Below are 111,345 nucleotides of genomic sequence, written 5' to 3' on the forward strand. Positions count from 1 at the left end.
GCGATGACCCATTTCTGGTTCACGCCATATTCCAGCGAAAAGCCGCTCTCGCCATACATGCCCGGATGTGCCAGCCCCCGAAACCCAGCCGAGGTGCCATAGCTGCTGATATCGGCAATATGCGCCTGCGTCAGCGCGCGGCGAAAGGTGCCCCATGTGCGCAGCCGCAGTTCATGGTGGCCGGGCAGGGTGTAGGTGGACTGCTCCGTCAAAGCGAGGCGGAAGGTGTAGGTGCCTGTGCCCACGCCATCTTCCGCGCGGCCCAGTTTTGTATAATCGCCAGCAGGAAAGGCCACGCCCACGAACAGGCTCAGCGCCGGGATGTAGCGCCTGGGGTCGGCATCAAGGTAGCGCCACATCACATCCACCGGCAGGTCGCCCATTTTCGTGCCGCTTGTCGTGCCGCCATAGCCCCCGTGCCGCCAGCCGTAGCTGATGGTGGGCGTCATCTGCAGACTGATCGAATTGGTGATGGAGTATTTGTACAGCGTAAAGCTCGAGACCATGTGCGCCCTGTCTTTTATGGGTGCTGCCCGGCCCACGCTATCGAGGTTGCCAACCGGCTGGCTGTAGGCAAAATACGGCTCCCACGCAAACACGCCCTTCTTGGTCAACGCGCCGGATGGCGAGACGAGCGAGCCGGTGTACCATTGGGTATAATCCTCGTTCACGCCCTGCGAGCCTGCCGCCGTGCCATTGCCCGTGCCCGCCGCATGTGCGGATGAAAAGCCTGCAAGGGCCATAAGAAATGGAATCGCAACGAATAATATTGATTCCGATAGCGGAATGTATGATGCTCTTTCATAGGGGCGACCCGCGTCTTTTTCCCGTGCTGTCAGGGCACGGGTAGCGGATGCGGTGCCCAGCCTTGCGGCGTGGGCGCGTGTCAGGGAAATCATGGTTGCGGCCATTTCCTGCTCAGGGCGTCCCTGCATGCATGGCAGTGCATGCCGGGTCATTGGGTATGGGGTCAGTGTTCGGGGTGCCTGCTATACGAACTGCAGTCGCAGGGAAGGGATCAGGACATCACGACGGTGCTCCTCAGTCTGACAGACCAGTGAGACGGCGGGGGAATGGCAGTTCTCCCGCCGTTTTCTTTTTTACGGTGTGGTCACGCGCGGCGGTTCCTGCCCATCATGCGGGGCCGGGCGCGCGGGGTTGAGGTACTTCCACCCGATCACCAGCAGCACGGCCACGATCGACATGCTGGCAATGGTGCAGGTGCCATTGGGGTAATCAAACAGCATCAGCACGAGCACGCCGGCCAGATAGGCCAGTGTCAGCCACGAGGTGAAGGGCGCGCCCGGCATTTCAAAACCCGATGAAGCCATGCGCCCGCTGCGTACCGCCTGGCGCAGCTTGATCTGGCTGAGCAGGATGAACCCCCAGGTGCTGATGATGCCGATCGCCGCCATGTTCAGCACGATCTCGAACACCTGCGAGGGCACGATGTAATTGAGCACCACGCCCACCAGGTACACCGCAACCGTAAGCAGGATGCCGTTGGCCGGCACGGCGCTTGCGTTCATGCGGGCCAGCGGTTCGGGTGCCGCACCGCCAAGCGCCATGGCGCGCAGCACGCGCCCGGTGGAATACAGCCCCGAGTTGAGGCTGGACAGGGCGGCCGTCAGCACCACGATGTTCATGATCGTATCAACGCCCGGCACGCCAAGGGCTTCAAAAAACGTAACAAACGGGCTGGTGCCGCCGTGATAGGCGGTCCAGGGCAGCAGGTTGACCAGCAGCACCACCGACAGCACATAGAACAGGCCGATGCGCCAGATCACGCTGTTGATGCTGCGCGGCAGGACAGTGCGCACATCAGCGCACTCGCCCGCCGCGGTTCCGATCAGTTCTATGCCTGAATAGGCGAACACCACGCCCTGCACCAGCAGCAGGCTGGCAATCAGCCCGTGCGGAAAGATGCCACCGTTATCGGCAATCAGGTGCAGGCCGGTCTGGTGGCCGCCCACGGGCATGCGCACGCCCAGTATGATGCTGCCCGTGACAAGGAACAGGCACAGGGCCACGATCTTGATGAGCGAGAACCAGAACTCGATCTCGCCAAACCACTTCACGCCCACCAGGTTCATTGTCGTGACCACGCATAGCGCCATGAGGGCGAAGACCCATTGCGGCACGAAGGCGAACGTGCCCCAGAAATGCATGTACAGCGCCACCGCCGTGATATCGACAATGCCGGTCATGGCCCAGTTCATGAAGGACAGCCACCCTGCTACGAACGCCGCCTTCTCGCCCAGGAACTCGCGCGTGTAGGACACGAAGCTGCCGCAGGTGGGGCGGTACATCACCAGTTCGCCCAGCGCGCGCATGATCAGGAACGAGAACATGCCGCACACAAGGTAGACCAGCGCCAGCGATGGCCCCGCCGCCTGCAGCCGCGAGCCCGCGCCAAGGAACAGGCCCGTGCCGATCGCGCCGCCTACCGCGATCATCTGGATCTGGCGGCTGCCCAGTCCCTTGTGATAGCCCTCGTCATCTTCCGCTGGCAAAATGGGGGTGCTGTCTTCCTGCGCGTGGTCCGGTATGCTCATGCTGTCGTCTCCGCCGTGGTCATCGCAGATGGGAGGGTGAAGGAAGGCGCCAGCCGGTTGGTTGTCCGGCGTGGCATGGTGTGGGGCAGGCCTAAATCGTGTACAAAAAATATGCAGTTTCGCTGTGGGGTGGAAATTCTCTGGCCCGGTGCTTACAGATCCGGCCTCCGGGGGGCGTATCCTGTGCGGTGGAGAAGAAACAGAAAGAAATATCATGCAGCATCAAATAGTTGTTCTGTCGCGAACATTGTCAGACACGTTAACGGCTGACAAGCAAAGATGCCTTGATAAAAGCGTTATGATTAAAAAATGAGCATAATTTTTAAAGCTTTGGCAGAAAATGCATTATATTTAACCATGAAAGAGAGCCGTTTCCCCATGTCTGAACCGGAATCTGGCCCTGCAAGAGTCTGCCCTGCCGTCCTGATCATGGCCCTGCTTGGCGCCATCATCACCCCGGTCGCGGCCCATGCCGATAACCAGCGGTTTGACGGTGGCGAACTGGCACAGGATGCGCCGCAGTATTTCGTGCTGCGCCCCGATGATGCAGCCACCACCACGCAGATGGGCGAGTTACGCCTGTCTGAAAACAGCATTGATTTCAGCAATGGCGAGCGGCTTGACGTCATGCCAGATCCGGGCGGCAAGGCGGGGCATCTGCTTTATCGGGTGGAATACGGGCAGAATCCGGTCATGCCGACGGGGAACCTGCTGTGTGCGGCACCACTCAACCCGCTTTACCTTGATTTTGCAGCCCAGGGCGATGACGCTGCGCATTATGAGATGACGCTGTACTGCAGTTCGCGCGTGGTGCCGTTCCGCGCGATTGGCGCGGGGCGGAGCGCTGCCGTGTTTCATTACACCCGCGCCACCGATACGGTCTGGGCGCACAGCCCGGCCGAAAGTGGCTACCTGCACGGGGCGGTGGCGCAGTACTGCACCCGCCATCATGCGCATGACACGCAGGCGGCCTGCACTGCGCGCGAGGAATCAGCCTATGCGGCCATCATGGCGCGCCGGGTTGCCCCACCAGTGCTCAAGCAGTGCGCGGCCTATGTTACCGGCAGGCGTGAGCATGCGGGTTATGTCAGTTTTGGCGGCCTGCTCAACTGCGCGCGCCTGCGCGACAGCAGGGCCGTGTTCGATTACTGCGCCGCCCGCATTACCGGGCAGAAGCGGGGGGATGATACGGCTTTTTTTGATGCCACTCCGGCCCAGGCGGATGGCGTGGCGCTGTGCTTCAACGCGCTCGCGGCCCGTCAGGCGCACGATTAGGATCAGAGCGCATGGTCTTGTTCGGACCATGAGCTTTTGGAGCATATGGCCACTGAAGCTGTTGCGGATCACGTACACGATCTCACTCGCACCTGCGGCCAATCATCCACGCCGGGCATGCCATGCCCGGCTTTTGGCCGTGCGCATGGTGACACGGCACCGGTAATCAAAGCACGGGTTTTCAGATATCACGACCCCTGCTCGTGTCGTGGCAGGCCTTGAACGGACCGGGCACGGCCTGCGGGGCATGGATCGCAATGCGCAGGTTGAACATGCCGCATTCATGTCCGGGCGTGCGGTTGAGCAGGGTAAGCACACTGACTTCCCCCCCAATTCTACTGGAATCACCGTGCCAGAAACATTGCTGGCCCTATAGGGAAGTTTTTTACCGTTACCAGTGGTTAATCAAAGCGTTACCGCTAAAGGCGCACCCATTGCTCAATACTGACGGCGGCGCGGGCTTTACCTGCGCCTGCGCGTTTGCGTGCATGCTTCATGACCGCATCCGTCAGGCACAAAAGAGCATGATACCTTTTTGGCGAACAGGCTGTTCAGGCCACGTCAGGCACTTCAATGCCCGAGACGAATTTGTAGATGTCTTCATGGTGCAGCAGGAAGATGCGGTGTTTCTTGCCCAGCAGCAGGGCTTCCTGCGTGTAGGGCGCGTTGGAGACGATGGCACCAATATCGGCGCGGCTTTCGGTCTTTTCCCTTATGCCCTGCCAGATCACGTCATCATGCACCGGTTTGCGGTCGATCCAGCAATGCACCAGCATTTTCAGCCCGTTGCGGCTGCAATGGATGACCGAGCCGAGGCCGGTGGCCACGGGGGGGCGGATTTCCCATCCCGCCTTTTCGATCCATTGCGAGCAGAAAGCCGCGTATTCCGCCTGGTTCATGTCCTGATGGTAAATACCTGGCGTAAGTACGGTGGCGGAGGGTGTGCGGGCGGTATTGGCTGCAAGCGTGGTGAGGTGCGTGCAAACCGTCTTGTGAATGGCAGGCCAGAGCGCGCTCTGCCCGTCACGCGCGAGCGCAGGCAGCAGGGTCGTGCGCGTAAAGCGTTCTACATGCGTGCTCCATGGCGTGCGGCTGTGGGGCAGGGTGGTGGCGTTGGCCTCATCCTCGGCCTGCTGGTACCAGCGCGCGAGCATGGGGCGATGGCGCTCGGCCAGTTGCAGGCAGGTGCCAATGGCCTTGCGCCGCCGCGCCATGACCCAGATCGTGCGCAGCACCCGCATCATGATCCATCCGGCGCCGGTAATGAGCATCAGCGTCAGGATGAGCGAGCCGAGTTTCTGGAAGCCGCGCGTCATGAAAAACAGGTCGGTTGGCAGCGGCGTTTCGCGGTTCTGCACGATAACGGGCGGAGCGGGCGGGGGCGTGTCATCCTCGGCCTGTTGCTGCGGGCCTTCCGGGGTGGGGGTCTCGACTATGGTGGGTGCGGGGGGCGGCGTGACATGAACCGGCGCAGGTGCAGGCGCGCCGATGGGGGTGATGTCACCGGTCATGAAATACTGCGGGGCCAGCCCCGGCACCGGCGGCACGCGGCGCATGAGCGGCAGCCCGTTGCGGTTGGCGATCTTTTCCCACTTTATGTCAGGGGTCACGGCATGGCAGTCGCCCTGCCGGAGCAGCGTCCGGCGCCACGCAGGGGGGTGTCTTGCGACCTCGGCAGCATCGGACAGGGCACGCAGGGCGGCATCATCCCCACAGGCAAGGGTGGGATGGGTCGCGCTGAACAGGCCCGCGGCGCTGGCGCTCGCAGGCAGCCACAGGAGCAGGCAGGCACTCGCCCATATCCGCATGATGCTCTTTATCCTTCCGGTCTGGTAAGCTGGCTGGCGCAGACCCTGGGTATCAGCAAATCAAGATGTGTTAACGTGCAGATGCCGATATGCAGAATACGGTTGTTCTTGTAAACAGGCTTTATTTAGTCCTGTATGTTTGAATCTTGATTTCGCTGAACAGAGTGGCGCGAAAAAGTGGCATGTCCTTATCGGGTATCTGCCCCCTTGCCACTCTTATGGCGATGTTCACGAACTTCGCGGATGCTCGGTGCGACATGTTGGAAAGCAGGAGCGGATGACTGACCGTTTTGCAGTAGTGCTGGCGCGCCATCCCGCCGTAACGGGCGCGGAAGGCGTGTGTTACGGCCAACACGACGTTGCCCTGGCCGAGGGGTGGGAGCGCATGGCCGATGGCCTGCGCACCGTCATGCAGAGTGTGGGGTGCCGGATTCTGTTCTCGTCTCCCGCGCGGCGGTGCCGCATGGTGGCGGAGCGGGTCGCGCAATTCATGAATCTGGAGTTGAGGGTGGATTCACGTCTGCGTGAGATCAGCTTCGGGGAGTGGGAGGGCCGTCCCTGGAGCCGAATCTCGCGCACGGCACTTGATGCGTGGGCGGCAGATGTAAGTGGATTTACCCCCCCCGGCGGCGAGAGCGGCACCGCGCTGCGCACCCGCGTACGGCATTTCTGGAACGAGATGCAGCAGCGCGGCCAGTCCTGCGCCATCATCACTCATGGCGGCCCGCTGCGACTCATGCATGGCATGGTTCATGGTGCGGCGGGCAACCTGCTTGCCCCCTCGCCACCCATGGGCTCGGTGCGGGTGATCGAGCAGGGGAGTGCTGCGTTCAGCACAGGGCCGTCAGAACTGCGCATTCCGTCACGACTGCCGTTGCACCAAGAACGTCACCGGTCTGTCCGCCAAGTTGCCAGCGTGCAAGGCAGTACATAAGAACGCTGCCCAGCAAGGCTACGGCGCACGCGGTGAGTGCCCTTGTCGCGGGCAGCAGCATGGCGGCTAGCGCCACGGCAAAACCAAGGCAGGCCACAAGCACCGTGCGGGGCAGGCTGGTCATGGTGCTTGCCAGCCCGTCGTGCCGCGCGGGTGGTAGCTGCCACAGCACGCCCGCCATGGTGGCACGGGCCAGCGCGCCTGCCACCGGCAGTGCCACCAGTGCGACAGGCCCCGGCATGGCGGCAAGGGCCGTGGTCCGTATCAGCAGGGCCATGACCAGCGCCATCACGCCATAACTGCCCACGCGGCTGTCGCGCATGATCTCGAGCTTGCGCGCCCGGTCGCGGCCCCCGCCGCAGCCATCGGCCATGTCGGCCAGGCCATCTTCATGCAGGCCACCGCATAGCAGCAGCAGCAGGCCCACGCACCAGCCCGCAGCGGGCAGCGGGGCAAGTCCAAGCCGTAGCGCTGCCCCGTAGGCCAGGGCCGCAAACGCGTTGATGCCCGCGCCAATCAGGGGCCAGCACCATAGCGAGCGTGTCATGCTGTAGGGCAGTCCGTCATGTGCCAGCCAGCCCGTGGGCAGGCGGGTCAGCAGCCCCAGCCCGCACACGAGATCGGCGCGCAGTCGGGCCACAATGTTCATTCCCGCCCGCTCACCTGTGCCTGCGCGAAGGTGGCCATGCCGCACAGACACGCTACCGCCGCGCGCACCAGCCCCACGGCAAGCCCAGCGCCCGAGCCTTCGCCCAGCCGCAGCCCCAGATCAATCAGCGGCGTCAGCTCCAGTTCTGCCGCAAGGTGGGCGTGCCCCCCTTCAGCCGAGCAGTGGGCCAGCCGCGTATGGGCCAGTCCTTCGGGCACGAGCACGCCCAGCGGAGCCACGGCCGCCGTGCAGATGAAGCCATCAACCAGCACGGGAATATCCCTGTAGCGCGCGGCCAGCACCGCCCCGAATATGGCCGCGAGTTCGTGTCCGCCCACATGGCGCAGGATGTCGAGCGGGTCGCATACCCCGGCATGATGGGCCAGCGCGCGGTCGATCACCGCCGCCTTGTGGCGCACGCCTGCCTCATCCAGCCCGGTGCCGCGCCCGGCCCACCGTGCACCGCCGCCGCCAAACAGGGCGGCGCACATGGCAGCGGCAGGGGTGGTGTTGCCAATGCCCATCTCGCCCACGCATAGCAGGTCGGTGCCCGGCTGGACCGCGCGCATGCCCGTGGCGATGGCGCGCAGGAAGGTGGCTTCATCCATGGCGGGGGCGTGCGTAAGGTCCGCTGTGGGGCGCAGGTCTTCCACTTCCACCACGCGCAGCCGTGCACCTGCTACGCGGGCAATCTGGTTGATGGCCGCGCCGCCGGTGCGAAAATTCTCGACCATCTGGCGCGTGACATCGCTGGGCCAGGGGGTCACCCCCTGCGCGGTCACGCCGTGATTGCCCGCGAAGACGATGATATCCACCCGCTCGGCCCGCGGGCGGTCGGTGCGCTGCCACTGTCCGGCCCAGCTTGCCAGTTCCTCCAGCCGGCCAAGACTGCCCGGTGGCTTGGTCAGCTGGCTGTCATGGCTGGCAATGGCGGCACCGGCGGCGCTGTCGGCGGTGGGAAGGTCGCGGCACAGCGCACGCAGCGCGGCCATGTCCTGCGGTATGGAAAGACGGGATGGCATGGGCAGCGTTGTGTGGTCTTATGCGCGCCGATGCAAGATGTGGGAGGATAAAATGATGGCGGATGGCACGCACACCATGCCAGCAGGGCTGCAGGGCTGCATTTTCGTGCTTGGCGGCGCGCGCTCGGGCAAGAGTGCGTTTGCCGAGGGGCTGTTTGCCTCATGGCCCGCGCCCTGGACCTATCTTGCCACCTGTCAGCCCCGTGATGGCGAAATGGATGCCCGCGTGAGCCGCCACCGTGCCCGCCGGGGCGAAAACTGGCGCACCGCCGAGGAACCGCTCGACCTGCCCCGCGCGCTCGATGCCGCAGGCACCAGCCCCGTGCTGGTCGACTGCCTGACCCTGTGGCTGACCAACCTCATGCTGGCCGAACGTGACATTCCCGCAGCAACGCAGGCGCTGCTGGCCGCCCTCGAACGCCGCGCGGGACCGACGGTGCTGGTCTCGAACGAGGTGGGGCAGGGCATCGTGCCCGACAATGCGCTGGCGCGGCGCTTCCGTGATGAGGCAGGGCTTATGCATCAGGCTATTGCGCGTGGGGCTGCTCGTGTTGTCTTTGTGGTGGCAGGCCTGCCAATGGAGATGAAATGACCCTGACCCCCGAAGAAATCCGCCACCGTGAAAAAATGGCCAGGCGCAAGGCCGTGCAGGACCGGGAGGTGGAAAGCAAATCCATCGAGAAGGGGCTGCTGGCCGTGCATACGGGGGCGGGCAAGGGCAAGTCCACCGCGGCCTTCGGCATGGCGCTGCGCACGCTGGCCCATGGCGGGCGGATCGTGGTGATCCAGTTCATCAAGGGGGCGTGGAACACCGGCGAGCGCAAGGCGCTGGAACGCTTTGGCGATCAGGTGGAATGGCATGCGCTGGGCGAGGGCTTTACCTGGAACACGCAGGACCGTGCCAAGGATATCGCCAACTGCCGTGCTGCATGGGAGCAGGCCAGGGCCGCGCTGAAGCGTAATGATGTGAGCATGGTGATTCTGGACGAACTCAACATCGCCCTGCGCTATGACTACCTGCCTATTGACGATGTGCTGACCGATATCGCCGCCCGTCCCCCCATGCAGCACGTGGTGGTGACAGGCCGCAACGCCCGCCCGGCCATGATCGAGGCCGCCGACCTCGTGACCGAGATGACGCAGGTGGCGCATCACTTCAAGAAAGGCGTCAAGGCACAGGCCGGGATCGAGTTCTGAGCATGGCGCGCGCACTCATGTTTCAGGGCACGGGCTCCAGTGTTGGCAAGTCCGTGCTGGTGGCAGGGCTGTGCCGGTTATTGGCCCGCCGGGGGCTGCGCGTGCGCCCGTTCAAGCCGCAGAACATGTCCAACAACGCTGCCGTGACGGCTGATGGCGGCGAGATCGGGCGCGCGCAGGCGCTGCAGGCCCGTGCCTGCGGGGTGTCGCTTTCGGTGCATATGAACCCGGTGCTGCTCAAGCCGCAGGGCATGACCGGCTCGCAGCTTGTGGTGCGCGGGCAGATGCGCGGGCAGGTGCGCGCGCGTGATTTCCAGTCCTTCAAGCGCGGGCTGATGCCCGAGGTGCTGGGCAGTTTCCACACCCTTGCCGCCGAGGCCGACATCGTGCTGGTGGAAGGGGCGGGCTCTGCCTCTGAGGTCAACCTGCGTGCCGATGATATTGCCAATATGGGTTTTGCCCAGGCGGCGGATATTGATGTGGTGCTGATTGGCGATATCGACCGGGGCGGTGTAATCGCGAGCCTCGTGGGCACGAAGGTGGTGGTGGCACCCGATGACGCGCGGCGCATAAGGGGTTTTATCGTCAACCGCATGCGCGGCGACCCCGCGCTGTTTGCCGCGGGCATGGACGAGATTGCCCGCATGACCGGCTGGCAGCCCATGGGCCTCGTGCCGTTTCTGGACCGGGTGCGCGCCCTGCCGGCGGAGGACGCAGCCGATCTTGCCGCCGGTGGTGGCCCGCGCGGAGCGGGCGTGCGCATTGCCGTGCCGTGCCTGCCCATGATTGCCAATTTTGATGATCTCGACCCGCTGGCGGCGGAAGAAGGCGTGTCGCTGACCATGGTGCCGCGCGGGCAGGTGCTGCCCGAATGTGACCTGATCATCCTGCCTGGCGCCAAGGCCACCATTGCCGATCTGGCCGTGCTGCGCGCGGAGGGGTGGGATATCGACATCCACGCCCATGTGCGCCGTGGCGGCCATGTGCTGGGCATCTGTGGTGGCTACCAGATGCTGGGCCGCCGCATTGCCGACCCCGACGGCATTGAGGGACCACCCGCCACGGTAGAGGGGCTTGGCCTGCTTGATGTGACGACCGTTCTGGCAGGCCACAAGCGGCTGGAGGAGGTAACCGGCGCACTGCTGCCCGAACGCGTGCCCCTGCATGGTTACGAGATGCATATCGGCCGCACCGAGGGGCCCGACGCTGGGCGACCGCTGATCGACCTTGGCGGCCAGCGTGAGGGCGCGGTCAGCCCCTCGGGCCGGATATGGGGCACTTATGTGCATGGCCTGCTGGCCGATGGCCGTGCAAGGGCGGCCTTGCTGGCGCGGCTTGGCGCACATTCGCGCGCGCAGGACCATGATGCGACGGTGGATGCGGCACTCGATGCACTGGCCGACCATCTGCAAGCGCATCTCGATATTGACGGTTTGCTGGCGATGGCGCGTCCGGTGCAGGGTGGATCAGGATAGGGATAAGAGTTTTTGTGTGCCGCCTTTTTTCAGAAAGAACGTCGCCCAAAAACTTTTATTACTTTCAACTCAGCGCCGTCGTGCCATTCGGGCCAGCAGGAGCATGGCTGTCAGCCCGGCCAGTGTCTGGATCAGGCATGCGCGACGGTACAATGCCAGTGCACGGAACAGGTCAGCCGGGCGGAGGTCCGGCGTGCCATCGCCCACCCACGGTTCGGCCACGCGTACGCCGTTATAGGCGCGTGGGCCAGACAGGCGGATGCCCAGCGCGCCTGCCATGGCCGCCTCCGGCCAGCCTGCGTTGGGCGAGCGGTGGGTGCGGGCATCACGTCGCAACACGCGTAAGGCTGCGTGCGCATCCATGCCGGGCAGGCTCAGGGCGGCAAGGATGAGCCACAGGGCAGACAGGCGCGAGGCAGGCAGGTTGACCAGATCATCCAGCCGCGCCGCCGCATAGCCAAAGGCTTCATGGCGGGGTGTGCGGTGGCCGATCATGCTGTCTGCCGTATTGACCGCCTTGTAGAATACCGCCCCTGGCAATCCGCCCAGCGCCATCCAGAACAGGGGGGCAACGATCCCGTCGGAGAAGTTTTCGGCCAGCGTCTCGGTGGCCGCGCGCAGCACGCCCGCCTCATCAAGCTGTTCGGGGTCGCGGCCCACGATGTGCGAGACCGCGCGGCGGGCGGCGGGCAGGCTGACCTGCGCCTGTTGTGCTACGGCCAGCACATGGTCATGCAGCGAGCGCTGGGCCACCAGCGAACTGGCCAGCATGCCGGTCAGTGGCAGGGCCACGCTGGGCGGCAGGATGCGCCGGATGCTGCGTTCAAGGGCTACGGCGGCCAGGGTTGGCACGGCCACGGTCACGGCACTCGCCACAAAGCCGTTGGCCCGGCGGCGGATGGGGGTGCATTCGGGTGTGTTCAGTCGGCGGTCCAGCCCATCAATCAGACGGCCAATCCAGATCACGGGGTGCCCGATCCGGCTGACAAGCGCCTGCGGGTAGCCAGCCATGGCATCGGTGACCGAGGCCACGCAGGCAGTGCTTACAGGACGAAGCAGAAGACGGGAAAGGCGCATGCCTCGATGGATATTGTGCTCCCTGCACAGGGTCAAGGGCGGGGAGAACGGGTGGTGCGCGGTCATGATTTTGGCAGGCAATCGAGGGCCTGCGCATGACAGATATAGGACTCATGGACTTCTATTGTCACGCATGATGTAATTATAATGGTAAAAACTGTGAATATGAAATTACTTTAAGGTATATGGAAAAACAACAATAAAATAACCTGAATTATATTATAAGTATAATGATGAAAAAGTAAATCCGTAGCCAGAATGCAAACATCGGCAGACCGGCCGCGCACATAAGAAATTTTGATACCGCAACCCTTCGGCCACGGGGCGAATATCAAGATGAATACTATTGTAATTTACGAGAAAGAAAATGATCCATAACAATAAAATTAAAAAATTGTTTTTCTCAATGCTGCTTTTGCCATTTCTTGGTGGTTGTGTTCATCCAGCGCCACCTGCAATGCCATTCAACAGCAGTGAGGTATCATGAGCACAAAAACCGGGTCAGGCGGCCATAAAGGGGTGTGTCAGTGGCGCAATTTTTACAAAGCAGCATACTTACGCCGTTTCCGGTGGGAATGAGACGATTTATAAATCTGAAGATATGCCAGGCTCCATCATGCAGGTTCCCCGGGTTCATTTTACTGTCGATCTGCTGCCGCAGGCTGCCTATATGCATGCACTGGCAAAAAAAATGGATTTTTATGGTTTGATGCATGGCTACAAAACCCTGAATGATCCCCGCTGGGTTGATCCGTCAGTGTTGCCTTAGAGCCTGATCCGAAAGTTTTTGAACAATACCAGCCTGTTGTGATTCATCCGTCTTTACGAAGAGATGGAGTGAATGGTGACATGGACTGGTATTGCCCGACGTGAACATAGCCGGGAAGGACTGCGATATCCATCGGATATGATGGACGGGGAATGGGCTTTGATCATGCCATTTGTGCCCCCTGCGAAACGGGGCGGTCGCCCTCGCACGACGGATATGCGCGAGGTGGTCAATGCGATGCTCTACATAGCCTCGGCCGGGTGCGCGTGGCGCCTGCTGCCGAAATGCTTTCCGCCGGTCTCGACTGTCAGGCGCTATTTCTACGCCTGGCGTGATACCGGGCTGTTCGAGGTCATGAATACGGTGCTGGTCATGAGCCTGCGCGAGATCGAGGGGCGTGAAGCCTCCCCGAGCGCGGGCGTGATTGACAGCCAGTCGGTGAAAACTACGGAAAGCGGCGGGCTTTCGGGCTATGACGCGGGCAAGAAGGTCAAGGGCCGCAAGCGCCATATCGTGACTGATACCTGCGGCTTCCTGATCTTTCTCCTCGTTCATGCCGCCGATATCCAGGATCGTGATGGGGCCGTTGATGTCCTGGCGGCAATACGCAGGCGCTTTCCCTGGCTGCGCCACATCTTCGCTGATGGCGGCTATGCTGGCGAGAAATTGCGATCCGCGCTCGCCTCCATGGGAAAATGGACGGTCGAAATCATCAGGCGGTCCGATACGGTGAAAGGCTTTCAGATCCTGCCGCGCCGCTGGGTGGTTGAACGGACATTCGCCTGGCTGGGACGGTGCAGGCGGCTCGCCAAAGATTGGGAACAATCCATTGCGTCCTCAACCGCATGGACATTGATCGCCTCGATCCGCATGCTCACACGACGGACAGCAAGGCATTGTCAAGCTTGAAAAACTTTCGGATCGGGCTCTTACATCCCGCATTTTTCCTGTCCGGCTGCCGGTCCTGATATCTGTACATCCCCTGGTCATTTTGTCTGGCCAAATCTGCCTGCAGGCCAGTGGTATATTGTTACGTCATATGACCCGACAAAAGAACATAAAAATATTTCAGTGGAATATACGACTGCTGGAGTGGATGTACAAAAAATAACAACGGTTGAAGGCCAGACGGTTCCGTTTGTTGCATGGGGCGGCACGAGAGCGGTCTTGTGCAAGTCATGATGCGGCATGCATGAGGCGTTTCAGGTCGGGCGCCTGGGAGGAAGGACGCCACGTGCCCGCCTTTGTGCCTGCCATGTCTCAGGTGGATGGTTGGCATGGACGCATGGTGATGCAGCCTTTGGCCTGACCGCATCAGGCAATCTGAAAATAAAATCTTCCGGGCGTTGCCTTCATTTCAGAAAGTGATGGTTTGATGCTTTTTGCAGAAAGATTTACCAGAAATTTTATCAGGGCAGTCCATCATGTGCCACGGCGCGTGGCGTGGCCGCGCATTAACACCCGGCTCATTAACGCCCAGATCATTTTTTCTTGCATTAAGGGAAATCATGCAAAAGGCTCTAGGCAGCCTGTCCTGCCTCACGGATAAAGTGAAAACAGGGGGCCACGATAGGCATGGCGTCAGGGAGAAGGCAGTTTTTGGGTATCAACGGTTCAGGGTTCATCTCATCGCGGCGGCGCTTCATGCAGGGGCTGGCAGGCATTGCCGCATGCGGCACGGTATCTGCTTCGGGCACGGGGGCGGCAGCTCCGCCCAGGCCATACACGCCGGTTTTCTTTAACGCCGCGGAATGGAATTTTCTCATTGCCGCCTGCGACCGCCTGATCCCGGCTGACGCCAATGGCCCCGGCGCGCTCGCACTGAACGTGCCCCGTTTCATCGACCAGCAGATGACCACGCCCTACGCGCAGGGCGCGCAGTGGTACATGACTGGCCCCTTCGTGCAGGGGCCGGATCATCTGGGCTACCAGTTGCCGTACCCCCCGCGCGACCTGTACCGCCACGGCATTGCGGGCATGAACGCCCATGCCACCACCCGCCACGCAAAACCCTTCGCAGCTCTCGCGCCCGGGGTGCAGGACGACCTGCTGCGGGCAGCCGAAGGCGGCAAGCTGGTGTTTGGCGATGTGCCATCTGCCGCGTTTTTCGACCAGCTTCTGGCCAATGTGATGGAAGGCGCGTTCAGCGACCCCATCCATGGTGGCAATACTGGCCTTGGCGGCTGGGCCATGCTGGGCTTCCCCGGCGCGCGGGCGGATTTCATGGACTGGGTGGACCGCTACGGGGCGCATTACCCGCTGGGCAGTGTTTCCATAACGGGAGAAACGGCATGAGCGATGAAGCACGCAGGCTGAAGCCGGTTGACGTGGTGGTGGTGGGCGGCGGCTGGGCCGGGTCCATCATGGCCAAGGAAATGACCGAGGCCGGGCGCACGGTGGTCATGCTTGAACGCGGGCCGGACCGCAGCACGGCGGGGGAGGGGGCTTACCCGGCCTCCATCGACGAGCTTGAGGGCAATTTCCGCTACAGGCTGTTCCAGGATCTCTCCAAAAGCACGGTCACCATCCGCAACAACGCCAACCAGACGGCGCTGCCCTATCGGCGCATGGCCGCCTTTCTGCCCGGCGAGGGCGTGGGCGGGGCAGGGCTGCACTGGTCGGGCGTGCATTTTCGCATGCCCCCCGATGACCTGCGCCTGCGCTCGCGCGTGATCGAGAAATATGGCGCCAAATTCATTCCCGAAGGCATGAACCTTCAGGATTACGGCGTGACCTATGAGGAACTCGAACCCTTTTTCGACAAGGCCGAGAAAGTATTCGGCACCTCGGGCGAGGCCTACAAGGTGAACGGTCAGGTCGTGGGGCAGGGCAACGTGTTTGCGCCCTCGCGCTCCGACCATTTTCCGCTGCCACCCCTCAAGGATGTCTATACCGCCCATCTGTTCCGCAAGGCCGCGACGGAAGTGGGGTTCCATCCGTATTCGCTGCCCGCGGCCAATGCCTCGCAGCAATATACCAACCCGTATGGCGCGCAGATGGGGCCGTGCAATTTCTGTGGTTATTGCAGCGGTTATGCCTGTTACATGTATTCCAAGGCATCGCCCAACGTGAACATCCTGCCGGTGCTGCGCCGCCACCCGCTGTTTGAACTGCGGGCCAACTGCCATGTGCTGAAGGTGGAGCGCGACAGCACGGGCACGCGCGCCACCGGCGTGACCTATACCGATGCCGAGGGCAAGGTGGTGACCCAGCCTGCGGAAATGGTGATCCTGACCGCCTTCCAGTTCCATAACGTGCGGCTGATGCTGCTTTCCGGCATTGGCAAGCCTTATGATCCGGTCCGGAACGAAGGCGTTGTGGGGCGTAATTTCGTCTACCAGAACGTGACCACCAGCGTGGTGTGGCTCGACCCGAAGGTGGAGACCAACCAGTATATCGGCGCAGGTGGCGGCGGCGTTGCGTTTGATGACTTCAACAGCGAGAACTTTGACCACGGGCCGTTAGGCTTCGTGGGGGGCTCGCCGGTCTGGGTCAACCAGGCAGGCGTCAAGGCCATTGCGGGCGCGCATGCGGGCGGCCCGCCGGGCACGCCACGCTGGGGCAGTGCCTGGAAGGCGGGCATGATTGATACCTACCGCCATTCGCTGCGCATCGACGCGCATGGGGCCAACATGGCCTACCGCGATGTGTATCTCGACCTTGACCCGACATGGAAGGACGCCTACGGCCAGCCGCTGCTGCGCATGACGTTTGACTGGAAGGATAACGACATCCGCATGAACCGCTACGTGGTGGACAAGATTGGCGATGTGGCAAAAGCCATGGGCGCGCGTAACGTGCACCTGACAAAGCGTGAATTCGGCCAGCCGTTCGATACGCGGCAGTATCAGACCACCCATCTCGGCGGTGGCGCCGTGATGGGCACGGACCCGCAGACAAGTGCCCTGAACCGCTACATGCAGTCGTGGGATGTGCATAATGTGTTCGTGATCGGGGCCAATGCCTTCCCGCAGGGCACGGGCTACAACCCCACCGGCATGGTCGCGGCCCTGGCCTACTGGGCGGCACACCACATCCGCACCACCTACCTTGCCAGTCCTGGCCCGCTGGCAGGATGAAGGGCATGTGGAAATCCGGGCTGCGCCCCATGGCGGCGGCCCTGCTGGTCCTGTCGGCGCTGGGTGCCCGGCCTGCGCGGGCGCAGGATGCATCATTACCGGCGGATCTGGTCACACGCGGGGAATACGTGGCCGAGGCGGCGGATTGCGGCGCCTGCCATACCGTGCCCGGCGGCGCGCCCTTTGCCGGGGGCATGGCCTTTCACCTGCCCACCGGCACGCTGTATGCGCCCAACATCACGCCAGATGCGCAGGCGGGGATCGGCCGGTATTCCGAGGCCGAATTCATCCGCGCCATCCGCAACGGCATCCGCCGCGACGGGGCCACGCTGTACCCAGCCATGCCCTATCCCTCCTATGCCCGCATGACCGATGACGACCTGCATGCGCTCTATGCCTATTTCATGCACGGCGTCAGGCCGGTCTCCGTGCCGGTGGTGCAGGATGGCATGCACTGGCCGCTGTCCATGCGCTGGCCGCTCATGGTGTGGCGCAGGCTGTTCGCGCCTGATCCGGTAATTACGCTACAGGGGGCTGCGGCCCGTACCTTCCCCGACCCGGTTGTGGCGCGCGGGGCCTATCTGGTCGAGGGGCCAGGCCATTGTGGTGCCTGCCATACGCCACGCGCCGTGACCATGCAGGAAAAAGCCCTGACGGCTGAAGATGGCCCGCTCTACCTCTCGGGCGGAGCGACGGTTGATGGCTGGCGGCCTGTCAGCCTGCGCGGCGAGAACCGCACCGGGCTGGGCAGGTGGAGCGAGCAGGATATCGTGCGCTTTCTGGCTACCGGGCGCATGCCACTTGGCGCGGCCTTCGGTGGCATGACCGATGCCATCAACCACGGCACCCAGCACATGACGGCGGATGATCAACTGGCCATTGCCCGCTACCTCAAGACCCTCTCGCCCACAACACCCGCCAGGGCGCCGGGCTGGGCGTATGACCCCGCTGCCACCAATGCCCTGCGCGCGGGTGACATGAGTGCGCGCGGCGCGCGGCATTACGTGGATAGCTGCGCCGCCTGCCACCGCACCGATGGGCGCGGTTACCCCACCACCTTCCCGCCGCTTGCCGGCAACCCGGTGGTGATGGACCCGACACCGGATTCGCTCATTCGCATCGTGCTGGAGGGCAATACGCTGCGGGCAACGAAGCAGGCCCCCTCCGCCTTTGTCATGCCCGGCTTTGCCGCCCGCATGGATGATTCAGCGGTGGCCGATACCGTAAGCTTCATCCGTGCGGCATGGGGCAATGAGGCGCCTGCGGTGAGTGCTGCTGACGTGGCGCGCATCCGGCGCAGCCTGTCGCCTGAACACCCGCCTGCCTCGCTACCTATGAACTGATTGTGAACGCCATGCCGCGGATGGCGCGATTGCCCTTGTGGCCCTGACTTGCATGAATGGACGCGGGCCGCACAAACCGGGGGAAAGACCAATGACCATGCATCGGCGTGACCTGTTCGGGGCTGCACTCCTGCTGGCGGGGGCAGTACCCATGGCCCGGGCTGCCCAACCTGCGCAGGAGGCGACCAATTACGACCATGGCGCCACCCCGGAGGGTCCGTTCGAGATCGTGGCCCATTTTGATGGCCCCGGCCCGTCGGGCATTGCAGTCACGGGGGGGCGGGTGTTCGTGGGCTTTCCGCGCCATGCGGTCAACCACAAGGGCGCGACGCTGGCCGAACTGAAAAATGGCCGCCTGCTGCCCTATCCCGATGCCGCCACGGCCATGCCCTCCGACCGCCCACCCGCCACCCGGCTCATGTCCGTCCACGGCATGACCACCGATACCAGGGGGCGGCTCTGGGCCATTGATGATGGCAAGCTGGCGGGCCAGCCACTCGCGCCGGGAGCGGCCAAGGTCATTGGCATCGACCCGGTCACCAACCGCATCTTTGCCAGCATCGTGCTGACCGCGCCCACGCTCCTGCCAGACAGCCACATGAACGACCTGCGCGTGGACCTGACGCACGGGCCGCAGGGCACGGTGTTCATAACTGATTCCTCGTTTGGCCAGTCGCCCGCCCTGGTGGTGGTGGATGTGGCGAGCGGGCGCCAGCGCCGGGTGCTGGCAAGCCATCCCTCCATTCAGGCCGAACGCCCCTTCATGGCGGTGGTGGAGGGGCGGCCACTGGTATTTGACCCGCCCGCGCACAAGCCTGCTTTCGTCTCGGGCGGGGTGGATGGCATTACGCTGTCACCCGATAGCGCCACGCTGTATTACAGCCCGCTGACCAGCAGGCGGCTTTACAGCATTCCTACTGTTCTGCTGGCCGATTTTGACAAAACCGATGCACAGCTTGCCACCGGCATAAGCGATCTGGGTGAAAAGGGCGTTGCCGACGGGCTGGCCACCGATGCGCAGGGCCGGATCTACACCACCAATTTCGAGCATGACGCCATCTTCCGCCGCAACACCGATGGCTCGTTCGACACCATGGTGCGTGACCCGCGCGTGCTCTCGCCCGATGGCATCTTTGTTGATGGCAACATGGTGTACTGCACGCTGGGCCAGTGGAACCGCCTTGCGAGCTTTAATGAAGGGCATGACCTGCGGGTGCCGCCCTATTATCTGATCCGCTTCCCCACCGATGCGGCCGCCGCCTTCGATGCCACAAAGGCAGCACCGGGCTAGTTGCCCCTTTCCCCCGGCGCTGAATTGCGGCAACAATCGCGGCCATGAATATTATGTCGCGCATGATCCTGCCCCTGATGCGGCGCCTGGAGCCCGAGGCCGCCCATCATATCGCCCTTGATGCCCTGCAACTTGGCCTTGGCGGCGTCTCCTGCCCCGGCAATGATGACCCGGCGCTGTCCGTCCGCGCCATGGGGCTGCGCTTTCCCAACCCCATCGGCATGGCGGCGGGGTTTGACAAGAATGCCCTGGTGGTGCGCCCGCTCACGCGCTCGGGCTTCGGCTTTGTCGAGGCGGGTACGGTCACCCCCCGCCCGCAGCCCGGCAACCCGCAGCCGCGTCTGTTCCGCCTGACCGAAGACCGGGCCATCATCAACCGTATGGGTTTCAATAACCAGGGCATCGACCGCTTTGCCGTACGTATGGCGCGCCTGCATCGCGTGTCCTCGCCGCGCCGCACGCCCGGCGCGCAGGTGCCGGTGGGCGCCAACCTTGGCATTAACAAGACCGGTGCCGACCCCGAGCGCGACTACCCCATGCTGGTGGGGCGGGTTAAGCACTATGCCGACTATATCGTCATCAACCTGTCCTCGCCCAACACGCCGGGGCTGCGTGACCTGCTTGAGGCCTCAAAGCTCAAGGGCATTCTGGATGCGATCAACGCAGCCCATGCCGAGCGGCCGCCGCTTCTGGTCAAGATCTCGCCCGATATCGCGCATGATGATGTCGAAGCCGTGGTCGAGGCCGCCATTGCCGGTGGTGCGCAGGGGCTGATCGTGTCCAACACCACCATCTCGCGCCCGGCGGGGCTGCTCAGCCCCTATGCCACCGAGACCGGGGGCCTGTCAGGCCGCCCGCTGCGTCCGCTGGCCCAGGACATGCTGACCCGTGTTGCAAAGGTGGCGGCAGGCCGCGTGGCCCTGGTGGCCAGCGGCGGCATTGAAACCGGCGTGGACATTCTCGACCGGGTCAAGGCCGGGGCTGACCTTGTGCAGATCTATACGGCTTATGTGTATGAAGGGCCGGGCATCCTCAAGCGCCTCAAGGCCGAGACGCTGCGCGCCCTGCGCGCCGAAGGTTTCGAGACGCTGGCCGATGCCAAAGGGGCTGCCCTTAAATGAAATGGCATGATGGCCTGTCCGGGCTGAGCCACGATTATGATGGCTACATCCTCGACCTGTGGGGCGTGGTGCATAATGGCGTGGCCCCCTATCCCGGCGTGCTGGAATGCCTGCAACGCCTGCGCGAGGCAGGCAAGCGGGTGGTTCTGCTGTCCAACGCGCCCCGGCGCACCGCCACGGTGGAGCCGGGCCTGCGCCGCATGGGCGTGAGTGCTGACCTGTATGACGGCATCATGACCAGTGGTGAGTGCACGCACCGCATGCTGGCTGCCCGCACCGACCCGTGGTTTGCGGGCCTTGGCCGCCGCATGGTCCATCTCGGTCCCGACAAGGATGTGGATGTCTATGCCGGGCTGGACCTTGATGTTACGGGCGATCCCGCGCAGGCGGATTTCGTGCTCAATACCGGGCCGGACGCCGAACTGGGCGAGGAGGAAATCAGCCCCTACCTGCCCATGCTGGAACAGTGCGCGGCCCATAACCTGCCCATGATCTGCGCCAACCCCGATCAGCAGGTCATTCGCGGCAGCCTGCGCCTGATCTGCGCGGGGGCCATGGCGAGCTGGTATGAAAACCGTAACCGCCCCGTGCGCTGGATTGGCAAGCCCTATCCGGAAGTCTACGGGCTTGCACTTTCGCTGCTCGATGTGCCGCGCGAGCGGGTGCTCGCACTTGGCGATGCACTGGCCACCGACATGCGCGGGGCCGCTACCGCAGGTATTGACGGCTGCTGGGTGCTGGGAGGCATCCATCAGGAAATGCTGGGCGGAAGCTGGGAGCACGGCCGCAACCCTGATTACGACCTGGCGGTGGCGGAAGCGACTGCAGCAGGGCTTGCCCCTGTGGCCTGCGTGCCTTCGCTGCGCTGGTAATCTGTCCCGTTATGGCTCGCCTCGTGGCGGGCCGTAACGGGGCCGGATCACGCGGGTATTTTCTTGCCCGGGAACGGGTCGTCAGGCTCCTGGCTTGCGATGGCAACCCTCGTTCAGGCCTTGGGCACTTCCTTCAGGGCAAGGGGAAGAGCGCGCCCGAACATGGCCAGTTCGACAGGAGTAGCAGTGCCGACCCGGATCCATGTCTGATAGGTGGGCGCTTCAAAAACACGGATATCGATATTGTGCTGCGCCAGCGCCTGTTCCATCAGCCGGGCGGGGCGTCCGGTATCTACATACACGAACGTGCCATGGCTTTTCAGGTAGGGGAGGCCATTTTTTTCGCAGATATCATAGATCATCTGGCGGCATTTTTTCAGGTAGGCGATCGCCCCGTCAAGGTACTGCCTGTCTCCCAGTGATGCGGCAGCCGCGGCAAAGCCTGCCTGATTGCGCGATGTCGTGGTCAGGCTGTAAAGCTGTTTGACGCGGGGGGGCTGCGCCAGGATGTAGCCGATCCGTAACCCGGCCAGTCCATACACTTTCGAGAACGTGCGCGCCACGATCACATCGTGTCCAGAATGGATGAGGGGGGCAATGGTCATACCATTTGCATCGGGCAGCAGTTCGAAATAGGCCTCATCCACAATGACCGGAACCGTTTTTGAAACATCCCGGCAGAATGCCAGAAGTTCCTGATGCCTGAGCATATGCCCGGTCGGGTTGTTCGGGTTGCAGACATACACCAGGGCGGTCTGGGGTGTTATGGCGCGGCGCATGGCCTGCAGGTCGATTGCATGCGCCGAAAGCGGCACATACTGCACGGCTACCCCCCGGCGCTGGGCATAGTTCAGGTGCGTGGCATAGGTTGGCTGGGGGGCAAGGATGTGCCCGGCGCGCCCGATATCGGTTGACAGCAGCGAAAGCGCATCAAGCGAGCCATTGGACAGGGCAACTTTCTCACGTTCAAGATTTTCCTGCTGGCCTATCCGGTCGCGCAGCAGATGCTCATCCTCAACGTAATAGGGCGCCAGCTTCACGCAGCCTGCAATGGCGGCGCGTGCGGCGGGAGAGGGGCCAAACGGGTTTTCCGTTACATTCAGGCGCGCCCGCGCAGGCGGGGGTTCTTCTGCCCTGGCAGGGCTGACCACACCGGCCCACAAGGCGGAGGTAAGCAGGCTGGCAGACTGGATGATGGAGCGCCGGTTCAGATGCAGCATGATTGTCCGTGAAGGCATGAGGTTGAATATCTTGTTATATTATTTTGTTAAAGTAAAATATGAAATAAATAAGAATAAATTTTCATAATAACTTAACTTAAACAGAATCTGATTTTTTATGTAAGGGTATTGCATCTCTTTTTAATGCATTTATCCCGGGAATACTCATGGCGATAAGAAAAGCCTTTCTGTTTTCAACAGCAATCACCTTTGGCCTGGTGGTGGATACAACCATTTCTCATGCAGTTCCGCTTGTGGATGAGCAGAAGCCAGACAATAACAAGCGCGAAAAAAAACCTGCCGTGAAAGGCACGAAATCTGGCGCAAAGCCGGTCGATGGCTCAAATGCCTCGGCCAGCAGTAGTGAAACCCTGATTGTAACAGGTACCCATGCTGTCAATCGCAAGGCGCAGCAGAGCACATCACCCGTTACGGTACTGTCTGCTGCAACCCTGCGGCGTTCGGGGCAACTGAACCTGGCGGATGCCCTGACACGCACCTATGCCTCGATCAATGTCAGCGCCATGGGCAATGATGCGGGCGCGCTGACATCCGCCATTCGCATGCGTGGCCTCAACCCCAACGAGGTTCTGGTGCTGGTGGATGGAAAACGCCGCCACACCACGGCAAACATCTACGCCGATGCCGGCCCGGACTTTGGCGCGACACCGGTTGACCTGAACATGATCCCGGCGGCCGCCATTGACCATATCGAGGTGCTGGAAGATGGGGCCGCCGCGCTGTACGGGTCGGACGCCATTGCGGGCGTGGTCAACATCATTACCAAAAAAACGAATCATGGCCTGAACATGAGCGCCCAGACCGGCGCAAATGCCTATAATGGCGATGGCTGGCAATACCAGACCAGCATTGATGGCGGCCTGTCGCTTGGCGGGGATGGTTACCTGCACCTGAGCGGGCAGGTCTACCACACCGATCATATGGTCCCCTATACCGAAGACCATCGCCTGCTGGGCTATGCGCCTGCGGGAGCGGCAACCTCGCTCTATAAAGGGTCGGTTTCCGTTCCCAAGAACTCCAACAAGGTCATGAGCACGCCAGAGGAAACACGTGAAAACCTGAGCATCGCCTTTGGCAAGACACTGGCGGAGGGCATACAGGGCTACGGCCTGATCACCTACGCCCATCGCCATGCCGAAGCATATGAAAACTATCGTCCGCCCAGTACGCTGCCTTCCGTCTATCCTTCCGGTTTCTCGCCCATCGAGACGATGGAAGAGAATGACTATGCCGCCACCCTGGGGCTGAAGGGCGATAACTTCTTCAAATTCGCCTGGGACATCAGCACGACCTATGGCGCGGATGAAGACAAGATCGGTGACAAAAGCAGCGTGAATGCGGGCATGCTGAGCAGCAAGTGTATTGCGCGCAGCAGCAACCCGACCAGCACCAGCGCCTATGCCTCGACCGATGGGTGCGGCTGGTCGCCCACTTCCACGCGGGCCGAAAGCTACCGCATGGCGCAGTGGACCAATACGGCTGATTTCAGGCGCAATTTCAAAACCGGCTTTGCAACCCCCACCACCATTGCCTTTGGCGCGGAGCACCGGCTTGAAACCTATGAGATAACGGCAGGCACCCCGCCATCATACGAGGCAGGTGGCATGGCGGGCTATGTTGGCCTCAGCCCGCATAATGCCGGTAGCTGGAGCCGTGACATCTGGGCAGGCTACCTTGATGGCGATTTCCATCCGCTCAAGCACTGGGATGTCGATTTTGCCGGGCGTTTCGAGCACTATACCGATGTGGGCAACACCGAAAACGGCAAGGTCTCCACACGCTATGACTTTACGCGACGCATCGCCGTGCGTGGTACCATCAGCAACGGCTTTCGTGCGCCCACCCTGGCCGAGCAGCATTTCAGCGCCATCAATGTAGGGGCTTCGACCGTATCGGGGCTGCTGCCTGTCAGTTCGGGGGCCGCGCGCTCGCTGGGGGCCTCTCCCCTCAAGCCTGAACGCTCGACCAACGCCAGCGCAGGCATCGTGCTGGAGCCGGTCAACGGGTTCCATGTCGAGGCCGATGTCTACCAGATCAACATCCGCGACCGCATCATCGCCGGTGGGTCCGTCAACGGGCCTACGGCCATCAACGCCGTGCAGCAGCTTGGCTTCGTACTGCCAGGCGGCCTCGACCCCAATGCGGTCAGCACTTACTATTTTGCCAATGGCGCCAGCACGCGCACGCAGGGTTTTGACCTCAAGGCCAGCTACCTGCTGCACATGCACCGTTATGGCAACCTGAACCTTTCCGCCTCGCTGGACCTGAACCGCACCCGTCTGAGCCATGTGGCCTCCACCATGGTCAATGGCGTGAGCACGCCACTGCTCAATGCCGCCACCGCCAGCTACATCACAACTGCCTATCCGCGCAGCAAGCTGATCCTCAATGCTTACTGGACGATTGGCAAATGGGATGTAAACGTACGCCAGACCCGCTATGGCCAGACCACGGACATGCTTGCCTATCAGGACTGGACCCCGTCCAGCGCCCAGTGCATCTCAAACGGCCAGGCCAGCGCGCTGCGTTACTCCAACACCTGTTTCGCGCAGTTCAACAATACCCCGCGCTGGTTGACTGACCTTGAAATAGGCTACAGCGTTACGCCGCACCTGCATGTGACCGTCGGGGCGAACAATGTGTTCAATATCCGCCCCCGCATGGTCAATCCGCTGAACAACAACTATGGTGCCCGTATTTATGATGCCAACTCGGCACAGGTGCCCATGACGGGTGGCTATTATTACGGCCGTATTGATGCCCGTTTCTGAACTTTCCCGTTAACCATGATTGACGGGCCGGAAGCAGCCCTGCTTCCGGCCCGCTGGCGTTATCATGTCTTTCCGGCACGCTCTGGTGGCCGGAACAGTATGCCATATCATGCGCGGGAAGGGGCGGTTACCCTTATGGAAAGGGCCGCGTTACATCAGGCGTGGCCGACGGCCCCGGTAAACCAGGCCGGGTCAATGCGCACGCTGGCCAGCGCCTGCCGCCATTTGGCGTTATGGTCGGGGCCGAACACGATGGCCTCGGTAGCGGGAGCGGCCACCCAAGCATTATGGCGCAGCATCTCGTCTTCCAGTTGGCCTGCCTCCCAGCTGGCATGGCCCATGGCAAGCATGGCGTGGGCCGGGCCATTGCCATCGGCAATGTCACGCAGCACGTCGAGGCTGGCGGTCAGCGTCGTGCTGTCATCCACCGGCAGGCTGCCATCGCCGCTCCAGTCCGATGTATGCAGCACAAAGCCGCGCCCGTTATCCATCGGGCCGCCCGCGCACAGATTGATGCGGCGGCGTGGCGGCACGGGCGCAATGCCAAGCTGTTCGAGCACGTCATCCAGCACGGGTTGCGACAGCCTGCGGTTGACGACCAGCCCCATCGCTCCATCCTCGGGCGTGTGGGCGCACAGGTAGATGACACTGCGCGCGAAGGCGGGATCGGTCAGGGCAGGGGTCGCCACCAGCAGGTGACCGGTCAGGCTGCGGCCTGGAGATGTCGCGAAGGAAGCCATACACCACCATAGAACCGGATTTGCCCTCTTTTGCAACCATTTCAGCTTCGGGTTGTATGGTTGATAGCCCCCATGACGGGAGGCGACTGATATGCAAGGCTGACCACCCACACAGCAGGAGAAAAGACCATGAAGAAGATTGCACTGGTAACGGGGGCTACGGCCGGATTCGGCAAGGCGATCGCCACACGGCTCGTGCGTGATGGGTACCGTGTCATTGCCACCGGCCGCAGGCGCGAACGCCTTGATGCGCTGGCGGCCGAACTCGGGCCGGACCTGCTGGCCTTTGAGCTGGACATGACCGATGCCCCTGCCATCGCCGCCCTGCCGGGCAGCCTGCCCGAGGGCTGGCGCGATGTGGATGTGCTGGTCAATAACGCAGGTCTCGCCCTGGGCATGGAAAAGGCGCAGGAGGCGGATATAGCCAACTGGCAGACCATGATTGCCACGAACGTGACTGGCATGGTCGAACTGACGCGCGTGCTGCTGCCCGGCATGGTGGCGCGTGACCGCGGGCATGTGGTGACGCTGGGCAGCACGGCGGGCACCTATCCCTATACGGGCGGCAATGTGTACGGCGCGACCAAGGCCTTCGTGCGCCAGTTCACCCGCAACCTGCGCTGTGATCTGCTGGGCCATAATGTGCGCGTGACCAATATCGAGCCGGGCCTGTGTGGTGGCAGCGAGTTCAGCACCGTGCGCCTGCGCGACCCGGCCAGGGCGGCGGCAGTATATGAAGGAACCAAACCCCTGTTGCCCGAGGATATTGCCGAGACCCTGTCCTGGATCATTGCGCTGCCGCGTCATGTCAATATCAATGAGGTAGAGATGATGCCGACCTGTCAGGCGGCTGGTGGCCTTGCGGTGGCGCGGGGCATGAAGGATTGAGTATGGCCCGCAAGAAAACGACCACAAATACCCTCGCACGCCGCTTCAGCGTGCATAACGGCAAGGGGTTCTCCCTTGCCGACTGCCCGACCCGCGCAGCAGAGGCCTGCGGGCTGGACAAGAAAACCGGCAAGCAGCTGCTCAAGGAGCGTATCCGCTACCTCGCGCATCTGCAGGCCCTGTTATACGCCAACAACACATGGTCCGTGCTGGTCGTGCTGCAGGCGCTTGATGCGGGCGGCAAGGATGGCGTGATCAAGCATGTCATGTCGGGCATCAACCCGCAGGGGGTCAGTGTCTCGTCGTTCAAGCAGCCTGGCCCGGTTGAACTCGCGCATGGCTATCTGTGGCGCGAGCATATGGTGGCCCCGGCAGCAGGGCGCATCGGCATCTTCAACCGCAGCCATTATGAGGAAGTGCTTGTCACCCGCGTGCACCCCGAGCTGCTCGAGCACGAATGCCTGCCGCTGAGCCTGCGCCGCAAGCCCACCTTCTGGGCGGACCGGTACGAGGATATCAGCAGTTTCGAGCGTTACATGGCCCGTCAGGGTACGATCGTGCTGAAGTTCTTCCTGCACCTTTCCAAGGAGGAGCAGCGCCTGCGCTTTTTGCAGCGCATCAAGCACCGCGCCAAGAACTGGAAGTTCTCGCCTGCCGATATTCACGAGCGCCAGTACTGGGATGATTACCAGCACGCCTATGAAGAAGCGATCCGGCATACGGCCCACCCTGATGCGCCGTGGTTTGTCGTGCCCGCTGACCAGAAATGGTTCGAGCGTCTGGTCGTGATCGAGGCGATCATCGACGCGCTGGAGAAGCTGCACCTGAAAATGCCCGCCATGGACCCCGCCATGGAGGCGGATATGGAAAATGCCCGCAAACAGCTTGAGGCGGAAGCCCCCTCGGCCTGCCCGTAACCCCGTTCATTGACGCCGCCGCCAGCGCACCGCAAAAGATTGTGATCTTTTGAAAAGGGAGAACACTCAGATGGCGGCAATGCGCTGGCAGCGATGCATGGTGATGGGGCTCGGAGCAGTCGTGGCCCTGCAGATGGGGGGCATTGCGCCCGCTCATGCGCGGCACCACCACCACCGGCATGAAGACTCGCGTGAGGAAACGCAGGGCACGGAGGGTGGCCAAAGCGGGTATGAGGGCAGCAGTTCACGCCCGCAGCCCATTGCCAGCCCCGTGCCCGAGGCATGTGATGACGGCAAGTTTCTTGCTGACCTTCAGGCCGCGGAAGGCAGCAGCAGCGAAGCCCACCCCGACCGGGTCGAACATGTGTGCGGGCAGGTTATTGCGGTTTCGGCATCCAAGCGCACGCGTAGCGGCCTGCATGGGTATTTTTACGTTGATGTCGGTCATGGTGTATCCATCCGCATCGTGTCGGATCTGGACCGTATGACCGCACCCACATGGCCATGGGTGGCCAAGGGCGACAAGGCCGATGTGCTGGGTCGTTATTATTATGACAACGCCCGCAGCCAGGGCATTGACTGGACCCATCACGGCACCGGGCGGAGCTGGCCGGTTGAGGGCTATGTCAGCGTTAATGGCACGCGCTACCAGTAACCACATTGATAAAAGGTTTTGAGTGCCGCCTTTTTTCAAAAAGGCGGCGTTCTTCTGCAGCTTTTATCAGGGGTGGGCGCGCGGGGCGAGCAGGATCAGCCCCGCGCCCGCAAGGCAGATGGCAGCGCCCAGTATGTCCCATCGGTCAGGTGGCAGGCCTTCGACCAGCCAGGACCAGATCAGGCTGGCCACGATGTACACGCCGCCATAAATGGCATAGGCCCGCCCCGCGTTATCGGCGGGGCTGAAGGTCAGCAGCCACGCAAACAGCACCAGCGACACACAGCCCGGCACCAGCACGAGCGGCGAGCGGCCAAGGCGCATCCAGGCCCAGAAACAGAAGCAGCCGCCAATTTCGGCAAAGGCTGCGGGAATGTAGATGGCGGCGGTGAGCATGACATCCCTACGAGACAATCAGAAGTTTTTGGTGAAGCTTTTTTCAAAAAGCTTCGAAAAGCGCAGCCTCCTGTAAAAAAGTCAGCGCCAAAAAAAACAGGAGCCATTTCTGGCCCCTGTCCTTGTTCCTGGTGAAGTGAACGATCCTCAGTCAGCGGCTTCGGCTTCGCGGGTGCTGTCGCCTTCATCGCCTTCAGTGGAATCGTTATCCGCCTGCGAGATGTATTCAAAGTCGAGCTTGCCATCCTTGAGCGTGATCTTGGCAACCCCACCCTTGGTCAGCTTGCCGAACAGCAGTTCCTCGGCCAGCGGCTTCTTGATGTTTTCCTGAATGACACGGCCCAGGGGGCGTGCGCCATACAGGCGGTCGTAGCCACGTTCAGCCAGCCATTCCCGCGCGGCGGACGAGATCTCGATCATCACGTTGCGATCGGCCAGCTGGGCCTCAAGCTGGAAGATGAACTTCTCCACCACCCGGTCCACCACATGCGGCGACAGGTTGGCAAACGGAATGATCGCATCAAGCCGGTTGCGGAACTCCGGCGTGAACAGGCGCTTGATCGCATCCTCGTCCTCGCCTTCGCGGCTGGTGCGGCCAAAGCCGATGGCCTCCTTGCTCAGGTCGGCGGCACCTGCATTGGTGGTCATGATCAGTACCACGTTGCGGAAGTCGACCGTCTTGCCATTATGGTCGGTCAGCCGCCCATGGTCCATCACCTGCAGCAGCACGTTATACAGGTCCTGATGCGCCTTCTCGATCTCATCAAGCAGCAGGACCGCATGCGGGTGCTGGTCGATGGCATCAGTCAGCAGGCCACCCTGGTCAAAGCCGACATAGCCCGGCGGGGCGCCGATCAGCCGCGAGATCGAATGCCGCTCCATGTATTCCGACATGTCGAAGCGGATCAGTTCGATGCCCAGCGTTGCCGCAAGCTGCTTGGCCACTTCCGTCTTGCCCACGCCGGTGGGGCCGGAGAACAGGTAGTTGCCAATCGGCTTTTCCGGGTCGCGCAGGCCCGCGCGTGACAGCTTGATCGCGGCCGTCAGGGCCTCGATCGCCTTGTCCTGCCCGTAAACCATGCCCTTGAGGTCACGCTCGAGCGAACGCAGGGTTTCCTTGTCGTCCGACGAGACGCTCTTGGGCGGGATGCGGGCGATCTTCGCCACGATGTCTTCCACATCCTTCAGCGTGACCGTCTTGCGGCGGCGGTTTTCGGGCACCAGCATGCGCGAGGCGCCGACCTCGTCAATCACGTCGATGGCCTTGTCGGGCAGTTTGCGGTCGTGGATGTATTTGGCGGCGAGTTCCACTGCCCCACGGATCGCATCATCGGTGTAGCGCACCTTGTGGTGCTTCTCGTAATTGACCTTGAGCCCGCGCAGGATCTTGACCGCATCCTCGACCGAAGGCTCCGCCACGTCGATCTTCTGGAACCGGCGCACCAGTGCGCGGTCTTTCTCGAAGTGCTGGCGGTATTCCTTGTAGGTGGTCGAGCCCATGCAGCGCAGCGTGCCTGCAGCCAGGGCGGGCTTGAGCAGGTTGGAGGCATCCATCGCCCCGCCCGAGGTCGCACCCGCGCCAATCACGGTATGGATCTCGTCAATGAACAGGATCGAGCCGGGATTGTTGTCGAGTTCGGTCACGACTGCTTTCAGCCGTTCCTCGAAGTCGCCACGGTAGCGCGTGCCCGCAAGCAGCGCGCCCATGTCGAGCGAGTAGATGGTGGCGTTGAGCAACACTTCAGGCACGTCGCCTTCAACAATGCGCTTGGCCAGCCCCTCGGCAATTGCGGTCTTGCCCACGCCGGGGTCACCCACATAGAGCGGGTTGTTCTTGGTGCGGCGGCACAGGATCTGGATCGTGCGCTCGATTTCAGAGTCGCGGCCGATCAGCGGGTCAACCTTGCCCTCCTGCGCCTTGTCATTGAGGTTGGTGCAGTAGGTGGACAGCGCATCCTGGCTTTTCTGCCCGGTCTTGCCGCGTTCCTCGCTCTCGCCGCCTTCGGGCGGGCTGCCCGCAACCGGGCGGCGCGTGGAGCGGTCGGGCGCCTTGGCAATGCCGTGGGAGATGAAGTTGACCGCATCAAGCCGCGTCATGTCCTGCAACTGCAGGAAATACACGGCATGGCTCTCGCGCTCGGCAAACAGGGCCACGAGCACGTTGGCCCCCGTCACCTCATCGCGCCCGGTGGACTGCACGTGAATGGCCGCGCGCTGGATCACGCGCTGGAAGGCGGCGGTGGGCTTGGGGTCAACCGTGCGGTCGGCCGCAAGGCCCGCAAGATCCTTGTCAAGAAAGTCGGTCAGGTCGGTGCGCAGCTTGTTCAGATCGACCCCGCAGGCACGGAATACCGTTACGGCATCAGGGTCGTCGATCAGCGCGAGGAGGAGGTGTTCAAGCGTTGCGTATTCGTGCCGGCGGTCGCCGGCCAGTGTCAGCGCACGGTGAAGCGTCTGTTCAAGATTACGTGACAACATGCCGAGACGCTCCTTTTCCAAGAGGGGCCACCAGGACCCCGGAGATCATAACCGGTAAGCGAGGACAATCCTTGCCCTGTTGCGATGGAAATGCCAGCACAAAATGCCATGGAACGCGATCGGATCGCGACGGGGGCGGGAAGATGCGCTTGCTCGTGGGCTCAGTCCTTTTCAATCGTGCATTGCAGCGGGTGCTGGTTCTGGCGCGCGAGGTCCATCACCTGTGTTACCTTGGTTTCGGCAACCTCGTACGTAAAGACCCCGCACACGCCCACACCACGTTTGTGAACGTGCAGCATGATGTCGGTCGCTTCCTCGCGGTTCTTCTGGAAAAAGCGCTCGAGCACATGCACCACGAACTCCATGGGCGTGTAGTCATCGTTGAGCATCAGCACCTTGTACATTGCCGGCTTGCGGGTCTGTGGCCGGGTGCGGATGACCACGTCGATCATGCCGTCATCATTGCCCGGCGGCGAGTCCTGCCCGCCGTTACGGCGTGGGGGCGTATTGCCGCCATGCCCATGCGGGCGCGGGCTGTCCGCGCCGGGTCGGGGCGCGGGGTGGGGCAGGGAAGCTTGAGCAATAGCAGACATGACAGGTACCATATTGGAACTTTGCCGCCGGTTGAAAGGGGCGTGCGCCGGGGCGCAGGGATTTTTTTGCATCACCCCTTAAACCGCGTGCATCCCCGTTTATGGAATGGCAAGGATATAAATACGCTCTGGACGAATAGAAAACCTTTCTTTTAGAATGGTTGCAGCCAAGCAACCCGTGAATGGATGGAGGGGTGCCGGGTAACCCCGTGCGCCCGAAGCCGTATGATGATCATTGCACGCGCAGGTTTCGCCATCTCATGAGCCGTTTATTCACCACCCGTTTTTCCCGCCTCAGGGTCACTGCAACCGTGGGGCTGTGTGTCGGCCTTGGGGGCATGCATGCCGCAAGGGCGCAATATGTGGGGCAGGTCAGCTCCATCGTGATTGATGCCCGCACCGGCGCCGTGCTGTCGCAGCAGGATTCGGACCTGCGCCGCTACCCCGCCAGCCTGACCAAGCTGATGACGCTGTACCTTGCTTTCAAGGCCGTGAGCACGGGGCGGGTTGCATTAAATCAGGAAATGCCGGTTTCGATCCATGCCGCCTCGATGGAACCCTCCAAGCTTGGCCTGCGTCCGGGTTCGCAGATTACGGTAGAGCAGGCGGTGCTCGCACTGGTCACGAAGTCCGCCAATGATGCGGCCTGCGCGTTAGGCGAGTTTCTCGGCGGTGGTGACGAGACCCGCTTCGCCGCGATGATGACGCGCGAGGCTGGCCGGCTTGGCATGTATGATACCGTGTTCCGCAATGCCTCGGGCCTGCCCAACCCCGAGCAGATGACATCGGCGCGTGACCTCGCCACCCTGGCGCGCCACCTGATCGTGGATTATGGCGAGTACTACCATTACTTCGCGGTGCCGAACTTCTATTTCCACGGGCGCGATGTACCCAACCATGACCCGATGCTCGGCGCCTATCCCGGCGCTGATGGCCTCAAGACCGGTTATACCGATGAGGCAGGGCATAACCTCGTGACCTCCGCCGTGCGCGACAATGTGCGCCTGATCGGCGTGGTGATGGGGGCGAAGTCCAATACACGGCGCAACACCACCATGGCCGCCCTGCTCGATACCAGCTTTGAGGCCGAGGGTGTGGCCCCCGTGGCGCGTCCCGTCACGCGGCCGCTGCTGCTCGCGCGTGCAGGCGGCAGGTCGGCTGCCAGCCGCCGTGGCGTGATGCTGGCCTCCGCCCGCCTGCGCGCCAGTACGGCGGATGAAGTGGCCGAGGCCCCCGCCATCCCCGCCTCGTACACCCGCCTTAGGCGCGGGCATGGAACGGTGGTGCACGTGCACCCCGCACCCGTGCGGGCGCATGTGCATCTGGTCAGCATGGGGCACGTGGCGCACACCACGCATGTCCGCGCCAAGTCACGAAGCTGACAGCACGGGCCGGGCAGGGTATAGAAGGCACGATTATCCATCCGGCGCGGCTGGCAGGCGGGTCAGGCGTGTTCCTGTTGTCCCTCTCATGACTGCGGGCGGGTGGTCATGCACAGATGACAGGAAAGGTTAGCGGCATGGAAGGCGATATGCACGGCGGCGCGGTAAAGATCCACACGCCAGAAGATTTCGTGGGCATGCGGGCGGCAGGCCAGCTTGCCGCCCGCACGCTCGACATGATCACCCCGCATGTGCGCGAGGGGGTCACCACGGGCGAACTCGACCGCCTGATTCATGACTACATGATCGCCAATGGCGCAGTGCCCGCCACGCTTGGTTATCGCGGCTACCCGGCCTCAAGCTGCATTTCGATCAATCATGTCGTCTGCCACGGCATTCCGGGCGAAAAGACACTGAAGGATGGCGACATCCTCAACATCGATGTGACCGTCATCCTGGATGGCTGGTACGGTGATACGAGCCGGATGTATACCGTGGGCAAGGTCAAGCTGCGCGCGCAGAAGCTGATCGAGGCGACCTACGAATCCCTCATGCTGGCCATTGATGCCGTGCGCCCCGGCGCCACGCTGGGCGATATCGGGCACATCATCCAGACCTATGCCGAGGCGCGACGCTTTTCGGTGGTGCGCGATTTCTGCGGGCATGGAATCGGGCGCACCTTCCACGCGCCGCCCAACGTGCTGCATTACGGCAACCCCGGCGAGGACCTGGTGCTGCGTCCGGGCATGTTCTTCACCATTGAGCCCATGCTCAATATCGGCCGCCCGGATGTGAAGATACTGGAAGACAAATGGACCGCCGTGACGCGTGACCGTTCGCTGTCCGCCCAGTTCGAGCACATGATGGGGGTAACCGAGGACGGGTGCGAGGTCTTCACCCTCTCGCCCGCAGGCTATACCTGCCCACCCTACAAGCAGGCGTGACGCACCACCCGTAAGGGATAGACACGCCCGTAATAACCGAACAAGGAAACGCCCATGCCTTCTGCCCGTGGCCTGCACTACCGCGCGCTCCTTCTTTCATGTCTTGTCGCCGCCCTGCCGGTGGCGGGGCGTGCCGCGGTGGTGGACCCGCTGGCATTCGAGAACACGCCGGGCGGCCAGGCCATCGGCATGGCCCCCACACCGGGGCGCAATGGCATGGTGGTCGTGGCGCAGGATCTCGCGGCCCATGTGGGCGCTGACATCCTCGCGCGCGGCGGCAACGCGGTCGATGCCGCCGTCGCGGTGGGCTATGCCATGGCGGTGGTCTATCCCGCTGCCGGTAATATCGGCGGCGGGGGGTTCATGACCCTGCGCCTGCCTGACGGGCAGGCGACCTTCATCGATTTCCGCGAGCATGCGCCAGGGGCAGCCACGGCCACCATGTATCAGGATGCGGCGGGCCACGTCATTGCCGGTGCCTCCACCAAGGGGTGGAAGGCCGTGGCCGTTCCCGGCACCGTGGCGGGGCTGGAAGAAGTGCATGACAAGTGGGGCAGGCTGTCGCGCGCGGATGTAATGGCGCCTGCCATCACGCTGGCGCGTGACGGGTTCATTCTCAAGCCCAGCGATGCGGACCTGCTGCACACCTCCACCGCAGCTTTTGCAAAAGACCCGTATGCCAGCAAAATCTTCCTGCACCCCGATGGCACGCCGCTCATGGCGGGCGAGCGGCTGGTGCAGCCTGACCTGGCCCGCACGCTCGAGCGGATCGCGCGCAAGGGGGCCAGCGGCTTTTATGAAGGGCCGGTGGCGAAAGAGATCATAAAAAGTAGCGAGAAGGGCGGCGGCATCCTGTCGCGCAAGGATTTCGCGAGCTACCACACCCGCATGATGGCGCCGCTGACGTGCGAGTATCGCGGCTATCATATCGATACGGCGCCTCCCCCAAGCGGCGGCGGTGTCGCGCTGTGCGAGATGCTCAACATCCTGTCGGGCTATGACATGCATGCGCTTGGCCTGCACACGGCCGCAGGCGTGCAGCGCGAGGTCGAGGCCATGCGCCACGCCTATGCCGACCGGCAGGATCTCGGCGATCCCGCCTTCGTCAATAACCCGATTGCGCACCTGACCGACCCGGCCTACGCAGCGCAGGTGCGTCAGTACCTGCCGCTCAACCATGCCGTTTCCTCCGCCAGCCTGCGTCCTGGCCAGCCTGAAGGCGAGAAGGAGGAAACCACTCATTATTCCATCGCCGACCAGTCGGGCATGACGGTGGCGGTGACCTATACGCTCAATGGCTGGTTCGGGGCTGGCGTGGTGGCGGGCAGCACCGGCGTGGTCATGAATGACGAGATGGACGATTTTGCCACCCGCCCCGGTGAGCCGAACATGTTCGGTATCGTGGGCAGCCAGGCCAATGCCATAGCACCGGGCAAGACGCCGCTCTCCTCCATGGCGCCGACCATCATCTCGCATGATGGCCAGCCCGCCATGGTGCTTGGCAGCCCTGGCGGCTCGCGCATTCCCACCATCATCCTGTCGGTGCTGACCGGCATGGTCGATTACGGGCTCGACGTGCAGCAGGCGGTCGACCTGCCGCGCATCCATGAGCAGTGGCAGCCCGACGTGGTGCAGGTGGAACACGGCGCGCTGTCGCCCGCAGTCATCCGCACGCTCACCCATGAGGGCTACAAGGTGGAGGAGCATGCGCCTTGGGGCGTTGCGGAGAGCATCCTTGTCGGTGGTCCGCGCATCGGCAGGGCAGGGCAGGTGCGTTATTATGGCGGGGCCGACCTGCGCCACCAGTCCGGTGCGGCCGTGGGCGAATAAGCGTGATTTTTTCACCCGCCCCCTTGTGCATGGGGCAGGGGTATGTGTTAGAACCCGCTCGGGAGATCGGTTGTAGACGGATACCTTGCTAACCTGGTCAGGTCCGGAAGGAAGCAGCCATAGTGAGTTTCGTCCGGGTTATGGCCGGTCTCTCATCTGAAACAAGTTTGTGTGTCGCCATCGCGCTGCGTACGTCATGGCCACTTCTCCAGCCCGGATGCATCAATGACCGTTTCGTCGGATCAGGATCGTTCCGAGGAGGCCGGGCTGCCTGCACCGCCCGCAGATGGCCCCGGCCTGTTTGGTGACGCCCCGCCGCCATCGGCACCGCCCGTTGTGGCGGATGCAGCACCCGCCACACCTTACCGCGTGCTGGCCCGCAAATATCGCCCCACCACATTCGATGACCTGATCGGTCAGGAAATCACCGTCCGCATCCTGCGCAACGCCTTTGCGCTCGGGCGCGTGGCGCATGCCTTCATGCTGACCGGCGTGCGCGGCGTGGGCAAGACCACCACGGCGCGCATCATTGCCCGCGCGCTCAACTGCACCGGGCCTGATGGCAAGGGCGGCCCCACGGCAGACCCGTGTGGCGTATGCCCCAACTGCGTGGCCATACTCGCTGACCGCCACCCCGATGTGCTGGAGATGGATGCCGCCTCGCGCACCGGTGTGGACGACGTGCGCGAAATCATCGAGGCGACGCGCTTCCGGCCCATGCAGGGGCGCATGAAGGTCTTCATCATCGATGAGGTCCACATGCTCTCGCGCAACGCGTTCAACGCGCTGCTCAAGACGCTGGAGGAACCGCCCGCGCAGGTTACCTTCATCTTCGCCACGACCGAGCTGCGCAAGGTGCCGGTCACCGTGCTGTCACGCTGTCAGACCTTCGCGCTGCGCCGCGTGCCGCAAGTGGAACTCGCCGCCCATTTCGATCGCGTGGCGCGGGCTGAAAACGTCACCTTTACCCCCGATTCGCTGGCCCTGATCGCGCGCGCGGCCGATGGCTCGGTGCGTGATGGGCTGTCGCTGCTCGATCAGGCGATAGCCCAGGGCACGCTTGATGGCGAAGGCGGCACGGATGCGGCTCCCATCGGGCTTGAGCTTGTGGCGGGCATGCTGGGTCTGGCTGATCGTGGGCTGGTGTTCGACCTGCTTGATGCGGTGCTGGAAGGCCGCCCCGAGCGCGCGCTGGCCATTACCGGTGATGTGTATGAGCGCGGCGGCGATCTGGGCGTGATGCTGGGCGATGTGCTGGAGCTTGTGCATACCGTCTCGCGGCTCAAGGCCATTCCCACCCTGCGTGACAACCCCGAGATGCCCGAGGCCGAGCGCAGGCGTGGCTCTGCCCTGGCCGAGCGCGTGCCGGTGCCGGTGCTGGGCCGCACATGGCAGATGCTGCTCAAGGGCGTGGCTGAAGTGGAGCAGGCGCCTGACCGCAGGCAGGCCGCCGAGATGGTGCTGATCCGCCTGTGCTACGTGGCCGACCTGCCGCCGCCGGGTGACCTCGTGCGCCGCATGCTGGGGCAGGATGCCGCTGCAGCACCCATGCAGGTTTCTGGCGGGTCGGCTTCCCCCACAGGTGGCGGGGTGCAGGCAGGCGTCCCCCCTAGTGTTACGGCAGGCCCTGAGGGTGGCGGCGGCACAATCCGCATGGTGGCCAATGGTGGGGTGCGGGTCGATGCCCCGCCGCAGCACGCGCCCGAGATCAGCCGGGTGGAGCAGGAAGCGCTCGCGCCCTCGCCGCGCACATGGCGCGAGACGCTGGCGCTTGTGTCCGGGCGTGACGCCATGCTGCATGGCCATCTTTACCATGCGGTGCATCTTGTGGCGTTTGCGCCGCCGCTGATCACGATCCGGGTGGAGCGCAACAGCCTGCCCGGCCTGGCCCGGCGGCTTGAAACCTTCCTGCGCGAGATGACGGGCGATGCCAGCTGGCAGGTCCGTCAGTCCGATGAAGAAGGCGAGCCCACGATTGCCGAGCAGGGGGCCGAGATCATCGAACTGCACCGCGCGCAGGCCGAGGCCCACCCGTTGGTGCAGGCGGTTCTGGCGGTCTTCCCTACCGCCCGGCTCGGCGCCGTGACCGATCACGCGCTGGATGATTACGGCCTGCCGCCAGAAGAGCTTGCACTGGAAAGTCTGGCGCCAGACCTCGAATTCGCCCCTCTTGATGCCGATCTGGTAGAAGAGGACGATCTGGATGCAGATGATTTTGCCTGAGGAGAGACACGGAACATGAAAAATCTTGCCGGCCTGATGAAACAGGCCACCCAGATGCAGGCCCGCATGGAAGAAATGCAGGCCAAGCTTGAAGATATGGTCATTGAAGGCAGCGCGGGCGCTGGCATGGTCACGCTGACCATGAACGGCAAGGGCGACATGAAGTCGATCACCATCGACCCCAAGCTGGCCGACCCCGCCGAGATGGAAATGCTGCAGGACCTGATCCTTGCCGCCAGCGCCGATGCCCGCAAGAAGCTCGACGCCACCGCCAGCGAGGAAATGAAGAAGGTCACCGGTGGCCTGAACCTGCCGGGCGGGATGAAATTCCCGTTCTGAGCCATGGCGCAGGGGAGCATGCATGAGCGGGCGGGGTGAAATCGACCGGCTGGTGACCCTGCTGGGCCGCCTGCCGGGGCTTGGGCCCCGCTCAGCCCGTCGGGCTGCGCTGGCCCTGCTGCGCCAGCCCCATGCCCGCATGCTGCCGCTTGCTCAGGCCATGGAACAGGCGGCGCGCGCCGTACGCACCTGCTCCACCTGCGGCAATCTCGACACGACCGACCCCTGCGCCATCTGCGCCGATCCCACCCGTGATGCGGGGCTGGTGTGCGTGGTGGAGAATGTGGGCGACCTGTGGGCGCTCGAGCGTGCGGGCGTGCATCGTGGCGTATATCAGGTGCTTGGCGGCACGCTGTCGGCCCTGTCCGGCATCGGGCCAGATGACCTCAACGTGCAGCCATTGCTCGACCGCATTGCCCAAGGCAGCGTGCGCGAAGTCATTCTGGCCTTGGGTGCAACAGTGGAAGGGGCCACCACCATGCACTGGTTGCATGAGCGGCTGGCCCGCTTTGACATAAAAATCAGCCGCGTGGGGCAGGGCGTGCCGGTGGGGGGCGCGCTTGATGTGCTTGATGATGGCACGCTGGCCGCCGCCATCATGGCGCGCAGGCCCGCATGAGCACGCTCTGGCCTGTGCCTGCCGCCATGCCACGCGTGGCACTGGTCACTGGCGGCGCGGCCCGTCTTGGCTGCGCCATCGCGCTGGAACTGGCGCGCGCGGGCTTTGATATCGCACTGCATTACAATACATCAGCGCAGGCAGCCGAACACACTGCTGCTGAAATCCGTGCATTGGGCCGCAGGGCCGTGCTGCTGCCCGCCGATCTGGTGCAGGAGGCAATGGTCACGCCACTCGTGGCCGAGGCGACCCGCCAGCTTGGCCCGGTGGGCGTGCTCGTCAACAATGCCAGCATGTTCATACGCGATGAGTGGGATAGTGCCACAAGGGCAGGGTGGGATGCGCATATGGAGCCCAATACCCGCGCCCCCTTCGTGCTGATGCAGGAATTTGCCCGCCTGATGCCCGAGGGCGCGCAGGGCATGGTGCTGAACATGCTTGATGAGCGCGTATGGTCGCTCACACCCCATTTTGTCAGCTACACCGTGTCCAAGGCGGCATTGTGGACCCTGACCCAGACCATGGCGCTGGCCCTCGCGCCACGGCAGATCCGCGTCAATGCCATCGGCCCCGGCCCCGTGCTGCCCACGCCAAGGCAGACGGCAGACCAGTTTGCCCGGCAATGCGCCTCCGTGCCGCTAGGCCGTGTTGCCACGCCTGACGAGATTGCGCGCGCCGCACTGTCGCTGATCTGCCTGCCATCGGTAACCGGGCAGATGCTTGCCCTTGATGGCGGCCAGCACATGCAGTGGTCGCCCACGCCCCCCGCGCGCTGAAGCCCCCAGACTGACAGGAACCGCCATGTCCGTATTCCCGCCGTGGAATGAACCACAGCCGCTGCGCTGCCTGTTCGTGCGCAATATGGTGCTTGATGCCCATATCGGTGTGTTTGAACACGAGCAGGGCGTGACCCAGCGAATTCGCATTAATGTGATGTTTGGCGTGCCCGACAGCGCCTCGCTGGCAGTGGGGGCGGACGATCTGGCCCGCACGGTATCATATGAACGTGTGGTGCTGCTGATACGTGAACTGGTGGGGCAGGGGCATGTCGCCCTTGTGGAAACGCTGGCCGAGCGAATCGCGGCAGGCGTGCTGGCGGAAAAACGCGTGCGCATCACGCGCGTGCGCATAGAAAAGCTCGACATCTTCGATGATGCCGAATCGGTTGGCGTCGAGATCGAGCGCCGCAACCCCGCCTGATGCAAAACCGGCCCGGAGCGCGTGCCCCGGGCCGGGTCAGGCTCAGTTGTCGTGGTCGTCCTTGTCGGTTTTTACGTCGATGTCAGCGCTGCTGATGTCGTCGTCATCATCGTCATCAAGGCCCGCGTCGTCAGGCAGCACGGTGTCTGCATCCTCATCCGCATCGGCGTCGAGATCGACATCCACGTCGTTATCGACCGCGTTATCGCCGGTCTTGGGCTTGGATTCGGGAGCAGCTTCTACCGGGCGGCGCACGCGGGGCAGTTCCACGGGCTGTTCAGCGCCGCATTTGGGGCAGACGGCCGGATTCTTGTTCAGATCGTAGAAACGGGCGCTGCAGGAGACACAGACACGTTTGGTGCCGAGGTTGGACTGAGCCATCTTGAACCTGTCGATCCTGTTTTTAATGATGAATGGAGCCACCGTATCCGGAAGTGGCAAAAGGCGCAGCCCCATGCCAGTTTGCGCGGCTGATGTCAAACATTGCCCGCGCGCTCCGGCACCGTGATCATGCCGATCTGTGATTGACTTTGTCACCCGGAATACGGAATGGGATGCGTTATGAAAACCGATCATGCCTCTTCTTCCGTTCGCGCGCTGACGGTTCATGCCCCGCGCGCGCCCCTGTCCGGTTCGGTCCATGTGCCGGGTGACAAGTCGATCAGCCACCGCTCGCTGATGTTTGCAGCCCTCGCGCGTGGCACGACCCACATCACCGGCCTGCTGGAAGGCGAGGACGTGCTGCGCACCGCCGATGCCATGCGGGCCCTTGGCGCGGACATCACCCGCGAGGGGGCAGGGCAGTGGCGCGTGCAGGGCTGCGGGCTCGACGGGCTGCGTGAACCCGCCGATGTGCTGGACATGGGCAATTCCGGCACGGCGGCGCGCCTGCTGTCGGGCATTCTGGCGAGCCACGGCTTCACCTCGGTCATGACGGGCGATGCCAGCCTGCGTGGCCGCCCGATGAAGCGCGTGACCGACCCGCTTGCCGCCACCGGGGCCACGTTCCTCTCGCGCCAGGGCGGGCGGCTGCCGCTGGCCATTGCGGGTAACGCCAACCCGCCGCCGCTGGCCTACCGGCTGCCGGTGGCCTCGGCACAGGTCAAGTCCGCCGTGCTGCTCGCCGGGCTGAACGCGGTGGGCGAGACACGGGTGGAAGAGCCCGTCGCCACCCGCGACCATACCGAAAACATGCTGCGCCACTTCGGCGCACAGGTGCAGGTCGAACCCATGGGCGCGGGCGGGCGTGTGATCACGCTTCAGGGCCGCCCCGACCTTGTGGCGCGTGATATCGTGGTGCCGGGTGATCCGTCCTCTGCTGCCTTCGTGCTCGTCGCCGCCCTGCTGGTGCCGGGCTCGACCGTGCGCGTGCAGGGCGTGGGGCTGAACCCGCTGCGCACCGGGCTGTTCACTTCGCTGCGTGAAATGGGGGCCGACCTCGCCATCAGCAACGAGCGCGTTGAAGGCGGCGAGCCGGTAGGCGACCTGACCGCCACCGCAGGCGCGCTGCATGGCGTGGACGTGCCCGCCACCCGCGCACCGTCGATGATCGATGAATATCCGGTGCTGGCCGTGGCCGCCGCCCATGCCACGGGTCAGTCGCGCTTCCGCGGGCTGGAGGAACTGCGGGTGAAGGAAAGCGATCGCCTCGCCGCTACCGTGGCGCTGCTGGAAGCCAATGGCATCAGGGTGGACGTGGTGGGCGATGACATGATCGTGCACGGCACGGGCGGCGCCATTCCCGGTGGCGGTCTGGTCGAGACCCGCATGGACCATCGCCTGGCCATGAGTGCCATCGTGATGGGCCTTGCTGCCCAAAAGCCTGTCAGCGTGGATGACACCGCCTTCATCGATACGAGCTTCCCCGGATTCGTGGGGCTGATGAACCGCATCGGCGCGGGGCTTGCGGCATGACGCAGCGCCTGGTCATTGCGGTTGACGGCCCGGCTGCCGCGGGCAAGGGCACGCTGGCCCGCAGCCTGGCCGAGGCACTGGGCCTGCCCTATCTCGATACCGGCCTGCTCTACCGCGCCACCGGGCGGCGCATGATCGACGCGGGCCATGACCCTGCTACCGCCCCGGCGGAGGAATTTGCCGCGGGCGTAGGCATGGACGATCTGCGCCGCACCGACCTGCGCGTGCCCGAGGTGGACCGTGCCGCAAGCCTTGTTGCCGCCCAGCCCGCCGTGCGCCGGGTGCTTGTTGACGTGCAGCGCCGCTTTGCCGGTGCCCATGGCGCGGTGCTCGACGGGCGCGATATCGGCACGGTCATCTTCCCCGATGCGCAGGTCAAGCTCTACATCACGGCTTCGGCCCGCACGCGCGCCGAGCGGCGGTGGGAGCAGATGGCGACTGACCCCAACGCGCCTGACCGCGCGGCGCAGATAGCGCAGGTGGAGCGCGAGATCGCGGCGCGTGACGCTGCCGATTCCGCCCGCGCCACCGCCCCCCTGCGCCCCGCCGATGACGCCGTGCATATCGAGACCGACCACCTCGATGCCGCCGCCGTGCTGGCCGAGGCCCTGCGGATCGTGGCGCTCAGGACGCGCTAGCGCGCTTTTGTGCGTGAACCATTCGCCCCCGGCACGGTTTTTATTGACATCTGCCGCCCATAGGGTGTCTGTGCTCAACGGTATATGCCCCGCGCGCCTGTGCTGGGGCATGGTCTTTCATCATCTGGCCCGCAGGCGTGCCGCGACCGTGTCGTGGCGGAAAGCCCGGGCAAGCCGTTCCCATGTTACCGCACAGGCGGGCAGGCGGGGGCGCAGGATTGTCCACATCCGCCGCCGCGCGGTCGTGATGTGGTTACAGGATTTACGAGTAACTCATGGCTTCAGCCACAACACAGCCCGTCGAGAACTTTGCCGATCTCCTCGAGGAAACCCTCGGTCGCGATTCCGCGTTTGACGGTTCCGTCGTCACCGGTCGCGTCGTTCGCCTGACGGATGAATACGCCATCGTCGATGTCGGCCTGAAAAGCGAAGGGCGCGTTTCCCTCAAGGAATTCGGCCCGCCGGGCGTTACCCCCGATGTCAAGCCGGGTGATGTCATCGAACTGTTCGTCGAGCGGTACGAAGATCGTGACGGGTCCATCGTCCTGTCGCGCGAGAAGGCCCGCCGCGAGGAAGCCTGGTCGAACCTTGAAAAGGCGTTCGAAGGCAACCAGCGCGTCAACGGCACCATCTATGGCCGCGTCAAGGGTGGCTTCACCGTCGACCTCGGCGGCGCAATGGCGTTCCTGCCCGGCAGCCAGGTCGATATCCGCCCCGTGCGCGATGTGACCCCGCTGATGGGCGTGCCCCAGCCGTTCCAGATCCTGAAGATGGACCGCGCGCGCGGCAACATCGTCGTTTCGCGTCGCGCCGTGCTCGAAGAGACCCGTGCGGAGCAGCGCAGCGAGCTGATCCAGGGCCTGAAGGAAGGCATGATCCTCGATGGCGTGGTCAAGAACATCACCGATTACGGTGCGTTCGTCGACCTCGGTGGCGTCGATGGCCTGCTGCATGTGACCGATATCGCATGGAAGCGCATCAACCACCCGTCCGAGGCGCTGCAGATCGGCCAGCCGGTCCGCGTGCAGGTCATCCGCTTCAACCCCGACACGCAGCGCATCTCGCTGGGCATGAAGCAGCTTGAGGCTGACCCGTGGGAGAACGTGGCGATCAAGTACCCGCCGGGTGCCCGCTACACCGGTCGCGTCACGAACATCACCGACTACGGTGCGTTCGTCGAGCTGGAGCCGGGCGTCGAAGGCCTGGTGCATGTGTCCGAGATGTCCTGGACGAAGAAGAACGTCCATCCGGGCAAGATCGTCGCCACTTCGCAGGAAGTCGATGTGATGGTCCTGGATGTGGACAGCGCGAAGCGCCGCATCTCGCTGGGCCTGAAGCAGGTGCAGCGCAACCCGTGGGAGCAGTTCGCCGAGGAGCACAAGGTTGGTTCCGTGGTGGAAGGCGAGATCCGCAACATCACCGAGTTCGGCCTGTTCATCGGCCTCTCCGCCGACATCGATGGCATGGTTCACATGTCCGACCTGTCGTGGGACGAGCCGGGCGAAGTCGCCATGAGCCACTACGAGAAGGGCCAGGTCGTAAAGGCCAAGGTTCTGGATGTGGACGTGGAGAAAGAGCGCATCTCGCTGGGCATCAAGCAGCTGCATGAAGACCCCGCAGCCGACACGCTGAGCAAGGTGCAGAAGGGTGCGGTCGTGACCTGCATCGTGACTGCGGTTCAGGCGAACGGCATCGAGGTGAAGGTTGACGACGTTCTGACCGGCTTCATCCGCCGTGCGGAACTGGCCCGTGACAAGGCCGACCAGCGCCCCGAGCGCTTCGCCGTTGGCGAGCGTGTTGATGCGAAGGTCGTGTCGGTTGACCGCGCTGCCCGCAAGCTGGCCCTGACCATCCGCGGCCGTGAAGTCGAGGAAGACAAGCAGGCGATCTCCGACTACGGTTCTTCCGATAGCGGTGCTTCGCTGGGTGACATTCTGGGTGCCGCGATCCGTCGCCGTAACGCCGAGAGCTGATCCCTGCCACAGGCCCTGGCCCGCGCATGCGTGGGCTGGAGCCGGGCACAAAAAAGGGCGGTGCAGAAATGCACCGCCCTTTTTTTATGTCGAGAGAGAAGGATAAAAGTTTCCGGGTGCCTCCTTTTTTCAAAAAGGCGGCGTTCTCTGAAGCTTTTTGAAAAAAGCTTTACCAAAAACTTTTATCTGCTTTTACCGTGTTGCGGGTGGGCCTTTGATGATCTCGGCCAGATCGTCGGGGCGGATCCATTTGCGAAAGGCATCGCGAATCGCCTCGGCGCTCATGGTGTAATAGGCCTGGGCTGCGATATCGTTCTGGTTGAGCGGCAGGCCAAGGTCACTGAAGTGCAGGTAACCCGCCGCGATGGTGTCGAGGCTGGCCGATTGCAGCGCAAGGCCACGCAGCATGCCCGCGCGTGCCATGGCCAGTTCATCCGCGCTGACGGGCTGGGTCTGCATGGCGATGATGTCCTGTACCGCAGCATGCCGCGCGGCCTCAACTTTCTGCGGGTCAGCCCCGAACGAGATGCTGTAGGCAGCGCGCTGGCGCTTCCATGTCAGGTGACTGCGCACGGTATAGACATAACCGGTGCGCACCCGCAGGTCGCGATACAGCCGGGATGAAAAGCCCGAGCCAAGGATCTCGTTGCCCAGGTTAAGAGCGAAATGCTCCGGGTTGGTTGCCGTCAGCCCAAGGCTTTCTGGCAGGGAAACCGTGGCCTGCGTGCTGGACGGGTCGGGCACGCGAGTCACGCTGGCGCTGCTGTCGGGGCGCGGCGGCAGATCGACTGCAGGGGTTGGGCCTGTGGCCTGCCACGCACCAAAAGTGCGGGCAATGGCCTTGTAGGCGGCATCGGGTGTGATGTCGCCGGTAATGACGATAGTGGTCAGGTCAGGCCGGTAGGCAGCAGCGTAAAAGGCACGGCAGTCCGCCAGGCTCAGTTTCATGATGCCCGCAGGTTCGGCCTGCCGCAGCGACGGATCGCCCTTGGGCGAAACGGCAGCCTGCATCGCGCGGCCAAACAGATAGTCAGGTGAATGCAGCAGCCCGGACAGCGAGGCCGCCGCATTGGCCTGCACCACCTTGAAGGCGGCATCGGGCAGGGCGGGGTGCAGTTCATTTTCCGCCAGCAGGTCAAGGCCGCGCCCAAAGTCGGGTGTCAGCACGCTCAGACTGAAATCGGACCCGGCGCTTTCGGTTGCAGCGATGTCGTCCAGCGCCTTTTGCAACCCGATCCGGTCATACGTGGTGCTGCCGTAGCGGAACATCTCATCGGTTATGTCGGCAATGCCTTCCTTGCCCGGTGGCTCCTGCATGTCCTCATTCTGGCGGATGACGCCGTACAGGCTGATGGTGTGGCTGACATTGGCCGGGCGCACGATCAGGCGCAGCCCGTTGGGCAGCGTGAAGGCGGCAGGCTGGGCGGAAGGGGTGGGAGGGTTCACGCCCATCAGGCTGTCATTGGCCCATTGCGGCAGGCTGACAGGGTGATCGGGCGCTGAGGCGAAGGATTCCGAGCCGCCAAAGCCCTTGCCCTCAACCGGATGGCCACCATCACGCGGGGTGAGGATGGCGGTGATGGATTGCTGCGGATCAAGCACCTGCCGGGCCAGACGGTTGACATCCTCTGGCGTTACGGCAGCAAAGGCGGTGGCTTCATCATCGGGTGATTGCAGGCCCATGATGGCCTGTGCCTCCGACCAGCTTTCCGCAAGGCCGGCGATGCTGTTGGCGGCGAAACCGAGCTGGGCCAGTTCCTTGCGTTTCGCAGCCTCGACCAGATCGGCGGGCACGCCGTTTTCACGCAGGGTTTTCAGAATGTCCTGCATGCGGGCCTGCAGGGGGGCAGCCTCGCCGCCCTTGGGAAAAGCGGCAATGGCAATGCCGATGCCCGCATCCGCCTTGGTTACGAAATCGAAGCTCGACAGCAGCGCACGGCCCTGCGGCACGAGTTCGTACAGCGCCCCGCGCTGGCTGCACAGCACATCGGCCAGAATGCGGGCGGCAGCATAATCATGGCTGTTCTGGCCGGGCATGCGGCTGGCAATGGCGACCAGCCCCACCGGATAGTCGGTGGGGAAATGCAGCGTCTGGGCCTGGACGGGGCCGGGATGGACCTGCGGGCGTGCAGGCAGCGCGCGGGCGGGAATGGCGCCAAAGGCCGCGCGCACCTGCGCCATCGCGCGGGCGGGGTCGACATCCCCGGCAATGACCAGAATGGCGTTGTTGGGCGCGTACCAGTCACGGTAGAAGCGGCGCAGCAGGGCAGTGTCGGTCCTGTCAAAAGACGGGCGGGTGCCCAGCGCGTCATGCGTGTAAGGCGTGTTTGCAAACAGGATGGATTGCAGCCGCGCCAGGTACACATAGCCGGGGCTGGACAGATCGCGCGAGACTTCCTGCTCGATCGCGCCGCGTTCATGCGCCCAGTCCTCGGCGGCCAGCGTCAGGCCCTTCATGCGCAGGGCTTCGATATGCAACAGCACGTCCAGATTGTCCGCCGGGGCGGTGTAGAAGAACTGCGTCACGTTTTCTGTCGTGTCGGCATTGTAGTTGCCGCCCAGCCGCGCCCCGATGGCGGCAAGCTGGTCGCGGTCCAGCCCCTCGCTGCCGCGGAACATCATATGCTCCAGCGCATGCGCCGTGCCGGGAAAGCCCGCCGGTGCCGCGGCCGAACCGGCCAGGTAGTTGATTTCGGTGCTCACAACCGGGGCCAGCCGGTCGGGCACGATCACGACCCGCAGCCCGTTGGGCAGCGTGGCCTGCACCGGCATGTCGGGCTGGGGGCTCGCCGCCCGCGCCGGGGGCAGCGTGGCCAGGGCGCTCCCGCATAACAGGAGGGAGAAGCATAATGTCTTGGAAAACAGGCGTGCTATCATGCCACAAGGTTACGCCGCTTTATGGGCGGGGGCCAGTTCGCGTGTTGCGTTGCCAGTCATGAAGGAACACGATCATGTCCATAACCCAGCCGGATACGGCCCGTATGGCCGGGCGGGTGCGCGATGTCATGGAAAGTGCCGTGGCCGCAGGCCGTCTGGTTGGCGCAGTGGTGCTGATTGCCGTTGATGGCGACGTGGTGGTGCGTGAGGCCGTGGGCCTTGCCGACCGTGAGACCCACCGCCCGATACAGGTGAGCACGCCCTTCCGCCTCGCCTCGCTGACCAAGCCGGTCATTACCGCCGTGGCGCTGGCCCTGGCGGAGGCAGGATTGCTCGACCTTCATGCCCCGATCACGCGCTACCTGCCCGATTTCCGTCCCGCCCTGCCTGATGGCGCGCCCTGCCAGATCACATCGCACCAGTTGCTCACCCATACCAGCGGGCTGACATACAGCTTCTCTTTTCCGCAGGATGATAATCCTTATACCCGCGCAGGCGTGTCGGACGGCATTGCCGAGCCGGGGCTTTCGCTGGCTGATAATCTGGCGCGGCTGGCTGGCACGCGCCTCATCTTCGCGCCGGGGCAGGGATGGGCCTATTCGCTGGGGCTGGACGTGATGGGGGGCGTGATCGAATCCGTCGCCGGGTGCACGCTGCCCGAGGCGCTGCACCATTATGTAGGTAGCCCGCTGGGCTGGGAGCAGACGGGCTTTACCCCGCCAGCATCCGGCATGCTGGCCACCTGCTACGCCGATGGCAGGCCCGCTCCCATCCGCATGGGCGCGCAATACGTGCTGCCCCGCCTGCTGCCCGGTGGTGGCGTGGGGGCCATCCGTTTTGCGCCTGAACGGATCTATGACCCGACCTCCTACCCCTCGGGCGGCGCAGGCATGGTGGGCAATGCGCCGGAATTCCTTGCATTTCTTGAAGCCGTGCGGCTAGGCGGCGAGGGCCTGCTCTCGCCCGCATCGGCCATGCTGTTCGGGCGTAATGCCACGGGTGCGATCGAGATGGGGCCGCTCATGCGCGGTCGTGGCTTCGGTTATGGCGGGGCGGTGATTACGGATTCCACCGCCGCGCGCACGCCGCTGAGTGCCGGGAGTTTTACATGGGGGGGTGTGTACGGGCATCAATGGGTGGTGGACCGGGCGCGGGGCATGAGCATTGTCATGCTCAGCAACACCGCGCTGACAGGTATGGCGGGTAGCTACCCCGAGGCGATCGTGGCTGCCGCCTGCGCGTGATGAGAGAGAAGGCTGGGAACTGTCATGTCATTTGGTGAACGCGTCAATCAGTTCGACGCCTGGCTGCTGGACCGGGTTTTTCAGCCGGTTGCTGATGCGCTACCCGAGCGCCTGACGGCGATGGACGTGGGCATGAGCTTTCAGGTCGGCTCGATCGTGCTCTCGGCCGCCTCAATTTCCGCCCTGCTGATGCTCGATGGCATGACGCTGAACAACCTCATTACCAATGTACTGGGCTGGTTTTTCGAGGTGATCTTCTACATCGGCATCCATCGCATGCGGGCCATGGTGCGGCCGGGCTACCAGAACCCCTTTCGCATCATGCTGGCGGGTATGCGGCCCATTTCCATTCCGTTTGCGGGCTATGCGCTCTATCAGGCTGTCACGGCGGATGCGGTTTATGAACTCGCGCTGTGGTTCAATTCGCTCTCGCAGCTTGTGTTCGTGGCCGGAATCTACCTGATCTCATGCAACGTGCCGCCGCCGGGGCACCGCGTGCGGCAGACATCCTTCGGGCGTGGGCCGCTGCCCAACGAACTCTGAGCCTCAGCCTAAAAAGAATGCCGCCTTTTTGAAAAAAGGCGGCACCCGGAAACTTCTATCATTTTAAAAATCTTCAAAGCGTGCGGGGATCAGAAATCCACGCAGCGGCCCTTGACCGTCCAGTCGCCGTAGCGGGTGGGTTCCGGCCCCTTGGGGCCACCCACTTCATCGGCCTCGGCAGGCTGTTTCAGCAATGCGGCTTCCTTGGCCGCTTCATCCTGCGCGCTCTCTGCGGCAGGGGCGGGGGAGGGGGATGTGTCCTTGCTCATGTCCACCACTTTCCGCCCGGCACAGAGGGCTTGCAAGCCTAAAAGGCTGCATCAGGCCACGGTAGCGCGTTATTGATGTTCCGGTTACTGATGCTCCGACTGGGCAATGCGCTGCTGCACGGTCATGCGCCACGGGGCATCAGGCGGGGCTGCATCAAGCGCGCGGCGGTACAGATCGGCAGTCTCGGGCGAGATATGGCCATCATCGGCCATCATCTGCGCTTCTGCCGCGCGGGCCGCCACCTCGGGGTCGAAGCGCTGCTCGATGGCGCTGCGCCAGGCCTGGGCAGCGGCGGCGTAATGGTCGCGCCCGGCCTCGGCTTGGCCAAGCAGCACATAACCCTGGAACAGGCTCGGATCACCCGGCGGGATCTGCCTGAGCTGGTCGCGCAGGCGGTCGATCAGCGCATCATTGCGGTGGTCTTCCTTCTGCAGTGCCACAAGGCGCGGGGCCAGTGGCTGGGCGGGCAGCGCAGGGTGGCCCACGGTCATGTACAGCGCAATGGCCGCAACCGGCAGCCCCACGAGGGCCGCCGCAATCGCCCCGGTCGAAGCACCCTTGCGGGCCACAAAGGCAGGCAGCATGTCGGCGCCGAGCACGCGGCGCTGGATTTCCAGCCGCGCGCTGTCATGTTCGGTTGGCGCGATCATGCCTTCGGCCAGGTCGCGCTCGAGTTCGGCGAGTTGGGCCTGATGCAGCACCAGCGCGCTCTCGCGCTCGTCACGCAGCAGCGTGGCGCGGCGGAACGACAGGAGTGCGGGCACAAGCGCGATCACGCCAAGCAGGCAGATACCAATCCAGATCATATCAATCTCAGCGTGTTTCGGTCAGGTCGGACAGGCGGCGGCGTTCTTCATCCGAAAGCGGCGGCGGCGTGGGCGCGCGCGGGCGGCGGAAGGTCCACCATGCAATGCCAATGCCAATGCACAGTGCAAGCAGCGGCATGACCCACAAAAGCAGCGTACCGATGGTGAAGGGCGGTTTGAGACGGATGAAATTGCCGTAGCGGTTGACCATCCAGTCCATGATCTGCTGGTTGCTCTCGCCCTTGGCCACATGCTCGCGCACCACGTGGCGCAGGTCGCGCGCAAGGTCGGCGCTGCTGTCCTCGATCGATTCGTTCTGGCACACGAGGCAGCGCAACTGCGCGCCAATGGCCTCGGCGCGCTGCTCCTGCGCCGGGTCGGGCAGCATTTCCGATGGGTCATCCACCGCCAGCGCCACGAGGGGCGCAAAGAGCAGGCAGGCCAGCAGGGCAATCAGGCCGCCACGGCGTAGAGGGTGTTTCTTCATGGCTTGAGGCTGTCCGCCAGCGGCATGATGGTGTTGGTGATCATGGCCTCGGTAATGGGGGAGGCGGTGTGCCAGCGGATGATCCCGCCCGGCCCGATCAGGAAGGTTTCCGGCACGCCGGACACCCCCCAGTCAATCGCGGCCAGCCCGTCATGGTCAGAGGCGATGCGGGCATAGGGGTTGCCCGCGCGCTGCACGAAGCCCAGCGCGTGCTCTGGCTTGTCCTTATACGCAATGCCCCAGATCGGCAGCCTGTCCTTCAGCGCGTTGAGCACCGGCATCTCGGCCACGCAGGGAATGCACCATGAGGCGAAATAGTTCACCAGAACCGGCGCTTTCAGCCCCCGCAGGTCAGCAGCCGAAAAGCCGGTGCCCGGTGCCTGGTCAGGCAGCGCGAAGTCGGGCACGGGGCGGTTGAGTGCAGGGGCATGGATGTCATGCGGGTCGAACGAGCCTCTGGTCATGCCCGAGAGCATGCGCCAGAAGCCTACGCCAACCCCGCCCGCCACAACCAGCGGGGCCGCCATGAGCAGGCGGCGGCGCGTGGGGGAAGAAGGCTGCCCGCTCATTGCACCACCACCACATCAACGGTTTTGGCCCGGCGTGGCGCGCCCACGCGCACGCGCCGGTCGGACAGGGAAAGCGCGCCACCAAAGGCCATGATCAGCCCGCCCAGCCACATCCACGGCGCCAGCGGGTTGTAGTGCAGGCGCAGTACGTAGGTCGGGTTGGCGTCATCGCCATGCTTGTCGCCCAGCACGCCATAGATGTCGGCCATGAGGTTGGTATGGATCGCGACTTCGGTCGTGGTCTGGTGCTGGCTGGCGAAGTTGCGCTTGGAGGGGTGCAGCGTCGTGACCAGTTTGCCATTGTGGCGCACTTCAATGGTTGCCACCAGCGCGGTGTAGTTAGGGCCAATGGCAGGCTTTACGTCGGTCAGGGTCCAGCTATCGCCCGCCAGCATCTCGCTCTGGCCCACATGTACCTCGACAATGCGGTGTGCGGCCTGCGACATGCCGGCAATGCCCAGTACCACAATGCCCACGCCCGCATGGGCCATGGCTGCGCCAAACACTGCGCGCGGCAGGCTGCGCGCGCGCTGCCAGCTCTGGCCCAGGGGCTGGCGAAACAGGCGCAGGCGCTCGGCAATGTCAGCGATACTCGAGCAGATCACCCACACGGCGGTGGCAGTGGCCAGCACCGGCAGGATCTCGCGCATCTGGAAGGTGGCCACCACAAGCGCCAATGCGGTTACGCAGGCGGCCCACCACAGGCGGCGCAGCACCGGCCACATCTGCGCGCGCTTCCACGGCATCATGGGGCCGAAGCCCATGAACACCATGAGCGGAATGGCCAGCGGAATGGTGGTCGCATCAAAGAACGGCTTGCCGACCGAGATGGTCTTGCCGAACAGCAGCGACATGAAGGGCGGGTACATCGTGCCCGTCAGCACCACAGCACAGATGGAGCACAGCAGGATGTTGTTGAGCACCAGCAGCCCCTCGCGCGAGACGGGGGCAAACAGCCCGCCCGCGGTCAGCTGCGGGGCGCGGATGGCGAACAGCAGCAGCGAGCCACCAATGACAAGTGCCAGCAGCCCAAGGATGAACACGCCACGCGCGGGGTCATTGGCAAAGGCATGCACCGAGTTGAGAATGCCCGAGCGCACGAGGAACGTGCCCGAAAGCGAGAACGAGAACGTGCCGATGGCCAGCAGCACGGTCCAGATCTTCAGCGCCTCGCGTTTTTCCACCACAATGGCCGAATGCACCAGCGCCGTGCCCGTCAGCCACGGAATGAGCGAGGCATTTTCCACCGGGTCCCAGAACCAGTAGCCGCCCCAGCCCAGCACGTAATACGACCACCACGACCCCATGGCGATGCCGCAGGTCAGGAAGCACCACGCCGCCACCGCCCACGGGCGCACCCAACGGCCCCAGGCTGCGTCCACCCGCCCCTCGATGAGGGCAGCAATGGCAAAGGCGAAAGGCACGGCAAAGCCGACATAGCCGGTGTAGAGAATGGGAGGGTGGAAGGCGAGGCCTGGGTCCTGCAGCAGCGGGTTCATGCCCTGCCCGTCCATCGGCGCGGGCCATACGCGGGCAAACGGGTTGGATGTGGTGAGGCAGAATAGCTCAAAGCCTGCTGCAACCCCGCCGAGCACCGCAATCACGCGTGCCTGCAGCGCGGAGGGCAGGTTACGGCCAAACAGCGCCACGGCCCCACCGCAGATGGACAGGATCATCGCCCACAGCAGCACCGAGCCCTCATGGTTACCCCATACGCCGGTGATCTTGTACAGCAGCGGCTTGCTGACCGCGCTGTTGGCCGCCACGTTCTGCACCGAAAAGTCATTGGTGATGGCAGCATGGATCAGGCAGGCAAAGGAGGTGATGAGCGCGATCATCTGCCCCACGGCCAGTGCCGGTGCCAGCGCCATCAGGCGCGCGTCGCGGCGGCTTGCGCCAATCAGGGGCAGGATGGCCTGTCCGGCGGCCATGCAGCATGCCAGCGCCAGCGCAAAATTTCCAAGTTCCGGGTTCATTGTCGGATGTCAGTTTCCGTTAGGGCGTCTGGGTGGCCGGTTTTTTCGCATTGTCTGCGGCGGTCATGGTGTTCCAGCTTGCGGCATCGGGGGCCTTGCCAAAGCGCGGGTCCCACTTGCCGCTGCGGCGCAGTTCCTCGGCCACTTCCTTGGGCATGTAGGTCTCGTCATGCTTGGCCAGCACCTCGCTGGCGCGGAACGTGCCATCAGGGTTGACGGTGCCGACCGCCACCACGCTCTGCCCCTCGCGGAACAGGTCGGGCAGGATGCCCTCGTAGCGCACGGTCACGGCGGCCTGCCCGTCGGTTACGTCAAAAATGGCGACCGGAGCGTCCTTCACCTTCTCCTGATGCACGCTGCCGGCCACCACCATGCCGCCAAGGCGGATGGTGCGGTCAGCCGGCGGCGGCTTGGTATGCACCTGCGAGGGCGCCATGAAGAACACGATATTGGAGGAAAAGGCATTGAGCGTAAGGGCCGCGGCCGAACCCAGCCCGATCATGCACGCCACCACCAGCCACAGGCGTCTGCTCTTGCGGGTCATGAGGGCTGGCGTGTCCGTGGCTGTTCAATGGCGGCAAGGCGCCTGCGGGCCTGGCGCAGGCGCAGTGTGGCATTGACCGACAGGATGGCGGCCACGCCAAGGGTCAGGCCATAGGCGGCCACGATATAGGGCAGGTGGGTCATGGGGTGGCGCGATCGGGCTGGGGGGCGGCGGCTGACTGGCGGCCCCGGTTGGCGGCAAGGATGGTGCGCACGCGGCTTTCCATGACCGAGGCGCGCAGGCGGGCGAGCACGATGGCGGCGAAGCCGAGCGTAAAGCCCAGCGTGGTCAGGCCCAGCGGCCACAGCATGGAGGTGGACATGGTGGGCGCGCCGGTCACCGTAATGCTGTCGGGCTGGTGCAGGGTGTTCCACCACTGCACGCTGAACTTGATGATGGGCAGGTCAACCGCCCCCGCAAGGCCAAGGATGGCGGCGGCGCGGTAGCCGCGCTGCGGCTCGTCAAACGCGCGGATGAGCGCGATATGGCCCAGATACAGGAAGAACAGCACCAGCACCGAGGTCAGCCGCGCATCCCACACCCACCATGTGCCCCACATAGGCTTGCCCCACAGCGAGCCGGTAGCAAGGCAAACGGCGGTGATGGAGGCACCCACCGGCCCGATTTCCACCGCTGCAAGGTCGGCCAGCGGGTGGCGCCACACCAGCGAGAGCAGCGAGCACACCGCCAGACCCATATAACCTGATGATGCCAGCCATGCAGTAGGCACATGCACGTACATGATGCGCACGCTGTCGCCCTGCTGCCAGTCAGCGGGGGAGAAGAACAGCCCCCACACGATTCCGGCTACCGACAGCACAAGGGCGGGCCATGTCAGCCACGGCTGCAGCTTCGCCCCCATGCGCAGGAAACGGCCAGGGTTGGCATAACGGTGAAAAAGGTTACCGGTTCGCGCGGTAAGGCTCTGCGTTGCGTTCAAGGTTGATCCATCCGTGCCGGGGGCACCTGTCCCTGCAATGAAAACGGTCAAGAAATTCCGGCCTTCCCCTACGGGTGAGTAGGGGCTGACGTTTTGTTGCTCTACACTATCGCGTTAAAAAAGACACGGCCAGTCCTGTCCCAATCATGAGACAGCAGGCCTTCAGGAGGATAAAACATGCTGTTTGCCATCATCTGCACCGACCGGCCCGCCAGCTTTGAAACCCGCAAGGCAACCCGTGAGCGCCACCTTGCCTACCTTGAGCAGCACAAGCAGCACCTGGTGCAGGGCGGACCGCTGCTGGACGCGGAAAACCGCCCCTGCGGCAGCCTGCTGGTGGTGGATGTGGCCGACCGCGCGGCAGCGGAAGGATTCGCGGCCGCCGACCCCTATGCCGAGGTGGACCTGTTCGAGAGCGTGGTGATCCGTCCGTTCCGTTCAGTTTTTCGTGATGGGCTGCGGGTGGAGTAGAAAACGGTCATGGCCTACTGGCTGATCAAGTCCGAGCCGGACGCATTTTCGTGGGCCGAGCAGGTGGAAAACGGTGTTGAACCCTGGACCGGCGTGCGCAACCACCAGGCGAAAAAGAACCTTGCCGCCATGCAGGTGGGCGACAGGGCGTTCTTCTATCACTCCAACGTGGGCCGCGAGATCGTGGGCGTGGTTGAAGTCGTGCGCGAGGCCTATCCCGACCCCACGGCGGAAGATGGCCGTTGGGTGTGCGTGGACGTGCGCGCCACAGGCCCCATGCCACGCCCCGTCACACTGGCCGAAATCAAGGCCGATCCGGCGCTGGCCGACCTTGCCCTGGTGCGGCAGTCGCGCCTTTCCGTCGTGCCGGTATCGGAAGCGCACTGGGCGCATCTGTGCCGCATGGGGGGCTGGAACAGCTAGGCTACGCCCGCGTTTCATGGCTGCGGGCATGCTCATGCCCGTTGCAAGAATGCCATCATGGTGCTGAAACGGTGGCAATTGCCGCATGGGCGTTGCGGCTGGCCCCATGCAGCCGCGTGCCTTGCGCGGCTGCGGGGGGCTGGCGCGCGGTACGATAGATCAGGCGAAGGGCATTGTAATGAGTGCAGGTTCCGCAAACGAACTGGCGCCGCTGACGCTGGACAGCGCGTGTATCACTGAACTCCAGCAGGCGCTGGAACGTGTCGAGACCGGGCGGGGCGTGCTGGTGCGCCTTGCCGACCTCATGGGCGGCGCCGTGGGGCAGGCGGCCATGCTGGGCATGCGCACGCTGGGGCTTGCCCCCACGCTGCAGGCCAAGTTGCAGGCGACGGCGGAGGCGGCCATCCGCCGTGCGTTCGACCTCTCGGTTGTGGGCATGGACCGCCCGCATGATGTCTCGGCCGAGGCCAGCACCAGCGGCACATGGCGCGACCCCGCGCTGAAGGCGGCGGTGACCGTGTCCGGCGCGGTGGGTGGCTTTACCGGCCTGCCGGGGCTGATGGCGGATGTAAGCTTCACCACCATGACCATCATGCGCGAGATCGCCCGCATTGCGCGTGAGAATGGCGAAGATCTCTCAACCGAAGCCTCGCGCGCGGCCTGTCTTGAAGTCTTTGCGCTGCGGGCCTTTCCGTTTGGCGCCAAGAAAGGTGCTGCTGAGGAAAGCGAACTGGGTTACTTCTCCGCCCGCGCCATGCTGCGTGGCCGCCCGGTGGTGATGCTGGTCAGCGAGGTCGCTACCCATTACGGGCTGGGCCTGTCACGCAAATTCGCGCTGCAGATGATGCCGGTGGCGGGCGCCCTGTGCGGGGCCTCGCTCAACGCGGCGTTCCTGTCGCATTACCGCGCGGTGGCGCAGGCGCATTTCACCATTCGCAGGCTCGAGCGTGAATACGGGCCTGAAGTGCGCCGCACCGCGTCCGACCTCAAGGCCCATGCCGCAAACCAGGCGCGCGAAGCCTGAGATAAAAGTTTTTGGGCACCGCCTTTTTTAAAGGCGGCGTTCTTTTGAAGTTTTTGTTTTTGAGAAAGCCTGAGTCAGGTCTCCTCTTTCGTTACGGTGGGGCGGAAGGCGTTGCGCAGTTCGATGCACGTCGCCACCAGCAGGAAGCCCAGATAGAACTTCAGCAGCGTGCCCAGTATGCCCCCGTAGCGGGGGGCAAGCAGGTCCAGCCCGATGGCAAGCAGCGTGAAAATGACGAAAATACCGGCAATGCCCATGTTCGCTTCTCCGTAAAGGGGCCGGTCAGCTCTTGACCGGGGTCAGGGCGGCGCGTCCGTTCAGCACGGCCTCCACGTTATCGAGGGCAAGCATGCCCATGTCGCTGCGTGTCTCGGTGGTGGCGCTGCCCATGTGCGGGGTCAGGAACACGTTGGGCAGTTCGAGAAAGCGCGGATCGGGGTTGGGCTCGTTGCGGTACACATCAAGTCCTGCCGCGGCAAGCTGGCCGCTTTTCAGCGCCGCGATCAGCGCATCCTCATCAACAAGCGTGCCACGCGCGGCATTGATGAAAATGGCGCCCCTGGGCAGGCGGCCAAGCAGGTCGGCATTGATCATGCCATCGGTTTCGGGTGATGCAGGCAGGTGCAGGCTCAGTATGTCGCAATGCGGCAGCATGTCGGTCACGGTGCTGAAATAGGTGGCGCCTTCCTCCTGCCCGGCCGGCAGGCGGCGGCGGTTGGAATACATCACCTGCATGTCAAACCCGCGCGCGCGTTTTGCCACGGCGCGGCCAATGCGGCCCATGCCTACAATGCCCAGCCGCTTGCCGCTGATGCGCGTGCCGAGCAGTTCGTCCATGGCCAGCCCGCGCCCCCAGCCCTGGCGCATCAGCGTGGTGTATTCACCCGCCCGGCGGGCGGCGGCAAGCATGAGCAGCATGGCCATGTCGGCATTGCAGTCGGTCAGCACGTCGGGCGTGTTGGTTACAATGATGCCGCGCGCGTGCAGGGCTGCAATGTCGAGATGGTCGGTGCCCACGCTCACGGTGGCCACGACCTTCACGCAGTCGGGCAACTGGGCCACATCATCGTGGCGCAGCAGCAGGCCGGTGGAAATCAGGATCGCCTGCGGCTGGAAAGCGCGGGCACCCTCAAGCAGTTCGCGCGTTGTGAGTTTATGTTCTGGCACGCCAGATATGTTAAAACTCTGTTCAATACGCTGCATTACGGGAAGGGTCTGGCGCTGGGTCAGCAGAAGGCGGGGACGGGTGTCGGACATGGGGGATGGTTTCTCCTGCCAGATGGGTGCATGCGGGGGGCGATCATGCCCATGATTGCGTGCGAAAGGGTTATCCTAAGAACATGACGGGTCAAGAGACGGTTCCCATCACGCCGGACCTTATGCTGCGTGCCTACAGGGCGGGGCTGTTCCCCATGGCGCCCGATGCCCGTTCCGATGATCTGGACTGGTTCTACCCCGAAATGCGCGGCATCCTGCCGCTTGATGGCGGCTTTCATGTGCCACGCAGGCTCATGCGCACGGTGCTGTCGCAGCGGTTCGGGGTTACGGCCGACCATGACTTTCCCGCCGTGATGGATGGCTGCGCGGAACCCGCGCCGGGGCGCGAGAACACGTGGATCAACCCGCGCATCCGCACCCTGTTCTGCCAGCTTCACGCCATGGGGCATGCCCATAGCGTGGAGGTACGCCATGAGGGCCGCCTGGTGGGTGGGCTGTATGGCGTGGTCATAGGGCAGGCGTTTTTTGGCGAGAGCATGTTCAGCCGCATGCGTGATGCCTCGAAGGTGGCGCTGGTGCATCTGGTGGCCCGGCTGCGTCTTGGCGGCTTCACGCTGCTCGATACGCAGTTCGGCACGGCCCATCTTGCCGGGTTTGGCGGGATCGAGATCCCGGCTGACGACTATATGCGCCAGTTGGCCCGCGCGGTTGCGGGGCAGGCGGCATGGGTGGGTAATGATGAGGGCGCGCGGCTGCACGCTGCCCTGTTGGCCCTGCGGGGCGGGGCGGATGGGGCAGGCGGTTGACAGGGCGGTGCATGCGGGCTTCCGTCTGCGCAGATGAAAGGGAATATGTAATGAAGCATGCAACGGCCCGCCCGGCGCGGCGCGCGATGAACAGGCGCACGCGGCTGCCGGGCAGGGTGGCGCTTGTGGCGGTGGCGCTGTCCGCCACGGGCCTGTGCGCTGCACGGGCGCAGGACGGTGCGGGCGTGCATCCGCCGCTCACCCCCACCCGTGACGTGCAGGTGGACTATAACGTGCAGCCCGATGGCGTGCCCGAGCCCAAGCCGATACGCACATGGTTTGCCTATAATGGCGGGCTGATGCGAATCGACAGCCCGCAGGGCATGGGCGAGACGATCCTCAACCGCATGAGCCGCCAGGTCACCATCATCATCAATCCGCAGAAGGTGTACAGCCAGCTTGATGCCCGTTACGGCATCCGCAACCCCTTCCTGCTTGACCTGTCCATGACGTTCGCGCGCAAGGGCACGTCGAGCGTGGCGGGCGTTGCCTGCACGCAGTGGGATGTCACGACCGACCAGGGCAACGCCACCGCCTGCGTGACCGATGATGGCGTGGTGCTGCAGGAGATCGGGGTGGATGGCGATGGGCTGAAAGGCCGCCTGGAGGCGACGAAAGTGGTCTATGGCCCCATACCCGACAGCATGTTCCAGCCGCCCGAGGGCTACCGCAAGGTCGATCCGCCACCACCACCCGGCACGCCTGCCACCAGAGACAACAAGGGTGGCTGACCGGCCTGCCCGTTTTTTTCAAGGATTGCATGACGTGACACGGATTACCCCAGCCCTGGGCCGGACCGCCCTGCTGGCCTGCCTGCTTGTGGCGGGCGCAGGCCACGCGCGGGCTGCTGACGAGCCTTCATCCCCCTACGTCACCCCACAGAGCGATGTGGACGTGACCTACACCATCTACCCCCCGCATGACACGAGCCAGACCATGAGCCAGCGCATGCGGTGGTCGGCCAGCCGCATGATGCAGCGCGTCGATCCCGCCAATGCCACCACCTACATGATTACCGACTACCACGCGGGCACGCTGACGGTGGTGAACGCCGACCAGAAGATCAAGACCGTCATTCCTGCCCCCGGTGCGGCCAATGTGCAGATGGGCCAGCGCGCGCAGGGCAGCTGGCTGCGCACGGGTGTCTCGAAAGTGGCGGGCCTGCCCTGTGCCCTGTGGCAGACACAGGACACCGACCAGCGCTCCAGCGAGATCTGCTATACCGATGACGGCGTGATGCTTGAGGTCATCCGCGATGGCAAGGTCATGGTCGAGGCGACATCGGTCAACCACGCCACGCAGGATGCGAGCGTGTTCGAGACCCCGTCGGGGCTGAAGGAACTGCGCGCGGCCCATCCGTAACAGGCCGGTCCGCTTTATGGCACGAAAAGGGCGGACCCTGCCCGTAAATCGCCATGTCCATCCGGTCTAAACGGTTCTGGCGGGGCCATGTGCCCCACCGGAACACGACAGGATCAGGAAACAGGTCATGAAGAACATGGGGCGTATTGCAGCGGGGCTGACCCTTCTTGCCGCGATGGCAGTGGCGGCACCGCAGGCCCAGGCCCACGGGCGTGGCGCGGGCGATGCGTTTGCAGGCGGGCTGGTGGGAGGCCTGGTGGGCGGTATCGTTGGCGGTGCCATGGTTGATGCCTTTGGCCCGCCGCCACCCCCTCCGCCGCCAGTCTATTACCGTCCCCCGCCGCCGCCTCCGCCGGTGGCCTATTACGCCCCGCCGCCACCGCCCCCGCCGGGCGTCGTGGTCTATGGCCCATATGGCCCGCCGCGCCCGTATTACTGACCTGTAGCGCCAGCCTGTAGCGTCAGGGCCGTAATGGCCTTGCGCACGGCGGCCACATGGTTCGTGACCTTCACCTTGCGCCATGCCTGAACCAGGTGGCCGGTGGCATCGACAAGGAAGGTCGCGCGTTCGATGCCCATGTATTTGCGGCCATACATCGATTTTTCCACCCACACGCCATAGGCCTCGGTCACGCTTCCATCCGCGTCGGAGGCAAGCGGGAAGGTGAGGGCATGGTCGGCTGCAAATTTCTCGATGGCGGGCATGCCATCACGCGAGACGCCGATCACGCTTACACCGTCCTTGCGCAGGTCGGCCAGGGCGGCCTCGAATTCGCAGGCCTCCTTCGTGCAGCCCGATGTGTTGGCCTTGGGGTAGAAATACAGCACGAAGGGGTGACCCTGCTCGCCCTTGAGGCTGACCGTGCGGCCACCGCTTGCGGGCATGTCAAAATCGGGGACGGCGCTGCCGGGTTCGGGAAAAGGGATGGAAGCCTTGCTCATGACCTGCCTTGCTGCTCCGGGTGCGGGGGCCACGTCACGCGCTGGCCCCGGCGGGGTTGAAACGGGGGCGATCATGCAATGCTTCAGGCGGCGGGGGAACCTCTGCCATGCCCTTCTTCTCCGCCATCGGGCGCATCCGTGAGCACAATCAGCCTTTCGAACACGCCAGCGACATCATTGGCCATGCGGTCCATGCGGGCGAGCAGCCCCGCCGCATCGGCGGCGCCGACCTCGCCGGTCAGGATCTCGAGGCTTGCGGGTGCAATGGTATCAGGCACGTCATGGCCGCAGATGATGCGGATCAGCCCCTGCAATGCCCGCCAGAACAGATCGGCCCGGCGCAGCAGGCGGGCATCGGCCGTGCTGATTTCACCTGCCCGTGCCAGCCGCAGCAGCGCGGTGCGGGTGGACTGGCTGCGGCAGGCGGGCGAGGATGCAACAAGTTGCAGCCCCTGCGCCACGAATTCTACATCCATCAGCCCGCCCCGGCGGCGCTTGATGTCCCATGGGCTGGAGGCGGGGCGTTCGCGCGCGAGGCGTTCGCGCATGTGGCGCACGTCATGGAGTACCTGCGCGCGGGCCTGTGGCGTGCCGGGCGCGTGGCCAAGGGCCGTGGCGATGGCCGCACGCAGCGGGACTGCGATCACGGGCGGACCTGCCACCACCCGCGCGCGGGTCAGCGCCATGCGCTCCCATGTCCAGGCGGATTCGGCATGGTAGCGGCGGAAGGCGGAGAGCGAGACCGCCACCGGCCCCTTCGAGCCCGAGGGCCGCAGCCGCATGTCCACCTCATAGAGCGGGCCTTCGCGCCCCGGTGCGGTCAGGGCGGCGACAAAGGCATGCGCCAGCCGCACGTAATAGGTTCCGGCGGAAAGGGGGCGGGCACGCGGGCCATCGCCTGGGGTCACCACGCTCTCGACCACATCTTCGGGGTGGTCGAACACCACCATCAGGTCCAGGTCCGAGCCGGGCATCATCTCGCGCGAGCCAACCTTGCCGAGTGCGACCACCGCCACCGCGCCGCCGGGCACGGTGCCGTGGCGCTGGCGGTGCTCGGCGCTGACCACGCGCAGCAGGCCACGCATGACCGTCTCGGCCATGGCGGTGCGGGCACGGGCAGCGCGGTCCTCGCTCATGCGGTGCTCGAGGCGGGCGACGGACAGGCGGAACTCCTCGCCGCACACCAGTCCGCGCAGCACGGGCAGCACCTGCTCGGCCGATTGCGCCGCCGCCACCTGCCGCCGCGCCAGCACTGTCACCGTGCTGACCGCGCCGGGGCCGCCATCCATGTCAAGCAGGCCATCAAGTGCCGAGGGCGTCTCGGCCAGATGGTCGGCCAGGAAGGGCGCGCAGTCCAGCACGGTCACGATGCGGTGGATGAGGGCGGGATTGCGCTCGAGCAGCGACAGGAACTGCACCCCCGCCCACTGGCGCTCCAGCAGCGCATCGAAGCGGCGCAGCACGGCCAGCGGCTGCTGGCGGCGGCCCATCTCGGCCAGCAGGCCGGGCAGCAGGCGGCGCAGCAGCTTGCGCGCGCGGTCCGAGCGCAGGGCGCGCAGGCGGTTGCCCTCCCACCGGTTGAGAATGGCCAGCGCGTCGGTAATGTCGGCGGCGGGGAAGCCGTGCGCGCGCAGGCGGTCGGCGGCATCGGCATCCTCGGGCGCGATGGTGATGTCCTGTGGGCCGCTTTCGGCAAACTGCTGGTCAAAGATGCGGCGCGAGCGCTGCATGACCGCAAGCAGGCTGCCGGGCAGTTCATCGGGCGGGCCCATGTTCATGAAGGTGGCGAAGCGCGCGAATCCGTCCGCCGTGTCGGGCAGGCTGTGGGTCTGGTGGTCGAGGCGCATCTGCAGCCGGTGCTCGGCCTGGCGCAGCATGCGGTAGTTGCGGGCCAGTATTGCGGATTGCTCACGCGCCAGCAGGCCAGCCCGGCGCAGCCTGCGCAGTGCACCAAGCGTGGTGGGGTCGCGCAGCTCCGGCCGTCTGCCGCCCCAGACAAGCTGCAGGGCCTGGGCCACGAATTCCACCTCGCGGATGCCACCCTGCCCGAGCTTGACGTTCTGGCCCAGCAGCCAGCGCATGGCAGTGTCGGGGTTGCGGATATCTTCCGCGGGCAGGCTGTCCAGGTTGGCGTGGCCTGCGTTACGGTGGCGGTCGATGCGGGCTTTCATGTCATGCAGGTCATCAATTACCGCAAAATCCAGATGGCGGCGCCAGATGAACGGATGAATGGTCTTGAGAAAACGGCGCCCCGCCGTGATGTCGCCCGCAACGGGGCGGGCCTTGGTCATGGCCGCGCGCTCCCATGTGCGGCCCATGCTCTCGTAATACTGTATGGCGGCGGGAAACGACACGGCGGCGGGGGTGGCGCTCGGGTCGGGGCGCAGCCGCAGATCCATGCGGAAAACGTAACCATTTGCATCACGCGCTTCCATAAGCGTGACAAGATCGCTAGTCATGCGCACAAAGGTATGTCGCAGTTCCCCATTGCCGGGGTGACGGTCCGGGTCATACAGAATGATCAGGTCTATGTCCGAGGAGTAGTTCAGTTCCCGCGCGCCCAGCTTCCCCATTGCCAGAACCACGAAGCCGCTGCCCCGGCACGGGGTTTCGGGGTAACGCAGGCGCAGGCGCCCCGTCTCGTGCGCCTGGAGCAGCAGATGCCTGAGCGCTGCGTTCAGTGCATTCTCGGCCAGTTCGCTCAGTGCCAGGGTTACCTGCTCGAGCGACCATGCGCCCCCGATATCGGCCAGCGCTATGGCCAGCGCCGCCTGCCGCTTGGCCTCGCGCAGTTCGGCCATGATGTTGGCGCGGGGCGTGTCAGGCGGCAGGTCGTTAAGTGCAGCGAGGATGCGCCGCACGCAGGTATCCGCCCCTTCATGCACAAGGGTGGCGAAGGCTTCCGTATCGCGCAGGGCGAGGTCGGCCAGGTAGGGGCTGTTGCCTCCCACCGCATCGAGCATGGGCATGATGCCCGGTGTTGCCGCGAGGTCGGGCAGGCCTGCGCGCGCACACGCGTCGGACAGGTTCTCGCGCAGGATACGGGCCGCGCGCGGGTCGGCGGCCCGCGGCCATGTGCATCCCTGCCACGAGGGATGTGGCGCAGGCAGGGGCGGTATGGGCTGATCCATGGAGAAGTGTCCGGCAAGAGACTGGGAATGCACGCTTATTGGCGCGGGAGCGTAGCGTGGACGGTATGACGCAGGCAGGTCAAGCCTCGCCGCCGCCCGGCCCCGTGCCACCGCGCCCGAGCCGCGTGCGCCGTGCGGTGCTGGCCGCAGGCCGCGTGGTGGTGTGGCTGGTGCTGCTGTGCATTACGCTGCCTGCCGTGCTGCTGCTGGTGCTGACCATGCGCCTTTCGGCAGGCCCGCTTGAGGTTACGCCGGTGGTGCGCCTGTTCATGCCGCTGCCAGTGGCCCATGGGCGCCGGCATGAGGATATTATTGGCAGCCTGTCGGCCGAGCATGTGCGGCTGGGCTGGAATGCGATGCATGAGGGGCTGCGTGCGCCGTTCGTGATCTGGGTGGAGGATGTGCGCATTGCGCGGCGTGATGGCCACGTGGCCGATACGCTGCGCCGGGGCCGCATCACGCTCGACACCCCGGCGCTGGCGCATGGCGTCGTGCGCATTCTTGAGCTGTCGGTCTCGCATGGGCGGCTGCAGCTCGCGCGCAGCCATGAGGGCAAGATCGGCCTCGATCTCGGCCCGGACACGCCCTATCCCGGGCACAAGCCCGAAGAGCAATCCCCCCTCGATATGACCGCGCTGCGCCAGGCCGTGGTGTCGGATACGCATGTGCAGTTCACCGATCGCATGACCGGGCGCAACTGGCGGCTGGGCGAGGCGGATGCCCGGCTGAAAGTGGTGAACGATACCGGGCAGAAAGGGGTGGAGGGCGATGTCCGCCTCGGGCTGGAAGGCAATGGCGAGCGGCTGGTGCTGCACGGGCAGGGCACCCATGCCGGCCCCCGTCATGTGGACTGGACGCTGGTGCTCGACCCCATCAGCCCGGCGGCCTTCGCACCGGGGCAGAAGGAAGTCGCCCCGCTCGACCTGCCGGTGGGCGGACGGCTGCAGGTCGCTTTCCGCGATGGGGGGCAGGATCAGGGCTTTCTCATGCCGCGCGACTTCACGCTGCATCTTGATGCTGGCAACGGGCAGGTCACCACGCGCAAGGCCGGGCAGTTCCTGGTGGGCGAGGGGGTGGCCGATCTTGCCGGGTCGCTGGGGCCGGGACCGGCCAGCGCGCCGTTTGATGGCCCGCTGAAGGTGGCGCTGCGCAACCTTGAACTGCACCTGCGCGCGCCGGGCCATGCCGATGATGATGGCAGCGGCCCCACGCTGAACGCCACGGCGGCGCTGAGTGCCGCATCGCTGATGAAGCCTGCCCACGTGCAGCTTGATGTGGGCGCGCATGCGCGGGCGCTGGAGTTTGAAACGCTTGGTGCGTTCTGGCCGCCCGCCGCCATGAAAGGCGCGCGCCGGTGGGTGACCGAAAACATACCGCATGGTCATGTGCGGCAGTTGCAGGTCAATATGGGCCTGACCAGCCACAAGGGCTGGGGGGGAATGAATCTTGCCTCGCTGGGCGGCACGATCGATGCCGATACGATGGAACTGCACTGGCTCAGCCCCATTCCGCCGCTGCATGATATGGATGCCCATCTGACCTTTGATGGCCCCGATGAGATCATGATCCATTTCGGCCATGCGTACCAGCTGGTTGATCTCGCGGGGCGGCATGTCGATGCCACGGGCACCGGGCGTATCGAGGTCGGCCCCGGCTCCATGCGCATTACCGGCCTGAACGAGAAGGTGCAGGTCGGCGACATCAACGTGACCCTGCTTGGCAATGCGCGCGATGTGCTGGCGCTGCTGGCCGAGCCGCGGCTCAACGTGCTCTCTCGCCACCCCATGTCGTTCACGCATCCGTCGGGGCGGGCCAATGTGTCGCTGCACATAGCCCTGCCGCTTGATGCGCATGTGCGCCTCGACCAGATCGACCTGCGCAGCCATACCGATCTGGCACAGGTGCATCTGGGCAATGTGGTGGTGGGGCGCCCGCTCGATAATGGCGCGCTGGGCATCGATGCCACCACCAACGGCCTGCTTTTGCAGGGCACGGGCGTGCTGGCGGGCATTCCGTCAAGCGTGATCTACACCATGGACTTCCGCAGCGGGCCGATGGTCCATGCGGTGGAAAGTGCCAGCCTGCAGGGCCATGTCACGCCGGAGGGGGTGAAGCGGGCCGGATTCGAGATGGGCGAGCATTTCTCGGGCAGCGCCCTGCTTGATGTGGATTACGACCGCTACGTGGGCGGCAAGGCGCAGGTGAATATCGACCTTGATCTTGATCGCGCGGCGCTGGCCATCCCCATCTGGTCCAAGAAGGTGGGGCAGGAGGCCAATGCCTCGGTTGAGCTTGACCTCGACCACGGGCAGATCGCGGGCATCGAGAACATGCGCGCCGTCGGCCCCGACCTGCTGATTGATGGCCATGCCGAGACCTCGGGCGGGGTAACGCGCCGCCTCGTGCTGCGGGGCTTTCGTATCGGGCGTTCGGTGGGCAATGCCTCGGTGCTGCTGCCGCAGCGCGAGAGCGACCCCATTGGCGTGAATGTGGCGGCGAAGGTGCTTGACCTCTCGCCGCTGGTCTCGTTCCAGACCGCGCCTGACAGTTCGGCGGCGACCAAGGTGGCCGCCCATCAGGGCGATAGCGGCGGCTACCACATGCCTGAAATGGCGACCGGGCGCGTCAACGGTCCGCCGGGCCGCCGGTGGGACCTGAACGTCGATGCCCGCACCCTGTATTACGGCCCCACCGATACGCTGACCAACGTGCACAGCCACCTTGAAACCAATGGCGTGCGCCTGACCCGTGGCGTGCTGACGGTGGAAGGCCCGGTGCCCGCGCAGGCGCACCTGACCCAGCAGGGCAATGCCCGCCTGCTTGACGTGCATGTGGCAAGCCTGGGCGACCTGCTGCATGACATGAAGGTGACCGACGAGATGCAGGGGGGTGTGACCGACATCACCGGGCAGTTTGATGACAGTTCGGCCACGGCTCCCTTCTCGGGCACGGTGCATATGGGGCCGTTCAAGCTGCGCAACGTGCCCGCCATTGTCAGGCTGGCCAATAACGCCTCGATCTATGGCTGGCTGCGCGCGCCGCATGCGCCGGGCATGCAGATCGAGCAGCTCAACGCGCCCGTGAAGATGGATGAAGGCAACATCCATATCTCTGACGGGCTGGTCAGCAACGCATCCCTCGGGGCCACGGTGTCAGGTGAGGTGAACCTGGAGAAGAAGACCCTCAACCTTGATGGCACCATCATCCCCGCCTTTGCGGTCAATGCCGCACCCGGCCACCTGCCTGGCCTGCTGGGCTGGCTGTTCAGCCCGGAGAAGAATGGCGGCGTGCTGTCGGCCACCTATCAGGTGACCGGACCGATGGGTAATCCAGCTGTGCATGTGAACCCCTATGCCATGCTGCTGCCCGGCTTCCTGCGCAACCTCATGCATGTGCATTGAGCTCACGGGGAAAAGCTTCAAAAAAAAGCCGCCTTTTTTGTAAAAAGGCGGCACCCAGAAACTTTTATCTTTTATTTTGATTTCAGTCTTCTGGCGTAATGCGGTCATGGCCGGGCAGCACGAACAGCACGGTCAGAAGCGAGCAGGCGATGCAGCCGGTCACATACCAGTAGAACAGCCCTTCATGCCCGATCTGCTTGAACCACAGCGCCACATATTCCGCCGTGCCGCCAAACACCGATACGGTCAGCGCATAGGGTAGTGCCACGCCAAGCGCGCGCACGCGAGTGGGGAAGAGTTCGGCCTTCACCACCGCGTTGATCGACGTGTAGCCCGAAATACCGATCAGTGCCGCCGTAACCAGGCCAAAGGCAGCCAGCGGCGAATGTACGGTGGAAATGGCCTCCATGAGCGGCACGGTACCAAGGCAGCCGATCACGCCAAAGGACAGCAGCAGCCGCCTGCGGCCCACCCGGTCTGACAGCGCGCCAAAGGCGGGCTGGATCAGCGCGAACACGAAGAGCGATGCAGTGGAGACCAGCGTGGACTGCTCCTTGGCCAGCCCCGCCGTGTTGACCAGATATTTCTGCATGTAGATGGTGAAAGTATAGAACGCCACCGTGCCACCAAGCGTCAGGCCGCACACGCCCAGCACCTCGCGCGGGTGGTGCAGCAGCACGCGCAGGCCGCCATGGGCGTTCCTGTCCTTGGTGGCGGCGCTGAACTGTTCGCTCTCGGCCATGCCACGGCGGAACCACAGGATGGACAGTGCCAGCAGCGCACCAATGCCAAACGGTACCCGCCAGCCCCATGTGCCAAGCTGTGCCGGGCTGAGCAGCACGAACTGCAGTGCGAGCAGCACCACAAGGGCCAGCAACTGCCCCATCACCAGCGTGACATACTGGAAGCTGGCATAAAACCCGCGCTGGGCCGGGGGCGCAATTTCGGACAGATAGGTCGCACTCGCCCCATATTCCCCACCAAGGCTCAGCCCCTGCAACAGGCGGGCGAGCAGCAGCACGGAGGGGGCGGCAAGCCCGATCTGCTCATAGGTCGGGCACAGGGCAATGGCGAGCGAGCCCGCGCACATGGCAATGATTGACACGCTGAGTGCGGCCCGCCTGCCATGGCGGTCGGCCATGAGCCCCATCAGCCAGCCGCCTACCGGGCGCATCAGGAAGCCGATGGCAAACACCGCCGCACTGCGCAGCAACTCGCTCGTGGGGTTGCCGGGCGGGAAGAACGAATGGGCAAAATACATGGAAAATGCTGCATAGACGTACCAATCGTAATATTCGATCAGATTGCCCGATGAACCCGCAACAATGCTTCGTATTCTCTGCGCGGTGGTCAGTGCGCCGGTCTGGGGCTTGAAAACAGGCATGGTATGAACCCTATGGACGCAAATGGAGAGGCGAAAAGGAAAGCGGGGCGTCAGTGAATGGTAGGCCGGGGCTGGTCTTCAGCGCCAAGGACGGGTGTATCGGCCTGCGCATCGCTGATCCGCCCCGACAGGGCGGCGGCAAGGCGTTGTGTATCGAGCGCGCCCTCCCACCGGGCCAGCACGATGGTCGCCACCGCATTGCCGATGATGTTGGTCAGTGACCGACATTCGGACATGAACCGGTCAATGCCCAAAATCAGCCCCATCCCCGCCACCGGCACGTCAGGCACCACCGCCAGTGTTGCCGCAAGGGTAACGAAACCGGCCCCCGTAACACCTGCCGCCCCCTTGGAACTGATCATGGCCACCAGCAGCAGGCTGAGCTGCTGGCCCAGCCCCAGATGCACGTCGGTCGCCTGGGCAATGAACAGGGCCGAGAGTGACATGTAGATGTTGGTGCCATCAAGGTTGAAGGAATAACCCATCGGCACCACAAGCCCGACCACGGAAGGCGCGCAGCCTGCGTTTTCGAGCCGGGTCATGAGGGTGGGCAGGGCGGATTCAGAGGAACTCGTGCCCAGCACGATCAGCAGTTCCTCGCGCAAGTAGCGCAGCAGCGGCAGGATGCGAAACCCGTTCCACCGCGCCACAACCCCAAGAATGACCAGCACGAACAGGGCGGAGGTGGCATAGAATGTGGCCACCAGGAAGAAAAGATGCAGCACCGCGCCAATGCCAAAGCGGCCGATGGTGAAGGCCATTGCGCCGAGTGCCCCGATGGGGGCTGCGTACATGACCAGCCGCACCACGCCAAACACCAGCTGCGTCAGCTGCTTGAGCAGGGTCAGGATGGCGTGGCCCCTGCTGCCCATGCGCGACAGGCTGATGCTGAACAGGATGGCAACGAGCAGCACCTGCAATATGTCGCCCGACACGAAGGCGCTGACTACCGTATCGGGGATGATGTTGAGCAGGAAATCGCTGAACGAATGCGCCTGCGCCTTTGCCGTGTAGGCGGCCACCGCGTGCGCATCCAGCGTTGCGGGGCTGGCGTGGATATGCGCGCCCGGCTGCACCACGTTGGCTACGATCATGCCGACCACCAGCGCAAGCGAGGAGAATGCGAGGAAATAGACCATCGCCTTGCCCGCAAGCCTGCCCGCCTGCCCAAGGTCGGACAGGCCCGCAACGCCCGTCACGACCGTAAGGAAGATCACCGGCGGGATCACCATCTTGACCAGGCGGATGAAGCCATCCCCCAGCGGTTTGAGGGCCACCGCCGCATGCGGGCAGAAATGCCCCAGCGCAATGCCCGCCACCACCGCGATGATCACCTGCGCATACAGGCTGGTGAACAGGGATCTGCCGCGCGCGGGCTGGCCCTGCGGGCAGGTCGGCGTTGGCTTGGGCATGGTAAGGCGGGTCCTTGGGGTCGGGTCGGTTCTATGTGCCGCAAACGGGCGGAGTGGCGGCATGCCGGGGGCACGCTAGTGGGTTTTGGCGCGGCGCGAACCTGAAAATCAGGTGAGATGCAGATCGTTTCGGTCGGTGCATATCATCGGTTGCCAGATATTCCAAAAAAACATGATGACTTTACATCAGGCACATGACAGGGCACGGTCATGGTTTGTTCTTTGTTGTGGGAAGTCCGTGCATCATGGCTGATCTGTCCGCGTCGCCCGTTATCTGGATCGGGCTGCTATGCGCCGTCATATCGTGCCTGATGTCGTTTATCGTGCTGCGCAGGCTGTCTTTCATGGGGGCTGGGCAGGATGCGGAACTGCTCGGGCGGCTGTGCGTGATGATGGAGCGTGAGACCGCCGCCCGCATGGCCGAGAACGAAGCCCAGCGCGCCCGCATGGCCGAGATCGAGCGCGCGCTCTCCAACCGCTTCGACCAGCGCCACCAGGAACTGACCGAGACCTTCAACCGCATTGCCCGCATGATGGGCCGCGACCTGTCCGAGATGCGCGTGACGCAGTCGGAATCCCTGCGCGAGATGGCGGAGGAGGGACGGCGCAACAGCGATGAACTGCGCGCCGCCGTAAACGAGCGCCTGCACGAGGCGGTGGAAAAGCAGATGCAGACCTCCTTCCAGCGTGTGCTCGAGCAGATTGGCGCGATGCAGAAGGCGATGGGCGAGGTCTCGGCCATGACCGCGCAGGTGGGCGACCTCAAGCGACTGTTCTCCAACGTCAAGACCCGTGGCGGCTGGGGCGAGGCGCAACTGCGCACCATTCTCGATGACGTGCTGCCCGCAGGCAGCTACGACACCAACCGCCGCCTGCGCGATGACAGCCGCGAGGTGGTGGAATTTGCCGTGCGCATGCCAGTGCGCGCCACCGTACCGCCGGTGCTGGCCATTGATTCCAAATTTCCGACCGAGGCCTATGAGCGCCTGTTGCAGGCGGTGGAGGACTGCAACCCCGATGCCGAGCGCGCCGCCCGCCGCGCGCTTGAAACCACGCTGCGCATCGAGGCCCGCAAGATCGCCACCAAATACATCGTGCCGCCCGTTACGGTGGAATTCGCGGTGCTGTACCTGCCCACCGACGGGCTGTATGCCGAGGTGGCGCGGATTCCGGGCCTGCTTGATGAAATCGGGCGCACCTACCGCGTGATCGTGATGGGGCCGGGGCTGATGCCCGCCATGCTGCGCACCATCCACCTTGGATATGTCACGCTCGCCCTTGAACGCCGCACCGATGACATTGCCCGCCTGCTGGGTGCCACACGACAGGAAATGCTGCGCATGGATGGCGTGCTGGAAAAACTGGCCCGCAATGCATCCGCCATGTCATCCTCCATTGACGAGGCGCGTCGCCGCACGGGGCTTGTCAGCCGCAGGCTGCGCGAACTTGATATCGATACGCAGGATGCGGCCGCACCCGATTCATCCACCATGCCTCCTGACCCGGACGCGCAGGGCGACATGACGGCGCGATGGGGGCACGAAGGTGCTGCCTCTCGCTGAAATTGATTTTAATTGGCCGTATTTTGCTGCACGCGGCATAAGGGGCAGGTGATGAATGTTCCGTCTGAAAATCTGCCGCCTGATCCCATGCCCACGGTGCCCCGGCCCGAGGCTACGCCGCGCGTGCTGCTGGTGGAGGATGATGGCAAGATCGCGCAGGAAGTGATTGAGGAACTGGAAAGCCGGCACTTCGTGGTGCAGCACGAGTTCTCGGGGGCGGCGGGGCTGTCCATGGGGCTGAACGCGCATTTCGATGTGATGATCGTTGACCGCATGCTGCCCGAACTCGATGGCCTGACGCTGATCGAGACCCTGCGCGAGCGGCAGGTGTATGTGCCGGTGCTGGTGCTTTCTGCCCTTTCGGCGGTGGATGACCGGGTGAGCGGCCTCAAGGCGGGGGGCGATGACTACCTGACCAAGCCGTTCGCCATGGAGGAGCTTGCCGCCCGCCTTGAGGCCCTGCTGCGCCGCCCCGATACCTCGCGCCACACCATGCTGCGCGCAGGCCCGCTGGAGATGGACCTCATCACCCGCACCGTTCGGCGCGATGGCGTGCTGATCGACCTGCTGCCGCGTGAGTTCCGGCTGCTCGAATACCTCATGCGCCGCCCCAACCAGGTGCTCACGCGCAACATGCTGCTCGAGGATGTGTGGAATTACCGCTTCATTCCCCAGACCAATCTCGTGGATGTGCATATCGGCAAGCTGCGCCGCAAAATTGACGAAACGGGCCGGCCGCCCCTGATCCAGAGCATCCGCGGCGCGGGGTTCATGCTGCGTGTTTCGTAACGAGCTGTTCCGCACCGCCACCTTTCGCCTCACGCTGGCGGTGGTGGCGGCGATGATCGGCTCGGCGGCGCTGCAGTTCTTTTTTGGCTACAGCCAGGCCAGCGTGTTCGAGGCCAAGCGCTCCGACCTGCTCCTGCTGCGCGAGGCGGGCATCCTGCAGCGCGAAACACCTGCGGCGCTGGAGCAGCAGGTACGCGACCGCGCCACCGATGACCTGCGCATCATCATGAACGCCACCACCCTGTTCGATGCCGGGCAGCACTATATCGTGGGTGACCTGCATAGCTGGCCCACGGGGCTTGTGGCCGACGGGCGTGTGCACGTCATAGCCCCCGAGGCTACGGGGGGCAGTTCGGCCACCGTGCTGCGCATGGTGGCCGTGAGCGTGCCCGGCGGGCGCTACCTGGTGCTGGGGCGCAGCCGGCAGATGCGCACCGAACTGCGGCTGATGATGCGGCATTCCATGCTGGTCTCGATCGTACCGACCGTGCTGTTCGCGCTCATTACCGGCATCATCCTCAGCCACCGCGCCCTCTCGCGCGTCAAGGACATGCATGAGGCGATCGACCGCATCATGGAGGGTGACCTGCACGAACGCCTGCCCGCGGGACGGCAGAATGATGATCTCCAGCGCCTTGCGGGCAGCGTCAACCGCATGCTCGACCGCCTTGAGCAGCTGCTTGATGAAATACGCGACGTGGGCAACGACATCGCCCACGACCTGCGCACGCCGCTCGCCCGCGTGCGCGCCCGTCTTGATCGCGCGCTCAATGCCGACCATTCGGCAGAGGCGCTGCGTAATGTCATTGCCCGCACCATTGATGACCTTGACCAGTCCTTTGCCATCATCACCGCGCTGCTGCGCATAGGCGAGATCGAGAACGGGCGCAGGCGGGCCGGATTCGGCACGGTGGACCTTGATGCGCTGGTGGCCGATATTGTCGATCTGTATGAACCCATAGCCGAAACCAAGGGCATCATCCTGGCCTGTGCCGCCCGTGAGGTGCCGATCAAGGTGCAGGGCGACCGCGACCTCCTGATCGAGGTACTGGCCAACCTGGTGGACAATGCCATCAAATTCACCCCCGCTGGCGGCCGGGTTGAAATTCATACCGCCATGGACGGGGAGTGCGCCCTGCTGCAGGTAAGCGATACGGGCATCGGCATCCCGGCAGCCGAGCGCAAGGCGGTGACAGGGCGTTTCTACCGCTCGGACAAGAGCCGCCACATTCCTGGATCAGGGCTGGGGCTTAGCCTGGTCTCCGCCATTGTGGCGCTGCATCATGCGCAGCTCGACATTACGCCCACGCGTGTGCACGAGCGGCTGCCCGGTGTCACCATGAACATAATTTTTCCGCCTTTTTGTGTGGTGCAGGCCGGAAACTAAATTGAAATTTCATTTGCCACCTGACGCACCCCCATTAACACCGAATGGACAGACGGGGAGACGAGAGATGCAAGAACACCACCTGTCCCGGCCCGGAGCGCCCTGCACGCGCTTCATGAGCCCGGGCCTGCCGACAGGGCAGGGGGCAACAGGTCGCGCATGAACGGTATTGTCGTTACCGCGCTCAAGCGGCCCTATACTTTTGTTGTCCTGTCCATTCTCATCGTCGTGTTCGGTGTCCGTGGCCTGCTCCGCACGCCAACCGATGTCTTCCCCAGCATCAACATCCCCGTGGTGGCGATCTGCTGGACCTATACCGGCCTCATGCCCGAAGACATGTCCGGCCGCGTGGTCTATTATTACGAGCGCGCCCTGACCGCCACGGTCAACAATATCGAACATATCGAGAGCCAGTCCTATTACGGGCGTGGCATCGTCAAGGTGTTCTTCCAGCCCGGCACCAATACCGCCGTGGCGCAGACGCAGATCACCGCCGTCTCCCAGACCGTCATCAAGCAGATGCCCGCGGGCATGACGCCGCCGCTGGTGCTGACCTACAATGCCTCGTCCGTGCCGGTGCTGACGTTGCAGGTTTCATCGGATTCCATGACGGCGTCGCAGATCTACGACATGTCCTCCAACCTGATCCGGCCAGCGCTGGTCTCGGTCGCGGGGGCGGCCATCCCCAACCCCTATGGTGGCCAGCCGGGCAACATCATGGTCGATCTCGACCAGAGCAAGCTGCTCGCCCACGGGCTTTCGGCCACTGATATCGGCAATGCGCTGAGCAAGCAGAACATCGTGCTGCCAGCAGGCGACCAGCAGATCGGCGCGTTTGACTGGATGGTGCAGACCAACGCCTCGCCTGAGGAGATCGCCAGTTTCAACAACATGCCCATCAAGCAGGAGGGTAATTCCGTCGTCTACCTGCGCGATGTGGCATGGGTGCATGCAGGCGGGCCACCCCAGACCAACATGGTGCTGGTCAAGGGCCACCAGGCGGTGCTGATCGTGATCATGAAGAGCGGCGATGCCTCGACGCTCTCGGTGGTGAGCGGGATCAAGGCGTTGCTGCCCTCCATCGTGCGTACGCTGCCGCCCGGCGTTGATATTACCGTGCTGGGCGATGCCTCGACCTTCGTGAAGGAGGCGGTGCGCGACGTGGTGCAGGAAATGGGCACCGCAGCATTGCTGACCAGTCTTGTCGTGCTGCTGTTCCTCGGCTCGTGGCGATCGACCGTGATCATCGCCACCTCCATCCCGCTGGCCATGCTGTGCTCGGTCGTGGGGCTGGGGGCTGCGGGCCAGACCATCAACGTCATGACCCTCGGCGGCCTTGCGCTGGCCGTGGGTATTCTGGTGGATGATGCGACAGTGATGATCGAGAACATCGACGCGCATCTGGAAATGGAGAAGGATCTGGAAACGGCCATCATCGATGCCGCCAACCAGATCGTCATTCCCACCTTCGTCTCGACATTATGCATCTGTATCGTGTGGATGCCGCTGTTCCAGCTCACGGGCGTTGCGGGCTGGCTGTTCATGCCCATGGCGGAAGCCATCATCTTCGCCATGATCGCGTCGTTCATCCTGTCGCGCACACTGGTGCCGACCATGGCCAAATACATGCTCGCAGCCCAGGTCGCGGCGCATGCCAAGGCCAAGGCGGAGGGCGGGCATCATGAGCCGACCAATATCTTTGGTCGCTTCCAGCAGGGTTTCGAGCGCCGTTTCGTCACCTTCCGCAATCGCTACAGGGCGCTGCTTGAGCACCTGCTGCTTATCCGCGGGCGCTTCGTGCCGATCTTTGGCATCGGGGCGTTTGCCTCGCTGGGCCTGCTGCTGTTTGCCGGGCAGGACTTCTTCCCCGAGATCAATTCCAATGCGCTCGCCATTCACATGCGCGCGCCCATGGGCACCAAGATTGCAGAAGCCGGCAAGATCGCCATGCTGGTCAATGGCGAGATCGAACGCCTGCTGCCCGGTCAGGTCGAGGGCATTGTCAATAACTGCGGCCTGCCGTTCAGCCCGCTCAACCAGGCCTTCATCCCCACGCCCACTGTCGGCGCACAGGACTGTGACCTGACCGTAACGCTGAAGGACGATGAAGCGCCGGTGGCGAAGTTCCGCGGCATCCTGCGCAAGGGGCTGGCCGAGAAATTCCCCGGCACCGACATCACCTTCATGCCTGCCGACCTGACCGCCAAGATCCTGAATTTCGGGCTGCCTGCGCCGCTCGACGTGCAGGTCTCGGGGCGCAACCTGTATGACAATTTCGATTTTGCCGAGAAGCTGGCCGAGAAGCTTCGCCATGTCACCGGCATTGCCGACGTGTCGGTGCAGGAGCCGCTGAACACGCCCACGCTGCGCGTCAATGCGCGCCGCACCTACGCGCTGGGCACGGGGCTGACGGAATCGGATGTGGCCAATAACGCGCTTGCAGTGCTGTCGGGCAGCGGGCAGGTGGCGCCAACCTACTGGCTCGACCCCAAGACCGGGGTCTCGCACCTGGTCGATATCCAGACGCCGCTGCAGTTCCTGCAGACCATGAACGACCTCGAGACCATTCCCATCGACAAGGGCGATGGCAACCCGTCCGACAAAGCACCGCAGATTCTTGGCGGCCTGAGCCAGATCGTGCAGACCGGCACGCCGGGCGAGGTGTCGCACTACAACATCATGCCCGTGTTCAACATCTATGCCTCGAACGAGGGGCTGGACCTTGGCGCCGTCTCGCGTGAGGTCGAGCGCGTGGTGGATGAAACCCGCAAGGAACTGCCGCAGGGCTCGAGCCTGACCATCTACGGCCAGGCCTCGACCATGAACGGGGCCTATACCCAGCTGATCGGCGGCCTCGCGATGTCGATTTTGCTGGTGTACCTGATCATTGTCGTCAACTTCCAGTCGTGGCTTGACCCGTTCATCATCATCACAGCACTCCCCGGCGCACTTGGCGGCATTGCGTGGGCGCTGTTCCTCACGCACACGGCGCTGTCGGTTCCGGCGCTGACGGGGGCGATCATGTGCATGGGCACGGCCACGGCCAACTCCATCCTTGTCGTGTCGTTTGCGCGTGAGCGGATGGATGTGCATGGCGATGCGGTGAAAGCCGCGATCGAGGCGGGCTACGAGCGTATCCGCCCGGTGCTGATGACGGCTTCGGCCATGATCATCGGCATGCTGCCCATGTCGCTGAGCAATTCACAGAATGCGCCGCTCGGGCGTGCGGTGATGGGGGGGCTGCTGGTGGCCACCTGCGCCACGCTGCTGTTCGTGCCGTGCGTGTTTGCGCTGATCCATTCCAGAAAGTCCAAGAAAGCCGCCGTCGGCGAAGGAGAACACGCATGACCGCCTCAGGGGAAAACCAGACGCCGCGCATGTCCAGGCGTGGGCGGCTGTACGTGACCCTTGGCGGGGTTGTGGTGGCTGCCATCGTTGCCGGGGGCATTCTTGAGCGGCGCATCCATGTCTCCAACCTCAGGGAGGCGGCGCAGGATGCCGCCATCCCGCGCGTGCAGGTCATCACGGCTGAAAAAGGCCCCACCACCCGCACGCTCGACCTGCCGGGCAACATCTCGGCATGGTACCAGGCGCCGATCTATGCGCAGGTCTCGGGCTATGTGCAGATGTGGTACAAGGATATCGGCGCCAAGGTGAAGGCTGGCGAGATTCTCGCCACCATCGATACGCCGGGCCTTGATGCGCAATACGCGGCTTCAAAAGCCAATTTCGATGTGGCGATGGCGCGTTACCGCCTTGCACAGATCACGGCCAAGCGCTGGCGCGCGCTGCAGGGCACGCAGGCCGTCTCGCAGCAGGAGGTGGACGTGCAGGCCGCCGATGCCGAGGCGCGTCAGGCCGAGGTGGAGGCCGCCCGCCACGAAGTCTCGCGCTATGCGGCCCTGATCGGGTTCAAGCAGCTTGTCGCCCCCTTTGATGGCGTGGTCACCACCCGCCTTGCCGATGTGGGCGACTACGTGAACGCGGGCGGCGGCGATGTTTCCTCACGCGGCACGGCCACCGAGCTGTTCAGCGTGGCCGATGTGCACCGTATGCGCGTGTTCGTATCCGTGCCGCAGGATTATGCCGATATCATCAGCCCCAAGCTCGAGGGTGATGTGTCGGTGCCGCAATATCCTGGCCGGGTGTTCAAGGCCAAGTTCCTCGCCACCGCCAAGGCGTTCAACGCAGGCACCCGCACCGTGACCACCGAACTGGTGGTCGATAATGACAAGCGCGAGCTGTGGCCGGATTCTTACGCCAATGTACACTTTGTCGCACCCGGCGATCCCGATATCCTGATAGTGCCTGAAGGCGCGCTCGTATTCCGCGCGCAGGGCATGCAGGTGGCGATCGTGGACAAGGACGACCGCATCCGCCTGCGCAACGTAACGGTGGGGACGAACCTGGGTACCAAAGTGCAGATTCTGGCGGGCATCGGCCCGCAGGACCGGATTGTGAACAACCCCTCGGCAGGGCTGCTGGAAGGCCAGAAGGTCTATCTGGTCGGGTCAACGCCCGGCTATAACGACGCTGGCGCCACGGCGTCGACCGCCGTGGGCAAGGGAGATGACGTGCGGGCCATGCCAGCAGGAGACAGCAGTGCAAGTGACGCGGGAGTGCGTCAATGAGTGCAGCGCCGCGCAGCCGGTCACGCCATATCCTGTCCCGTCGCATGCTTTCGCGCCGTATGCTTTCTCTGGCCGGATGCGCCGCCCTTGCGGGCAGCCTGGCCGGGTGCGTGGATCTGGCGCCCAAATACCGCCACGAGCATTATCTTCTGCCCGATAACTGGAAGGGCGACAGCCTGATGCAGTACGGCACGCCGCAGGATGGCGCGCCGCGTGGGGACTGGTGGAGCGTCTTCAACGACTCCACCCTCGATGACCTCGAGGACCGCGCCAGCCGCATGAACCCCAACCTGCAGGCCGATGCGGAAACCTTCACCCAGGCGCGTGACATCGCCGCCGAGGCGCAATCCAACCTGTATCCGCAGATATCGGGCAACGCCGGGGCGTCGAACAACCAGGCCTCCAATCACAGGCTGTGGCGTGGCATGGGCTCGACAGGGCCGATCTACATGTCATCCGAGCAGTACAGCGCCACGGCGCGCTGGGAGCCGGATTTCTGGTCGGCCATCCGTAACCGCAGGCGGGTGCAGCAGCGCATGGCGCAGGCGGCAGCGGCAGATTTTGCGGTGGCCCGGCTGAGCATCCAGTCAGAGCTGGCCAATGACTACATGCAACTGCGCGGCATGGACGCGCAGCACGCCGTCTATCTCGACTCGATCCGCTACTACCAGACCGCCGTGCAGATTACGAAAATGCGGCAGGCGGGCGCGATCGCGGCAGGCATTGACGTGTCGCGCGCACAGACACAGCTTTCCTCTACCCAGGCGGCCGATACCGACCTGCAGGCCCATCGCGCGGTGATGGAGCATGCCATTGCCATCCTGTGCAACGTGGCGCCTTCCAGCTTCCATATCGCGCCGCGTGCGCAGATCAGCTTCCCCAAGGTAAAGACTCCGGTAGGCCTGCCCTCGACCCTGCTGGAGCGGCGGCCCGACATTGCCAGCGCCGAGCGGCACATGGCGGCGGCCAACCGGGCCATCGGCATTTCACGCGCGGCGTTTTATCCGCACGTGACCTTTAGCGCGATGGCCGGCTTCATGGATAACGGCTTCACGCTCGATAAGATCGCCAACGGCATGTACAATTATGCCGCCCAGGCGGTGCTGCCACTGTTCCAGGGGGGGCTGCGGCGTGCGGAGCTGCAACGCAACTGGTCGCAGTACCGGCAGTCCGAAGACCAGTACCGCGCCACCGTGCTCGATGCCTTCAAGGACGTTGAAGACGGGCTGAGCATGACGCATGACCTCAATATCGAGGCAGGCCAGCAGGCCGAGGCCGTGCAGGCCTCCATGCGCACGCAGAACATGACAATGCAGCTCTATACCGGTGGCCTGACCAATTACCTTGATGTGGTGGTGGCGCAGGTTGCGGCCCTTCAGGCCCGTATTGCCGAGGTGCAGGTCGAGACCCGCTACATGCAGGCGCAGGTGGAACTCATCCGCTCGCTCGGTGGCGGCTGGAGCACGGCCGAGCTGCCCAATAACAAGCAGATCCGCCCGTTTGATGTCATGCAGTATAACCATCTGCGCATGCCCAAGGCTGTCAGCGGGGTCAGCGTCGATAACGGCCCCGAGTCCTTTGACCTGTCCGGCAGCGGATTTCATGACAAAGACTTGACAGGCACCCCAAAACAGCGGTAGGTGCGCGCCTCTTATCGGAACGCGGGAGGTCGCCCGCCCTGTCCATGCGGGCAGACGGGTGGCCACCAGAACCGCGGTCCGGGTGAAACAGTCAGGAGCCCCGGATATGGCCAAAAAAATCGTTGGCTACATCAAGCTGCAAATCCCCGCCGGCAAGGCGAATCCGTCACCGCCGGTTGGTCCGGCACTCGGTCAGCGCGGCCTGAACATCATGCAGTTCTGCAAGGAGTTCAACGCCAAGACGCAGGGCCTCGAGCCCGGCATGCCGATCCCGGTCGTGATTACCGCCTATGCCGACCGTACGTTCAGCTTCATTACCAAGACCCCGCCGAACACCTACTTCCTGATGAAGGCTGCCAAGATCTCCAAGGGCAGCTCGACCGTAGGCAAGGCTGCGAGCGTTGGTAAGGTGACCATTGCGCAGCTGCGCGAGATTGCCGAGACGAAGCAGAAAGACATGAACGCCAACGACATCGACGGCGCCGTGCGCATGCTGGCAGGTTCTGCCCGCTCCATGGGCCTCGACGTGGTGGAGGGCTGATTACAATGGCAAAGAACAAGCGTCTGACCGCAGCCCGCGCCGCAGTCGATTCCACCAAGCAGTATGGCCTCGATGAGGCGATCAGCCTGATCAAGAACAACGCCAAGGCGAAGTTCGACGAGACGGTCGAGATCTCCATGAACCTCGGCATCGACCCGCGTCATGCCGACCAGATGGTCCGTGGCCTGCTGTCCCTGCCCAACGGCACGGGCAAGACCCTGCGCGTTGGCGTATTCGCCCGTGGCCCCAAGGCCGAGGAAGCGAAGGCAGCCGGTGCCGACGTGGTTGGCGCGGAAGACCTCGCCGAGAAGGTGCAGGCTGGCGAGATCAACTTCGACCGCTGCATTGCGACGCCGGACATGATGGCGCTCGTGGGCCGTCTGGGCAAGATCCTCGGCCCGCGTGGCCTGATGCCCAACCCCAAGCTGGGCACCGTGACCATGGACGTGAAGGGCGCGGTCTCCGCAGCCAAGTCCGGCCAGGTTGAATACCGCGCTGAAAAGGCCGGTATCGTGCATGCAGGCGTTGGCAAGGCTTCGTTTGACGAATCCAAGCTTGCCGAGAACATCCGCGCCTTCGTGGATGCCGTGCAGAAGGCCCGCCCCACGGGTGCCAAGGGCACATACGTGAAGAAGATCGCCCTGTCCTCCACCATGGGGCCGGGTGTTACGGTTGATGTCGCCGCTTTCACGGCTGGCTGATTAACCAAGGAATGACCCTTTCCCGCTAAGGGGGAGGGGACAGGGGCTGGCGGCCTGGCCGCCAGTTTCCGAACCTGTCCATGACCGGATGTGGCGCAAGCCTTGATGGCCCTGAAAAGGGCCGCAGCCGGAAGACGGGGATTGCCGGATCGGGGCGAAAGCCCACACTGGTTGTTCCGTTAAAAGGACAGGCGAACCGGGATGACGCCGGCCTGTCGGCGCATCCCCAGGGTAAACCCTACCTGCTGGCCCTGGCTGGCAGGTGATGATGGAGACGGGATTTGGACCGTACGGAGAAGCGGGAGTTTGTTGCCTCCCTCGCAGCCGTGTTCGCTGAAACGTCCATGGTCATTGTCACCCGTAATGACGGGCTGAGCGTGGCTGATGTGACGGACCTTCGGCGTCGCGTGCGTGCGGCTGGAGCTACACACAAGGTCGCGAAGAACCGGCTGGCCTCTCTCGCCCTGGCAGGGACCCAGTTCGAAGGCATCAAGCCGCTGCTTAAGGGGCCGACCGCGTTGTCGTGGGCGGATGAACCGGTAGCCGTGGCGAAGGTGCTCGTCGAGTTCGCCAAAACCAATGACAAGCTTGTTCTGCTCGGCGGATCGCTTGGTGCCCAGACGCTCAACGTCGAAAGCATCAAGGCTCTGGCCGAACTGCCGTCGCTTGACGTTCTGCGCGCGCAGCTGGTGGGGCTTATCTCCACCCCCGCTACGCGGATCGCAGGCGTGCTGCAGGCGCCGGCCGGACAGCTTGCACGGGTTTTTGGTGCCTATGCCAAGACGGGCGAAGCCGCCTGAGACCCCATGGCCCGGCCCGCCGGGCTATCAACAAAACGGCATTTTCCCTAAAAACGGGATTGTGTCGTGCCAACCAGTGTATAAATTAGGAAGACCAATATCATGGCCGATCTGAACAAGATTGTTGAAGACCTTTCCGCCCTGACCGTTCTGGAAGCGGCTGAGCTGTCCAAGCTGCTCGAAGAGAAGTGGGGCGTTTCCGCCGCTGCTCCGGCTGCTGTTGCTGTTGCCGCTCCGGGTGCTGGCGCTGCTCCGGCAGAAGAGAAGACCGAGTTCGACGTGGTCCTGACCAAGGCCGGCGACAAGAAGATCAACGTGATTAAGGAAATCCGTGCGATCACCGGTCTGGGCCTGAAGGAAGCCAAGGACCTGGTCGAGGGCGCGCCCAAGACCATCAAGGAAGGCGCCAGCAAGGATGAAGCCGAGAAGATCAAGAAGACCCTTGAAGACAACGGCGCTTCGGTCGAAATCAAATAAGTTGGCCAATCGGGATGCGTCGTTTATGACGCACTCAGGCTGATTGTTCAGGTGAGGGTGGAAACCGTCTGGTTTCCGCCCCCTTGGGCGTTACAGGCACCCTGGCCGCGAGGCTTCGGGTGCCTTTGGCGGTAGTGAAGGGTTGGCCGGACTCAGGTCCGGTCGATCTGCCAAAGATTTTCAAGGGCCGCGCAGTCCGCGTGACATGACCGTGTCACGACCGTGCGGGCCTGTGTGGATGGGGGCTGGATAGGCGATGAACGCGATTACGAAATCGTTCACGGGACGCAAACGCATCCGCAAGAGCTTCGGGCACATACCCGAAGTGGCTCCGATGCCCAATCTGATCGACGTGCAGCGGGCAAGCTACGAAACGTTCCTTCAGATGAATGTGGCGCCCGACAGCCGGACGCCGACGGGCCTGCAGGAAGTGTTCCGTTCCGTCTTTCCGATCAATGATTTCGCGGGGCGCGGGCGTCTCGAGTTCGTAAGCTACGAACTTGAGGAGCCGAAATACGATGTCGAGGAATGCATCCAGCGCGGGCTGACCTTTGCCGCTCCGCTGAAGGTGATCCTGCGCCTGATCGTATGGGATGTGGATGAGGATACCGGGTCGCGCTCGATCCGTGATATCAAGGAGCAGCCGGTCTACATGGGCGACATGCCGCTCATGACCGATAACGGCACGTTCATCATCAATGGCACCGAGCGCGTCATCGTCAGCCAGATGCACCGCAGCCCCGGCGTGTTCTTTGACCATGACAAGGGCAAGACCCACTCTTCGGGCAAGTTCCTGTTTGCTGCCCGCGTCATTCCCTATCGCGGCTCGTGGCTCGATTTCGAGTTCGACAGCAAGGACCTGATCTACGTCCGCATCGACCGCAAGCGCAAGCTGCCAGTCACGACGCTGCTGTACGCACTTGAAGGCGCCGCCTCCGAGGCCGCCCGTGCTGCCAAGGCTGCCGAGGGCGGGGATGTGGAGTCGATGGAAATCCAGGGCATGGACCCTGATGAGATCCTGTCCTACTTCTATGGCAAGGTGGAGTTCACCAAGACCGAGAAGGGCTGGGCGCGTCGTTTCGATGCCGATGCCTTCCGTGGCCAGAAGCTGCTCGAGCCGCTGATCGATGCCCAGACTGGCGAGGAAGTGGCTCCGGCCGACGCCAAGCTGACCGCCCGCATGGTGCGCAAGATTGCCGAGACCACCAAGGAAGTGCTCGTCGGCCCGGCAGGGCTGATCGGTCGCTTCATTGCAAGCGATATCGTCAACGAGCACACCGGCGAGATCTATGCCGAGGCTGGCGACGAGTTGACCGAGCAGAAGCTTGAGGAACTCGAGGGCGAAGGTCTGACCACGCTGACCACGCTGGCGGTGGACGCGGCCAATGGCCCGTGGATCCGCAACACGCTGGCGGTGGACAAGAACGCCTCACGCGAGGAAGCGCTGACCGATATCTACCGTGTCATGCGCCCAGGCGAGCCGCCCACGCCCGAGACGGCGGAAGCGATGTTCTCCGGCCTGTTCTTCGATCCCGACCGCTACGACCTGTCTGCCGTGGGCCGCGTGAAGATGAACATGCGCCTTGGCGTGGACGTGCCTGACACGGTGCGCGTGCTGCGCAAGGAAGATATCCTGCGCACCGTCAAGATCATGTGCGAGCTGAAGGACGGCCGCGGCGCGATCGACGATATCGACAACCTTGGCAACCGTCGTGTCCGCTCCGTGGGCGAACTGATGGAAAACCAGTACCGCGTTGGCCTGCTGCGCATGGAGCGCGCCATCCGCGAGCGCATGGGTTCGGTCGATATCGATACGGTCATGCCGCATGACCTGATCAACGCCAAGCCTGCCGCCGCTGCCGTGCGTGAGTTCTTCGGTTCCTCGCAGCTCAGCCAGTTCATGGACCAGACCAACCCGCTGTCCGAAGTGACGCACAAGCGCCGCCTCTCGGCGCTTGGCCCGGGTGGTCTGACGCGTGAGCGCGCGGGCTTTGAAGTCCGTGACGTGCACCCGACGCATTATGGCCGCATCTGCCCGATCGAGACGCCGGAAGGCCCGAACATCGGTCTGATCAACTCGCTGGCCACCTACGCCAAGGTGAACAAGTACGGCTTTATCGAGACCCCGTACCGCATGGTCGAGGACGGCATGCTTCAAGATGGCTGGAAATATCTTTCCGCCATGGAAGAAGAGAAGCTGATCGTCGCCCAGGCCGATGCGAAGCAGGACGCGCAGGGTCATCTGACCGATGATCTGGTCTCCGTGCGCCGTGGCGGCGACTTCCGCCAGGTGCCCCCGACCGAAGTGACCGCCTGCGACGTTTCGCCCAAGCAGCTTGTCTCGGTCGCTGCAGCGCTCATCCCGTTCCTCGAGAACGATGACGCCAACCGCGCCCTGATGGGATCGAACATGCAGCGTCAGGCCGTGCCGCTGGTGCGCTCGGATGCGCCGCTGGTCGGCACGGGTATGGAAGCGGCCGTGGCGCACGACTCCGGTGCCGCCATCGTGGCCCGCCGCCATGGCGTGGTGGACCAGATCGACGGCGCGCGTATCGTGGTGCGCGCCACCGATGAGGGTGGTGCCACGCAGGGCGTGGATATCTACCGCCTGCGCAAATACATGCGCTCCAACCAGTCCACCTGCATCAACCAGCGTCCGCTGGTGCGCGTGGGTGACCAGGTGCGTGCGGGCGAGATCATTGCCGATGGTCCGTCCACCGAGCTGGGTGAGCTGGCGCTGGGCCGCAACGTGCTGGTCGCGTTCATGCCCTGGAACGGTTACAACTTCGAAGATTCGATCCTGATTTCCGAGCGGATCGCGCGCGATGACGTGTTTACCTCGATCCATATCGAGGAATTCGAGGTCATGGCCCGTGACACCAAGCTGGGTCAGGAAGAAATCACGCGCGACATTCCCAATGTCGGCGAGGAAGCCCTGCGCAACCTCGACGAGGCGGGCATCGTCTATGTCGGCGCGGAAGTGAACCCCGGTGATATCCTGATCGGCAAGGTCACGCCCAAGGGCGAAAGCCCGATGACGCCGGAAGAAAAGCTGCTGCGCGCCATCTTTGGCGAAAAGGCGTCCGACGTTCGTGACACCTCGCTCAAGCTGCCGCCCGGCACGACCGGCACCATCGTGGACGTGCGCGTCTTCTCCCGCCGTGGCGTGGACAAGGACGAGCGCGCGATGGCCATCGAGCGCGCCGAGATCGAACGCCTCGCCAAGGACCGTGATGACGAGCGCGCCATTCAGGAGCGTTCCTTCTACAACCGTCTGCGCGAGCACCTGATCGGCCAGACGGCGGGTGCCGGCTTCAAGGGCATCCGCTCGGGCACCGAGATCACGGACGAGGTTCTGTCCGAGCATCCGCGTGGCGCGTGGCGCAACATCACCGTCGTGTCCGATGAGGTCATGGCGGAGCTTGAAACGCTGCGCCGTGAGTTCGACGCGGCGGTGGCCAAGATCCAGGCCCGCTTCGACAACAAGGTCGAGAAGCTGCAGCGTGGTGACGAACTGCCGCCGGGCGTGATGAAGATGGTCAAGGTCTTTGTCGCGGTGAAGCGCAAGCTGCAGCCGGGTGACAAGATGGCCGGCCGTCACGGCAACAAGGGTGTCGTCTCGCGCGTTGTGCCGGTGGAAGACATGCCGTTCCTTGAGGATGGCACGTCGGTTGATATCGTGCTCAATCCGCTTGGCGTGCCTTCGCGCATGAACGTGGGGCAGATCCTCGAGACGCATCTGGGCTGGGCGTGCGCCAATATCGGCCGCCAGATTGGCCAGCTGGCCAATGACTACCAGCGCACGGGCGAAAAGCGGCAGGAACTGCTTGATGAACTGAAGTCGGTCTATGGCGACGCGGTTTATGACGAGCAGATCAGTGACATGACCGATGGCCAGCTGCTCGAGCTGTGCGGTAACCTGCGCAAGGGCGTGCCGATTGCGACCCCGGTGTTCGATGGCGCGTCCATCCCCGACATCGAGGCGATGCTGACCCGCGCCGGCGTGGACAAGTCCGGCCAGTCGCAGCTGATCGACGGGCGCACGGGCGAGCCGTTCGAGCGCAAGACCACGGTTGGCTACATCTACATGCTCAAGCTGCATCACCTTGTTGATGACAAGATCCATGCCCGCTCCATCGGTCCGTATTCGCTGGTGACCCAGCAGCCGCTGGGTGGTAAGGCGCAGTTCGGTGGGCAGCGCTTTGGTGAGATGGAAGTGTGGGCGCTCGAAGCATACGGCGCGGCCTACACGCTGCAGGAAATGCTGACGGTCAAATCGGATGACGTGTCCGGTCGTACCAAGGTCTATGAGGCCATCGTGCGCGAGCAGGATGATTTCGAGGCCGGTATTCCGGAAAGCTTCAACGTGCTGATCAAGGAACTGAAGTCCCTTGGCCTGAATGTTGACCTGGAACAGAGCGGTAACTGATCCGGTCGGCATGTTGCACGTCGGTCCATCTATTTTTCTTTCAGGAGTGGAGGCAGGTGCGGCGCCTGCTTCCGCTTCATTCCCTCAGGGGGTTTGCGGCGCATGAATGAACTCATGAAGATCCTTGGTCAGGGCGGCCAGGCCATGACCTTTGACCAGATCAAGATCCAGCTGGCCTCGGCCGAGCAGATCCGTTCGTGGTCCTATGGCGAGATCAAGAAGCCCGAGACCATCAACTACCGGACCTTCAAGCCGGAGCGTGATGGCCTGTTCTGCGCGCGGATTTTTGGTCCGATCAAGGACTACGAATGTCTGTGCGGCAAGTACAAGCGGATGAAGTTCCGTGGCATCATCTGCGAAAAATGCGGCGTTGAAGTCACGCTGGCCAAGGTGCGCCGCGAGCGCATGGGCCATATCGAACTCGCCAGCCCGGTTGCGCATATCTGGTTCCTGAAATCCCTGCCCAGCCGTATCGGCCTGATGGTCGACATGACGCTGAAGGATCTGGAAAAGATCCTGTATTTCGAGAGCTATGTGGTTCTGGAACCCGGCACCTCGCCGCTCAAGCAGTACAGCCTGCTGACGGAAGACCAGTACCTCGATGTCATGGACGAGCATGGCGACGAGGGCATCGAGGTCGGTATTGGCGCGGAAGCGATCAAGAAGATCCTCGAGCGCATCGACTGCAAGGTCGAGAAGGAAGAACTGCGCCTTGAGCTGAAGGAAACCACATCCGAAGCCAAGCGCAAGAAGCTGGTCAAGCGCCTGAAGCTGGTCGAGGCCTTTGCCGACAGTGAATCGCGCCCGGAATGGATGATCCTGGACCTCGTGCCGGTCATTCCGCCCGAGCTGCGCCCGCTGGTGCCGCTTGATGGTGGCCGTTTCGCCACATCCGATCTGAACGACCTGTACCGCCGCGTCATCAACCGTAATAACCGCCTCAAGCGGCTGATCGAACTGCGCGCGCCTGACATCATCGTGCGTAACGAAAAGCGCATGCTGCAGGAATCGGTCGATGCGCTGTTCGATAACGGTCGCCGTGGTCGTGCCATCACCGGTGCCAACAAGCGTCCGCTCAAGTCGCTGTCCGACATGCTCAAGGGCAAGCAGGGCCGCTTCCGCCAGAACCTGCTCGGCAAGCGCGTCGACTATTCGGGCCGTTCGGTCATCGTGGTGGGGCCGGAGCTGAAGCTGCACCAGTGCGGCCTGCCCAAGAAGATGGCGCTCGAGCTGTTCAAGCCGTTCATCTACTCCAAGCTGGAAAAATACGGTCACGCCACCACCATCAAGGCTGCCAAGCGGATGGTGGAAAAGGAACGTCCCGAAGTGTGGGACATCCTTGAAGAAGTGATCCGCGAGCATCCGGTCATGCTCAACCGTGCGCCCACGCTGCATCGTCTGGGCATCCAGGCGTTCGAGCCGGTGCTGATCGAAGGCAAGGCCATCCAGCTGCATCCGCTGGTCTGCACCGCGTTCAATGCCGACTTCGATGGCGACCAGATGGCCGTGCACGTGCCGCTGAGCCTCGAGGCCCAGCTTGAAGCCCGCGTGCTGATGATGTCGACCAACAACATCCTCAGCCCGGCCAACGGCAAGCCCATCATCGTGCCGTCGCAGGATATCGTGCTCGGGCTGTATTACCTCAGCCTCGAGACGCCCGAATTCCGCGCAACGCCCGACAAGAACAGCTACGATGACAAGGGGCAGGTGACCGTGACCGGCGCACCGTCCTTCTCGAGCGTGGGCGAAGTGGAATACGCGCTGAGCACGGGCGCTGTGAAGCTGCATGACAAGATCCGCGCGCGTATCGAGAGCTTCGATGCCGAGGGCAAGACAGTGCGTGAGACGGTTGTCACCACGCCGGGCCGCATGCTTGTTGCCCAGATCCTGCCGCGCAACCAGGCGCTTCCGTTCTCGCTGATCAACCGCCAGTTGACCAAGAAGATCGTGTCGGACGTGATTGACGCGGTTTACCGTCACTGTGGCCAGAAGGAATGCGTGATCTTCTGTGACCGCCTGATGGGCCTTGGCTTCCGCCACGCCGCGCGTTCGGGCATTTCCTTCGGCAAGGACGACATGATCGTCCCCGTCGAGAAGAAGGAACTCGTGGACCGCACCGCCGCCGAGGTAAAGGAGTTCGAGCAGCAGTATCAGGACGGCCTGATCACCGCTGGCGAGCGCTACAACAAGGTGGTCGATGCCTGGTCGCGCTGCACCGATGAAGTGCAGGCCGCGATGATGAAGGAGATCTCCAAGCAGGAGATTGGCAAGCCCACCAACTCGGTGTGGATGATGAGCCACTCCGGTGCCCGTGGGTCGCCAGCGCAGATGAAGCAGCTTGCCGGCATGCGTGGCCTGATGGCCAAGCCGTCGGGTGAGATCATCGAGCAGCCGATCATCGCCAACTTCAAGGAAGGCCTGTCGGTTCTCGATTACTTCACCTCCAGCCATGGTGCGCGTAAGGGCCTGGCCGATACCGCGCTCAAGACCGCGAACTCGGGTTACCTGACCCGCCGCCTCGTTGACGTGGCGCAGGACAGCATCATCGTCGAGGAAGATTGCGGCACCGAGCGCGGCCTGACCGTGCGTGCGGTCATGGATGGCGGCGAAGTCGTGGCCTCCCTGTCCGAGCGGATGCTTGGTCGCACGCTGGCCGCCGATGTGCTGGACCCGGCAACCGGCAAGGTGCTCTTCCCGCGCAATACGCTGATCGAGGAAGCCGAGGCCGAGCAGATCGAGAAGGCGGGCGTCGAAAGCCTGCTGATCCGCTCCGTGCTGACCTGTGACAGCCGCGTGGGCGTGTGTGGCCACTGCTATGGCCGTGACCTTGCGCGTGGCACGCCGGTCAACATCGGTGAGGCTGTGGGCGTGATCGCCGCCCAGTCCATCGGTGAGCCGGGCACGCAGCTGACCATGCGTACCTTCCATATTGGTGGTGCGGCGCAGCGTGGTGCCGAGCAGTCGATGGTCGAGGCCTCGCGTGATGGCAAGGTGACGATCCGCAACAAGAACGTGGTGCATAACAGCCAGAACGTGCCCATCGTCATGTCGCGTAACTGCGAGATCCTGCTGACGGATGACCGCGGAACCGAACGCGCCCGCTACCGTGTGCCCTATGGTGCGCGCCTGCTGGTCGAGGATGGCGCCGAGGTGGCCCGTGGCCAGAAGATGGCCGAGTGGGATCCGTACACCCTGCCGATCATCACCGAGCAGCCTGGTAAGGTGGAATATCTTGACCTGATCGACTCCATCACCCTGGTGGAGCGGATGGATGAGGTAACCGGCCTGACATCCAAGGTGGTCGTGGACTACAAGCAGGCCTCCAAGGGGATCGACCTGCGTCCGCGCCTGCAGCTCAAGGATGCCAACGGCGATGTGGTGAAGCTGGCCAATGGCAACGACGCCCGCTACTTCCTGTCGCCTGACTCGCTGCTTTCGGTCGAGAACGGCGCGCAGGTCAACGCAGGCGACGTGCTGGCGCGTATCCCGCGTGAAGGCTCCAAGACACGTGACATTACCGGTGGTCTGCCGCGCGTGGCGGAACTGTTCGAGGCCCGTCGCCCGAAGGATCACGCCATCATCTCGGAAACCGAGGGGCGCGTGGAATTCGGCAAGGACTACAAGTCCAAGCGTCGCGTCATCGTCAAGAACGACGAGACGGGCGAGGAGACGGATTACCTCATCCCCAAGGGCAAGCACGTTTCCGTTCAGGAAGGCGACTTTGTCCAGGTGGGCGATCCGCTTGTCGACGGGCCGCGCGTGCCGCATGACATCCTGAAGGTTCTGGGTGTCGAGGCGCTGTCGGACTACCTCGTCAACGAGATCCAGGACGTCTATCGCCTGCAGGGCGTGAAGATCAATGACAAGCACATCGAAGTCATTGTTCGTCAGATGCTGCAGAAGGTGGAAATCCTTGAGCCGGGCGATACGACCTACCTGATCGGTGAGACGGTGGACCGTATCGAATACGAGGAAGAGAATGCCAAGCGCCTGAACCTCGGTGAACACCCTGCCGTCGCCATGCCGGTGCTGCAGGGCATCACCAAGGCCTCGCTGCAGACGCAGTCCTTCATCTCGGCGGCCTCCTTCCAGGAGACCACCCGTGTCCTCACCGAGGCTGCTACGGCGGGCAAGAAGGATACGCTCAACGGCCTGAAGGAGAACGTCATCGTCGGCCGCCTGATCCCGGCAGGGACGGGCAGCGTGATGAACAAGCTCCGCGCGGTTGCCGCAGGCGAGGACAAGCAGCGCCTCGCCAAGGCCCGTGCTGCCGTGCCGCCCAAGGCGGCCGAGTAACCATACGAGAGAAATGCCGGATGGCGGGAGACCGCTATCCGGCATGATTCGGTGCTGCACTATTGTCACCATCCGATTCAGGCGGTATCAGCAGCCTGACGGAGCGGTGCTCCGAGTCCGGTGGAACAGAGTCGTTTCGCCAGACTGCTAGCGAATCCTGCGCAAGGCTTGACTTTTGGTCAGTTTGCCCGTAGGTAACGCGCCCTCGGCTAGCCCTGTCTGAAAGACGTCGTTGGCCGTCGAATGCAGCATGCAGACATGCGGTGCCGCAGTCCGGGAATCGGGCTGCCCAGGCCGGATGTAAATATGATGCCCGAACGAATGGTTGTCATTCGTTGGGGTTTTGTTGTGAACGACAGTCGGCAACCAGATATGGGGTTGGCCGGCCGAATTTTGTAAGGATCGGGAAAGGCGTATGCCGACCATCAACCAGTTGATCGCGAAAGGTCGCGAACCCGCAGCCAAACGCAATAAGGTTCCTGCCCTGCAGGGCTGTCCGCAGAAGCGTGGCGTTTGCACTCGTGTTTACACAACCACACCGAAGAAGCCGAACTCGGCTCTGCGTAAGGTGGCAAAAGTACGCCTGACCAACGGTTATGAGGTTGTGAGCTATATTCCGGGTGAGGGGCATAACCTCCAGGAACATAGCGTTGTCCTGATCCGTGGTGGTCGCGTTAAGGATCTTCCTGGCGTGCGTTATCACATCCTGCGCGGCGTTCTGGACACCCAGGGTATCGCCAAGCGTCGTCAGCGTCGCTCGCTCTATGGCGCGAAGCGTCCTAAGTAAAAGGAATAACGAGGCATGAGTCGCCGTCATCGCGCAGTCAAGCGCGAGATTCTTCCCGATCCGAAATTTGGTGATGTCGTCATTACGCGTTTCATGAACGCCCTGATGTACGACGGCAAGAAGTCCACCGCTGAAGGGATCGTCTATGGCGCCCTTGAGGTGCTGCGCCGCCGTGGTGGTGCCGCTGCGGACCCTGTGGTCATGTTCCACAGCGCGCTGGACAACGTCAAGCCGGCTGTCGAGGTGCGTTCTCGCCGTGTTGGTGGCGCCACCTACCAGGTTCCGGTCGAAGTCCGGGCCGAGCGTCGTCAGGCGCTGGCCATCCGCTGGCTGATCGACGCCTCGCGCAAGCGTGGCGAGAACACCATGCAGGATCGCCTGTCGAACGAACTTCTTGACGCCGTCAACAATCGTGGCGCCGCGGTCAAGAAGCGCGAAGACACGCACCGCATGGCCGAAGCCAACAAGGCATTCAGTCATTACCGCTGGTAAAGGCGGTCAGGCCGGTCTATTCACCGGCCCGGCTTCCGAAACGGAACTTTCCAACCCGACTCTCGGCACGAGGCCGAGTTAACGGAGAAAACGATGGCAAAGGCTAAATTTGAGCGGAATAAGCCGCACTGCAACATCGGTACGATTGGTCACGTCGATCACGGCAAGACCTCGCTGACCGCTGCTATCACCAAGACGCTGGCGAAGGCTGGTGGTGCGGAATTCAAGGCGTATGACATGATCGACGCCGCACCTGAAGAGCGCGCCCGTGGCATCACCATCTCGACCGCTCACGTCGAGTACGAGACCGCGAAGCGTCACTACGCACACGTCGACTGCCCCGGCCACGCTGACTATGTGAAGAACATGATCACCGGTGCCGCGCAGATGGACGGCGCGATCCTGGTTGTGTCGGCCGCTGACGGCCCGATGCCCCAGACCCGCGAGCACATCCTGCTTGCCCGCCAGGTTGGCGTGCCGGCCCTGGTTGTCTTCCTGAACAAGGTTGACCAGGTTGATGATCCGGAGCTGCTTGAGCTGGTCGAGATGGAAGTGCGCGAGCTGCTTTCCGCTTACCAGTTCCCCGGCGACGATATCCCCATCATCAAGGGTTCGGCCCTGGTGACGCTGGAAGACGGCGATGCGGAAGTTGGTGAAAACCGCGTCATGGACCTGATGAACGCTGTGGATGAATACATCCCGCAGCCGGAGCGTCCGATCGACCGTCCGTTCCTGATGCCGATCGAAGACGTGTTCTCCATCTCGGGCCGCGGCACCGTGGTGACGGGCCGTGTCGAGCGTGGCGCCGTGAACGTTGGCGACGAAATCGAGATCGTTGGCCTGCGCCCGACGCAGAAGACGACCGTGACCGGCGTTGAAATGTTCCGCAAGCTGCTTGATCGTGGTGAAGCAGGTGACAACATCGGCGCGCTGCTGCGTGGCACGAAGCGTGAAGACGTTGAGCGTGGCCAGGTGCTGGCAAAGCCGGGTTCGATCACCCCGCACACCAAGTTCAAGGCGGAAGCCTACATCCTGACGAAGGAAGAGGGTGGCCGTCACACGCCGTTCTTCACCAACTATCGCCCGCAGTTCTATTTCCGTACGACCGACGTCACCGGCGTCGTTCACCTGCCGGAAGGCACGGAAATGGTCATGCCTGGCGATAACGTCGCCATGGATGTCGAGCTGATCGCTCCGATCGCCATGGATGAAGGCCTGCGCTTCGCTATCCGCGAAGGCGGCCGCACCGTTGGTGCAGGTGTTGTTGCTTCCATCACGGCGTGATTGGACAGTAACTGAACTGTGGCATCCCGGTCGGAGCAATCCGGCCGGGTTTCCATTGCGGATCGGGTTCCCCCGAATCAGGTAAAGTTGGACTGAAACAGAAAGATGGACAACCAGAACATCCGCATTCGCCTGAAGGCGTACGATCATCGGGTGCTAGACAACAGCACGAAGGAGATCGTCAATACGGCGAAGCGTACGGGTGCGCGGGTTCGGGGTCCTATCCCGCTGCCGACGCATATTGAACGGTTTACCGTAAACCGCTCCCCCCACGTGGATAAGAAAAGCCGCGAGCAGTTCGAAATTCGGACCCATCGCCGGCTGCTCGACATTGTCGAGCCGACCCCGCAGACCGTGGACGCTCTCATGAAACTCGACCTCGCCGCTGGCGTAGATGTCGAGATTAAACTCTAAGGTCCAGACGATGCGCACCGGATTGATCGCAAAAAAGCTGGGTATGACCCGGCTGTTCAAGGAAGACGGCACACATGTGCCGGTGACTGTCCTGCAGCTTGATGATCTGCAGGTGGTTGATGTTCGCACTACCGAGCGTGATGGCTACACAGCCGTCCAGCTTGGCGCGGGCAAGGCCAAGGTCAAAAATGTGTCCAAGCCGAACCGCGGCCATTTTGCCAAGGCCAAGGTCGAGCCCAAGAAGAAGCTGGCGGAATTCCGTGTATCGGATGACGCCGTCCTGGAAGTCGGGGCTTCTCTGTCCGCCGCCCATTTCGTGGTGGGGCAGAAGGTGGACGTTACCGGCACCAGCAAGGGTAAGGGTTTTGCCGGCGCGATGAAGCGCTGGAACTTTGCCGGTCTCGAAGCCACCCACGGTGTCTCGATCAGTCACCGTTCGCACGGTTCCACGGGTAACCGCCAGGATCCGGGCAAGGTTTTCAAGAACAAGAAGATGGCCGGCCATCTCGGTTCCGAGCGTATTACTACGCTGAACCTTGAGGTTGCGGCTGTTGACGCCGAAAAGAACCTGATCATGATCCGCGGCTCCGTGCCGGGCGGAAAGAATGAAACGGTTCTCGTTCGTGATGCGATCAAGAAGGCCCGTCATGCCGAGGCGCCGTATCCGGCGGCCCTGGTTGAGGCTGCGGGCTGAGGATAGAGGGCAATGGATTACGAGATCAAAACCCTCGATAACGGAAGCGCAGGTACTGCCAGCCTTCCCGACGAGATTTTCGCCGCAACGCCGCGCACGGATATTCTGGCGCGTGTGGTGCACTGGCAGCTGGCCAAGCGCCGGGCTGGTACGCACAAGGTCAAGGGCATGGGGGAAGTCTCCGGCACGACCAAGAAGCCGTACCGCCAGAAGGGCACGGGTAGCGCCCGTCAGGGTTCGCTGCGCGCGCCGCAGTACCGCACCGGTGGCATCGTTCATGGCCCCGTGGTACGTGACCATGGCTATGACCTGCCCAAGAAGGTGCGTCGCCTTGGCCTGATTTCCGCGCTGTCGCAGAAGGCGGCGGAAGGCAAGCTGGTAGTGCTCGATGCCGCGACTGCCTCGGGCAAGTCGGCCGAGCTGGCCAAGAAGCTGAAGGTCCTGGGCTGGACATCCGCGCTGATCGTGGATGCCGCGGTTGAAGAGAACTTTGGCCGTGCTGCGCGCAACCTGCCGAAGATCGATATTCTTCCGACAGTGGGCGCCAATGTCTACGATATCCTGAACCACGATGTGCTCGCGATCACGCGCGCCGGGGTTGAGGGTCTGAAGGAGCGTCTGGCATGACCAACATCCTGGCAATCCGCAAGAAGGCGGAACGCATGTCTCGGGAAGCGATGTACGACATCATCCGCTCCCCCCTGATCACGGAAAAGGCGACCGCCCTTTCCGAAAAGAATCAGGTCGGTTTCAAGGTTGCGATCAGCGCCACGAAGCCGGAGATCAAGGTTGCGGTCGAGACGCTGTTTGGCGTGAAGGTTCTGGGTGTGAATACGCTCATCCAGAAGGGAAAAGCCAAGCGCTTCAAGGGACGTCCCGGCCAGCGTTCGGATGTTAAGAAAGCGTTTGTTCAGCTTGCAGAAGGTCAGTCCATTGACCTGACCGCGAAGCTGGTCTGACGCGGGGTGACAAGAAATGGCATTGAAGCACTTTAATCCAGTTACCCCCAGCCTGCGCGGAACGGTTCTGATCGACCGCAAGGAGCTGTGGAAAGGCAAGCCCGTCAAGGGCCTGACCGAGGGGAAGAACAAGAGCGGCGGCCGTAACAACCACGGCCGCACCACCTCGCGTTTCATCGGTGGCGGACACAAGCAGTCCTATCGTTATGTTGACTTCAAGCGTCGTAAGTTCGACGTGGTCGGCACGGTGGAACGCCTGGAATACGATCCCAACCGTACGGCGTTCATCGCGCTCATCAAGTATGCTGATGGCGAGCTGGCCTATATCATTGCGCCGCAGCGCCTGAAGGTGGGTGACGAAGTCATCGCCGGTGCGCGCGCCGATATCAAGCCGGGCAACGCCATGCCCCTGTCTGCCGTTCCGGTGGGCACGATCATCCACAACATCGAGCTCAAGGCTGGTGCTGGTGGCAAGATCGCCCGCTCGGCTGGCACGTATGCGCAGCTGGTCGGCAAGGACATGGGTTATGCCCAGATCAAGCTGCAGTCCGGTGAGCTGCGTGTTGTTCGCGCGGAATGCATGGCCACCATTGGTGCCGTGTCCAACCCGGACAACATGAACCAGCACCTGGGCAAGGCCGGCCGCAATCGCTGGCTGGGCCGCCGCCCGCACAACCGTGGTGTCGTCATGAACCCGGTTGACCATCCGCATGGTGGTGGTGAAGGACGCACTTCGGGTGGGCGTCATCCGGTTACGCCATGGGGCAAGCCGACTAAGGGTTACAAGACCAGGGTCAACAAGCGTACGGACAGTCTGATCATCCGTCGCCGGAAGACCGGCAAGTAAGGGGCATTTAAGATGGCACGTTCCGTCTGGAAGGGCCCGTTCGTGGACGGGTATCTGCTGAACAAAGCCGATGCATCGCGCGCGTCGGGCCGTAACGAAGTGATCAAGATCTGGTCGCGTCGATCCACCATCCTGCCGCAGTTCGTCGGACTGACGTTCGGCGTCTATAATGGGCACAAATTCCTGCCCGTGCAGGTTTCCGAGAACATGGTGGGGCACAAGTTCGGTGAGTTCTCACCGACCCGTACCTTTACGGGTCATTCTTCGGACAAGAAAGCGAAGCGGGGCTGAACATGAGCAAGCCTAAGCATCCGCGCACGCTCGCGGAAACCGAGGCGCAGGCGCTGACGCGGAACATCCGCATCAGCCCGCGCAAGCTGAACCTTGTTGCGGGTCTGATCCGCAACAAGCCGGCCGCGCAGGCGATCGCCACCCTCACATTCTCCAAGCGTCGCATTGCCCAGCAGGTCAAGAAGACGCTGGAAAGTGCGATCGCCAACGCCGAGAACAATCATCAGCTGGACGTTGACCAGCTGGTCGTTGCCCGCGCTGAGGTGGGCAAGTCGATCGTGATGCGTCGTTTCCATGCACGTGGTCGTGGCCGTTCGGCCCGCATCGAGAAGTTTTTCAGCCACCTGACCATCGTCGTGGCTGAAAAGAAGCCCGAAGCTGAAACCGAAAAAAAGGCGGCCTGATCCATGGGACATAAAGTTAATCCGATCGGGCTTCGGCTCGGTATTAACCGGACATGGGACAGCCGCTGGTACGCCGATGCGGACTATGCCCGCCTGCTGCATGATGACCTGAAGCTGCGCGCCTACCTGCGCCGCAAGCTGGCCGGTGCAGGTGTGTCCCGCGTGGTGATCGAGCGCCCGGCGAAGAAGCCGCGCGTGACCATCTATGCGGCACGCCCCGGCGTGGTGATCGGCAAGAAGGGCCAGGACATCGATGTGCTGCGCAAGGACCTGGCCCGTATGGCCAAGACCGATGTCGCGCTGAACATCGTCGAGATCCGCAAGCCGGAAATCGATGCGACCCTGGTGGCCGAGAACATCGCCCAGCAGCTCGAGCGCCGCGTTGCCTTCCGTCGCGCCATGAAGCGCGCCGTGCAGTCCGCCATGCGCCTTGGCGCGCAGGGTATCCGGATCAACTGCTCGGGCCGTCTTGGCGGCGCGGAAATCGCGCGTGTCGAGTGGTATCGTGAGGGTCGGGTGCCGCTGCATACGCTGCGTGCGGACATCGACTATGGTGTGGCGACCGCCAAGACGACCTATGGCACCTGTGGTGTGAAGGTCTGGATCTTCAAGGGCGAGATTCTTGCCCATGATCCGCTGGCGCAGGACCGTCGCGCCGCCGAACAGGCCCCGCAGCGCTGATTTGCGGGGTCCAATGGACCTAGATGCGCCAGGCGGCGCGTGAGGATTTGAAAAATGCTTTCTCCCAAGCGGACAAAGTACCGCAAGGCCCACAAAGGGCGCATTCATGGGTTGGCCAAAGGCGGCACAACCCTGAATTTCGGGGCTTTTGGCCTGAAGGCTCTCCAGCCTGAACGGATCACGGCCCGCCAGATCGAAGCGGCCCGCCGGGCCATTACCCGTGCCATGAAGCGTGCGGGTCGTGTCTGGATTCGGATTTTCCCTGATCTTCCGGTCTCGACAAAACCGGCAGAAGTGCGTATGGGGTCCGGCAAGGGGTCGCCCGAATATTGGGTGGCTCGTGTGAAGCCGGGTCGAATCCTGTTCGAGATCGAGGGTGTGCCGCCGGAAGTCGCGCGTGAAGCGCTGGCTCTCGGTGCGGCAAAGCTGCCGATCAAGACCAAATTCGTGACCCGTATCGGAGAGGCGTGAGATGGCAAAGGCAACAAAGCCGGCCGATCTGCGTGCCAAGACTGTTGAAGAACTGGATACGCTTCTCGTCGATCTGAAGCGCGAGCAGTTCAATCTTCGGTTTCAGCATGCGACCGGCCAGACCGAGGGGCAGTCCCGCATGCGCGTGGTTCGTCGTGAGATCGCGCGTGTGAAGACGATTGCGACCGAAGTTGTTAAGAAGAGTTCTGCTGGCCACGCGCCGGCAGTAAAGTCCTGAAGGGAGACGGGCGATGCCAAGGCGCGTCCTGACCGGGCGGGTAACCAGCGACAAGATGGACAAGACCGTTACGGTTCTTGTCGATCGTCGCATTATCCACCCGCTGTATAAGAAGTTCATTCGTCGCTCGAAGAAGTATGCGGCGCATGACGGCTTGAACGAATGCAAGGTGGGTGACACGGTGCGCATTGAAGAATGCAAGCCGATTTCCCGCCGCAAGACCTGGACGGTCGTTGTCCGGAATGGCCAGCCGCTCGCGGCAGCCGCCGGTGCTGCGTCTGGCGCCCAGGCGTAAAGAAGGCATAGACCATGATCCATCCCGAGACCAACCTTGACGTCGCCGATAATTCCGGTGCCCGTCAGGTGCAGTGCATCAAGGTACTGGGCGGTTCCAAGCGGAAGTCTGCCTCGGTCGGCGACGTGATTGTCGTGTCCGTCAAGGAAGCCATTCCCCGCGGCAAGGTCAAGAAGGGCGACGTTCACCAGGCGGTGATCGTGCGCACTTCCTACCCCGTGCGCCGGGCTGATGGCAGCGCCATCCGTTTTGACCGCAACGCGGCCGTGCTGATCAACAAGCAGCAGGAGCCGATCGGCACCCGTATCTTTGGCCCGGTCGTGCGTGAGCTGCGTGCCCGCAAGTTCATGAAGATCATCTCGCTGGCGCCGGAGGTGCTGTAATGGCTGCTCGTATCAAGAAGGGTGACCAGGTTCTGGTCACCACCGGTGGTTCCAAGGGGACCCGTGGCGAGGTCGTTACGGTCCTGCCCGCAGCCAACAAGGCCGTGGTGCGTGGCGTTGCCATTGCGAAGCGTCATACCCGTCCTTCGCGCATGGGTGAGCAGGGCGGCATTGTCCAGAAGGAAATGCCGGTACACCTGTCCAACCTGAAGCTGATCGATCCCAAGAGCGGCGATCCGACGAAAGTCGGCTTCCGTATTCTGGAAGATGGTCGCAAGGTTCGTGTCGCCAAGGCGACCGGCGAAGTAATCGAAGGCTGAGGGGGCGGGAATGTCTGAAGTGAAAGAAGCCCGCGCCCTGCCGCGCATGCAGCAGCGTTATCAGGACGAGCTGCGCGCGAAGCTGCGTGAGGAATTCGGGTACAAGAACGAGATGCAGGTTCCGCGTCTCGAGAAGATTGTCCTGAACATGGGTGTTGGCGAAGCCGCTGGCGACCAGAAGAAGCTCGACGCGGCGGTCAAGGAAATGACCCTGATCGCTGGTCAGAAGCCGGTCAAGACGGTTGCCAAGAAGGCGATCGCCGGCTTCAAGATTCGTGAAGGTCTGCCCATCGGGTGCAAGGTGACGCTTCGCCGTGCCCAGATGTTCGAATTCCTGGATCGTTTCGTGACGATCGCCCTGCCGCGCGTGCGTGATTTCCGCGGGCTGCCGGCGAACAAGGGTTTCGACGGCCGTGGCAACTTCGCGATGGGGCTGAAGGAACAGATTGTCTTCCCGGAAATCGAATACGACAAGGTAGACGAGATCCGCGGTATGGACATCATCTTCGTGACCACTGCGAAGACGGATGCGGAAGCGAAGGCTCTGCTGAAGGCGTTTGATCTGCCCTTCGCTGCATAAAATGTAGCGAAAGGGCTTCCGTCTGAAGTCCAGAAGACCTAATACACACGTTGTTTGGAAAACCGTTGGGAATGGCCCGACAGGTTCCGGAGGGTAAAACAAGGCATGGCCAAAATTTCCGCCGTAAACCGGAATGTCAAGCGCGAGCGCATGGCAGACCGGGACCGGGCTAAGCGGACTGCATTGAAGAACATCATCATGGACCGGTCTCTGCCGGTTGAAGATCGCTTCGATGCGTCGCTCAAGCTTGCTGAACTTCCTCGCAACGGGTCGCGCGTTCGCGTGCGTCTGCGCTGCAAGCTCACCGGGCGTCCTCGCGCCAATTACAGAAAGTTTGAACTCTGCCGTATCGCCCTGCGCGACCTGGCCTCCAATGGTCAGATCCCGGGCATGGTCAAGTCAAGCTGGTAAGGGCAGGGAACGATGTCACTTTCTGATCCGTTGGGTGATCTCCTCACCCGGATCCGCAATGCGCAGCGTGCACGGCATGCTGCCTGCGTGGCGCCGGCTTCCAAGCTGCGCGCCAGTGTTCTCGAGGCGCTTCGCCGCGAGGGATATATCCGTGGTTTCTCGCGTGAGGAACTGCGCAAGGGTGTGGCCCAGCTGCGCATCGAGCTGAAATATCTCGATGGCGAGCCGGTCATCAAAGAAATCCACCGTGTGTCCAAGCCGGGGCGCCGCGTCTATTCCAAGATCAAGGAACTGCCGCGTGTCTATGCCGGGCTGGGTGTGTCGATCCTGTCGACGCCGCGTGGTGTTCTGTCCGATGCGGAGGCCCGCGCTGCCAATGTTGGCGGTGAAGTCCTCTGCCGTGTGTTCTGAGGAGGGATAAATGTCGCGAGTGGGCAAATATCCCGTCGAAGTTCCGTCGGGCGTTCAGGTTTCCGTTGCTGATGGCGTGCTGACCACGAAGGGCAAGCTCGGGGAGCTCAAGCTGCCCCTGTCCGGTCACATCGCCGTTGATGTCGCGGATGGCAAGGTTGCGGTAAAGCCGGTTGGCACCGAGGCCCAGGCCCGCATGATGTGGGGGACCACGCGTTCCCTGATCGCGAGCATGGTCAAAGGTGTGTCGGAAGGGTTTTCCAAGACTCTGGAAATCTCCGGGACCGGTTACCGCGCTGCGGTGCAGGGCAAGAACCTGGTCATGAACCTCGGTTATTCGCATGACATCGTCTATGCGATTCCTGAAGGCATCAAGATCACCACCCCGCGGCCGACGGCCGTGACTGTCGAGGGGATCGACAAGCAGCGGGTTGGTCAGGTTGCGCTTGATATCCGTAGCTTCCGCAAGCCTGAGCCCTACAAGGGCAAGGGTGTCCGTTATGAAACGGAAACCATCCGTCGCAAGGAAGGCAAGAAGAAATAATGAGCACGCAGAAGGATCTGCGGGAGCGGCGGCGCCAGCGTCTCCGTTTCCAGCTTCGCCTCAAGAGTGGTGGCCGTCCGCGTCTGTCGGTGTTCCGTTCGGGCAAGAATATCTACGCGCAGGTGATCGACGATGCCGCTGGCCGCACGCTGGCCGCAGCTTCGACCCTCGACAAGGATCTGCGTTCCACCCTCAAGGGTGGCACGGACGTGAAGGCAGCCGGTGCAGTCGGCAAGCTTCTTGCCGAGCGCGCGGTGGCTGCTGGTGTGTCGAAGGTCGTTTTCGACCGCGGCTCGTATCTGTATCATGGGCGTATCAAGGCCCTGGCGGAGGCTGCCCGTGAGGGCGGTCTCTCGTTCTGACGAAAGGGTCACGCATAATGGCACGTGAACCGAGAGAAGGCGGCCGGGGTGGTCGCGATCGTGACCGCGAAGGCGACGATCTGGTCGACAAGCTGGTCACGATCAATCGTGTTGCCAAGGTTGTAAAGGGCGGTCGCCGCTTTGCATTCGCGGCACTGGTTGTTGTTGGTGACCAGAAAGGTCGCGTAGGGTTCGGCGCGGGCAAGGCCCGTGAAGTTCCCGAGGCGATCCGCAAGGCAACCGATCGCGCCAAGCGGACGATGATCCGCGTTCCCATGAAGGAAGGCCGTACGCTGCATCATGATGTGGCCGGTCACTTCGGGGCAGGCAAGGTTGTCCTGCGCTCCGCTGATGCGGGCACGGGCATCATTGCCGGTGGTCCGATGCGCGCCGTGTTCGAGAGCCTGGGCATCAATGACGTGGTGGCCAAGTCGCTCGGCACCCGCAACCCGCACAACATGGTCAAGGCGACGTTCGCCGCGCTGGAGCGTTGCGCCAGCCCGCGTTCGGTTGCTAACCGCCGTGGCAAGAAGGTTTCGGACATCCTGGGGCGCCGCGAGGCTGCGGTAGCGACGGAGGCTGCGGCCGATGTCTGATACCAAGGCAACCATTCGCGTTACCCAGGTGCATTCTGGCAATGGCCAGAAGCCGGGCCAGCAGGCTACGCTGGTGGGCCTGGGCCTGAACAAGATCGGTCGTACCCGTGAGCTGGAGGATACTCCTTCAGTTCGTGGCATGATCCGCAAGGTGTCCCACCTGATCAAGGTGGAGGATTGAGATGAACCTGAACGAACTTCGTGACAACGAGGGCGCACGCTATCGCAAAAAGCGCCTTGGTCGCGGCATCGGCTCTGGCAAGGGCAAGACGTCGGGCAAGGGTGTGAAGGGTCAGAAGGCACGCTCCGGTGTGTCGCTGAACGGTTTTGAAGGCGGTCAGCTGCCCATCTACCGTCGTCTGCCCAAGCGCGGCTTCAAGAACATCTTCCGCAAGGATTATGCGGTGGTGAACCTGGGCGTGCTCGACAAGGCGATTGCTGCTGGCAAGATCGATGCCAAGGCCGTGGTGACGGAAGAGATCCTGACCACTGCCGGTCTGGCCGGGTCGGGCCGCTTTGATGGCATTCGTCTGCTTGCCGATGGCGCGCTGAACCATGCCGTGACCATTGAAGTGTCCGGCGCTTCGGCCGGTGCCATTGCCGCAGTTGAAAAGGCTGGCGGCAAGGTGCAGGTCAAGGTCCAGAAGCAGCAGGCTCCTGCCGCCGAATGACCGGCTGGGGGCACAGGCACGTTCTGTACCCGAAGCATGATAAAAGCGATGCTGCTTGCACTCGGCGGGCGCATCGCTTTATTACTTTCTGCGGTTTTTTTTATCATGACAGCGTCCCGTTTTCGGCGGTGGCGCTGTTCTTGTGAAAGGATGGGCGCATGGCCTCCGCGGCCGAACAGTTGGCTGCCAATCTGAATTTCAGCTCCTTTGCCAACGCAACGGAACTGAAGAAGCGTATCTGGTTTACCCTCGGTGCGCTGATCGTCTACCGGATTGGCACCTATATCCCCGTCCCTGGCGTCGATGCGACGGTGATGGGGCAGCTTCTGGCCCGGCATCAGGGCGGTATCCTGGGTATGTTCGATATGTTCACGGGCGGTGCGCTTGGGCGCATGACCGTGTTCGCACTCAACATCATGCCCTATATCAGTGCCTCGATCATCGTGCAGCTCATGTCAGCGGCCATTCCCTCCCTTGAAGCCCTGAAGAAGGAAGGCGAGGGCGGGCGGCGCAAGCTGAACGAATATACCCGCTACCTGACGGTGGTCATTGCGCTGTTCCAGGCCTACGGCATCGCCATCGGGTTGGAGAACATGCATACGGAGGCGGGCTCGGCCGTTGTCTCGCCGGGGCTGTTCTTTATCGTCTCGTGCGTGCTGACACTGGTGGGCGGCACGATGTTCCTGATGTGGCTTGGCGAGCAGATAACATCGCGGGGGGTTGGTAACGGCATCTCGCTGATCATCTTCGCGGGTATTGTGGCAAACCTGCCCAACGCGCTCGCAAGCCTGTTCCAGCTTGGCTATACCGGCGCGCTTTCGCCGTTCTTCGTGCTGGTCTTCCTGGTGCTGGCTGCGGTGACCATCGCATTCATCGTGTTCATGGAGCTGGCGCAACGGCGTGTGGTGATCCAGTACCCCAAGCGGCAGGTCGGCCAGCGCATGTTTGGTGGTGACTCGACCCATATGCCGCTCAAGGTAAATACCGCAGGCTCAATTCCGCCAATCTTCGCCTCATCGGTGCTGCTGATTCCCGTGACCATTGCGGGATTCGTCAATAACAGCTCGATGCCTGGCTGGCTGTCTTTCCTGGGGCAATCGCTGGGGCAGGGGCAGCCGCTGTACATGCTGTTCTATGCGGCGATGATCGTGTTCTTCTCGTATTTCTATGCGGCGGTGACATTCAACCCGCAGGAGACGGCCGAGAACCTGCGCAAGCAGGGTGGCTTTGTGCCCGGTATCCGGCCTGGCGCCAATACGGCGGCGTTTTTTGACCGGATCCTGACGCGCATCACGACCATTGGCGCGCTCTATCTTGTCGCTGTCTGCCTGTTGCCGCAGATCCTGATCAGCCATTACAACGTGCCGTTCTATTTTGGTGGCACGAGTCTGATCATTATCGTGACCGTGACGATCGATACGGTGACACAGGTGCAGTCGCATCTGGTGGCGCACCAGTATCAGGGCCTCATGCGTCGCGGACGGGGCCGAAAGGGCAAAATGCGGTGAATATTATTTTTCTCGGGCCGCCGGGTGCTGGAAAAGGCACCCAGTCAAAGCGGCTGGAAGAACGCTACGGAATCGCTCAGATTTCAACTGGCGACATGCTGCGGGCTGAAGTCGCGACCGGAAGCTCCCTGGGGCAGAAGGTCAAGGCGGTCATGGCGAACGGTCAGCTTGTGTCCGATGACCTGATCATTGCCATGATTGAAAACCGCATCCGCCAGCCGGACTGCGCCAGGGGATTCATCCTTGATGGTTTCCCGCGCACGCGGGCGCAGGCGGAAGCGCTTGATGCCATGCTGGCGCGTAGCAGGCAGCACATCGATGCTGTGCTGCTGCTCGATGTGGACGAGGACGCCCTGGCCGACCGGATTGCAGGCCGTTACACCTGCGCCAAGTGTGGCGCGGGCTATAACGACGTGTCCAAGCGGCCGAAGGTGGAAGGCACATGCGATGTATGTGGCGGCCACGAGTTCATTCGCCGCGAGGATGACCGGCGGGACACCGTGGCTGCACGCCTGAAAACCTATCGGGAACTCACGGCGCCGATCCTGCCTTATTACGAGGCGGAAGGCCGTCTGTACCGTGTAGATGGCATGGCGGATATCGATGACGTGACGAAGCAGGTCTTTGGTGTTATCGATCGCATCACTAAAAAGTGATGCAAAATAATTGACTCAATGGGGGGCAGCAGTATATTGCGCGCCCTCAAGGTATGAGCGTCGTGTGAGTCGTCCATGAGGGGCGGCTCGTAGGGCCAGAATGTATGATGATGGGGTTGGCCGGTCCGTAAACCGGTATGTTCACGATGCTCCCGCCAGACAGGGCGGGTGGTGTGACGCAGCCCTGCCTGATAGTTAGTGCCCTGAATCAGGGGCGGACGAGGAGTAAGTGGCGTGGCACGTATTGCCGGCGTGAACATCCCTAGCAACAAGCGGGTCACAATTGGCCTTCGTTATATCTATGGTATCGGGGCCACCAAGGCCCAGGCGATCTGCGACAAGCTGGAAATCCCGGCTGAGCGGCGCGTCAACGAACTGTCTGACGACGAGATCGGCAAGATCCGTGAACTGATCGACAGCGATTACCGCGTTGAAGGTGACCTTCGCCGTGAAGTGGCGATGAACATCAAGCGCCTGATGGACCTCGGCTGCTACCGTGGCCTGCGCCACCGTCGTGGCCTGCCTGTCCATGGTCAGCGGACTCATACCAACGCCCGTACCCGCAAGGGTAAGGCCGTGGCTATTGCGGGCAAGAAGAAGGCGACCCGCTAATCAGCGGATTGCCTGGTATGAGTGCATGGAGCCTGCGGGTTCTGTGCACCGTTTGAACTGACAGGATCGAGAAAATTATGGCGAAAGCTGCGGCTCCGCGTATTCGTAAGAAAGAGCGGAAAAACATCATCTCCGGTGTGGCGCATGTGCTGTCCACCTTCAACAACACCATGATCACCATCTCGGATGCGCAGGGCAATGCAATTGCCTGGTCTTCCGCTGGTGCCCAGGGTTTCAAGGGCTCGCGCAAGTCCACGCCGTATGCGGCGCAGGTTGCTGCTGAAGATGCAGGCCGCAAGGCCCGCGAGCACGGCATGGAAACGCTGGAGATCGAGGTTTCCGGTCCGGGTTCGGGGCGTGAGAGCGCCCTGCGCGCGCTGCAGGCTGTCGGCTTCTCGATCACGGCCATCCGTGACATGACGCCGGTGCCGCATAACGGCTGCCGTCCCCGCAAGCGCCGTCGCGTCTGATACGCCGTCTGCCTTAGTCGTATTTCCCCTGCATGCGGGGGAAGATTGTCATTCCGGTACCCTGCCACAGGGTACCATCTGCCACTCTCGGGTGGCAGATCAGTCTTGAAAGGCCATTACCTTGGTCCTCCAGAAAAACTGGCAATCCCTGATCAAGCCGGAAAAACTGGAAGTCGAACCGGGGGCGGAACCTTCACGCATTGCTACCGTCGTAGCCGAGCCGCTGGAACGCGGCTTCGGCATGACGCTGGGTAACGCGATCCGTCGGGTTCTGCTGTCGTCCCTGCAGGGGGCTGCGGTTACGGCAATCCAGATTGACGGCGTGCTGCATGAATTCTCGTCGGTGGCGGGTGTTCGTGAAGACGTGACCGACATTGTCCTGAACATCAAGCAGCTCGCGCTGCGGATGCATGGCGAAGGCCCCAAGCGCATGGTGCTGACGGCCACGGGCCCCGGCGAAGTGCGTGCCGGCCAGATCCAGACCGGCCATGACATTGAAGTCATGAACCCCGATCTCGTGATCTGCACCCTTGATGAAGGGGTGAAGTTCGGGATGGAGTTCACCGTGAACATGGGCAAGGGCTATGTTCCGGCAGCGGCCAACCGCCCGGAAGATGCGCCGATTGGCCTGATCCCGGTTGATGCCATCTACTCCCCGGTCCGTCGCGTGTCGTACAAGGTGGAGCAGACCCGCGTGGGTCAGGTCACCGATTATGACCGCCTGCTGCTGACGGTGGAAACCAACGGCGCGGTGACACCGGAAGATGCCGTGGCCCTGGCCGCGCGTATCCTGCAGGATCAGCTCCAGCTGTTCATCAACTTCGATGAGCCGCGCACGGTGCGTACGGAAGAGCCGCAGGATGACCTGCCGTTCAACCGCAACCTGCTGCGCAAGGTTGATGAGCTTGAGCTGTCGGTCCGTAGCGCCAACTGCCTGAAGAACGACAACATCGTCTATATCGGTGATCTGGTTCAGAAGACCGAGCAGGAGATGCTGCGCACCCCGAACTTCGGTCGCAAGTCGCTCAACGAGATCAAGGAAGTCCTGACCGCCATGGGGCTTTCACTGGGTATGAATGTCCCGGCATGGCCGCCGGAAAATATCGAAGATCTGGCCAAGAGGCTCGACGAGCCGTTCTGATCCTCCGAACCGGATAAAACAGGAAATTACATCATGCGTCACGGTGTTGCCGGCCGTAAGCTCGGCGTTACCTCGTCCCATCGACAGGCCATGTTTCGCAACATGGCTGTCGCCCTGATCAAGCACGAACAGATCACCACCACGCTGCCCAAGGCGAAGGAACTCCGCCCGGTTGTGGAAAAGCTGATCACCCTTGGCAAGCGCGGCGATCTGCATGCCCGCCGCCAGGCTTTCGCCCAGCTGCGTGACGACAAGATCGTGTCCAAGCTGTTTGCTGCCGTGGCTGACCGCTACAAGGCGCGTTCGGGTGGTTACACCCGTGTGCTGCGTGCGGGCATGCGCCATGGCGATGCAGCCGACATGGCTGTGATCGAACTGGTTGACCGCGATGTGTCAGCCAAGGGCCAGGACAGCGGTCCGCGCCCCGAGGCCGCCACGGAAGAAAACCTGGCAGCCTGAGGAACACTGTTCCTTCAAGAAAACCCGGCTTTATGCCGGGTTTTTTTGTGCCTCGGGCTTAATTGATCGTTTCTATCGTTATATAGATATACAGGCAGAATTGCGTATATTATTGTTTAATACACTTGGTCTCTGTTTATAAAGCTTTGGAGACTGTCGCCCGCTTTGCAAACAGGCGGCATGCGGCACCTTTTATCAATCAGGTGTTTTTAAAAAATCTCTTACCGGCAGGATTTCGCCTGCGCGGCACGATAGGGCGTAAGACATGGCAGCAAGGGTTTGGGGGCATTTGTTACGGTGCGGGCTTTATGCCGTGGCCAGCGTGATGATGCTGTGCGGCACGGTGCAGGCGGCCTCCGTGCGGGTGGGCTATATTCCGGTAATCGGTTCGGCACCGCTTTTTGTCATGCAGGGCACGAACTGGGGGCATGACGCGGGCGTGGATTTGCAGCTCGTGCGTTTCCAGTCGGGGCCACAGGCCATACAGGCGCTGATATCGGGCAAGATTGATGCCTATGTGGCCGGCGTGCTGCCGCTGTTGCAGGCCCGCGCGCATGGAGCGGATGTCAAGGTTGTGGCCAGTGCTGCGACGGAGGAGCTAGAGGTCGTCGCACGCGGGGATCTGGCAGCGGGCCTGCCCGAGCAGCCTGCCACGCTGGCCCCCGATGCCCTGCGCCAGCGCCTGGCTGATTTTACCGCCAAGGATGGCCACAAGCCCAAGATTGCCGCCCAGCCCCTTGGCTCGGTGCCTGATACGCTGCTGCGCTACTGGTTGAAGGCGGCCAATGGGCTCGACCCGGCGCAGGTGGCCGATATTGTGGGTATCGATATTGATGCTGCCCAGCAAGCCTTTCTGGCAGGCGCGGTGGATGGTGCCATCCTGCGTGAGCCTGCGCTGACCATCATCCGCCATCGCCTGCCCGCAACACGGGTGCTGGCCTCGGGTCATGACCTCATGCCCGGCCAGCCGGGATCGGTGCTGGCCATCGTCAATGAAAACGCGCCTGACCGGGCCGCGTGGAAAACTGCGTTTGTCAGCGCTTTCGTCAAGGCCACGCAGCTTCTGGCGACAGACCCCGAGCAGGCCGCGCCTTACGTGCAGCAGGCGCTTGGGGGCGGCATGCTGCCCAAGGCGATCATCGTCGAGGCGCTGAAGGCCTCCGCAGGGGGCTATGTGTCCGATCCCGGGCAGATCGTGGAGGCCGTGGGCAAATTGCAGGATTTCGAGGTTGAAAGTGGCCTGCTGCGCAAGGCGGAGCCGGTGGCTGACCTGTTCGATCTTGAAACCTACCGGCAGGCCCGGCCATGAGGCAGGCTCGCGCCCGCCTGCTGCGCCCTGGCCTCGGGCTGGCGGGGCTGGTTTTGCTGTTTGGCGTATGGGAAGTGGCCGTGCGCGGGGGATGGATACAGTCCGGCTTCCTGCCAGCGCCCTCCAGCCTCGGCCCGGCATGGCTGGATGAGGTGCGCAGCGGGGCATGGGTGCAGGCCATCCGCGACAGCCTGACCCATTACCTGACAGGCCTCGTGGCAGGCTCGGTCACGGGCACGCTGGTGGGGTTGCTGTGCGGGGCGCTGCCGGTGCTTGATGGCCTGCTGTCGGGCATCGTGCGCGTGTTGCGCCCCATTCCGGGCCTGGCCTGGGTGCCATTCGCCATATTGTGGTTCGGGCTGAACACGGCAGGGGCCACGTTCATCATCGCCATCTCGGTATTCTGGATCAATTTCTACGCAGCCTACGGCGCGGTGCGCGCGATTGACCCGGACCTGTATGAGGTGGCTGCCGCATTCGGCCATGGCGGCTTCTGGGCGCGGTTGCGCACGGTGGTGCTGCCTGCCGCAAGCCCCGGCGTGCTCGATGGGCTGCGCACGGGCATCGGGCAGGCCTGGATGTCGGTCGTGGCGGCGGAACTGTTTGGTGTGCCGGGCATCGGTGCGCGGATGATGCAGGCTTCAAGCCTGCTCGCAACCGATCTGGTGGTGGTCTACATGCTCACCATGGCGCTGCTCTATGCGGTGACTGACATGCTGTTCATGCTGGTGCGGCGCAGGCTGCTGGGCTGGCAGGGATGAATA

At 63.2% G+C, this 111,345-nt stretch carries 112 protein-coding genes and 1 other RNA gene (1 of these 113 only partly in view); 84 read left to right on the forward strand and 29 right to left on the reverse strand.

Features of this window, described 5'->3' with window-relative positions:
• A protein-coding gene (locus FMA36_RS09545) for a hypothetical protein (RefSeq protein ID WP_159263823.1) crosses the window boundary here: on the reverse strand, positions 1-911 show its 5' portion. The gene continues 232 nt to the left of window position 1, outside the view; only the first 911 of its 1,143 coding nucleotides appear in the window; it begins with the start codon at positions 909-911; its stop codon lies beyond the left edge, outside the window.
• A gap of 189 nt (positions 912-1,100) precedes the next feature.
• The gene (locus FMA36_RS09550) at positions 1,101-2,555 is read right to left on the reverse strand and encodes an amino acid permease (RefSeq protein WP_159262129.1); all 1,455 of its coding nucleotides are present in this window, start codon (positions 2,553-2,555) and stop codon (positions 1,101-1,103) included.
• Positions 2,556-2,933: 378 nt separating this feature from the next.
• On the opposite strand from FMA36_RS09550, the gene FMA36_RS09555 reads away from it, so the two are divergent.
• Entirely contained in the window at positions 2,934-3,830 is an 897-nt protein-coding gene (locus tag FMA36_RS09555; RefSeq protein ID WP_159262130.1) for a hypothetical protein, read from the forward strand.
• A gap of 181 nt (positions 3,831-4,011) precedes the next feature.
• On the opposite strand, the gene FMA36_RS19730 is transcribed toward FMA36_RS09555, so the two are convergent.
• Both FMA36_RS19730 and FMA36_RS09560 read right to left on the reverse strand, forming a co-directional pair.
• Positions 4,012-4,146, reverse strand: coding sequence for a hypothetical protein (locus tag FMA36_RS19730; protein ID WP_276612574.1), 135 nt, complete (start codon positions 4,144-4,146; stop codon positions 4,012-4,014).
• Between the two features lie 235 nt (positions 4,147-4,381).
• Positions 4,382-5,638: a restriction endonuclease gene (locus FMA36_RS09560; RefSeq protein ID WP_159262131.1), complete on the reverse strand. Its 1,257-nt coding sequence runs from the start codon at positions 5,636-5,638 to the stop codon at positions 4,382-4,384.
• 277 nt (positions 5,639-5,915) lie between these two features.
• Between FMA36_RS09560 and FMA36_RS09565 the strand changes: the two genes are divergently transcribed.
• The gene (locus tag FMA36_RS09565) at positions 5,916-6,572 is read left to right on the forward strand and encodes a histidine phosphatase family protein (RefSeq protein WP_159262132.1); all 657 of its coding nucleotides are present in this window, start codon (positions 5,916-5,918) and stop codon (positions 6,570-6,572) included.
• Here the strand turns inward: FMA36_RS09565 and cobS are convergent.
• On the reverse strand, positions 6,469-7,221 hold the full coding sequence (cobS, locus tag FMA36_RS09570; RefSeq protein ID WP_159262133.1) for an adenosylcobinamide-GDP ribazoletransferase: 753 nt from the start codon (positions 7,219-7,221) through the stop codon (positions 6,469-6,471). The genes FMA36_RS09565 and cobS overlap by 104 nt on opposite strands.
• A complete protein-coding gene (gene cobT / locus FMA36_RS09575; RefSeq protein WP_159262134.1) occupies positions 7,218-8,243 on the reverse strand; it encodes a nicotinate-nucleotide--dimethylbenzimidazole phosphoribosyltransferase in 1,026 nt (341 codons plus the stop codon). Before cobT ends, cobS begins: the two co-directional genes overlap by 4 nt.
• Here cobT and cobU point away from each other — a divergent pair.
• The 3 genes from cobU to FMA36_RS09590 are packed head-to-tail and all read left to right on the forward strand — an operon-like array spanning position 8,242 to position 10,915.
• The gene (gene cobU / locus FMA36_RS09580) at positions 8,242-8,835 is read left to right on the forward strand and encodes a bifunctional adenosylcobinamide kinase/adenosylcobinamide-phosphate guanylyltransferase (RefSeq protein WP_159262135.1); all 594 of its coding nucleotides are present in this window, start codon (positions 8,242-8,244) and stop codon (positions 8,833-8,835) included. The genes cobT and cobU overlap by 2 nt on opposite strands.
• Positions 8,832-9,440, forward strand: a complete 609-nt coding sequence (gene cobO, locus FMA36_RS09585; RefSeq protein ID WP_159262136.1) for a cob(I)yrinic acid a,c-diamide adenosyltransferase — start codon at positions 8,832-8,834, stop codon at positions 9,438-9,440. The genes cobU and cobO overlap by 4 nt, the downstream gene beginning before the upstream one ends.
• Positions 9,441-9,442: 2 nt before the next feature.
• Complete coding sequence (locus FMA36_RS09590) at positions 9,443-10,915, forward strand: cobyric acid synthase (RefSeq protein ID WP_159262137.1); 1,473 nt, start codon at positions 9,443-9,445, stop codon at positions 10,913-10,915.
• Positions 10,916-10,984: 69 nt separating this feature from the next.
• Here the strand turns inward: FMA36_RS09590 and cbiB are convergent, their stop codons facing one another.
• Positions 10,985-11,992 carry an adenosylcobinamide-phosphate synthase CbiB gene (cbiB, locus tag FMA36_RS09595; RefSeq protein WP_159262138.1) on the reverse strand — a complete coding sequence of 336 codons (1,008 nt, stop codon included), beginning with the start codon at positions 11,990-11,992 and terminating at the stop codon, positions 10,985-10,987.
• A 601-nt stretch (positions 11,993-12,593) separates the two neighbouring features.
• Between cbiB and FMA36_RS09600 the strand changes: the two genes are divergently transcribed.
• Entirely contained in the window at positions 12,594-12,761 is a 168-nt protein-coding gene (locus FMA36_RS09600) for a ubiquitin family protein (protein WP_159262139.1), read from the forward strand.
• A 72-nt stretch (positions 12,762-12,833) separates the two neighbouring features.
• The gene (locus FMA36_RS09605) at positions 12,834-13,670 is read left to right on the forward strand and encodes an IS5-like element IS1031A family transposase (protein ID WP_048859179.1); all 837 of its coding nucleotides are present in this window, start codon (positions 12,834-12,836) and stop codon (positions 13,668-13,670) included.
• 448 nt (positions 13,671-14,118) lie between these two features.
• Here the strand turns inward: FMA36_RS09605 and FMA36_RS09610 are convergent, their stop codons facing one another.
• Entirely contained in the window at positions 14,119-14,271 is a 153-nt protein-coding gene (locus tag FMA36_RS09610; protein WP_159262140.1) for a hypothetical protein, read from the reverse strand.
• An 89-nt stretch (positions 14,272-14,360) separates the two neighbouring features.
• Between FMA36_RS09610 and FMA36_RS09615 the strand changes: the two genes are divergently transcribed.
• The 6 genes from FMA36_RS09615 to FMA36_RS09640 all read left to right on the forward strand — a co-directional run bounded on the left by FMA36_RS09615 (position 14,361) and on the right by FMA36_RS09640 (position 21,467).
• Complete coding sequence (locus tag FMA36_RS09615; RefSeq protein WP_159262141.1) at positions 14,361-15,056, forward strand: gluconate 2-dehydrogenase subunit 3 family protein; 696 nt, start codon at positions 14,361-14,363, stop codon at positions 15,054-15,056.
• Positions 15,053-16,840 (forward strand): GMC family oxidoreductase, encoded by a 1,788-nt coding sequence (locus tag FMA36_RS09620; RefSeq protein ID WP_159262142.1) that lies wholly within the window; start codon positions 15,053-15,055, stop codon positions 16,838-16,840. The genes FMA36_RS09615 and FMA36_RS09620 overlap by 4 nt, the downstream gene beginning before the upstream one ends.
• A 29-nt stretch (positions 16,841-16,869) precedes the next feature.
• On the forward strand, positions 16,870-18,183 hold the full coding sequence (locus tag FMA36_RS09625; protein WP_408885658.1) for a c-type cytochrome: 1,314 nt from the start codon (positions 16,870-16,872) through the stop codon (positions 18,181-18,183).
• Positions 18,184-18,280: 97 nt separating this feature from the next.
• The gene (locus FMA36_RS09630) at positions 18,281-19,474 is read left to right on the forward strand and encodes an L-dopachrome tautomerase-related protein (RefSeq protein WP_159263824.1); all 1,194 of its coding nucleotides are present in this window, start codon (positions 18,281-18,283) and stop codon (positions 19,472-19,474) included.
• 44 nt (positions 19,475-19,518) lie between these two features.
• Positions 19,519-20,595 (forward strand): quinone-dependent dihydroorotate dehydrogenase, encoded by a 1,077-nt coding sequence (locus FMA36_RS09635; RefSeq protein ID WP_159262144.1) that lies wholly within the window; start codon positions 19,519-19,521, stop codon positions 20,593-20,595.
• Positions 20,592-21,467: a TIGR01459 family HAD-type hydrolase gene (locus tag FMA36_RS09640; protein ID WP_159262145.1), complete on the forward strand. Its 876-nt coding sequence runs from the start codon at positions 20,592-20,594 to the stop codon at positions 21,465-21,467. Before FMA36_RS09635 ends, FMA36_RS09640 begins: the two co-directional genes overlap by 4 nt.
• Positions 21,468-21,580: 113 nt before the next feature.
• Here FMA36_RS09640 and FMA36_RS09645 read toward each other — a convergent pair whose 3' ends face one another.
• Positions 21,581-22,705, reverse strand: coding sequence for a pyridoxal phosphate-dependent aminotransferase (locus tag FMA36_RS09645; protein ID WP_206065071.1), 1,125 nt, complete (start codon positions 22,703-22,705; stop codon positions 21,581-21,583).
• Between the two features lie 149 nt (positions 22,706-22,854).
• On the opposite strand from FMA36_RS09645, the gene FMA36_RS09650 reads away from it, so the two are divergent.
• Positions 22,855-25,479: a TonB-dependent receptor plug domain-containing protein gene (locus tag FMA36_RS09650; protein ID WP_159262146.1), complete on the forward strand. Its 2,625-nt coding sequence runs from the start codon at positions 22,855-22,857 to the stop codon at positions 25,477-25,479.
• A gap of 155 nt (positions 25,480-25,634) precedes the next feature.
• On the opposite strand, the gene FMA36_RS09655 is transcribed toward FMA36_RS09650, so the two are convergent.
• On the reverse strand, positions 25,635-26,219 hold the full coding sequence (locus FMA36_RS09655) for a YqgE/AlgH family protein (protein ID WP_159262147.1): 585 nt from the start codon (positions 26,217-26,219) through the stop codon (positions 25,635-25,637).
• Between the two features lie 129 nt (positions 26,220-26,348).
• Between FMA36_RS09655 and FMA36_RS09660 the strand changes: the two genes are divergently transcribed.
• The 3 genes from FMA36_RS09660 (at position 26,349) to FMA36_RS09670 (ending at position 28,679) form a co-directional block, all read left to right on the forward strand.
• Complete coding sequence (locus tag FMA36_RS09660; protein WP_159262148.1) at positions 26,349-27,107, forward strand: SDR family NAD(P)-dependent oxidoreductase; 759 nt, start codon at positions 26,349-26,351, stop codon at positions 27,105-27,107.
• Between the two features lie 2 nt (positions 27,108-27,109).
• Complete coding sequence (locus FMA36_RS09665) at positions 27,110-28,024, forward strand: PPK2 family polyphosphate kinase (RefSeq protein ID WP_159262149.1); 915 nt, start codon at positions 27,110-27,112, stop codon at positions 28,022-28,024.
• A gap of 70 nt (positions 28,025-28,094) precedes the next feature.
• On the forward strand, positions 28,095-28,679 hold the full coding sequence (locus FMA36_RS09670) for a DUF3465 domain-containing protein (protein WP_159262150.1): 585 nt from the start codon (positions 28,095-28,097) through the stop codon (positions 28,677-28,679).
• Positions 28,680-28,745: 66 nt separating this feature from the next.
• Here the strand turns inward: FMA36_RS09670 and FMA36_RS09675 are convergent, their stop codons facing one another.
• The 3 genes from FMA36_RS09675 to clpS all read right to left on the reverse strand — a co-directional run bounded on the left by FMA36_RS09675 (position 28,746) and on the right by clpS (position 32,146).
• On the reverse strand, positions 28,746-29,075 hold the full coding sequence (locus FMA36_RS09675; protein ID WP_159262151.1) for a YnfA family protein: 330 nt from the start codon (positions 29,073-29,075) through the stop codon (positions 28,746-28,748).
• A 147-nt stretch (positions 29,076-29,222) separates the two neighbouring features.
• A complete protein-coding gene (gene clpA / locus FMA36_RS09680) occupies positions 29,223-31,553 on the reverse strand; it encodes an ATP-dependent Clp protease ATP-binding subunit ClpA (RefSeq protein ID WP_159262152.1) in 2,331 nt (776 codons plus the stop codon).
• Between the two features lie 161 nt (positions 31,554-31,714).
• A complete protein-coding gene (gene clpS, locus FMA36_RS09685) occupies positions 31,715-32,146 on the reverse strand; it encodes an ATP-dependent Clp protease adapter ClpS (RefSeq protein WP_240906324.1) in 432 nt (143 codons plus the stop codon).
• A gap of 260 nt (positions 32,147-32,406) precedes the next feature.
• On the opposite strand from clpS, the gene FMA36_RS09690 reads away from it, so the two are divergent.
• From FMA36_RS09690 to folB, 9 genes are all read left to right on the forward strand, one after another.
• Positions 32,407-33,528 (forward strand): D-alanyl-D-alanine carboxypeptidase family protein, encoded by a 1,122-nt coding sequence (locus FMA36_RS09690; protein ID WP_159262153.1) that lies wholly within the window; start codon positions 32,407-32,409, stop codon positions 33,526-33,528.
• A gap of 137 nt (positions 33,529-33,665) precedes the next feature.
• Entirely contained in the window at positions 33,666-34,472 is an 807-nt protein-coding gene (gene map, locus FMA36_RS09695) for a type I methionyl aminopeptidase (RefSeq protein ID WP_159263830.1), read from the forward strand.
• A gap of 54 nt (positions 34,473-34,526) precedes the next feature.
• On the forward strand, positions 34,527-36,302 hold the full coding sequence (ggt, locus tag FMA36_RS09700; RefSeq protein ID WP_159262154.1) for a gamma-glutamyltransferase: 1,776 nt from the start codon (positions 34,527-34,529) through the stop codon (positions 36,300-36,302).
• Between the two features lie 61 nt (positions 36,303-36,363).
• Positions 36,364-36,458, forward strand: an RNA gene (ffs, locus tag FMA36_RS09705) — signal recognition particle sRNA small type.
• Positions 36,459-36,527: 69 nt separating this feature from the next.
• The gene (locus FMA36_RS09710; protein ID WP_159262155.1) at positions 36,528-38,525 is read left to right on the forward strand and encodes a DNA polymerase III subunit gamma/tau; all 1,998 of its coding nucleotides are present in this window, start codon (positions 36,528-36,530) and stop codon (positions 38,523-38,525) included.
• 15 nt (positions 38,526-38,540) lie between these two features.
• On the forward strand, positions 38,541-38,864 hold the full coding sequence (locus tag FMA36_RS09715; RefSeq protein ID WP_130730357.1) for a YbaB/EbfC family nucleoid-associated protein: 324 nt from the start codon (positions 38,541-38,543) through the stop codon (positions 38,862-38,864).
• Positions 38,865-38,886: 22 nt separating this feature from the next.
• Positions 38,887-39,483 (forward strand): recombination mediator RecR, encoded by a 597-nt coding sequence (recR, locus tag FMA36_RS09720; protein ID WP_159262156.1) that lies wholly within the window; start codon positions 38,887-38,889, stop codon positions 39,481-39,483.
• Positions 39,480-40,259, forward strand: a complete 780-nt coding sequence (locus FMA36_RS09725; RefSeq protein ID WP_159262157.1) for an SDR family oxidoreductase — start codon at positions 39,480-39,482, stop codon at positions 40,257-40,259. Before recR ends, FMA36_RS09725 begins: the two co-directional genes overlap by 4 nt.
• 25 nt (positions 40,260-40,284) lie before the next feature.
• Entirely contained in the window at positions 40,285-40,683 is a 399-nt protein-coding gene (folB, locus tag FMA36_RS09730; RefSeq protein WP_159262158.1) for a dihydroneopterin aldolase, read from the forward strand.
• A gap of 42 nt (positions 40,684-40,725) precedes the next feature.
• Here the strand turns inward: folB and FMA36_RS09735 are convergent, their stop codons facing one another.
• A complete protein-coding gene (locus tag FMA36_RS09735) occupies positions 40,726-41,064 on the reverse strand; it encodes a TIGR02300 family protein (RefSeq protein ID WP_159263832.1) in 339 nt (112 codons plus the stop codon).
• A 180-nt stretch (positions 41,065-41,244) separates the two neighbouring features.
• Here FMA36_RS09735 and aroA point away from each other — a divergent pair, with 180 nt between their 5' ends.
• The 4 genes from aroA to FMA36_RS19735 all read left to right on the forward strand — a co-directional run bounded on the left by aroA (position 41,245) and on the right by FMA36_RS19735 (position 45,369).
• Positions 41,245-42,597: a 3-phosphoshikimate 1-carboxyvinyltransferase gene (gene aroA, locus FMA36_RS09740; RefSeq protein WP_159262159.1), complete on the forward strand. Its 1,353-nt coding sequence runs from the start codon at positions 41,245-41,247 to the stop codon at positions 42,595-42,597.
• Positions 42,594-43,235, forward strand: a complete 642-nt coding sequence (locus FMA36_RS09745; RefSeq protein WP_159262160.1) for a (d)CMP kinase — start codon at positions 42,594-42,596, stop codon at positions 43,233-43,235. Before aroA ends, FMA36_RS09745 begins: the two co-directional genes overlap by 4 nt.
• Before the next feature lie 275 nt (positions 43,236-43,510).
• Positions 43,511-45,208 (forward strand): 30S ribosomal protein S1, encoded by a 1,698-nt coding sequence (gene rpsA, locus FMA36_RS09750; protein WP_078524594.1) that lies wholly within the window; start codon positions 43,511-43,513, stop codon positions 45,206-45,208.
• Positions 45,209-45,234: 26 nt separating this feature from the next.
• The gene (locus FMA36_RS19735) at positions 45,235-45,369 is read left to right on the forward strand and encodes a hypothetical protein (RefSeq protein ID WP_276612575.1); all 135 of its coding nucleotides are present in this window, start codon (positions 45,235-45,237) and stop codon (positions 45,367-45,369) included.
• A gap of 31 nt (positions 45,370-45,400) precedes the next feature.
• On the opposite strand, the gene FMA36_RS09755 is transcribed toward FMA36_RS19735, so the two are convergent.
• On the reverse strand, positions 45,401-48,085 hold the full coding sequence (locus FMA36_RS09755; RefSeq protein WP_206065073.1) for a M16 family metallopeptidase: 2,685 nt from the start codon (positions 48,083-48,085) through the stop codon (positions 45,401-45,403).
• Positions 48,086-48,159: 74 nt separating this feature from the next.
• Here FMA36_RS09755 and FMA36_RS09760 point away from each other — a divergent pair, with 74 nt between their 5' ends.
• Together FMA36_RS09760 and FMA36_RS09765 are read left to right on the forward strand one after the other, a co-directional pair.
• Entirely contained in the window at positions 48,160-49,329 is a 1,170-nt protein-coding gene (locus tag FMA36_RS09760) for a serine hydrolase domain-containing protein (RefSeq protein WP_159262161.1), read from the forward strand.
• Between the two features lie 24 nt (positions 49,330-49,353).
• Positions 49,354-49,872 (forward strand): hypothetical protein, encoded by a 519-nt coding sequence (locus tag FMA36_RS09765; RefSeq protein WP_159262162.1) that lies wholly within the window; start codon positions 49,354-49,356, stop codon positions 49,870-49,872.
• Between the two features lie 89 nt (positions 49,873-49,961).
• On the opposite strand, the gene FMA36_RS09770 is transcribed toward FMA36_RS09765, so the two are convergent.
• From FMA36_RS09770 to FMA36_RS09805, 8 genes are all read right to left on the reverse strand, one after another.
• A complete protein-coding gene (locus FMA36_RS09770) occupies positions 49,962-50,141 on the reverse strand; it encodes a DUF1674 domain-containing protein (RefSeq protein WP_159262163.1) in 180 nt (59 codons plus the stop codon).
• Positions 50,142-50,225: 84 nt separating this feature from the next.
• Positions 50,226-50,948 (reverse strand): c-type cytochrome biogenesis protein CcmI, encoded by a 723-nt coding sequence (ccmI, locus tag FMA36_RS09775; RefSeq protein WP_159262164.1) that lies wholly within the window; start codon positions 50,946-50,948, stop codon positions 50,226-50,228.
• A gap of 7 nt (positions 50,949-50,955) precedes the next feature.
• On the reverse strand, positions 50,956-51,435 hold the full coding sequence (locus tag FMA36_RS09780; protein WP_159262165.1) for a cytochrome c-type biogenesis protein: 480 nt from the start codon (positions 51,433-51,435) through the stop codon (positions 50,956-50,958).
• On the reverse strand, positions 51,432-52,004 hold the full coding sequence (locus FMA36_RS09785) for a DsbE family thiol:disulfide interchange protein (protein WP_159262166.1): 573 nt from the start codon (positions 52,002-52,004) through the stop codon (positions 51,432-51,434). Before FMA36_RS09785 ends, FMA36_RS09780 begins: the two co-directional genes overlap by 4 nt.
• Complete coding sequence (locus tag FMA36_RS09790; RefSeq protein ID WP_159262167.1) at positions 52,001-53,980, reverse strand: heme lyase CcmF/NrfE family subunit; 1,980 nt, start codon at positions 53,978-53,980, stop codon at positions 52,001-52,003. The genes FMA36_RS09785 and FMA36_RS09790 overlap by 4 nt, the downstream gene beginning before the upstream one ends.
• A gap of 19 nt (positions 53,981-53,999) precedes the next feature.
• Positions 54,000-54,524: a cytochrome c maturation protein CcmE gene (ccmE, locus tag FMA36_RS09795; protein ID WP_159262168.1), complete on the reverse strand. Its 525-nt coding sequence runs from the start codon at positions 54,522-54,524 to the stop codon at positions 54,000-54,002.
• Entirely contained in the window at positions 54,521-54,667 is a 147-nt protein-coding gene (ccmD, locus tag FMA36_RS09800) for a heme exporter protein CcmD (protein ID WP_078524585.1), read from the reverse strand. The genes ccmE and ccmD overlap by 4 nt, the downstream gene beginning before the upstream one ends.
• The gene (locus FMA36_RS09805) at positions 54,664-55,464 is read right to left on the reverse strand and encodes a heme ABC transporter permease (protein ID WP_159262169.1); all 801 of its coding nucleotides are present in this window, start codon (positions 55,462-55,464) and stop codon (positions 54,664-54,666) included. Before FMA36_RS09805 ends, ccmD begins: the two co-directional genes overlap by 4 nt.
• Positions 55,465-55,641: 177 nt before the next feature.
• Between FMA36_RS09805 and FMA36_RS09810 the strand changes: the two genes are divergently transcribed.
• The 3 genes from FMA36_RS09810 (at position 55,642) to FMA36_RS09820 (ending at position 57,382) form a co-directional block, all read left to right on the forward strand.
• The gene (locus FMA36_RS09810; protein ID WP_159262170.1) at positions 55,642-55,935 is read left to right on the forward strand and encodes a YciI family protein; all 294 of its coding nucleotides are present in this window, start codon (positions 55,642-55,644) and stop codon (positions 55,933-55,935) included.
• A 9-nt stretch (positions 55,936-55,944) separates the two neighbouring features.
• Complete coding sequence (locus FMA36_RS09815) at positions 55,945-56,358, forward strand: EVE domain-containing protein (protein WP_159262171.1); 414 nt, start codon at positions 55,945-55,947, stop codon at positions 56,356-56,358.
• Positions 56,359-56,536: 178 nt separating this feature from the next.
• Complete coding sequence (locus tag FMA36_RS09820; protein WP_159263836.1) at positions 56,537-57,382, forward strand: EcsC family protein; 846 nt, start codon at positions 56,537-56,539, stop codon at positions 57,380-57,382.
• Between the two features lie 74 nt (positions 57,383-57,456).
• Here FMA36_RS09820 and FMA36_RS09825 read toward each other — a convergent pair whose 3' ends face one another.
• Positions 57,457-57,639, reverse strand: coding sequence for a hypothetical protein (locus FMA36_RS09825; RefSeq protein WP_159262172.1), 183 nt, complete (start codon positions 57,637-57,639; stop codon positions 57,457-57,459).
• Between the two features lie 25 nt (positions 57,640-57,664).
• Positions 57,665-58,639 (reverse strand): 2-hydroxyacid dehydrogenase, encoded by a 975-nt coding sequence (locus tag FMA36_RS09830; RefSeq protein ID WP_159262173.1) that lies wholly within the window; start codon positions 58,637-58,639, stop codon positions 57,665-57,667.
• Positions 58,640-58,722: 83 nt separating this feature from the next.
• On the opposite strand from FMA36_RS09830, the gene aat reads away from it, so the two are divergent.
• The 4 genes from aat to FMA36_RS09850 all read left to right on the forward strand — a co-directional run bounded on the left by aat (position 58,723) and on the right by FMA36_RS09850 (position 61,207).
• Positions 58,723-59,406: a leucyl/phenylalanyl-tRNA--protein transferase gene (aat, locus tag FMA36_RS09835; protein ID WP_159262174.1), complete on the forward strand. Its 684-nt coding sequence runs from the start codon at positions 58,723-58,725 to the stop codon at positions 59,404-59,406.
• A 50-nt stretch (positions 59,407-59,456) separates the two neighbouring features.
• On the forward strand, positions 59,457-60,137 hold the full coding sequence (locus tag FMA36_RS09840; RefSeq protein WP_408885612.1) for a hypothetical protein: 681 nt from the start codon (positions 59,457-59,459) through the stop codon (positions 60,135-60,137).
• Between the two features lie 34 nt (positions 60,138-60,171).
• The gene (locus FMA36_RS09845; RefSeq protein ID WP_159262176.1) at positions 60,172-60,768 is read left to right on the forward strand and encodes a DUF4412 domain-containing protein; all 597 of its coding nucleotides are present in this window, start codon (positions 60,172-60,174) and stop codon (positions 60,766-60,768) included.
• 127 nt (positions 60,769-60,895) lie between these two features.
• A complete protein-coding gene (locus FMA36_RS09850; RefSeq protein WP_159262177.1) occupies positions 60,896-61,207 on the forward strand; it encodes a hypothetical protein in 312 nt (103 codons plus the stop codon).
• Here FMA36_RS09850 and FMA36_RS09855 read toward each other — a convergent pair.
• Positions 61,201-61,710, reverse strand: coding sequence for a peroxiredoxin (locus FMA36_RS09855; RefSeq protein ID WP_159263839.1), 510 nt, complete (start codon positions 61,708-61,710; stop codon positions 61,201-61,203). The genes FMA36_RS09850 and FMA36_RS09855 overlap by 7 nt on opposite strands.
• A gap of 83 nt (positions 61,711-61,793) precedes the next feature.
• Positions 61,794-64,841: a bifunctional [glutamine synthetase] adenylyltransferase/[glutamine synthetase]-adenylyl-L-tyrosine phosphorylase gene (locus tag FMA36_RS09860; protein ID WP_206065075.1), complete on the reverse strand. Its 3,048-nt coding sequence runs from the start codon at positions 64,839-64,841 to the stop codon at positions 61,794-61,796.
• A gap of 65 nt (positions 64,842-64,906) precedes the next feature.
• On the opposite strand from FMA36_RS09860, the gene FMA36_RS09865 reads away from it, so the two are divergent.
• A complete protein-coding gene (locus tag FMA36_RS09865; RefSeq protein ID WP_159263841.1) occupies positions 64,907-68,242 on the forward strand; it encodes an AsmA-like C-terminal region-containing protein in 3,336 nt (1,111 codons plus the stop codon).
• 82 nt (positions 68,243-68,324) lie between these two features.
• Here the strand turns inward: FMA36_RS09865 and FMA36_RS09870 are convergent, their stop codons facing one another.
• Positions 68,325-69,626 carry an MFS transporter gene (locus tag FMA36_RS09870; protein ID WP_159262179.1) on the reverse strand — a complete coding sequence of 434 codons (1,302 nt, stop codon included), beginning with the start codon at positions 69,624-69,626 and terminating at the stop codon, positions 68,325-68,327.
• Between the two features lie 50 nt (positions 69,627-69,676).
• Positions 69,677-71,038, reverse strand: coding sequence for a C4-dicarboxylate transporter DctA (gene dctA / locus FMA36_RS09875; protein WP_159262180.1), 1,362 nt, complete (start codon positions 71,036-71,038; stop codon positions 69,677-69,679).
• A gap of 245 nt (positions 71,039-71,283) precedes the next feature.
• Here dctA and FMA36_RS09880 point away from each other — a divergent pair, with 245 nt between their 5' ends.
• The 44 genes from FMA36_RS09880 to FMA36_RS10095 all read left to right on the forward strand — a co-directional run bounded on the left by FMA36_RS09880 (position 71,284) and on the right by FMA36_RS10095 (position 111,342).
• A complete protein-coding gene (locus tag FMA36_RS09880) occupies positions 71,284-72,600 on the forward strand; it encodes a DNA recombination protein RmuC (RefSeq protein WP_159262181.1) in 1,317 nt (438 codons plus the stop codon).
• 51 nt (positions 72,601-72,651) lie between these two features.
• The gene (locus FMA36_RS09885; RefSeq protein ID WP_159262182.1) at positions 72,652-73,389 is read left to right on the forward strand and encodes a response regulator transcription factor; all 738 of its coding nucleotides are present in this window, start codon (positions 72,652-72,654) and stop codon (positions 73,387-73,389) included.
• Positions 73,379-74,776: a sensor histidine kinase gene (locus tag FMA36_RS09890; protein WP_159262183.1), complete on the forward strand. Its 1,398-nt coding sequence runs from the start codon at positions 73,379-73,381 to the stop codon at positions 74,774-74,776. The genes FMA36_RS09885 and FMA36_RS09890 overlap by 11 nt, the downstream gene beginning before the upstream one ends.
• A 159-nt stretch (positions 74,777-74,935) precedes the next feature.
• Positions 74,936-78,124: an efflux RND transporter permease subunit gene (locus FMA36_RS09895; RefSeq protein WP_159262184.1), complete on the forward strand. Its 3,189-nt coding sequence runs from the start codon at positions 74,936-74,938 to the stop codon at positions 78,122-78,124.
• Complete coding sequence (locus tag FMA36_RS09900) at positions 78,121-79,407, forward strand: efflux RND transporter periplasmic adaptor subunit (RefSeq protein ID WP_159262185.1); 1,287 nt, start codon at positions 78,121-78,123, stop codon at positions 79,405-79,407. Before FMA36_RS09895 ends, FMA36_RS09900 begins: the two co-directional genes overlap by 4 nt.
• Positions 79,404-81,047, forward strand: a complete 1,644-nt coding sequence (locus FMA36_RS09905) for an efflux transporter outer membrane subunit (RefSeq protein WP_408885613.1) — start codon at positions 79,404-79,406, stop codon at positions 81,045-81,047. The genes FMA36_RS09900 and FMA36_RS09905 overlap by 4 nt, the downstream gene beginning before the upstream one ends.
• 106 nt (positions 81,048-81,153) lie before the next feature.
• Positions 81,154-81,588, forward strand: a complete 435-nt coding sequence (rplK, locus tag FMA36_RS09910) for a 50S ribosomal protein L11 (protein WP_010513094.1) — start codon at positions 81,154-81,156, stop codon at positions 81,586-81,588.
• A 5-nt stretch (positions 81,589-81,593) separates the two neighbouring features.
• On the forward strand, positions 81,594-82,289 hold the full coding sequence (gene rplA, locus FMA36_RS09915) for a 50S ribosomal protein L1 (RefSeq protein WP_159262186.1): 696 nt from the start codon (positions 81,594-81,596) through the stop codon (positions 82,287-82,289).
• Positions 82,290-82,570: 281 nt separating this feature from the next.
• Positions 82,571-83,089 (forward strand): 50S ribosomal protein L10, encoded by a 519-nt coding sequence (rplJ, locus tag FMA36_RS09920; protein WP_078524564.1) that lies wholly within the window; start codon positions 82,571-82,573, stop codon positions 83,087-83,089.
• Between the two features lie 102 nt (positions 83,090-83,191).
• Positions 83,192-83,566, forward strand: a complete 375-nt coding sequence (rplL, locus tag FMA36_RS09925) for a 50S ribosomal protein L7/L12 (protein WP_078524563.1) — start codon at positions 83,192-83,194, stop codon at positions 83,564-83,566.
• Between the two features lie 256 nt (positions 83,567-83,822).
• On the forward strand, positions 83,823-87,995 hold the full coding sequence (rpoB, locus tag FMA36_RS09930) for a DNA-directed RNA polymerase subunit beta (protein WP_159262187.1): 4,173 nt from the start codon (positions 83,823-83,825) through the stop codon (positions 87,993-87,995).
• Between the two features lie 102 nt (positions 87,996-88,097).
• The gene (gene rpoC, locus FMA36_RS09935; protein ID WP_159262188.1) at positions 88,098-92,291 is read left to right on the forward strand and encodes a DNA-directed RNA polymerase subunit beta'; all 4,194 of its coding nucleotides are present in this window, start codon (positions 88,098-88,100) and stop codon (positions 92,289-92,291) included.
• A gap of 415 nt (positions 92,292-92,706) precedes the next feature.
• Positions 92,707-93,078, forward strand: coding sequence for a 30S ribosomal protein S12 (gene rpsL / locus FMA36_RS09940; RefSeq protein WP_003621118.1), 372 nt, complete (start codon positions 92,707-92,709; stop codon positions 93,076-93,078).
• Positions 93,079-93,093: 15 nt separating this feature from the next.
• Positions 93,094-93,570 (forward strand): 30S ribosomal protein S7, encoded by a 477-nt coding sequence (rpsG, locus tag FMA36_RS09945; protein ID WP_007399617.1) that lies wholly within the window; start codon positions 93,094-93,096, stop codon positions 93,568-93,570.
• Between the two features lie 93 nt (positions 93,571-93,663).
• Positions 93,664-94,854 (forward strand): elongation factor Tu, encoded by a 1,191-nt coding sequence (gene tuf / locus FMA36_RS09950; protein WP_078524560.1) that lies wholly within the window; start codon positions 93,664-93,666, stop codon positions 94,852-94,854.
• A gap of 105 nt (positions 94,855-94,959) precedes the next feature.
• The gene (rpsJ, locus tag FMA36_RS09955; protein WP_007282720.1) at positions 94,960-95,268 is read left to right on the forward strand and encodes a 30S ribosomal protein S10; all 309 of its coding nucleotides are present in this window, start codon (positions 94,960-94,962) and stop codon (positions 95,266-95,268) included.
• Positions 95,269-95,278: 10 nt separating this feature from the next.
• Positions 95,279-95,962, forward strand: a complete 684-nt coding sequence (gene rplC / locus FMA36_RS09960) for a 50S ribosomal protein L3 (protein WP_061271393.1) — start codon at positions 95,279-95,281, stop codon at positions 95,960-95,962.
• Between the two features lie 12 nt (positions 95,963-95,974).
• Positions 95,975-96,589 (forward strand): 50S ribosomal protein L4, encoded by a 615-nt coding sequence (gene rplD, locus FMA36_RS09965; RefSeq protein ID WP_061271391.1) that lies wholly within the window; start codon positions 95,975-95,977, stop codon positions 96,587-96,589.
• 35 nt (positions 96,590-96,624) lie between these two features.
• On the forward strand, positions 96,625-96,921 hold the full coding sequence (locus FMA36_RS09970; protein WP_172157796.1) for a 50S ribosomal protein L23: 297 nt from the start codon (positions 96,625-96,627) through the stop codon (positions 96,919-96,921).
• A 16-nt stretch (positions 96,922-96,937) separates the two neighbouring features.
• A complete protein-coding gene (gene rplB, locus FMA36_RS09975; protein WP_061271389.1) occupies positions 96,938-97,768 on the forward strand; it encodes a 50S ribosomal protein L2 in 831 nt (276 codons plus the stop codon).
• 12 nt (positions 97,769-97,780) lie between these two features.
• Complete coding sequence (gene rpsS, locus FMA36_RS09980) at positions 97,781-98,059, forward strand: 30S ribosomal protein S19 (protein WP_007399623.1); 279 nt, start codon at positions 97,781-97,783, stop codon at positions 98,057-98,059.
• Between the two features lie 2 nt (positions 98,060-98,061).
• Positions 98,062-98,463, forward strand: a complete 402-nt coding sequence (gene rplV / locus FMA36_RS09985; protein ID WP_007399624.1) for a 50S ribosomal protein L22 — start codon at positions 98,062-98,064, stop codon at positions 98,461-98,463.
• Positions 98,464-98,466: 3 nt separating this feature from the next.
• Positions 98,467-99,144: a 30S ribosomal protein S3 gene (gene rpsC, locus FMA36_RS09990; RefSeq protein WP_061271387.1), complete on the forward strand. Its 678-nt coding sequence runs from the start codon at positions 98,467-98,469 to the stop codon at positions 99,142-99,144.
• Between the two features lie 54 nt (positions 99,145-99,198).
• Positions 99,199-99,615, forward strand: a complete 417-nt coding sequence (rplP, locus tag FMA36_RS09995) for a 50S ribosomal protein L16 (protein WP_007399626.1) — start codon at positions 99,199-99,201, stop codon at positions 99,613-99,615.
• Between the two features lies 1 nt (position 99,616).
• Positions 99,617-99,853 (forward strand): 50S ribosomal protein L29, encoded by a 237-nt coding sequence (gene rpmC / locus FMA36_RS10000; RefSeq protein ID WP_159262189.1) that lies wholly within the window; start codon positions 99,617-99,619, stop codon positions 99,851-99,853.
• A gap of 13 nt (positions 99,854-99,866) precedes the next feature.
• A complete protein-coding gene (gene rpsQ, locus FMA36_RS10005) occupies positions 99,867-100,148 on the forward strand; it encodes a 30S ribosomal protein S17 (protein WP_061271381.1) in 282 nt (93 codons plus the stop codon).
• Positions 100,149-100,162: 14 nt separating this feature from the next.
• Positions 100,163-100,531 (forward strand): 50S ribosomal protein L14, encoded by a 369-nt coding sequence (gene rplN, locus FMA36_RS10010; RefSeq protein ID WP_061271379.1) that lies wholly within the window; start codon positions 100,163-100,165, stop codon positions 100,529-100,531.
• Complete coding sequence (gene rplX / locus FMA36_RS10015) at positions 100,531-100,851, forward strand: 50S ribosomal protein L24 (RefSeq protein WP_078524557.1); 321 nt, start codon at positions 100,531-100,533, stop codon at positions 100,849-100,851. Before rplN ends, rplX begins: the two co-directional genes overlap by 1 nt.
• 10 nt (positions 100,852-100,861) lie before the next feature.
• Entirely contained in the window at positions 100,862-101,431 is a 570-nt protein-coding gene (rplE, locus tag FMA36_RS10020; RefSeq protein ID WP_061271377.1) for a 50S ribosomal protein L5, read from the forward strand.
• Between the two features lie 105 nt (positions 101,432-101,536).
• Positions 101,537-101,842, forward strand: a complete 306-nt coding sequence (gene rpsN, locus FMA36_RS10025; protein WP_061271375.1) for a 30S ribosomal protein S14 — start codon at positions 101,537-101,539, stop codon at positions 101,840-101,842.
• Positions 101,843-101,854: 12 nt separating this feature from the next.
• Positions 101,855-102,253, forward strand: a complete 399-nt coding sequence (gene rpsH / locus FMA36_RS10030) for a 30S ribosomal protein S8 (RefSeq protein ID WP_010506719.1) — start codon at positions 101,855-101,857, stop codon at positions 102,251-102,253.
• Between the two features lie 10 nt (positions 102,254-102,263).
• The gene (rplF, locus tag FMA36_RS10035) at positions 102,264-102,797 is read left to right on the forward strand and encodes a 50S ribosomal protein L6 (RefSeq protein WP_110567223.1); all 534 of its coding nucleotides are present in this window, start codon (positions 102,264-102,266) and stop codon (positions 102,795-102,797) included.
• On the forward strand, positions 102,797-103,159 hold the full coding sequence (rplR, locus tag FMA36_RS10040; RefSeq protein ID WP_078524555.1) for a 50S ribosomal protein L18: 363 nt from the start codon (positions 102,797-102,799) through the stop codon (positions 103,157-103,159). Before rplF ends, rplR begins: the two co-directional genes overlap by 1 nt.
• A gap of 17 nt (positions 103,160-103,176) precedes the next feature.
• Complete coding sequence (gene rpsE / locus FMA36_RS10045; RefSeq protein ID WP_014105019.1) at positions 103,177-103,755, forward strand: 30S ribosomal protein S5; 579 nt, start codon at positions 103,177-103,179, stop codon at positions 103,753-103,755.
• A complete protein-coding gene (gene rpmD / locus FMA36_RS10050; protein ID WP_061271369.1) occupies positions 103,748-103,936 on the forward strand; it encodes a 50S ribosomal protein L30 in 189 nt (62 codons plus the stop codon). Before rpsE ends, rpmD begins: the two co-directional genes overlap by 8 nt.
• A gap of 1 nt (position 103,937) precedes the next feature.
• Positions 103,938-104,426: a 50S ribosomal protein L15 gene (gene rplO, locus FMA36_RS10055; protein ID WP_129551358.1), complete on the forward strand. Its 489-nt coding sequence runs from the start codon at positions 103,938-103,940 to the stop codon at positions 104,424-104,426.
• 158 nt (positions 104,427-104,584) lie between these two features.
• A complete protein-coding gene (gene secY, locus FMA36_RS10060; protein WP_061271365.1) occupies positions 104,585-105,934 on the forward strand; it encodes a preprotein translocase subunit SecY in 1,350 nt (449 codons plus the stop codon).
• Positions 105,931-106,590 carry an adenylate kinase gene (locus FMA36_RS10065; RefSeq protein ID WP_159262190.1) on the forward strand — a complete coding sequence of 220 codons (660 nt, stop codon included), beginning with the start codon at positions 105,931-105,933 and terminating at the stop codon, positions 106,588-106,590. Before secY ends, FMA36_RS10065 begins: the two co-directional genes overlap by 4 nt.
• A 234-nt stretch (positions 106,591-106,824) precedes the next feature.
• A complete protein-coding gene (gene rpsM / locus FMA36_RS10070; protein ID WP_061271361.1) occupies positions 106,825-107,202 on the forward strand; it encodes a 30S ribosomal protein S13 in 378 nt (125 codons plus the stop codon).
• A gap of 77 nt (positions 107,203-107,279) precedes the next feature.
• Complete coding sequence (gene rpsK / locus FMA36_RS10075) at positions 107,280-107,672, forward strand: 30S ribosomal protein S11 (RefSeq protein ID WP_003621069.1); 393 nt, start codon at positions 107,280-107,282, stop codon at positions 107,670-107,672.
• Positions 107,673-107,793: 121 nt separating this feature from the next.
• The gene (locus FMA36_RS10080; RefSeq protein ID WP_007399646.1) at positions 107,794-108,813 is read left to right on the forward strand and encodes a DNA-directed RNA polymerase subunit alpha; all 1,020 of its coding nucleotides are present in this window, start codon (positions 107,794-107,796) and stop codon (positions 108,811-108,813) included.
• A gap of 33 nt (positions 108,814-108,846) precedes the next feature.
• Positions 108,847-109,272, forward strand: coding sequence for a 50S ribosomal protein L17 (rplQ, locus tag FMA36_RS10085; RefSeq protein WP_061271359.1), 426 nt, complete (start codon positions 108,847-108,849; stop codon positions 109,270-109,272).
• Between the two features lie 265 nt (positions 109,273-109,537).
• Positions 109,538-110,581: an ABC transporter substrate-binding protein gene (locus FMA36_RS10090; protein WP_159262191.1), complete on the forward strand. Its 1,044-nt coding sequence runs from the start codon at positions 109,538-109,540 to the stop codon at positions 110,579-110,581.
• Positions 110,578-111,342, forward strand: a complete 765-nt coding sequence (locus tag FMA36_RS10095) for an ABC transporter permease (protein ID WP_159262192.1) — start codon at positions 110,578-110,580, stop codon at positions 111,340-111,342. The genes FMA36_RS10090 and FMA36_RS10095 overlap by 4 nt, the downstream gene beginning before the upstream one ends.
• Positions 111,343-111,345: the final 3 nt, after the last annotated feature.

This window comes from Komagataeibacter xylinus, from assembly GCF_009834365.1.
Classification (GTDB): Bacteria; Pseudomonadota; Alphaproteobacteria; order Acetobacterales; family Acetobacteraceae; genus Komagataeibacter; species Komagataeibacter xylinus_D.

Bases quoted from the DNA above. Each gene is read 5' to 3' on its own strand.
- rpsA (WP_078524594.1), top strand. From the start codon at position 43,511: ATGGCTTCAGCCACAACACAGCCCGTCGAGAACTTTGCCGATCTCCTC.
- cobU (WP_159262135.1), top strand. From the start codon at position 8,242: ATGGGCAGCGTTGTGTGGTCTTATGCGCGCCGATGCAAGATGTGGGAG.
- aroA (WP_159262159.1), top strand. From the start codon at position 41,245: ATGAAAACCGATCATGCCTCTTCTTCCGTTCGCGCGCTGACGGTTCAT.
- FMA36_RS09840 (WP_408885612.1), top strand. From the start codon at position 59,457: ATGAAGCATGCAACGGCCCGCCCGGCGCGGCGCGCGATGAACAGGCGC.
- cbiB (WP_159262138.1), bottom strand. From the start codon at position 11,992: ATGCGCCTTTCCCGTCTTCTGCTTCGTCCTGTAAGCACTGCCTGCGTG.
- FMA36_RS09745 (WP_159262160.1), top strand. From the start codon at position 42,594: ATGACGCAGCGCCTGGTCATTGCGGTTGACGGCCCGGCTGCCGCGGGC.
- rplO (WP_129551358.1), top strand. From the start codon at position 103,938: ATGAACCTGAACGAACTTCGTGACAACGAGGGCGCACGCTATCGCAAA.
- FMA36_RS09735 (WP_159263832.1), bottom strand. From the start codon at position 41,064: ATGGCTCAGTCCAACCTCGGCACCAAACGTGTCTGTGTCTCCTGCAGC.
- FMA36_RS09660 (WP_159262148.1), top strand. From the start codon at position 26,349: ATGAAGAAGATTGCACTGGTAACGGGGGCTACGGCCGGATTCGGCAAG.
- rplX (WP_078524557.1), top strand. From the start codon at position 100,531: ATGGCTGCTCGTATCAAGAAGGGTGACCAGGTTCTGGTCACCACCGGT.
- FMA36_RS09665 (WP_159262149.1), top strand. From the start codon at position 27,110: ATGGCCCGCAAGAAAACGACCACAAATACCCTCGCACGCCGCTTCAGC.
- FMA36_RS09690 (WP_159262153.1), top strand. From the start codon at position 32,407: ATGAGCCGTTTATTCACCACCCGTTTTTCCCGCCTCAGGGTCACTGCA.
- FMA36_RS09555 (WP_159262130.1), top strand. From the start codon at position 2,934: ATGTCTGAACCGGAATCTGGCCCTGCAAGAGTCTGCCCTGCCGTCCTG.
- rplD (WP_061271391.1), top strand. From the start codon at position 95,975: ATGGATTACGAGATCAAAACCCTCGATAACGGAAGCGCAGGTACTGCC.
- FMA36_RS09815 (WP_159262171.1), top strand. From the start codon at position 55,945: ATGGCCTACTGGCTGATCAAGTCCGAGCCGGACGCATTTTCGTGGGCC.
- FMA36_RS09895 (WP_159262184.1), top strand. From the start codon at position 74,936: ATGAACGGTATTGTCGTTACCGCGCTCAAGCGGCCCTATACTTTTGTT.
- rplK (WP_010513094.1), top strand. From the start codon at position 81,154: ATGGCCAAAAAAATCGTTGGCTACATCAAGCTGCAAATCCCCGCCGGC.
- secY (WP_061271365.1), top strand. From the start codon at position 104,585: ATGGCCTCCGCGGCCGAACAGTTGGCTGCCAATCTGAATTTCAGCTCC.
- rplA (WP_159262186.1), top strand. From the start codon at position 81,594: ATGGCAAAGAACAAGCGTCTGACCGCAGCCCGCGCCGCAGTCGATTCC.
- FMA36_RS09820 (WP_159263836.1), top strand. From the start codon at position 56,537: ATGAGTGCAGGTTCCGCAAACGAACTGGCGCCGCTGACGCTGGACAGC.
- clpA (WP_159262152.1), bottom strand. From the start codon at position 31,553: ATGTTGTCACGTAATCTTGAACAGACGCTTCACCGTGCGCTGACACTG.
- FMA36_RS09860 (WP_206065075.1), bottom strand. From the start codon at position 64,841: ATGGATCAGCCCATACCGCCCCTGCCTGCGCCACATCCCTCGTGGCAG.
- rpsH (WP_010506719.1), top strand. From the start codon at position 101,855: ATGTCACTTTCTGATCCGTTGGGTGATCTCCTCACCCGGATCCGCAAT.
- FMA36_RS09640 (WP_159262145.1), top strand. From the start codon at position 20,592: ATGAAATGGCATGATGGCCTGTCCGGGCTGAGCCACGATTATGATGGC.
- FMA36_RS09780 (WP_159262165.1), bottom strand. From the start codon at position 51,435: ATGAAGAAACACCCTCTACGCCGTGGCGGCCTGATTGCCCTGCTGGCC.
- FMA36_RS09905 (WP_408885613.1), top strand. From the start codon at position 79,404: ATGAGTGCAGCGCCGCGCAGCCGGTCACGCCATATCCTGTCCCGTCGC.
- recR (WP_159262156.1), top strand. From the start codon at position 38,887: ATGAGCGGGCGGGGTGAAATCGACCGGCTGGTGACCCTGCTGGGCCGC.
- aat (WP_159262174.1), top strand. From the start codon at position 58,723: ATGACGGGTCAAGAGACGGTTCCCATCACGCCGGACCTTATGCTGCGT.
- FMA36_RS10090 (WP_159262191.1), top strand. From the start codon at position 109,538: ATGGCAGCAAGGGTTTGGGGGCATTTGTTACGGTGCGGGCTTTATGCC.
- cobO (WP_159262136.1), top strand. From the start codon at position 8,832: ATGACCCTGACCCCCGAAGAAATCCGCCACCGTGAAAAAATGGCCAGG.
- FMA36_RS09880 (WP_159262181.1), top strand. From the start codon at position 71,284: ATGGCTGATCTGTCCGCGTCGCCCGTTATCTGGATCGGGCTGCTATGC.
- rplB (WP_061271389.1), top strand. From the start codon at position 96,938: ATGGCATTGAAGCACTTTAATCCAGTTACCCCCAGCCTGCGCGGAACG.
- FMA36_RS09970 (WP_172157796.1), top strand. From the start codon at position 96,625: ATGTCTCGGGAAGCGATGTACGACATCATCCGCTCCCCCCTGATCACG.
- FMA36_RS09865 (WP_159263841.1), top strand. From the start codon at position 64,907: ATGACGCAGGCAGGTCAAGCCTCGCCGCCGCCCGGCCCCGTGCCACCG.
- FMA36_RS09785 (WP_159262166.1), bottom strand. From the start codon at position 52,004: ATGAGCGGGCAGCCTTCTTCCCCCACGCGCCGCCGCCTGCTCATGGCG.
- rpsL (WP_003621118.1), top strand. From the start codon at position 92,707: ATGCCGACCATCAACCAGTTGATCGCGAAAGGTCGCGAACCCGCAGCC.
- FMA36_RS09590 (WP_159262137.1), top strand. From the start codon at position 9,443: ATGGCGCGCGCACTCATGTTTCAGGGCACGGGCTCCAGTGTTGGCAAG.
- FMA36_RS09600 (WP_159262139.1), top strand. From the start codon at position 12,594: ATGCCAGGCTCCATCATGCAGGTTCCCCGGGTTCATTTTACTGTCGAT.
- FMA36_RS09715 (WP_130730357.1), top strand. From the start codon at position 38,541: ATGAAAAATCTTGCCGGCCTGATGAAACAGGCCACCCAGATGCAGGCC.
- ccmI (WP_159262164.1), bottom strand. From the start codon at position 50,948: ATGATCTGGATTGGTATCTGCCTGCTTGGCGTGATCGCGCTTGTGCCC.
- rpsN (WP_061271375.1), top strand. From the start codon at position 101,537: ATGGCCAAAATTTCCGCCGTAAACCGGAATGTCAAGCGCGAGCGCATG.
- FMA36_RS09630 (WP_159263824.1), top strand. From the start codon at position 18,281: ATGCATCGGCGTGACCTGTTCGGGGCTGCACTCCTGCTGGCGGGGGCA.
- FMA36_RS09670 (WP_159262150.1), top strand. From the start codon at position 28,095: ATGGCGGCAATGCGCTGGCAGCGATGCATGGTGATGGGGCTCGGAGCA.
- dctA (WP_159262180.1), bottom strand. From the start codon at position 71,038: ATGCCCAAGCCAACGCCGACCTGCCCGCAGGGCCAGCCCGCGCGCGGC.
- FMA36_RS10095 (WP_159262192.1), top strand. From the start codon at position 110,578: ATGAGGCAGGCTCGCGCCCGCCTGCTGCGCCCTGGCCTCGGGCTGGCG.
- FMA36_RS09770 (WP_159262163.1), bottom strand. From the start codon at position 50,141: ATGAGCAAGGACACATCCCCCTCCCCCGCCCCTGCCGCAGAGAGCGCG.
- rplE (WP_061271377.1), top strand. From the start codon at position 100,862: ATGTCTGAAGTGAAAGAAGCCCGCGCCCTGCCGCGCATGCAGCAGCGT.
- rplR (WP_078524555.1), top strand. From the start codon at position 102,797: ATGAGCACGCAGAAGGATCTGCGGGAGCGGCGGCGCCAGCGTCTCCGT.
- FMA36_RS09850 (WP_159262177.1), top strand. From the start codon at position 60,896: ATGAAGAACATGGGGCGTATTGCAGCGGGGCTGACCCTTCTTGCCGCG.
- rpsK (WP_003621069.1), top strand. From the start codon at position 107,280: ATGGCGAAAGCTGCGGCTCCGCGTATTCGTAAGAAAGAGCGGAAAAAC.
- rplN (WP_061271379.1), top strand. From the start codon at position 100,163: ATGATCCATCCCGAGACCAACCTTGACGTCGCCGATAATTCCGGTGCC.
- FMA36_RS19735 (WP_276612575.1), top strand. From the start codon at position 45,235: ATGCGTGGGCTGGAGCCGGGCACAAAAAAGGGCGGTGCAGAAATGCAC.
- FMA36_RS09885 (WP_159262182.1), top strand. From the start codon at position 72,652: ATGAATGTTCCGTCTGAAAATCTGCCGCCTGATCCCATGCCCACGGTG.
- FMA36_RS09760 (WP_159262161.1), top strand. From the start codon at position 48,160: ATGTCCATAACCCAGCCGGATACGGCCCGTATGGCCGGGCGGGTGCGC.
- rplF (WP_110567223.1), top strand. From the start codon at position 102,264: ATGTCGCGAGTGGGCAAATATCCCGTCGAAGTTCCGTCGGGCGTTCAG.
- FMA36_RS09560 (WP_159262131.1), bottom strand. From the start codon at position 5,638: ATGCGGATATGGGCGAGTGCCTGCCTGCTCCTGTGGCTGCCTGCGAGC.
- rpsG (WP_007399617.1), top strand. From the start codon at position 93,094: ATGAGTCGCCGTCATCGCGCAGTCAAGCGCGAGATTCTTCCCGATCCG.
- rpsE (WP_014105019.1), top strand. From the start codon at position 103,177: ATGGCACGTGAACCGAGAGAAGGCGGCCGGGGTGGTCGCGATCGTGAC.
- FMA36_RS09755 (WP_206065073.1), bottom strand. From the start codon at position 48,085: ATGATAGCACGCCTGTTTTCCAAGACATTATGCTTCTCCCTCCTGTTA.
- FMA36_RS09610 (WP_159262140.1), bottom strand. From the start codon at position 14,271: ATGATTTCCCTTAATGCAAGAAAAAATGATCTGGGCGTTAATGAGCCG.
- map (WP_159263830.1), top strand. From the start codon at position 33,666: ATGGAAGGCGATATGCACGGCGGCGCGGTAAAGATCCACACGCCAGAA.
- FMA36_RS09790 (WP_159262167.1), bottom strand. From the start codon at position 53,980: ATGAACCCGGAACTTGGAAATTTTGCGCTGGCGCTGGCATGCTGCATG.
- rpmD (WP_061271369.1), top strand. From the start codon at position 103,748: ATGTCTGATACCAAGGCAACCATTCGCGTTACCCAGGTGCATTCTGGC.
- rpoC (WP_159262188.1), top strand. From the start codon at position 88,098: ATGAATGAACTCATGAAGATCCTTGGTCAGGGCGGCCAGGCCATGACC.
- ccmD (WP_078524585.1), bottom strand. From the start codon at position 54,667: ATGACCCACCTGCCCTATATCGTGGCCGCCTATGGCCTGACCCTTGGC.
- rpsC (WP_061271387.1), top strand. From the start codon at position 98,467: ATGGGACATAAAGTTAATCCGATCGGGCTTCGGCTCGGTATTAACCGG.
- rpsS (WP_007399623.1), top strand. From the start codon at position 97,781: ATGGCACGTTCCGTCTGGAAGGGCCCGTTCGTGGACGGGTATCTGCTG.
- tuf (WP_078524560.1), top strand. From the start codon at position 93,664: ATGGCAAAGGCTAAATTTGAGCGGAATAAGCCGCACTGCAACATCGGT.
- FMA36_RS09710 (WP_159262155.1), top strand. From the start codon at position 36,528: ATGACCGTTTCGTCGGATCAGGATCGTTCCGAGGAGGCCGGGCTGCCT.
- FMA36_RS09645 (WP_206065071.1), bottom strand. From the start codon at position 22,705: ATGCCTTCACGGACAATCATGCTGCATCTGAACCGGCGCTCCATCATC.
- FMA36_RS09855 (WP_159263839.1), bottom strand. From the start codon at position 61,710: ATGAGCAAGGCTTCCATCCCTTTTCCCGAACCCGGCAGCGCCGTCCCC.
- rplC (WP_061271393.1), top strand. From the start codon at position 95,279: ATGCGCACCGGATTGATCGCAAAAAAGCTGGGTATGACCCGGCTGTTC.
- FMA36_RS09765 (WP_159262162.1), top strand. From the start codon at position 49,354: ATGTCATTTGGTGAACGCGTCAATCAGTTCGACGCCTGGCTGCTGGAC.
- rplP (WP_007399626.1), top strand. From the start codon at position 99,199: ATGCTTTCTCCCAAGCGGACAAAGTACCGCAAGGCCCACAAAGGGCGC.
- FMA36_RS09810 (WP_159262170.1), top strand. From the start codon at position 55,642: ATGCTGTTTGCCATCATCTGCACCGACCGGCCCGCCAGCTTTGAAACC.
- FMA36_RS09830 (WP_159262173.1), bottom strand. From the start codon at position 58,639: ATGTCCGACACCCGTCCCCGCCTTCTGCTGACCCAGCGCCAGACCCTT.
- clpS (WP_240906324.1), bottom strand. From the start codon at position 32,146: ATGTCTGCTATTGCTCAAGCTTCCCTGCCCCACCCCGCGCCCCGACCC.
- FMA36_RS09635 (WP_159262144.1), top strand. From the start codon at position 19,519: ATGAATATTATGTCGCGCATGATCCTGCCCCTGATGCGGCGCCTGGAG.
- ggt (WP_159262154.1), top strand. From the start codon at position 34,527: ATGCCTTCTGCCCGTGGCCTGCACTACCGCGCGCTCCTTCTTTCATGT.
- rplQ (WP_061271359.1), top strand. From the start codon at position 108,847: ATGCGTCACGGTGTTGCCGGCCGTAAGCTCGGCGTTACCTCGTCCCAT.
- ccmE (WP_159262168.1), bottom strand. From the start codon at position 54,524: ATGACCCGCAAGAGCAGACGCCTGTGGCTGGTGGTGGCGTGCATGATC.
- FMA36_RS09625 (WP_408885658.1), top strand. From the start codon at position 16,870: ATGGCGGCGGCCCTGCTGGTCCTGTCGGCGCTGGGTGCCCGGCCTGCG.
- cobS (WP_159262133.1), bottom strand. From the start codon at position 7,221: ATGAACATTGTGGCCCGACTGCGCGCCGATCTCGTGTGCGGGCTGGGG.
- FMA36_RS09655 (WP_159262147.1), bottom strand. From the start codon at position 26,219: ATGGCTTCCTTCGCGACATCTCCAGGCCGCAGCCTGACCGGTCACCTG.
- rpoB (WP_159262187.1), top strand. From the start codon at position 83,823: ATGAACGCGATTACGAAATCGTTCACGGGACGCAAACGCATCCGCAAG.
- FMA36_RS09650 (WP_159262146.1), top strand. From the start codon at position 22,855: ATGGCGATAAGAAAAGCCTTTCTGTTTTCAACAGCAATCACCTTTGGC.
- FMA36_RS09825 (WP_159262172.1), bottom strand. From the start codon at position 57,639: ATGGGCATTGCCGGTATTTTCGTCATTTTCACGCTGCTTGCCATCGGG.
- rplV (WP_007399624.1), top strand. From the start codon at position 98,062: ATGAGCAAGCCTAAGCATCCGCGCACGCTCGCGGAAACCGAGGCGCAG.
- FMA36_RS09675 (WP_159262151.1), bottom strand. From the start codon at position 29,075: ATGCTCACCGCCGCCATCTACATTCCCGCAGCCTTTGCCGAAATTGGC.
- rpsQ (WP_061271381.1), top strand. From the start codon at position 99,867: ATGCCAAGGCGCGTCCTGACCGGGCGGGTAACCAGCGACAAGATGGAC.
- FMA36_RS09725 (WP_159262157.1), top strand. From the start codon at position 39,480: ATGAGCACGCTCTGGCCTGTGCCTGCCGCCATGCCACGCGTGGCACTG.
- rpmC (WP_159262189.1), top strand. From the start codon at position 99,617: ATGGCAAAGGCAACAAAGCCGGCCGATCTGCGTGCCAAGACTGTTGAA.
- FMA36_RS09620 (WP_159262142.1), top strand. From the start codon at position 15,053: ATGAGCGATGAAGCACGCAGGCTGAAGCCGGTTGACGTGGTGGTGGTG.
- FMA36_RS09900 (WP_159262185.1), top strand. From the start codon at position 78,121: ATGACCGCCTCAGGGGAAAACCAGACGCCGCGCATGTCCAGGCGTGGG.
- FMA36_RS09605 (WP_048859179.1), top strand. From the start codon at position 12,834: ATGGTGACATGGACTGGTATTGCCCGACGTGAACATAGCCGGGAAGGA.
- FMA36_RS09870 (WP_159262179.1), bottom strand. From the start codon at position 69,626: ATGCCTGTTTTCAAGCCCCAGACCGGCGCACTGACCACCGCGCAGAGA.
- folB (WP_159262158.1), top strand. From the start codon at position 40,285: ATGTCCGTATTCCCGCCGTGGAATGAACCACAGCCGCTGCGCTGCCTG.
- FMA36_RS09565 (WP_159262132.1), top strand. From the start codon at position 5,916: ATGACTGACCGTTTTGCAGTAGTGCTGGCGCGCCATCCCGCCGTAACG.
- rpsJ (WP_007282720.1), top strand. From the start codon at position 94,960: ATGGACAACCAGAACATCCGCATTCGCCTGAAGGCGTACGATCATCGG.
- FMA36_RS09550 (WP_159262129.1), bottom strand. From the start codon at position 2,555: ATGAGCATACCGGACCACGCGCAGGAAGACAGCACCCCCATTTTGCCA.
- cobT (WP_159262134.1), bottom strand. From the start codon at position 8,243: ATGCCATCCCGTCTTTCCATACCGCAGGACATGGCCGCGCTGCGTGCG.
- rplL (WP_078524563.1), top strand. From the start codon at position 83,192: ATGGCCGATCTGAACAAGATTGTTGAAGACCTTTCCGCCCTGACCGTT.